The sequence below is a fragment of the Pseudomonas sp. SDO5271_S396 genome, from assembly GCF_054071795.1.
Map to the genome: position 1 here is coordinate 1 of NZ_JBSVWB010000009.1, position 112,858 is coordinate 112,858.

105 protein-coding genes and 1 pseudogene (1 of these 106 cut by a window edge) are annotated in these 112,858 nt (G+C 62.2%); 64 read left to right on the forward strand and 42 right to left on the reverse strand.

Going from position 1 to position 112,858, the window contains the following annotated elements:
* Positions 1-145: 145 nt before the first annotated feature.
* Complete coding sequence (locus tag ACW9IN_RS09165; protein WP_457365580.1) at positions 146-1,036, reverse strand: LysR substrate-binding domain-containing protein; 891 nt, start codon at positions 1,034-1,036, stop codon at positions 146-148.
* Between the two features lie 101 nt (positions 1,037-1,137).
* Between ACW9IN_RS09165 and ACW9IN_RS09170 the strand changes: the two genes are divergently transcribed.
* The 3 genes from ACW9IN_RS09170 to ACW9IN_RS09180 all read left to right on the forward strand — a co-directional run bounded on the left by ACW9IN_RS09170 (position 1,138) and on the right by ACW9IN_RS09180 (position 5,133).
* The gene (locus ACW9IN_RS09170) at positions 1,138-2,553 is read left to right on the forward strand and encodes an aldehyde dehydrogenase family protein (protein WP_457365581.1); all 1,416 of its coding nucleotides are present in this window, start codon (positions 1,138-1,140) and stop codon (positions 2,551-2,553) included.
* Positions 2,554-2,698: 145 nt separating this feature from the next.
* On the forward strand, positions 2,699-4,591 hold the full coding sequence (mrdA, locus tag ACW9IN_RS09175; RefSeq protein WP_457365582.1) for a penicillin-binding protein 2: 1,893 nt from the start codon (positions 2,699-2,701) through the stop codon (positions 4,589-4,591).
* A gap of 74 nt (positions 4,592-4,665) precedes the next feature.
* Complete coding sequence (locus tag ACW9IN_RS09180) at positions 4,666-5,133, forward strand: SRPBCC family protein (protein WP_457365583.1); 468 nt, start codon at positions 4,666-4,668, stop codon at positions 5,131-5,133.
* A gap of 33 nt (positions 5,134-5,166) precedes the next feature.
* Here ACW9IN_RS09180 and ACW9IN_RS09185 read toward each other — a convergent pair whose 3' ends face one another.
* Positions 5,167-7,404: a TonB-dependent receptor gene (locus tag ACW9IN_RS09185; protein ID WP_457365584.1), complete on the reverse strand. Its 2,238-nt coding sequence runs from the start codon at positions 7,402-7,404 to the stop codon at positions 5,167-5,169.
* A gap of 181 nt (positions 7,405-7,585) precedes the next feature.
* Between ACW9IN_RS09185 and ACW9IN_RS09190 the strand changes: the two genes are divergently transcribed.
* The 4 genes from ACW9IN_RS09190 to ACW9IN_RS09205 all read left to right on the forward strand — a co-directional run bounded on the left by ACW9IN_RS09190 (position 7,586) and on the right by ACW9IN_RS09205 (position 11,984).
* Positions 7,586-9,943: a DNA polymerase II gene (locus ACW9IN_RS09190; protein ID WP_457365585.1), complete on the forward strand. Its 2,358-nt coding sequence runs from the start codon at positions 7,586-7,588 to the stop codon at positions 9,941-9,943.
* A gap of 70 nt (positions 9,944-10,013) precedes the next feature.
* Positions 10,014-10,592, forward strand: a complete 579-nt coding sequence (locus ACW9IN_RS09195; RefSeq protein ID WP_457365586.1) for a GNAT family N-acetyltransferase — start codon at positions 10,014-10,016, stop codon at positions 10,590-10,592.
* A 12-nt stretch (positions 10,593-10,604) separates the two neighbouring features.
* Positions 10,605-11,237, forward strand: coding sequence for a glutathione S-transferase N-terminal domain-containing protein (locus tag ACW9IN_RS09200; RefSeq protein ID WP_457365587.1), 633 nt, complete (start codon positions 10,605-10,607; stop codon positions 11,235-11,237).
* 165 nt (positions 11,238-11,402) lie between these two features.
* Complete coding sequence (locus ACW9IN_RS09205) at positions 11,403-11,984, forward strand: DUF4174 domain-containing protein (RefSeq protein ID WP_457365588.1); 582 nt, start codon at positions 11,403-11,405, stop codon at positions 11,982-11,984.
* A 183-nt stretch (positions 11,985-12,167) separates the two neighbouring features.
* Here the strand turns inward: ACW9IN_RS09205 and ACW9IN_RS09210 are convergent, their stop codons facing one another.
* From ACW9IN_RS09210 to ACW9IN_RS09270, 13 genes are all read right to left on the reverse strand, one after another.
* Positions 12,168-13,196, reverse strand: coding sequence for an acyltransferase family protein (locus ACW9IN_RS09210; protein WP_457365589.1), 1,029 nt, complete (start codon positions 13,194-13,196; stop codon positions 12,168-12,170).
* Between the two features lie 43 nt (positions 13,197-13,239).
* Positions 13,240-14,649, reverse strand: coding sequence for a murein biosynthesis integral membrane protein MurJ (gene murJ / locus ACW9IN_RS09215; RefSeq protein WP_457365590.1), 1,410 nt, complete (start codon positions 14,647-14,649; stop codon positions 13,240-13,242).
* Between the two features lie 2 nt (positions 14,650-14,651).
* On the reverse strand, positions 14,652-16,085 hold the full coding sequence (locus ACW9IN_RS09220) for an O-antigen ligase family protein (protein ID WP_457365591.1): 1,434 nt from the start codon (positions 16,083-16,085) through the stop codon (positions 14,652-14,654).
* Entirely contained in the window at positions 16,082-17,185 is a 1,104-nt protein-coding gene (locus ACW9IN_RS09225) for a glycosyltransferase family 4 protein (protein WP_457365592.1), read from the reverse strand. The genes ACW9IN_RS09220 and ACW9IN_RS09225 overlap by 4 nt, the downstream gene beginning before the upstream one ends.
* Positions 17,176-18,393, reverse strand: coding sequence for a glycosyltransferase family 4 protein (locus ACW9IN_RS09230; protein WP_457365593.1), 1,218 nt, complete (start codon positions 18,391-18,393; stop codon positions 17,176-17,178). The genes ACW9IN_RS09225 and ACW9IN_RS09230 overlap by 10 nt, the downstream gene beginning before the upstream one ends.
* Before the next feature lie 8 nt (positions 18,394-18,401).
* The gene (locus ACW9IN_RS09235) at positions 18,402-19,730 is read right to left on the reverse strand and encodes a GH39 family glycosyl hydrolase (protein WP_457365594.1); all 1,329 of its coding nucleotides are present in this window, start codon (positions 19,728-19,730) and stop codon (positions 18,402-18,404) included.
* Positions 19,720-20,910: a glycosyltransferase gene (locus tag ACW9IN_RS09240; protein ID WP_457365595.1), complete on the reverse strand. Its 1,191-nt coding sequence runs from the start codon at positions 20,908-20,910 to the stop codon at positions 19,720-19,722. Before ACW9IN_RS09240 ends, ACW9IN_RS09235 begins: the two co-directional genes overlap by 11 nt.
* Positions 20,910-22,901, reverse strand: a complete 1,992-nt coding sequence (locus tag ACW9IN_RS09245; protein ID WP_457365596.1) for a GumC family protein — start codon at positions 22,899-22,901, stop codon at positions 20,910-20,912. Before ACW9IN_RS09245 ends, ACW9IN_RS09240 begins: the two co-directional genes overlap by 1 nt.
* 14 nt (positions 22,902-22,915) lie before the next feature.
* Positions 22,916-23,692 carry a polysaccharide biosynthesis/export family protein gene (locus ACW9IN_RS09250; protein ID WP_457365597.1) on the reverse strand — a complete coding sequence of 259 codons (777 nt, stop codon included), beginning with the start codon at positions 23,690-23,692 and terminating at the stop codon, positions 22,916-22,918.
* 29 nt (positions 23,693-23,721) lie between these two features.
* The gene (locus ACW9IN_RS09255; RefSeq protein ID WP_457365598.1) at positions 23,722-24,633 is read right to left on the reverse strand and encodes a glycosyltransferase family 2 protein; all 912 of its coding nucleotides are present in this window, start codon (positions 24,631-24,633) and stop codon (positions 23,722-23,724) included.
* A 1-nt stretch (position 24,634) separates the two neighbouring features.
* Complete coding sequence (locus ACW9IN_RS09260; RefSeq protein ID WP_457365599.1) at positions 24,635-26,095, reverse strand: mannose-1-phosphate guanylyltransferase/mannose-6-phosphate isomerase; 1,461 nt, start codon at positions 26,093-26,095, stop codon at positions 24,635-24,637.
* Positions 26,095-27,534 carry an undecaprenyl-phosphate glucose phosphotransferase gene (locus tag ACW9IN_RS09265; RefSeq protein WP_457365600.1) on the reverse strand — a complete coding sequence of 480 codons (1,440 nt, stop codon included), beginning with the start codon at positions 27,532-27,534 and terminating at the stop codon, positions 26,095-26,097. The genes ACW9IN_RS09260 and ACW9IN_RS09265 overlap by 1 nt, the downstream gene beginning before the upstream one ends.
* A 560-nt stretch (positions 27,535-28,094) precedes the next feature.
* A complete protein-coding gene (locus tag ACW9IN_RS09270) occupies positions 28,095-28,775 on the reverse strand; it encodes a DJ-1/PfpI family protein (RefSeq protein WP_457365601.1) in 681 nt (226 codons plus the stop codon).
* Positions 28,776-28,865: 90 nt separating this feature from the next.
* Here ACW9IN_RS09270 and ACW9IN_RS09275 point away from each other — a divergent pair, with 90 nt between their 5' ends.
* A complete protein-coding gene (locus tag ACW9IN_RS09275) occupies positions 28,866-29,831 on the forward strand; it encodes a GlxA family transcriptional regulator (RefSeq protein WP_457365602.1) in 966 nt (321 codons plus the stop codon).
* Here the strand turns inward: ACW9IN_RS09275 and ACW9IN_RS09280 are convergent.
* The 4 genes from ACW9IN_RS09280 to ACW9IN_RS09295 all read right to left on the reverse strand — a co-directional run bounded on the left by ACW9IN_RS09280 (position 29,828) and on the right by ACW9IN_RS09295 (position 33,944).
* Entirely contained in the window at positions 29,828-30,727 is a 900-nt protein-coding gene (locus ACW9IN_RS09280) for an alpha/beta fold hydrolase (protein ID WP_457365603.1), read from the reverse strand. The genes ACW9IN_RS09275 and ACW9IN_RS09280 overlap by 4 nt on opposite strands.
* 84 nt (positions 30,728-30,811) lie before the next feature.
* Complete coding sequence (locus ACW9IN_RS09285; protein ID WP_457365604.1) at positions 30,812-31,285, reverse strand: cysteine hydrolase family protein; 474 nt, start codon at positions 31,283-31,285, stop codon at positions 30,812-30,814.
* A 39-nt stretch (positions 31,286-31,324) separates the two neighbouring features.
* Complete coding sequence (locus tag ACW9IN_RS09290; protein ID WP_457365605.1) at positions 31,325-33,151, reverse strand: glycoside hydrolase family 15 protein; 1,827 nt, start codon at positions 33,149-33,151, stop codon at positions 31,325-31,327.
* Entirely contained in the window at positions 33,144-33,944 is an 801-nt protein-coding gene (locus ACW9IN_RS09295; RefSeq protein ID WP_457365606.1) for a glucose 1-dehydrogenase, read from the reverse strand. Before ACW9IN_RS09295 ends, ACW9IN_RS09290 begins: the two co-directional genes overlap by 8 nt.
* A 289-nt stretch (positions 33,945-34,233) precedes the next feature.
* On the opposite strand from ACW9IN_RS09295, the gene ACW9IN_RS09300 reads away from it, so the two are divergent.
* The 9 genes from ACW9IN_RS09300 to ACW9IN_RS09340 all read left to right on the forward strand — a co-directional run bounded on the left by ACW9IN_RS09300 (position 34,234) and on the right by ACW9IN_RS09340 (position 42,168).
* The gene (locus ACW9IN_RS09300) at positions 34,234-34,947 is read left to right on the forward strand and encodes an HAD family hydrolase (RefSeq protein WP_457365607.1); all 714 of its coding nucleotides are present in this window, start codon (positions 34,234-34,236) and stop codon (positions 34,945-34,947) included.
* A 29-nt stretch (positions 34,948-34,976) separates the two neighbouring features.
* Positions 34,977-36,203, forward strand: a complete 1,227-nt coding sequence (locus ACW9IN_RS09305) for a transaldolase family protein (RefSeq protein ID WP_457365608.1) — start codon at positions 34,977-34,979, stop codon at positions 36,201-36,203.
* Positions 36,200-36,928: a sulfotransferase-like domain-containing protein gene (locus ACW9IN_RS09310; protein ID WP_457365609.1), complete on the forward strand. Its 729-nt coding sequence runs from the start codon at positions 36,200-36,202 to the stop codon at positions 36,926-36,928. Before ACW9IN_RS09305 ends, ACW9IN_RS09310 begins: the two co-directional genes overlap by 4 nt.
* A 10-nt stretch (positions 36,929-36,938) precedes the next feature.
* Positions 36,939-37,664, forward strand: a complete 726-nt coding sequence (locus ACW9IN_RS09315; protein ID WP_457365610.1) for an SDR family oxidoreductase — start codon at positions 36,939-36,941, stop codon at positions 37,662-37,664.
* The gene (locus ACW9IN_RS09320; protein ID WP_457365611.1) at positions 37,661-38,797 is read left to right on the forward strand and encodes a hypothetical protein; all 1,137 of its coding nucleotides are present in this window, start codon (positions 37,661-37,663) and stop codon (positions 38,795-38,797) included. Before ACW9IN_RS09315 ends, ACW9IN_RS09320 begins: the two co-directional genes overlap by 4 nt.
* Before the next feature lie 7 nt (positions 38,798-38,804).
* Positions 38,805-39,575, forward strand: coding sequence for a class I SAM-dependent methyltransferase (locus tag ACW9IN_RS09325; RefSeq protein WP_457365612.1), 771 nt, complete (start codon positions 38,805-38,807; stop codon positions 39,573-39,575).
* 10 nt (positions 39,576-39,585) lie between these two features.
* Positions 39,586-40,815, forward strand: coding sequence for an MFS transporter (locus ACW9IN_RS09330; RefSeq protein ID WP_457365613.1), 1,230 nt, complete (start codon positions 39,586-39,588; stop codon positions 40,813-40,815).
* Positions 40,812-41,450 (forward strand): adenylyl-sulfate kinase, encoded by a 639-nt coding sequence (gene cysC, locus ACW9IN_RS09335; RefSeq protein WP_457365614.1) that lies wholly within the window; start codon positions 40,812-40,814, stop codon positions 41,448-41,450. The genes ACW9IN_RS09330 and cysC overlap by 4 nt, the downstream gene beginning before the upstream one ends.
* A gap of 73 nt (positions 41,451-41,523) precedes the next feature.
* The gene (locus tag ACW9IN_RS09340; RefSeq protein ID WP_457365615.1) at positions 41,524-42,168 is read left to right on the forward strand and encodes a CGNR zinc finger domain-containing protein; all 645 of its coding nucleotides are present in this window, start codon (positions 41,524-41,526) and stop codon (positions 42,166-42,168) included.
* 7 nt (positions 42,169-42,175) lie between these two features.
* On the opposite strand, the gene ACW9IN_RS09345 is transcribed toward ACW9IN_RS09340, so the two are convergent.
* The 5 genes from ACW9IN_RS09345 to ACW9IN_RS09365 form a co-directional block, all read right to left on the reverse strand.
* Positions 42,176-42,760 carry a TetR/AcrR family transcriptional regulator gene (locus ACW9IN_RS09345; protein ID WP_457365616.1) on the reverse strand — a complete coding sequence of 195 codons (585 nt, stop codon included), beginning with the start codon at positions 42,758-42,760 and terminating at the stop codon, positions 42,176-42,178.
* Between the two features lie 108 nt (positions 42,761-42,868).
* Positions 42,869-44,245, reverse strand: coding sequence for a carbohydrate porin (locus ACW9IN_RS09350; protein WP_457365617.1), 1,377 nt, complete (start codon positions 44,243-44,245; stop codon positions 42,869-42,871).
* Positions 44,246-44,299: 54 nt separating this feature from the next.
* On the reverse strand, positions 44,300-44,665 hold the full coding sequence (locus tag ACW9IN_RS09355) for a RidA family protein (protein WP_457365618.1): 366 nt from the start codon (positions 44,663-44,665) through the stop codon (positions 44,300-44,302).
* Between the two features lie 110 nt (positions 44,666-44,775).
* The gene (locus ACW9IN_RS09360; protein ID WP_457365619.1) at positions 44,776-45,774 is read right to left on the reverse strand and encodes a dipeptidase; all 999 of its coding nucleotides are present in this window, start codon (positions 45,772-45,774) and stop codon (positions 44,776-44,778) included.
* Positions 45,775-45,776: 2 nt separating this feature from the next.
* Complete coding sequence (locus tag ACW9IN_RS09365) at positions 45,777-47,429, reverse strand: serine hydrolase domain-containing protein (protein WP_457365620.1); 1,653 nt, start codon at positions 47,427-47,429, stop codon at positions 45,777-45,779.
* A 148-nt stretch (positions 47,430-47,577) separates the two neighbouring features.
* Here ACW9IN_RS09365 and ACW9IN_RS09370 point away from each other — a divergent pair, with 148 nt between their 5' ends.
* The 5 genes from ACW9IN_RS09370 (at position 47,578) to ACW9IN_RS09390 (ending at position 53,549) form a co-directional block, all read left to right on the forward strand.
* Positions 47,578-48,303 carry a helix-turn-helix domain-containing protein gene (locus ACW9IN_RS09370; protein ID WP_457365621.1) on the forward strand — a complete coding sequence of 242 codons (726 nt, stop codon included), beginning with the start codon at positions 47,578-47,580 and terminating at the stop codon, positions 48,301-48,303.
* Between the two features lie 83 nt (positions 48,304-48,386).
* Entirely contained in the window at positions 48,387-49,532 is a 1,146-nt protein-coding gene (locus tag ACW9IN_RS09375) for an NAD(P)/FAD-dependent oxidoreductase (protein WP_457365622.1), read from the forward strand.
* 19 nt (positions 49,533-49,551) lie between these two features.
* Entirely contained in the window at positions 49,552-50,892 is a 1,341-nt protein-coding gene (locus ACW9IN_RS09380) for a serine hydrolase domain-containing protein (RefSeq protein WP_457365623.1), read from the forward strand.
* Positions 50,893-50,952: 60 nt separating this feature from the next.
* Positions 50,953-52,959: a S9 family peptidase gene (locus ACW9IN_RS09385; RefSeq protein ID WP_457365624.1), complete on the forward strand. Its 2,007-nt coding sequence runs from the start codon at positions 50,953-50,955 to the stop codon at positions 52,957-52,959.
* The gene (locus ACW9IN_RS09390) at positions 52,956-53,549 is read left to right on the forward strand and encodes an HD domain-containing protein (RefSeq protein WP_457365625.1); all 594 of its coding nucleotides are present in this window, start codon (positions 52,956-52,958) and stop codon (positions 53,547-53,549) included. The genes ACW9IN_RS09385 and ACW9IN_RS09390 overlap by 4 nt, the downstream gene beginning before the upstream one ends.
* A 53-nt stretch (positions 53,550-53,602) precedes the next feature.
* Here the strand turns inward: ACW9IN_RS09390 and ACW9IN_RS09395 are convergent, their stop codons facing one another.
* On the reverse strand, positions 53,603-54,997 hold the full coding sequence (locus tag ACW9IN_RS09395) for a heavy metal sensor histidine kinase (protein WP_457365626.1): 1,395 nt from the start codon (positions 54,995-54,997) through the stop codon (positions 53,603-53,605).
* Complete coding sequence (locus tag ACW9IN_RS09400) at positions 54,970-55,665, reverse strand: heavy metal response regulator transcription factor (RefSeq protein ID WP_457365627.1); 696 nt, start codon at positions 55,663-55,665, stop codon at positions 54,970-54,972. Before ACW9IN_RS09400 ends, ACW9IN_RS09395 begins: the two co-directional genes overlap by 28 nt.
* 228 nt (positions 55,666-55,893) lie before the next feature.
* On the opposite strand from ACW9IN_RS09400, the gene ACW9IN_RS09405 reads away from it, so the two are divergent.
* From ACW9IN_RS09405 to ACW9IN_RS09420, 4 genes are all read left to right on the forward strand, one after another.
* On the forward strand, positions 55,894-56,496 hold the full coding sequence (locus ACW9IN_RS09405; protein WP_457365721.1) for a hypothetical protein: 603 nt from the start codon (positions 55,894-55,896) through the stop codon (positions 56,494-56,496).
* Between the two features lie 69 nt (positions 56,497-56,565).
* Positions 56,566-57,189: a cytochrome b/b6 domain-containing protein gene (locus tag ACW9IN_RS09410; protein ID WP_457365628.1), complete on the forward strand. Its 624-nt coding sequence runs from the start codon at positions 56,566-56,568 to the stop codon at positions 57,187-57,189.
* A complete protein-coding gene (locus tag ACW9IN_RS09415; RefSeq protein WP_457365629.1) occupies positions 57,182-57,943 on the forward strand; it encodes a molybdopterin-dependent oxidoreductase in 762 nt (253 codons plus the stop codon). Before ACW9IN_RS09410 ends, ACW9IN_RS09415 begins: the two co-directional genes overlap by 8 nt.
* Positions 57,944-58,017: 74 nt before the next feature.
* Positions 58,018-58,608 (forward strand): TetR/AcrR family transcriptional regulator, encoded by a 591-nt coding sequence (locus ACW9IN_RS09420; RefSeq protein WP_457365630.1) that lies wholly within the window; start codon positions 58,018-58,020, stop codon positions 58,606-58,608.
* On the opposite strand, the gene ACW9IN_RS09425 is transcribed toward ACW9IN_RS09420, so the two are convergent.
* Positions 58,589-58,984, reverse strand: a complete 396-nt coding sequence (locus ACW9IN_RS09425; RefSeq protein WP_457365631.1) for a hypothetical protein — start codon at positions 58,982-58,984, stop codon at positions 58,589-58,591. The two genes, ACW9IN_RS09420 and ACW9IN_RS09425, sit on opposite strands and share 20 nt — an antisense overlap.
* A 116-nt stretch (positions 58,985-59,100) precedes the next feature.
* Between ACW9IN_RS09425 and ACW9IN_RS09430 the strand changes: the two genes are divergently transcribed.
* Positions 59,101-59,682, forward strand: a complete 582-nt coding sequence (locus tag ACW9IN_RS09430; RefSeq protein ID WP_457365632.1) for a nuclear transport factor 2 family protein — start codon at positions 59,101-59,103, stop codon at positions 59,680-59,682.
* Here the strand turns inward: ACW9IN_RS09430 and ACW9IN_RS09435 are convergent.
* Positions 59,645-60,526 (reverse strand): LysR family transcriptional regulator, encoded by an 882-nt coding sequence (locus tag ACW9IN_RS09435; protein WP_457365633.1) that lies wholly within the window; start codon positions 60,524-60,526, stop codon positions 59,645-59,647. The two genes, ACW9IN_RS09430 and ACW9IN_RS09435, sit on opposite strands and share 38 nt — an antisense overlap.
* 110 nt (positions 60,527-60,636) lie before the next feature.
* Between ACW9IN_RS09435 and ACW9IN_RS09440 the strand changes: the two genes are divergently transcribed.
* The 10 genes from ACW9IN_RS09440 (at position 60,637) to ACW9IN_RS09485 (ending at position 71,102) form a co-directional block, all read left to right on the forward strand.
* Positions 60,637-61,761, forward strand: a complete 1,125-nt coding sequence (locus ACW9IN_RS09440) for a mandelate racemase/muconate lactonizing enzyme family protein (RefSeq protein ID WP_457365634.1) — start codon at positions 60,637-60,639, stop codon at positions 61,759-61,761.
* Between the two features lie 108 nt (positions 61,762-61,869).
* On the forward strand, positions 61,870-63,183 hold the full coding sequence (locus tag ACW9IN_RS09445; RefSeq protein ID WP_457365635.1) for an MFS transporter: 1,314 nt from the start codon (positions 61,870-61,872) through the stop codon (positions 63,181-63,183).
* Positions 63,184-63,211: 28 nt separating this feature from the next.
* The gene (locus tag ACW9IN_RS09450) at positions 63,212-63,655 is read left to right on the forward strand and encodes an RbsD/FucU family protein (RefSeq protein ID WP_457365636.1); all 444 of its coding nucleotides are present in this window, start codon (positions 63,212-63,214) and stop codon (positions 63,653-63,655) included.
* A gap of 35 nt (positions 63,656-63,690) precedes the next feature.
* Positions 63,691-64,749, forward strand: a complete 1,059-nt coding sequence (locus tag ACW9IN_RS09455) for a Gfo/Idh/MocA family protein (protein WP_457365637.1) — start codon at positions 63,691-63,693, stop codon at positions 64,747-64,749.
* On the forward strand, positions 64,746-66,221 hold the full coding sequence (locus ACW9IN_RS09460) for an NAD-dependent succinate-semialdehyde dehydrogenase (RefSeq protein WP_457365638.1): 1,476 nt from the start codon (positions 64,746-64,748) through the stop codon (positions 66,219-66,221). The genes ACW9IN_RS09455 and ACW9IN_RS09460 overlap by 4 nt, the downstream gene beginning before the upstream one ends.
* Before the next feature lie 107 nt (positions 66,222-66,328).
* Entirely contained in the window at positions 66,329-67,273 is a 945-nt protein-coding gene (locus ACW9IN_RS09465; RefSeq protein WP_457365639.1) for a substrate-binding domain-containing protein, read from the forward strand.
* A gap of 26 nt (positions 67,274-67,299) precedes the next feature.
* Positions 67,300-68,832: a sugar ABC transporter ATP-binding protein gene (locus ACW9IN_RS09470; RefSeq protein ID WP_457365640.1), complete on the forward strand. Its 1,533-nt coding sequence runs from the start codon at positions 67,300-67,302 to the stop codon at positions 68,830-68,832.
* Between the two features lie 46 nt (positions 68,833-68,878).
* A complete protein-coding gene (locus ACW9IN_RS09475; RefSeq protein ID WP_457365641.1) occupies positions 68,879-69,910 on the forward strand; it encodes an ABC transporter permease in 1,032 nt (343 codons plus the stop codon).
* A gap of 183 nt (positions 69,911-70,093) precedes the next feature.
* Positions 70,094-70,549, forward strand: coding sequence for a DUF6130 family protein (locus tag ACW9IN_RS09480; protein WP_457365642.1), 456 nt, complete (start codon positions 70,094-70,096; stop codon positions 70,547-70,549).
* 73 nt (positions 70,550-70,622) lie between these two features.
* Entirely contained in the window at positions 70,623-71,102 is a 480-nt protein-coding gene (locus ACW9IN_RS09485) for a MarR family winged helix-turn-helix transcriptional regulator (RefSeq protein ID WP_457365643.1), read from the forward strand.
* Here the strand turns inward: ACW9IN_RS09485 and ACW9IN_RS09490 are convergent.
* Both ACW9IN_RS09490 and ACW9IN_RS09495 read right to left on the reverse strand, forming a co-directional pair.
* Positions 71,095-72,108 carry a zinc-dependent alcohol dehydrogenase gene (locus tag ACW9IN_RS09490; RefSeq protein WP_457365644.1) on the reverse strand — a complete coding sequence of 338 codons (1,014 nt, stop codon included), beginning with the start codon at positions 72,106-72,108 and terminating at the stop codon, positions 71,095-71,097. The genes ACW9IN_RS09485 and ACW9IN_RS09490 overlap by 8 nt on opposite strands.
* Positions 72,109-72,111: 3 nt before the next feature.
* On the reverse strand, positions 72,112-72,543 hold the full coding sequence (locus tag ACW9IN_RS09495; protein WP_457365645.1) for a PaaI family thioesterase: 432 nt from the start codon (positions 72,541-72,543) through the stop codon (positions 72,112-72,114).
* A gap of 232 nt (positions 72,544-72,775) precedes the next feature.
* On the opposite strand from ACW9IN_RS09495, the gene ACW9IN_RS09500 reads away from it, so the two are divergent.
* From ACW9IN_RS09500 to ACW9IN_RS09525, 6 genes are all read left to right on the forward strand, one after another.
* Complete coding sequence (locus tag ACW9IN_RS09500) at positions 72,776-73,276, forward strand: sigma-70 family RNA polymerase sigma factor (protein WP_457365646.1); 501 nt, start codon at positions 72,776-72,778, stop codon at positions 73,274-73,276.
* Positions 73,277-73,305: 29 nt separating this feature from the next.
* Positions 73,306-74,259, forward strand: coding sequence for a FecR family protein (locus ACW9IN_RS09505; protein WP_457365647.1), 954 nt, complete (start codon positions 73,306-73,308; stop codon positions 74,257-74,259).
* A 97-nt stretch (positions 74,260-74,356) separates the two neighbouring features.
* Positions 74,357-76,762, forward strand: coding sequence for a TonB-dependent siderophore receptor (locus ACW9IN_RS09510; protein ID WP_457365648.1), 2,406 nt, complete (start codon positions 74,357-74,359; stop codon positions 76,760-76,762).
* A 195-nt stretch (positions 76,763-76,957) separates the two neighbouring features.
* On the forward strand, positions 76,958-77,875 hold the full coding sequence (locus tag ACW9IN_RS09515) for a type III secretion effector protein (RefSeq protein ID WP_457365649.1): 918 nt from the start codon (positions 76,958-76,960) through the stop codon (positions 77,873-77,875).
* 118 nt (positions 77,876-77,993) lie between these two features.
* Positions 77,994-78,305 carry a hypothetical protein gene (locus ACW9IN_RS09520; protein WP_457365650.1) on the forward strand — a complete coding sequence of 104 codons (312 nt, stop codon included), beginning with the start codon at positions 77,994-77,996 and terminating at the stop codon, positions 78,303-78,305.
* A 335-nt stretch (positions 78,306-78,640) separates the two neighbouring features.
* On the forward strand, positions 78,641-79,393 hold the full coding sequence (locus ACW9IN_RS09525; RefSeq protein WP_457365651.1) for a type III secretion effector protein: 753 nt from the start codon (positions 78,641-78,643) through the stop codon (positions 79,391-79,393).
* Between the two features lie 9 nt (positions 79,394-79,402).
* On the opposite strand, the gene ACW9IN_RS09530 is transcribed toward ACW9IN_RS09525, so the two are convergent.
* Positions 79,403-80,554, reverse strand: coding sequence for an MFS transporter (locus tag ACW9IN_RS09530; RefSeq protein ID WP_457365652.1), 1,152 nt, complete (start codon positions 80,552-80,554; stop codon positions 79,403-79,405).
* A 338-nt stretch (positions 80,555-80,892) separates the two neighbouring features.
* On the opposite strand from ACW9IN_RS09530, the gene ACW9IN_RS09535 reads away from it, so the two are divergent.
* From ACW9IN_RS09535 to ACW9IN_RS09555, 5 genes are all read left to right on the forward strand, one after another.
* On the forward strand, positions 80,893-81,879 hold the full coding sequence (locus ACW9IN_RS09535; RefSeq protein WP_457365653.1) for a diaminopimelate epimerase: 987 nt from the start codon (positions 80,893-80,895) through the stop codon (positions 81,877-81,879).
* Positions 81,880-82,183: 304 nt separating this feature from the next.
* Positions 82,184-84,232 (forward strand): type VI secretion system Vgr family protein, encoded by a 2,049-nt coding sequence (locus ACW9IN_RS09540; protein ID WP_457365654.1) that lies wholly within the window; start codon positions 82,184-82,186, stop codon positions 84,230-84,232.
* Positions 84,232-85,068 (forward strand): DUF4123 domain-containing protein, encoded by an 837-nt coding sequence (locus tag ACW9IN_RS09545; protein ID WP_457365722.1) that lies wholly within the window; start codon positions 84,232-84,234, stop codon positions 85,066-85,068. Before ACW9IN_RS09540 ends, ACW9IN_RS09545 begins: the two co-directional genes overlap by 1 nt.
* On the forward strand, positions 85,061-85,843 hold the full coding sequence (locus tag ACW9IN_RS09550) for a hypothetical protein (RefSeq protein ID WP_457365655.1): 783 nt from the start codon (positions 85,061-85,063) through the stop codon (positions 85,841-85,843). Before ACW9IN_RS09545 ends, ACW9IN_RS09550 begins: the two co-directional genes overlap by 8 nt.
* A gap of 14 nt (positions 85,844-85,857) precedes the next feature.
* The gene (locus ACW9IN_RS09555) at positions 85,858-88,008 is read left to right on the forward strand and encodes a lipase family protein (protein ID WP_457365656.1); all 2,151 of its coding nucleotides are present in this window, start codon (positions 85,858-85,860) and stop codon (positions 88,006-88,008) included.
* A gap of 10 nt (positions 88,009-88,018) precedes the next feature.
* On the opposite strand, the gene codA is transcribed toward ACW9IN_RS09555, so the two are convergent.
* From codA to ACW9IN_RS09580, 5 genes are all read right to left on the reverse strand, one after another.
* Positions 88,019-89,254, reverse strand: coding sequence for a cytosine deaminase (gene codA, locus ACW9IN_RS09560; protein ID WP_457365657.1), 1,236 nt, complete (start codon positions 89,252-89,254; stop codon positions 88,019-88,021).
* Between the two features lie 79 nt (positions 89,255-89,333).
* Positions 89,334-89,957 (reverse strand): NUDIX hydrolase, encoded by a 624-nt coding sequence (locus ACW9IN_RS09565; RefSeq protein WP_457365658.1) that lies wholly within the window; start codon positions 89,955-89,957, stop codon positions 89,334-89,336.
* A 3-nt stretch (positions 89,958-89,960) separates the two neighbouring features.
* On the reverse strand, positions 89,961-90,407 hold the full coding sequence (locus ACW9IN_RS09570) for a GNAT family N-acetyltransferase (RefSeq protein ID WP_457365659.1): 447 nt from the start codon (positions 90,405-90,407) through the stop codon (positions 89,961-89,963).
* Positions 90,408-90,499: 92 nt separating this feature from the next.
* Positions 90,500-90,856 (reverse strand): 6-carboxytetrahydropterin synthase QueD, encoded by a 357-nt coding sequence (gene queD, locus ACW9IN_RS09575; protein WP_457365660.1) that lies wholly within the window; start codon positions 90,854-90,856, stop codon positions 90,500-90,502.
* Positions 90,857-90,944: 88 nt separating this feature from the next.
* Complete coding sequence (locus ACW9IN_RS09580) at positions 90,945-92,024, reverse strand: patatin-like phospholipase family protein (protein ID WP_457365661.1); 1,080 nt, start codon at positions 92,022-92,024, stop codon at positions 90,945-90,947.
* A 158-nt stretch (positions 92,025-92,182) separates the two neighbouring features.
* Here ACW9IN_RS09580 and ACW9IN_RS09585 point away from each other — a divergent pair, with 158 nt between their 5' ends.
* From ACW9IN_RS09585 to ACW9IN_RS09600, 4 genes are read left to right on the forward strand one after another with little or no spacing between them, the layout of a single operon-like run.
* Positions 92,183-92,485, forward strand: coding sequence for a PepSY domain-containing protein (locus tag ACW9IN_RS09585; RefSeq protein WP_457365662.1), 303 nt, complete (start codon positions 92,183-92,185; stop codon positions 92,483-92,485).
* On the forward strand, positions 92,485-92,796 hold the full coding sequence (locus ACW9IN_RS09590; protein ID WP_457365663.1) for a PepSY domain-containing protein: 312 nt from the start codon (positions 92,485-92,487) through the stop codon (positions 92,794-92,796). Before ACW9IN_RS09585 ends, ACW9IN_RS09590 begins: the two co-directional genes overlap by 1 nt.
* Positions 92,796-93,464 carry a response regulator transcription factor gene (locus tag ACW9IN_RS09595; RefSeq protein WP_457365664.1) on the forward strand — a complete coding sequence of 223 codons (669 nt, stop codon included), beginning with the start codon at positions 92,796-92,798 and terminating at the stop codon, positions 93,462-93,464. Before ACW9IN_RS09590 ends, ACW9IN_RS09595 begins: the two co-directional genes overlap by 1 nt.
* Positions 93,461-94,774: a sensor histidine kinase gene (locus ACW9IN_RS09600; RefSeq protein WP_457365665.1), complete on the forward strand. Its 1,314-nt coding sequence runs from the start codon at positions 93,461-93,463 to the stop codon at positions 94,772-94,774. The genes ACW9IN_RS09595 and ACW9IN_RS09600 overlap by 4 nt, the downstream gene beginning before the upstream one ends.
* Positions 94,775-94,907: 133 nt before the next feature.
* Here the strand turns inward: ACW9IN_RS09600 and ACW9IN_RS09605 are convergent, their stop codons facing one another.
* Together ACW9IN_RS09605 and ACW9IN_RS09610 are read right to left on the reverse strand one after the other, a co-directional pair.
* On the reverse strand, positions 94,908-95,663 hold the full coding sequence (locus tag ACW9IN_RS09605; RefSeq protein ID WP_457365723.1) for a methyl-accepting chemotaxis protein: 756 nt from the start codon (positions 95,661-95,663) through the stop codon (positions 94,908-94,910).
* Positions 95,664-95,765: 102 nt separating this feature from the next.
* Positions 95,766-97,055, reverse strand: a pseudogene (locus ACW9IN_RS09610) (HAMP domain-containing protein); the annotation flags it as partial.
* 241 nt (positions 97,056-97,296) lie between these two features.
* Here ACW9IN_RS09610 and ACW9IN_RS09615 point away from each other — a divergent pair.
* The 9 genes from ACW9IN_RS09615 (at position 97,297) to ACW9IN_RS09655 (ending at position 106,040) form a co-directional block, all read left to right on the forward strand.
* Positions 97,297-98,616 (forward strand): Na+/H+ antiporter family protein, encoded by a 1,320-nt coding sequence (locus ACW9IN_RS09615; protein WP_457365724.1) that lies wholly within the window; start codon positions 97,297-97,299, stop codon positions 98,614-98,616.
* Positions 98,617-98,801: 185 nt separating this feature from the next.
* On the forward strand, positions 98,802-99,632 hold the full coding sequence (locus ACW9IN_RS09620) for an N-acetylmuramoyl-L-alanine amidase (RefSeq protein WP_457365666.1): 831 nt from the start codon (positions 98,802-98,804) through the stop codon (positions 99,630-99,632).
* A gap of 119 nt (positions 99,633-99,751) precedes the next feature.
* The gene (locus ACW9IN_RS09625; RefSeq protein WP_457365667.1) at positions 99,752-101,431 is read left to right on the forward strand and encodes a methyl-accepting chemotaxis protein; all 1,680 of its coding nucleotides are present in this window, start codon (positions 99,752-99,754) and stop codon (positions 101,429-101,431) included.
* A 102-nt stretch (positions 101,432-101,533) separates the two neighbouring features.
* A complete protein-coding gene (locus ACW9IN_RS09630; protein ID WP_457365668.1) occupies positions 101,534-102,217 on the forward strand; it encodes an RraA family protein in 684 nt (227 codons plus the stop codon).
* Positions 102,214-102,879, forward strand: coding sequence for an RraA family protein (locus ACW9IN_RS09635; protein WP_457365669.1), 666 nt, complete (start codon positions 102,214-102,216; stop codon positions 102,877-102,879). Before ACW9IN_RS09630 ends, ACW9IN_RS09635 begins: the two co-directional genes overlap by 4 nt.
* Positions 102,876-104,084: a pyridoxal phosphate-dependent aminotransferase gene (locus ACW9IN_RS09640; RefSeq protein WP_457365670.1), complete on the forward strand. Its 1,209-nt coding sequence runs from the start codon at positions 102,876-102,878 to the stop codon at positions 104,082-104,084. The genes ACW9IN_RS09635 and ACW9IN_RS09640 overlap by 4 nt, the downstream gene beginning before the upstream one ends.
* A 199-nt stretch (positions 104,085-104,283) precedes the next feature.
* The gene (locus tag ACW9IN_RS09645) at positions 104,284-104,544 is read left to right on the forward strand and encodes a DUF2790 domain-containing protein (RefSeq protein WP_457365671.1); all 261 of its coding nucleotides are present in this window, start codon (positions 104,284-104,286) and stop codon (positions 104,542-104,544) included.
* 43 nt (positions 104,545-104,587) lie between these two features.
* Positions 104,588-104,800: a hypothetical protein gene (locus ACW9IN_RS09650; protein WP_457365672.1), complete on the forward strand. Its 213-nt coding sequence runs from the start codon at positions 104,588-104,590 to the stop codon at positions 104,798-104,800.
* A gap of 31 nt (positions 104,801-104,831) precedes the next feature.
* A complete protein-coding gene (locus ACW9IN_RS09655; RefSeq protein ID WP_457365673.1) occupies positions 104,832-106,040 on the forward strand; it encodes a cytochrome c biogenesis protein DipZ in 1,209 nt (402 codons plus the stop codon).
* Between the two features lies 1 nt (position 106,041).
* Here the strand turns inward: ACW9IN_RS09655 and ACW9IN_RS09660 are convergent, their stop codons facing one another.
* The 3 genes from ACW9IN_RS09660 to ACW9IN_RS09670 are packed head-to-tail and all read right to left on the reverse strand — an operon-like array spanning position 106,042 to position 108,653.
* Positions 106,042-106,707 (reverse strand): response regulator transcription factor, encoded by a 666-nt coding sequence (locus ACW9IN_RS09660; protein WP_457365674.1) that lies wholly within the window; start codon positions 106,705-106,707, stop codon positions 106,042-106,044.
* Positions 106,708-106,734: 27 nt separating this feature from the next.
* Complete coding sequence (locus tag ACW9IN_RS09665; protein ID WP_457365675.1) at positions 106,735-107,106, reverse strand: response regulator transcription factor; 372 nt, start codon at positions 107,104-107,106, stop codon at positions 106,735-106,737.
* Positions 107,106-108,653, reverse strand: a complete 1,548-nt coding sequence (locus ACW9IN_RS09670) for a PAS domain-containing sensor histidine kinase (protein ID WP_457365676.1) — start codon at positions 108,651-108,653, stop codon at positions 107,106-107,108. The genes ACW9IN_RS09665 and ACW9IN_RS09670 overlap by 1 nt, the downstream gene beginning before the upstream one ends.
* Before the next feature lie 197 nt (positions 108,654-108,850).
* Here ACW9IN_RS09670 and ACW9IN_RS09675 point away from each other — a divergent pair, with 197 nt between their 5' ends.
* Complete coding sequence (locus ACW9IN_RS09675; RefSeq protein ID WP_457365677.1) at positions 108,851-109,270, forward strand: organic hydroperoxide resistance protein; 420 nt, start codon at positions 108,851-108,853, stop codon at positions 109,268-109,270.
* Between the two features lie 161 nt (positions 109,271-109,431).
* A complete protein-coding gene (locus ACW9IN_RS09680; protein WP_457365678.1) occupies positions 109,432-110,391 on the forward strand; it encodes a quinone oxidoreductase family protein in 960 nt (319 codons plus the stop codon).
* Here ACW9IN_RS09680 and ACW9IN_RS09685 read toward each other — a convergent pair.
* The gene (locus ACW9IN_RS09685; protein WP_457365679.1) at positions 110,372-111,592 is read right to left on the reverse strand and encodes an MFS transporter; all 1,221 of its coding nucleotides are present in this window, start codon (positions 111,590-111,592) and stop codon (positions 110,372-110,374) included. The genes ACW9IN_RS09680 and ACW9IN_RS09685 overlap by 20 nt on opposite strands.
* A 173-nt stretch (positions 111,593-111,765) precedes the next feature.
* On the opposite strand from ACW9IN_RS09685, the gene ACW9IN_RS09690 reads away from it, so the two are divergent.
* Positions 111,766-112,858, forward strand: the 5' portion of a protein-coding gene (locus ACW9IN_RS09690) for an epoxide hydrolase family protein (RefSeq protein WP_457365680.1). It continues 200 nt past the right edge of the window; only the first 1,093 of its 1,293 coding nucleotides appear in the window; its start codon is at positions 111,766-111,768; the stop codon falls past the right edge of the window.

The window sequence follows — 112,858 nt, forward strand, 5'->3', positions numbered from 1 at the left end:
ATGGTAGTGTGGGGTTTCCCCATGTGAGAGTAGGTCATCGTCAAGATTAAATTCCAGAACCCCATTTGCGAAAGCAGATGGGGTTTTGTTTTGGGCGGGTGAAAAGTTTGAACACTCACCAGGCCCTCAGTCCTCTACGCTCCCATCAAAACCCTTGCTCTCTGATCAGTTCTATCAACGCTCTAAGCCCCGCCGGAACGTGTCGTCTTCCTGGATAGTAGAGGCGCAGCTTATCGAGCGGTGGGGTCCAATCCTCCAGCACACGCACTAGCGTCCCTGCGGCGAGGTCTGAAGCCGCGTGCCACTCCGTCAAATAAGTCAGCCCCATGCCTGCTCTGGCTGCTTGCGCCATCAGCGTAGAGTTATCAAGTGTCAACGAACCCTGCACATCCACAGATATGGCTTCGCCATGCCGTTCGAACTCCCAGCGATAAATCGCACCACTCGGCATTCTGCTACGAATGCATTCATGGCTGATCAGATCCAGGGGCGATTTTGGGACAGGCCGATTGGCAAAGTAGGCAGGGCTGCCCAGCACCGCAAAACGCTGCGCAGGACTGATGTCTACGGCGATCATGTCCTGCGCAATGCTGTCGCCCAGACGAATGCCTGCATCGAACCCTTGGGCGACGATATCGATCAGACGCCCCTCCGTGACAATATCCAGCTTCATCTGCGGATAGCGCCGCGCGTATTCCAGTAGCAGAGGCATCACCTGCTTGGCTGCGCCAGCCGAGGTGTTCAGCCGCAGTGTGCCGCTGGGTGCGGCCTGACGATTTCCTGCCTGCTCCAGTGCCACCCGGATCGTCGAAATAGCCGGAGTGATTGTGCTGACAAACTCCGCTCCCACCTCCGACAGCGACACGCTGCGCGTCGTACGATTGAACAGCCGTACACCTAGCCGAGCCTCTAGCCCGGCAATGGAGTGGCTGAGTGCGGAAGTCGAGACATTCAACTCTGTCGCCGCTGCCCGAAAGCTGCGATGACGCGCAACTGCCAGTACCGCCTCCAACTCATTCAGTCCCGAGGTGTTCATTGTCCTGTATCGCTCATCAAGTCATGCTGTTTTGTACAGATTATCAGGCCAATCATAGTGGCATACCGTAGGGCATACCAACTGAGTTCCTTGGAGGTCCCATGCATCAGATCAACCAGATCTATATCAACGGCCAATTCGTGACGCCCCATGGCGAAGAGCTATACGATCTCTTCAATCCCGCCACCGCCCAATGTATCGGTCAGGTTCGCTTGGCCGACGAGCAAGATGCGATCACCGCGATCCATGCCGCAAAGCAAGCGTTCCCCGAATACGCTCGCACCACAAAAGCGGTACGAATCGACTATCTCAAACGCATGCACGCTGCCGTTGCGTCCATAGAGTCAGAACTCACTGATGCGATCATCGAAGAGTATGGCGCCCCAGTGTCCCGGGCGGTCTGGATGGCCAAACATGCCGCGAGTGTCCTGCTGGACGCGGCAACCGTGCTGCAAGACTACGGATTCACCCAGCGTATCGGCATTGCCGAAGTGACAATGCAACCCCTGGGTGTCGCCGGCCTCATCACGCCTTGGAACAGCAACGCCGGTTTCATTTGCGGCAAACTCGCGGCCGCGCTGGCCGCCGGCTGTACGGCGGTGATCAAACCCAGTGAGATGAGCGCCCTGCAAACCGCCATCGTGACACGAGCCTTGCACGAAGCGGGTTTGCCGCCGGGTGTCTTCAATATCGTGACTGGACGCGGCGAAACCGTCGGCGCCGTACTCAGCACACATCCGGATATCGCCAAGGTTTCGTTTACCGGCTCGACAGCCGTGGGTAAGCAAATCCTGCGTGCCGGCGCTGAGACCCTGAAACGCATCACCCTCGAGTTGGGAGGAAAGTCGCCGGTGCTGGTGCTTGACGATGCGGACCTGAAAGAAGCCATCCCCATGGCGCTTCAGGCCGGCTTCATGAACAGCGGCCAAGCGTGCATTGCTGGCAGCCGAATCCTCGTACCCGCTCATCGGCTGGAAGAAGTCGAGGCGCTGATCGTCGAGGAAGTCGCTGCGATCCGTGCGGGAGAGCCCCGCGACCCAACCACCAGCGTCGGCCCCATGGTCAGTCTCAAACAATGGCAGCGGGTCCAGCGATACATCCAGCTCGGCTTGGAGGAGGGCGCTCACCTGCTGGCTGGCGGTCCAGGCCTGCCGGACGACATTGAGTCCGGCTGGTTTGTGCGACCTACCGTATTCAGTCGAGTGACTAATCAGATGACCATTGCCCGTGAAGAAATTTTTGGCCCGGTGCTGTCGATCATTACCTACAGCGATGAGGCCGAAGCCCTGAGCATCGCCAACGATACGCCCTACGGGTTACAGGCGTACATTCTGTCCTCCGACCCCCATCGAGCCCGCACATTGGGCGCTCAAATCGAGGCAGGTCGCGTGTTGATCAACACCCTGGCTCACGAACCGTTTGCGCCGTTCGGTGGTTTCAAGCAATCGGGCATTGGCCGTGAATATGGCACTTTTGGCCTGGAAGCCTTTTTGGAGCCAAAATCGGTTTTGTCTTGATGAAATAAACGTCCTCCAGCCTGCCGTTGGGGAAATCGATGCAAAGTGTTTCTGCATTTTTGGTATGGTGCAGCACATTTTCACAGGGATTGATTCTTCACCCGCAGGATGCGGCGTCGACCTTCTTCAACGAGATGCTGTAGAAATGCCTGAACCCATACCGATCAAGGACCACGAAAAAGAATACCGCCTGGTCAACAAGCGCCTGTTTGCCTGCGCATTGCTGGTGGTGGGCATTACCTGCGCCCTGGTGGGGCGCATGTACTTCCTGCAGGTCGTGCAGTTTGACTATCACTCCACGATTTCTGAAAACAATCGTGTTCACGTACTGCCCATCACGCCGACCCGCGGGCTGATCTATGACCGCAACGGCGTGGTGCTGGCCGACAACCGCCCCAGCTACAACCTGACGATCACCCGTGAGCGCACCACGGACCTCAACGGTGAACTGGATGCCATCGTCAATTTGCTGCATTTGCCTGCCGAAGACCGCGCGGTCTTCGACAAGGCGCTCAAGCAGGCACGCCACCCCTTTGTGCCGGTGACACTGTTTTACGAACTGACCGAAGAACAGATCGCGCTACTGGCCGTGAACGAGTTCCGCCTGCCTGGCGTCGACGTCGAGCCACAGTTTGTGCGGCACTATCCATTGGGGGCGCATTTCGCCCATTCCATCGGCTACGTGGGGCGGATCAACGAAAAAGAATCCAAGGCCCTCGACTCGGTTGAATACCGTGGCACCCAGTCCATTGGCAAGACCGGTATCGAGCGCTTTTACGAGTCCGAACTGCACGGCCATGTGGGTTATGAAGAGGTCGAGACCAACGCCCAGGGCCGTGTGCTGCGCGTGCTCAAGCACACCGACCCGATTCCCGGCAAAAACATTGTGTTGAGCCTTGACGTCAAACTCCAGGAAGCTGCTGAAGAAGCCTTGGGCGATCGCCGTGGCTCAGTGGTCGCACTCGACCCGCAAACTGGCGAAGTGCTGGCCATGGTCAGCAAGCCGAGCTTCGACCCGAACCTGTTCGTTACCGGTATCAGCTTCAAGGAATACGCCGCGCTGCACGACTCCATCGACCGGCCGCTGTTCAACCGCGTCCTGCGCGGGCTCTATGCGCCAGGTTCGACCATCAAGCCAGAAGTGGCCATCGCCGGCCTCGACAGCGGTGTCGTAACCGCTCAGACCCGGGTGTTCGACCCCGGTTACTACCAACTGCCCGATTTTGACCACAAATACCGCAACTGGAACCACAGCGGCGACGGTTGGGTAGATATGGACGCAGCGATCATGCGCTCCAACGACACCTACTTCTACGACCTGGCCCACAAGCTAGGCATCGACCGCCTGCACGACTACCTCGCCGAGTTCGGTCTGGGTCAGAAAGTCTCGCTGGACATGTTCGAGGAGTCCGCTGGCCTGATGCCTTCCCAGGCATGGAAACGTGCGACCCGCCGCCAACCCTGGTTCCCCGGTGAAACCGTGATCCTCGGAATCGGCCAAGGTTATATGCAGGTCACTCCGCTGCAACTGGCCCAGGCTACCGCGCTGATCGCCAACAAGGGCGTGTGGAACCGACCGCGCCTGGCCAAGACGATCAATGGCGTGCCGCCGGTGGACGAAAACCCGATGCCCAACGTGGTTCTCAAGAATCCGCGTGATTGGGAGCAGGTCAACCATGGCATGCAGTTGGTGATGCACGATCCGCGGGGTATTGCCCGTGCCGCGGCGCAAGGCGCGCAGTACCGTATCGCTGGCAAGAGTGGTACCGCGCAAGTGGTGGCGATCAAACAGGGCGAGCGCTACAACCGCGACAAAACCCTGGAACGCCATCGTGACAACGCCTTGTTCGTCGGTTTTGCCCCTGCCGAACACCCGAAGATCGTGATCTCGGTGATGATCGAAAACGGCGAGGCCGGTGGCCGCGTGGCGGGCCCGGTGGTGCGGCAAATCATGGACGCCTGGCTGCTCGACCAAGAGGGGCATCTGAAGCCGCAATACGCAACCCCAGCCAAGGCGCCCGGTGATCCGCGCGTCTGAAGCGACAACCCGAGTGTGCCGTGAAGAGTTGCGCATTGTTCGATGTCGCCTACTGTCAATGGAGGAGGTGACTTATGCACGTATTGGATCGCATAGAACGAAAAGTCCTGCTCAACGCGCCACGTAAACAGGTCTGGGAAGCACTGGTCGATGCCGAGCGGTTCGGCAACTGGTTCGGCATCGCCCTTGAGGGCAAACACTTTGTGGCGGGGGAAACACTTGAGGCACCGATCACTTATCCCGGTTACGAGCATGTGATCTGGAAGGCAAAGATCGAGCGGATCCTGCCGCAAACCCTGTTCTCTTTCCGCTGGCATCCGTTTGCAGTAGAGAAGGGTGTCGATTACGACAAAGAAACACCCACCTTGGTGGAGTTCACGATTGAAGACCGTTCACCGGGCATTTTGCTGCGGGTAGTCGAGTCCGGGTTTGACGCCGTACCCGAAGCTCGACGGCAAAAAGCGTTCAAGATGAATTCCCGAGGCTGGGATGAACAGATGGGCAACATCGAAAACTACCTGAGCCAGGCTCGTCAGGCCTGAAGAGCGGCAGCCTTGGCTGCCGCCCATCCACCCTTAGAAGTCCACCGTTGCCGAAAACTTCGCCACGCGCGGGTCGCCTTGGCTCAGGAAGCCACCCTGGGCCGATTCCCAGTACTTCTCGTTAGCGACGTTTTCGACCGTTGCACCCAGGGTGACGTCACGCTGGGCGACCTTGAAGTTGTAGCGTGCGCCCACGTCGAAACGGTTCCACGTCGGTAGGCTCAGGTTGTTGGCCGCGTCGGCATACTGGCCGCCGGTACGCAGCATGCGTCCGTTGAGCGTCACGCCTTGCAGGCCCGGCACATCCCAGTCCACCCCGGCATTGAGCTGGAAGGAGGGCACGCCGATGGCGCGGTTGCCGTCGTTGGCGCCGTTCTGGGTGTCCTTGAGTTCGGTCTTCATCACGGTCACACCGCCGAGCAAACGCAGGCCGCTGACCGGTTCGCCGAAGACGTTGAACTCCACGCCCTTGTTTATCTGCTGACCTTCACGCACATAGCGCGCGGTGTTGGCGTCGATCACTTCGGTGTAGCCGGCGCCGGGCTGTTCGATACGGTACACACCCAGCGTCGCGCCGTAGGTACCCATGTCCACTTTCACGCCGGCTTCGATCTGCTTGGAACGTGCCGGCGCATAGGCCTGGCCGCCGCCGATGACTGTGCGGGTGCCCGAGTTGATCGGCGAAGTGGGGCCCTGGGCCAGCCCTTCGATGCGGTTCGCATACAGGGACACATGTTCCCACGGCTTGAACACAAGGCCATAGACCGGCGTGGTGATCGACTCGTCATAGTTGGCTGTACGGGTGCCGCTCATGTAGTTGTAGCCCTGCACCACCATCTGCTGGCGGCGGGCGCCAACGGTGACCAGCAGGCGGTCATCGAACAAGCCCAGTGTGTCGGACACCGCCAGGCTGCGCACGAAGGTCTTGCCGGTGATGGTCGGGTCGCTGAAGTCGGTACCCGGCGTATTGCGCGGGTTGTTCAAGGCCGGTGGCGCACCGGTCACCGGGTTGTAGATATTGGTCGCGGTGCGTCCACTGGCGAACACATAAGCATTGCGCGCCTGGGTCCAGATGCCCGCCAGGCCGACATTCAGGCGATGGCTGACCTGCCCGGTCTGGAACTTGCCGTTCAGACCGCCCATCACGCTGCTGTTGTCTTCTTCGTGGGCAATGGTCGAGCCGCTGGCCTGGGCATTGCCGAAATTGTCGGTCAGGGTCACCGATGAGTAACGGCCCATTTCGCGGGTATGCTTGGCGCCGGCCGCCGCGTAAGCGGTCCAGTTGTCGTTCAGGTCGTACTCGGCGCGGAGCATGCCCAGCGTGTCTTCCAGGCTGGTACTGCTCCAGCTCGGCGCGTAATTGGTATCGGCTGATGGCGCATCCGGTACGTGGGTGGCGGTACCGAGGAAGACGGAGTTGCGTCCGCCGTTGATACGCTGCTTCTGATACACAAAATCACTGGACAGGCGCAACGCATCGCCACGGTAGTCCAGGCCGACTGCGAACAGCTTCGAACGCTGGCTCTCGTCATCGATGCCGGTATCGCCTTCGCGCTGGGAAATGTTCACCCGTGCGCCAAACCGATTGTCCTCACCGAAGCGCTGACCAAGGTCCAGATGCTCGCCTACCCGGCCATCGCTGCTGATGTCGGTGCTGAAACGACGCAATGGCACATCGTCAGCGCGTTTGGCTTGCAGGTTCACACCACCGCCAATGCCCGAGCCGGTGGGGGTGACGCCGTTGATGAAAGCGTTGGGGCCCTTGAACACCTCGACCCGCTCCAGTGCGTCAGTGGAGATGATCTGACGCGGCAGGATGCCGTACAGGCCGTTAAAGGAAATGTCGTCGCCGTTCAGTGGCAGGCCGCGAATCATGAAGGTCTGGGCCTGGTTGGCGAAGCCCGACGCCTGGCGTACGGACGAGTCGTTGAGCAGCACATCGCCGACGGTTTCGGCTTGCTGGTCGCGAATCAGCTTTTCGGTATAGGAGGACATGCTGAACGGCACATCCATGATGTCCTGATTGCCCAGCACGCCCAATTGCGCACCGCGTGCCACCTGACCGCCGGCGTATACCGGGGGCAGGGCATTGGGCGCAGGGGCTTCGGCGTTGATGCTGGTGGCGCCCAATTCCAGGGTGTTGCCATCCTGACGGTTGTTCGCATCCTGCGCAGTGGTGGGGCTTGCGGCATGAGCGGCAACGCTCAGGGAGCAGCAAAGGGCGAGCAGGGTCGGGCGAAACGGCACATCGAATGGGCTACGGGCGAACATGGTCGATCCTGTGGGAAAAAGGGCAACAAATGTTGCGCGTCCTCACTGCGCGGATACGACTCCGATGCAAATGATAGTAATTATTATTAACGACCTGCAACAATTATTTATCGTGACGGTCTGCGTGCGCGTATTGCCGAGTAGAATCTCGTCCTGAAAGCGATTCCTGAGGTGCGGTACGGTGGATTTACAGCAGGGTTTTGTCCTGACCCGGCATTGGCGCGATACCCCGGCGGGCACGGAGGTCAGTTTCTGGCTGGCTACCGACCAAGGGCCAAGGTGCATCCGCCTACCCGTACAAACCTCGGTGGTGTTCATTCCCGAAGCCCATCGCAAACCGCTGGGTTGGCTGCTCAAGGACGAACGCGACATCGAACTGCGCCCCCTGCAGTTGTGCGACTTCCATCACCGCCCGGTGCTGGGCCTCTACGCCCGCCAACATCGCCAACTCATGGACGTGGAAAAACGCCTGCGCGCCGCCGGTGTCGACGTCTACGAAGGCGACGTGCGTCCGCCCGAGCGCTACATGATGGAACGCTTCATCACCGCCCCCGTGTGGTTTGGCGGCACATCTGCTGCCGACGGCGTGTTGCTGGAGGCGCAGATGAAACCGGCGCCCGACTACCGCCCCTCGCTCAAGCTGGTGTCCCTCGACATCGAAACCACCGCCAAGGGGGAGTTGTATTCCATCGCCCTCGAAGGTTGCGGCGAGCGCCAGGTATACATGCTCGGGCCGCCGAACAAGGCCGATGCCGTCGACTTCAAGCTCGACTACTGCGACACCCGCGCCCAACTGCTCGAACGTCTCAACCAATGGATCGCCACGCATGACCCCGATGCAATCATCGGCTGGAATCTGGTGCAGTTCGACCTGCGGGTGCTCCACGAACATGCCCAGCGTCTCAATGTGCCGCTGCTGCTCGGGCGCGGCGCCGAGCCGATGGCCTGGCGTGAGCATGGCAGCCGCAACCATTATTTCGCCGCGGCGGCGGGGCGCTTGATCATCGACGGTATCGAGGCCTTGCGCTCGGCCACCTGGAGCTTCGAATCCTTCAGCCTCGAAAACGTCGCGCAAACCCTGCTGGGCGAAGGCAAGGACATCTCCACACCGTACCAACGCATGGACGAAATCAATCGCATGTTCGCCGAGGACAAGCCGGCCCTGGCGCGCTACAACCTCAAGGACTGCGAGCTGGTCACGCGCATCTTCGAAAAGACCGAGTTGCTCACGTTCTTGCTCGAACGTGCCAGCGTCACCGGGTTGCCGGCCGACCGCAGCGGTGGCTCCGTCGCCGCGTTCACCCACCTGTACATGCCGCTGATGCACCGCCAGGGCTTCGTCGCGCCGAACCTGGGAGACAAACCGCCCCAGGCCAGCCCCGGTGGATTCGTCATGGACTCGCGTCCCGGCCTTTACGAGTCGGTGCTGGTGCTGGATTACAAAAGCCTCTACCCCTCGATCATCCGCAGCTTCTTGATTGACCCGGTCGGCCTGATCGAAGGCCTCAAGCACCCCGACGACGCGGAGTCGGTGGAAGGCTTTCGCGGTGCGCGCTTCTCCCGTACCCGGCATTGTCTGCCGTCCATCGTTGCGCGGGTTGCCGAAGGCCGCGAAATGGCCAAGCGCGACCACAACGCGCCGTTGTCCCAGGCGTTGAAGATCATCATGAATGCCTTTTATGGCGTACTCGGTTCCAGCGGCTGCCGTTTCTTCGACACACGGCTGGCCTCGTCGATCACCATGCGTGGCCATCAGATCATGCGCCAGACCCGCCAGTTGGTCGAAGCCCAAGGCTATGAAGTGATCTATGGCGACACCGACTCCACCTTCGTCTGGCTCGGCAGTGCCCATTCCCAGGAAGACGCCAATCGCATCGGTCAGGGCCTGGTGCAACACGTCAACGACTGGTGGCGCGAGCACCTGCAACGCGATTTCGGCCTGCAAAGCGCCCTGGAGCTGCAATATGAAACCCACTTCACGCGCTTCCTGATGCCGACCATCCGCGGTGCCGAGGAGGGCAGCAAAAAGCGTTATGCCGGCCTGGTAGTGCGCAGCGATGGCCGTGAAGACATGGTCTACAAAGGCCTGGAAACCGTACGCAGCGACTGGTCGCCCCTGGCCCGGCAATTCCAGCAGGAGCTGTATCAGCGCATCTTTCATCGCCAGCCCCACCAGGACTACGTGCGTGACTACGTGCGGCGCACCCTCAGTGGCGAATTCGACGAGCTGTTGATCTACCGCAAACGCCTGCGCCGCCAACTGGACGACTACGAGCGCAACGTCCCGCCCCATGTGCGCGCCGCGCGCCTGGCCGACGACTACAACGACCGCCTGGGCCGGCCACGCCAATACCAGCGTGGCGGCTGGATCAGTTACGTGATGACCGTCAACGGTCCGGAACCGTTGGAAGTGCGCCAGGCGCCGATCGACTACGACCACTACGTCACCCGCCAATTGCAGCCGGTGGCCGATGCGATTCTGCCTTTCGTGAATGACGACTTCAGCACGCTGGTCGGTGGGCAAATGGGCCTGTTCTGAAACGGCTTGCCAGCACCGGCCAAGAGCCTGCACTCTAGGCCACTGACGACCCTCAGACGGCGCAGCCTCCATGACCCAGATCACCCTGACCGGCACCACGGTCGAACTCCTGCCCCTGCAACGGGAACACGCCACCGCCTTGCTCGACGCCGCCGCCGATGGCCAACTGTGGAACCTCAAGGTCACCAACGTACCGGGCCCGGACACCGTCGATCAATACATCGATACCGCCCTGGCCGGACGCGACGCCGGCACGGTGATCCCGTTCACCATCGTGCGCCGCGACACCGGCCAGGTGGTCGGCAGCACGCGGTTCTGGAAGGTCGACCGGGTCAATCGCAAGCTGGAAATCGGCCATACCTGGCTGGCGGCATCCACGCAGAAATCCTCGATCAACACCGAAGCCAAGCTCCTGCTGCTGACCCATGCCTTCGAAGTACTCGACTGCGTGCGCGTGCAATTCACCACCGACGAACTCAACGAAAAATCCCGCGCCGCGATCCTGCGCCTCGGCGCCGTGCAGGAAGGCATTGTGCGCCACGAACGCATCATGCCCGATGGCCGCAAGCGCAACTCGGTGCGCTTCAGCATCATCGATTCGGAATGGCCGCAGGTGAAGGCCCACTTGCAGGCCAAACTGCAACGCTAGGAGGAAGTGCCCATGTACACGCTCTATGGCATCGACGAGTCTGGCTCCTGCATGATCGAAATCGCCCTGCAGCGTTGCGGGGTGCCGTGGCGGAGGGTCGACGCCAGCTCCTGGGCCACGGGGGAGGGCAGTGACGAACTCGCCCGCATCAACCCGCTCAAACAGGTGCCGACGCTGGTCACGCCCAATGGCCAGGTGCTGACTGAAAGCGCGGCGATTCTGATTCATCTGGGCCTGGAATACCCGTCTTCCGAACTGCTGGCCGGCAACCGCGCGCAGATCCTGCGCGGCCTGGTGTACATCGCCGCCAATTGCTATTCGGCCATCGGCATCATCGACTACCCGCAGCGCTGGTTGGGCAATGTCAATGAGACGGTGCAGACGCAACTGGTCACCGGCACGCGGCGCTATCTGCACCAGGCCTGGGTGGTTTTCGCCGACCAGTTTGCCGAGCAGCTGTTTGCCCCCGGTGGAGCACCGAATGCCCTGGGCATCATGGCGGCGGCGGTGTCGCGCTGGGATGAGGCGCGGGACGCCTTGAACGGCCTGGCGCCCGGCTTTGCCCAGAGCCTGGCGCAAGTGGACGCCGATGCCCTGGTGGCCCCCGTGTTTGCGCGGCATTGGCCGGAATGGAAGGTCTCATGATGTTTCCGCAATCAGAAGAAACAATGACCCGTGAACCCTGCCAACCCCTTGCGCAGCGGGCGTCCTGACCTACGCTTTCTTAAAGTGGTGTAGGAATCATCCTTGAATTTGACTGTCGCAGACATGAAACTCAAGAACCCTGCACGGAATTCAAAGGAGGTGTGCATGCTCATCCGGTCGCTGACCCTGGCTACCTTGATGGCTTTTACGGGGCCGCTGTTGGCCGCGGATGATATCAACCCGCTCAAGCAGGATTTGGGCAAAGCCCGGCCGCTGGTGGTGGTGGAGCTTGATTCCGGTAACGACACCCTGGCGACCCTCAAGAAACAGCTCGACGAGCCTGCCAACAAACAATCCTTTGAAGAACGCAGCATGGTGTTCTACACCGTGAAGTTCGGCAGCATCGGTGCCGAGGGCGAGAAGTTCGCCAAGGACCCCAAAGACAGCAAGAAACTCACCCCTCCGGAAACCAACGCACTGATCCGCGCCCTCAAGCTGGGAGCCGGCAGCGGGACCAAAGTGATCCTGGTGGGCAAGGACGGCGAGAAGAAAGTCGAGAAGACCGTGCCGCCGGATACCCTCGACCTCAAGGCCTTTTTCAGCGCCATCGACCAGATGCCCCAGGCTGAAAAAGACCTGGCCGCGCCGGCCGAACCTGAACCCGCCGCAGCGGCTCCTGCGCCGGCCAAGGGCGCCAAAGCAGGCAAACACCCGACCAAGCCCGCCCCCCAACAACTCGACGACTGAACCACTCTTTTTGTGGTGAGCGGGCTTGTCGAATCGTCGCACCGCCCGCGCTGGTCTGCGCAGCAGACCCAAACCCAGACAACGCGGTACACCTGGAAGAACGCATGGGTTCGAATGGGGCCGCTTCGCAGCCCAGCGCAGGGCAAGCCTGCTCACTACAAGGTCGGTGGCGTTCAGCGAGTATCAGCGCGTTTCCTGGGATTTTTTACGCACCGGAAACGGAAAATAGAAAAACCGCAGAAACGCCACCCGCTTGATCACTTCCCCGATCAACAACGGCACCACCACCGCCACCACCAGACCGACACAGGCCGCCAGGAACGCATGCAGGCCCAGACGCTCCATCAGGTCGAAGGTCTTGTGCTGGATCTCACCGTGGAAAATCAGCAGGATCAGCGTCGACTGGCCGATATAGGTCATCGCCCGGGTGACCAGCGCCGACACCATCAGTACCCGTGCCAGCGCCCAGCACGCGTACACGCCAATCACCGCCAGCAGGCTGGTCCACAACCAGTGATCATAGCGACGCTGCGCCAGGTCCATGGTGTCCCAGGTCGGAATGAACACCGCCGCAAACGCCAGCACCGCGATCACCAGCATCAGCCATGAACCCGGATGGGTGCGCAACCAGTCGCGCAACAGGTAGCCAACGATGAAATAGGTGCTGCTGATCAGCGTGATATCCAGGCTGAACGGCAACCCCGGCAGCACCCAGGTGTGCTCACCGAACGTCACCGGCAGTTGCCAGAACATCGGCAGCACCCAGATTCCGACCAGCAGTTGCACGCCCACCACCAGCAGGCTGGCCCACAGCGGCAGCTTCAGGCGCTGGATCAACCGCAGCATCACCCAACTCAACAGAATCGCCACCCAGAAGTGCGGCAGGAACCACATGGCCTGCCACGGGATGGTGTCCACCGAGGCATACAACACGCCACCGATGTCGGGCAACAAAGGCTGGCCGCGCAGGATGGCGCGCACGGTCACGTACAGCAGCATGGTGAAGAAAAACGGCTTGAGCAGACCATCGGCCTTGCGTATCGCCATTTCCACGAACGGTTGCTCGGGCTTGAAGAACACCCCGGACAAAAAGAAAAACAACGGCAGGATGAACGACGCCAGAATCGGGTACATCAGGTCCGGGGACGTGGCGACGAACCAACTGTGGGCATACACGATCACCAGGATGCCGATGCCTTTGGCGATATCCATTTGAATCCAGCGATTTTTCACCTGACCTCTCCCAAACGATCATTCAAGCCTTGCGCCAGGGTTTCAGCCACAGGCCCATCCCCAGCAACACGACGGCGCCGGCCAGGGTGCTCAGACCCAGTTGCAGCCACACGCCTTCAATTCGAAACAACACCCAAGCCGCCAGGCCCATCAGCAATGCGCTGAGCAGCCATTGCCGCGCCCAGGGCAGGGCGTCCAGCAAGGCCTGGCGCTGCATCAGCAACAGCGCGGTGCAGATCACTCCCGCCAGCGCCGCCAGCGGGATACCGGCCAGGCCAAACACAAAGGGCAGGGCGCCGAGCAACAGCACGTTGACCAGGCTGCCCAGCAACTCGCAGCGCAGCGGCTGGCGCGTATCCCCGGCGGCGTAGGCGTAGCGCGCGAGCAAGGCGTTCCACGCGCCGAACACCAGCGGCACGGCAAACCACGCCAGCAGCAGCGGCAGCGGCGAGTCCGCCGATTGCTTGGGCAGCAGCAAGGCCACCAGGCTCGGTGCCGCCGCCACCAGCCCGACGCCGGCGGGCAGGGTCAGCACGCTGGCGGTTTCCAGGCCGCGTTTGAGCAGGGCCAGGCGCTCATCGCCCTGGCGTCGGCTCATCATGCCCAGCAACACCTGGTTGAGGCTCATCAGGGCAATCAGCGGCAGGTTCATCAACTTGCGCGCCAGGTTCACCCAGGTCACCGCGCCTTCCCCCAGCAGCGAGGCCACCAACCGCTCGATAAGGGCCAGACCCTGGCTGGCGCCGTTGCTCAGCAAGAGCGGCCCGATACGCTGACCCAGCTCCCGCAACGGTGCGAACGTCCATTGCCAGTGCCACGGGCGCCAGCCCTGGCGCCACACCGACGGCAGCAGCGCCAGCGGCATCAACAGGCTGCCGGCCAGGCAGGCCAGGGCGAGTGCATGGGGCTGCGTGGCGGTGCCGGCCAGGGCGAGGTAAGTCACCGGCGGCAGGTTGAACAGCAGCGAGCCCAGGCCCGCCAGCACAAAGCGCTCGCTGGCCTGCAACGGGATACTGAACAGTGCATGCAACATCAGGCCAGGCACGCACCAGGCCACGATCTGCAAGTTACTGCCGGCCAGTTCCGTGGCGCTGGCCGCGAGACCGGGGCCGAGCACCTGCACCAGCCAGGGCGCGAGCAGCGTCAGCAGCCCACTGGTCACCAGGGCGATCAGCAACAATGTCGGGAACAATACCGCCAGCCAGCCCAGGCGCTCGCCGTCCTTGCGTTCCAGGTACAGCGGCAGCGCGGCGGCGCTCAGTACACCGCCGGCCAGGGACATGCGCAATGCTTCGGGCAGGAACAACGCAATCAGGAATGCATCACTGCGCTCGCCCGCCCCCCACGCGGCCACCAGCAACCATTCACGCGCGAACCCCAGGCACAGGCCCAGCAGGGTCGCCACGGTCAGCCAGGCGGCGGAACCGAGCATGGTCAGGGCCGCACGCCATTAACCAGCGGCTTGCGATACACCACGGTCTTGACCTGCGGCAGGCGCGCCGCAAACAGCCGGCGTGCCTCCAGCACATTGATCCCCACCATCATCCAGAACAGCGCCACCATCACCACGGCAAAACTGAAGTAGTGATCGAACAGGCCGCTGACCAGCGCCGCAAGAATCCCGGCGGTACTGCCCAGCCACAAGGCGTTGTCCTTGGTCAGGCGGATCGGGCCTTTTTCCGGACGCGCCTCGCGCCACCAGCGCACGGTCACCGCGACGAACAGCAACATGCCGACGATGCCGGTCTTGTAGATGAAGTTCAGCCACAGGTTGGAAATGCCCAGCAAGTGCGTGCCCGGCACCGGCGGGTCGACCTTGAAGCCGATGCCGAACGGGTAGGCCGCCACGGCCTGCGGGAACATGCGGTATTCATCGAAGCGCACTTCGGTACTGGCGTTGCTCGACGAAAAGATCGTCGCCAGGCGCTCCTGCAACGGCGGGTACGCCATCACCAGCGCCACGGTCAGCGCGGCGCCGATCATCAGCAGGCGACCGGTATAAGGCACGCGGCGCGTGGCCAGCCAGATCAGCACCAACGCCAGGCTGACCATCGCCCCCCGGCTGCTCGCCAGCAGCAACGCCGCCGCCCCCAGGCACGCCACACCCAGGCCCAGCGCGCGTTTCCAGCCCTGTTCGGTCATGCCGAAACAGAACGCCAGCGGTAGCAACAAAGCCATGATCCCGCCGATGGCGTTCGGGTGCATCCACGGCGAGCCCATGCGCGACGACATCGCTTCCAGGCCGAATTTGAGCATGTCGAAGTTGCCGTAGTTGAGCAGCGCCAGCACCGGCGCGATACCGGCGCCGGAGCGAGTGCGCACGAACACGGCGATCGACAGCACCAGCATTGCCAGGCTGCCCAGCAGCAGCGCGATCACCAGGGATTCGCGGTGCCTGCGCTCCTCCAGCAGTTTGGCGCAGAGGAACACCGACGACAGGCTCAGCAACCAGCGCAGCCAGTTGGCCACGCCGCTGGTCTCGGCTTGAATGGTGACCTGCCCGACAATGAACGGGAACACGCTGAACAGCATCAGCCACAGCAGCATCTGGTCGGTGGGGCGACGGGTAAGGCTCGGCGTGTCGGGCAGGCGTGCGAGGAAGTTATGCCACAACACCGCGCCCCAGGTCAGGGCCAGGATGGCTTCGCTGACGGTACTGCGGATCCCCAGGTTGATGGTCGAGTACGGCATGAACGTGGCGACCAGCGCAAACAGCAACAGGCCCCAGAGCGGAAAGCGCAGGATGGTCACCGCGGCCGCCAGGCCAATCACCGCCAGAAATGCCTTGGCCGGTGACAACGCCAGCGCGAGGGCGCCGAGCAGCAGGCCGAACAGGATTGCGACGAGGCTTGCCAGGGATAGTCTCACTTCAGTTCCTCGATCAATTCGGCCAGACGCTGGCGATAAGCGTGCGGGTTGTAGCGTTCGGCCCACTGCCGGCGTTGTTCGGGCGACGTCTCATCGGCGTGCTCGGCCAGGCCGAGCATCAGTTGCACCAGCGCCGGGCCATCGGTGGGCGAAAAACGCGGTGCCGAGGGCGGGGTGATTTCATCCAGCGAAGTGCCGCTGGCCACGGCCACCGGCGTGCCCACGCTCAATGCTTCGATCACCGGCAAGCCGAAGCCCTCGGCATAGGACGGCTGCCACAGCCGCGAAGCCTGTCGATACAGCGCATGCAACTCGGCGTCCGACACACCGCTCAACGCGCGAATCCCCGGCAGTGCGCGCTGGGCCTCGGGCAAGTGGTCCAGGCTACCGACCATCACCAGTTCCGGCACCGCAGGCGACTGTCGGCGTGCCTGCTGCCAGGCGTCGACGAAGAACGGCACGTTCTTGCGCAGCTCACGGGTGCCCACCAGCAACCAGTAATGCGGCGGCAGTTGGCGTGCAGTCAGGTCCGCGGCCAGCTCGACAAACCCGTCGACCTGGTTGGGCAGCACGCGCACCTTGCCCGCCGCCTTGGGAAACAGCCGCACGGTTTCATCGGCGCTGTACTGCGACGGCGTCCATACGCGGTCGGCACTGTGCACCGCGTAGGCAATCGACAGGCGATCACTGGTCTTGTAGATCAGCGCCTTCAAACGGTTGGCATGGTAGTTGTTCAAGGTGATCTGAAACAGGTCATGCAACAGCACCACCGTACGCAAGCCTTTCGGCTTTGGCGGCAACGGCAGGCCCATGTTGAAGGTGCTGATGTACAGATCGATCTGGTGTTCGCGCAAGGCGCGGGGCAAAAAACCGGCTTCGAAACGCAGGCGGTTCTGCGGCTGGTGCATGGCCGTCTTGGCACAGCCCCAGTCCGGGCAGTGGGCGTGCAAACGGGTTTCATCGCCCAGCGGTGCCACGGTAAAACGCTGCAGTTCGACGTCGGGCAACGTGTGCAAGGCCGCTTCCAGCGCATATACCTGGCGGCTGATGCCCGATTGCGGCGAAGTGCCGACGGCGCGGTAGTCCAGGCCTATACGCATGCGGGCTCCTTGTGATTGAGCGGGGAAAGGCTGGCGTACACCTGTTCCAGCTGGCTGGCGGCGACACTCCAGTCATGGGCGCGGCGCACATAAGCGCGGCCCGCTTCACCCATGGGCGCGGCGGCGTCGGGGAACTGCAACAGGCGTACCACCGCATCCGCGAGGCTGGCGGCAGTCTGGCCGCCGAGATAGTCCAGGCCTTCCACCAGCTCCAGGCCCGACACGCCTTGTGCGGTGCTGGCCAATGGCAGGCCGGCGGCCAGGGCTTCGAGTACCTTGAGCTTGGAACCGCCACCGTGGCGCAGCGGCGCCAGGAACACCGAACTGCTCGATTGCAGGTTCAACAGGTTCGGCACAAAGCCTTGCCATTCGATGCGCGGGTCCTGCCAGCGCTCACGCCAGCTGTCCGGCATGCCGAAGCCACACACGCTCATGCGCGCTTCCGGACAGCGCTCCCAGACCTTGGGCAGGATCTCGTCCAGCGCCCATTCGATGGCGTCCACATTGGGCGCGTATTCGTAATTGCCGAGGAACAGCACGCGCCGCGTCGACGGGTCCGGACGCGCGCCGGCGAAGTGTGCGCAGTCCACGCCATTGACCACCACCGGCACCGGTTTGCCGGCGATGTTCTCCAGGGTTTGCGCATCGGCTTCGGTCACCGCCACCACCTGCGCAGCCTGGCGCATCACGCGGCGCTCCCAACGTTGGTAGCGCCATTGATCGTAGCGGATGAACGGCAGCGCCCACCCTGGCAAGCGGTCGTAGGTGGCGGCGCCGAGGGATGATTCGACGTTGTGCTCGGTCAGCACAAAGGGCTGGGATTTGTCCGCCAACGTTTTCTCGTACGGCTGGAAGCTATAGGTGTGTTCGATCTGCACCACGTCCCACGGCTCGTCGAGCAACCGAGTGAAGCGGTCTTCCAATGCCGCCGACAGGCCGTTCACGCTGGCCAGCAGCGGATAGGGCGCAAACAGCCCGGCCAGCACGGTCTTGACGCTGCGCAAGGGCCGGCGCGGCAGGACGATCAATTGTTCGAGAAACGCCTCCAGCACCTGGCGGTCGGCGGGGGACACCGGGTGTTTGTCATGCAGCAGCAACGTGATCCGGTGCCCACGCGCCGCCAGGCTGCGCAGCAGATGAAACTGGCGCGTCTTGCCGCCGCTGGTGGCGGGCCAGGGCGAATAGGGCAGGATCCATAAAATGCGCATGGCTGGCTCTAATCCCATAACAGAATTTGCAGGTTCGACTTGACCGGCACGGTCAGGCCGTTGGCGCCGCTCACCGGGGTTTGCGTACCTCGCAATGGGTCGTACAGGGTCGCGCTGGCCAGGTTCGGCAAGTGCGCGTTACCGCCCTGGGCGGACCAGAAGAACCACAGCTTGCGCCCGTCGGCGCGGGTCCAGCCGATGCTGAACAGGCCGTGGGGCAGTTGGTCGGCGATGGGCGGGTCGCCGGGGATGAGCTTGGGCCCGCTCACGTCGAGAAAGTTTTTCAGCGCGGTGTAGACCGGCTTGGGGTTGGTGTCGATGTCCAGCAAACCGTAGGAGCGGTCACGCACGCTGGCCCGCAGGTCGAGGTCGCTCAAGGTGAACAGGAAGATCCGGTCGTAATCCAGTGCACTCATCAACGCCAGGCGCCGCACCACGTAATCGGCCTGGGATTGGGGGCTGATCAGGTCCTGGGCGTCTTTGGGTCCCTTGTAGGTGGACCAGCCCCACTCGGTGCTCCACAGGGTCTGCACGCCGCCGCTGCGCAGGGCCTGGTTGAGCTGGGTGGCTTTGTCGATAAAGTCCAGGTTGGCCGGGTCGTTGCCTTCGGGCAACTGGGTGTAGGGGTGGTAGGACACGATGGTGTTCAGGCTGGCGACACCCAGCGCGCCGAGGGCACTGAACATGGTCTGGCCGTTGGGCATCTCGCTGAAGAACGCCATGCCGGCGGCCACCACCGGTTTGTTCGGGTCCACCACCCGCAGGGCGGCGGCGCTCAGGGTCAGCAACTGCGCATAGCCTGCCGGGTCCGCCGCCGGGCGCCAGAAGCCCAGCAAATTCGGTTCGTTCCACACCTGCCACGCATCGACGCTGGGGTAACGCTGGGACAACAGCGCGATGCGGTTGGCGAACACGTTCGGGTCTTTGGGCGGGTACTGGTCGGGGTACATCGACAGCGGCGGGGCGCTGGTGATGAAGCGCGCCGAGCCCACCAGGTAAAACACCGATTTGAGCTGGTTCTGTTGCAGCTTGCCCACCAGTTCATCGAGGGTGGCGAGCTTGTACTGGTTCTGCGCGGTTTCCAGCTGGTCCCAGTGCAGATCCAGGCGCACCCACTCCAGGCCCAGGGCCTTGAGGCGGTCGATCTGCTTCTGATAACGCTCGGGGCTGAACCACAGGAACTGCGCATTCACCCCCAGGAAATCCTTCCACACCACTTCCTTGTTGCCCTTGAGCACATGGCTTTGGGCGTCGGCCTGACGGCCCCATAAAAAGGCCGTCAGCCCCAGTGCGGCGACCACGGCCAGGGTGGCCAGCCACGTGCGTTTAGCGGCCATAAGGCGCCCCCTCGATGGCGTCGCCAAACAGCTTGGCAAATTTTGCCGCGGTCAGTGGCCACAGGCGTTCGCGGCCAATCTCGCCGGCACGTTCGGCCCAGTCCCGGGCCAGCAGCGGCGTGCGCGCCAGGCGCAGCAGTTGCTCGCCCAGGGCGCTTACGTTGCCTTCGGGGTAGATGGCGCCGTTGCCGCTGGCGACTTCCTCGGCAAAGGCGCGTGCATCGGAAGTGATTGCGCCGCGCCCGCAGGCCGTAGCCCAGGACAACGCGCCGCTGGTGCCGCGCTGGCGCCCCAGCAGGCCGAGTTTTTTCGATTCGCGATACGGCAGCACCATTACATGGTGGGCCTGGATCGTCTGGGCAATCTCCTCGGCGGGCAGGTTCAGTCGCCAGTCGATGGCGTCGGCCAGGCCGAGTTCGGCGATCTGTTTGTTCAACTGGTCCAGGTAGTTGCCGCCTGCGCCAAAGGCCATTTCCGCAGCGGTGCCACCGGCCAGGGTCAGGCGCACACGGTCACGCAATTCGGGGGCTTGTCGAAACACATCGGCCAGTGCCTGCACCAAGTCTTCGATGCCTTTGCCGCGGTAGATAAAACCGAAATACAACACGCGCAGGGTGTCGAGCGACGGCAGCGGTGCCGGCGCAATCGCCAGGTTGGCGTGGTTGATGACCGCCACTTTGCCCGCCGGCAATTGCATGCGTTGGCTCAGGCAGTCGGCGCCCAGGCGGGTCAGGGTGACCAGGCGGGTCAGGCTCTGGGCAACCTGACGCTCTTCGCGCAGGGTCAGGGGATCGGCCAGCACCACCGCCGCTTGCGGCAGCGGGCTGGGCAAACGGTCCAGCAGGTTCAGCGGAAAGGGCAGTTGCTCGCGCCGCCACACGATCCGCTCGGGATCATGCACGGTGGCGGTCAGCGGCAGTTGCGGGTAGGCCTTGCGCAGTTCGCGCAAGGCCAGGAACTCGCCGAGGCGACCGCCGCCCAGCTCGGCGTGGACCAGGTCCAAACCCTGCCAGTCGAAGGCCGCCACGGCTTGGCGGATTGCCGCACTGTTCGGCGACACACCGCTCAACGGGGTCAACACCGTGACGCCCAACTGCTCCAAGGCCGTCTTGAAATGGTTCGCGTAGTCGGCGATCCCGTTTTTTTCCGGTGGCAAGGGAGCGAGCAGGGCGATACGCATCAGAACGCCCCCCGGTAGTGGGCGATGGTGCGCAGGACCTTGGCCGGTACCTCGAACTTGCGGCGGTTGATAATGATGCCATCCACTTTGCCGAACGCCGTATTGAGGATCGACAGCGCATGTTCCACCACCGGCACCGTGCTTTTCTGGGCCTCCACCACCAGCGCGATCAGGTCGGCACGGCGCAGGTTGATAAAGGCATCGCGGTTGTCCAGCAGCGCCGAAGCGTCCAGCAGCACGACTTCACCCGGTGCCGGTGAATCGGCCCCGCCGATGCGCACCGAAATCCCGTTCTCTTGCAGCAACTGGCGCAGCTGTTCCACCACGAAGGTCACGCCTTCGCCGTGGCGCGCCGAAGTCAGCCCCAGGGTCAGGCCCTGTTCGGCGATCCGGTCGAGCTGCAACAAACCATATAGCCGATAGATGCTGGCGTTGAACGCGTTGGTGCTCTGCGCGGTGCTGGTGTCCAGCTCCGGCAGGGTGGTCCACAGCGGCAGGCCGAACTTGCGCTCCACCAGGCCACCGTCGTGAATACGCTGGTCGAGCAGGTAGCACAGGTAGATCACCAACAACCCGACGACGATCGCAAACGGGATCGCCAGCACCAGCATCACCAGGGTTTTCGGGAAGATGCGGCCCGGGTTCAGGGTGGCTTCCTCGATCACCGCAATGTTGCTGATCTGGCTGTTGTCCAGCTCACGGTCGATGCGCGATTTTTCCAGGTTATCCACGTACAGCGCATAGTTGCGCTCGGTGGCGCCCAGCTCGCGGGAGAGACGGGTCAGCTCAGGCTCGATCTCCAGGGCTTCCTTGCGTTGAGCCTCCAGGTTGACCAGTTGCTTTTGCTGTTGCACCAGTTGGGTACGCAGCGCCAGGTTGTTGCTGGACTCATCCAGCAGCACCCGCTGCAAGTGGATTTCCAGGGTGTTCGGCGCACGGTTTTCCGAACTCTGCACGGTGTTGCTTTCACTGGCGACCTGGGCCCGCATCGCCTGGATCGACGCGTCCAGGGCTTTGACCGGCGGCGCATTGTCGGTGTAGGTGCGCATCATGTCGGCCTTTTCCAGCAGCTTCTGGTTGAGCAGGCGACGCAAGTCCTGCTGCTGCGGGTTCAGGGCGATCTGGCGAACCGTGGTCACTTCCTTGGGCTGGCCCTTGAGTTGCTCACGGGTGCTGGCGATGGCGCTGTCGGACGAGGCGATCAACCGCGTGGTGTTGAAAGTTTCGCCGCGCAGCACGTTGATGCGCTCGGACAAGTCTTCCAGGCGGTCGGTGATGCTCGCCGCGCCGATCTGGTTCAAGTGCGTGAGGATCTGCTGCTTGTAGCTCTGGATCTCGGTCGCGCTGTTGGCCACCTGGCCTTCATAGAACGCGTACAGGCTCTTGCGGCCCAGGGCCTGGGTGCGCTCGTTGACGTAGGTGTCCACCCAGTGCTTGACCACCGCCTGGGCAATCTCCGGGTCGCCCCAGTGGAAGCTGATGTCCATCACCGTGGAACCGGCGGCATGGCTCACTTCGAAGTTTTTCTCCAGGCTCGCCGCGAGGCGTTCCACCGGCGTGGTCTTCTCGACGATGCCCACGGTTTCCAGCACCACGCGCACGCCATCGAACACCGCACCCACGCCGCTCTTGACGTAATACTTGGTGCGCTTCCAGAAGCCTTCCGGCGGTGGCGCGTTTTCGATGACCTCCAGGTAGTGCTCGGCCACCGCGCGCACGATGGGGCGCCCGGTCAGCAGGCGTTCCTCGTCGACAATCGGGTCACGCTGGGTGCTGGGCATCACCAGCGCCTGGCGGTTGCTGATCTCGATGGGCAGGGTCGAATCCCGCCCCGGCTTGACCAGCAGGCGCGCCGTGGACTCGTACTTGGCCGGCAGCAGGAAGGCCCCCAGCAGGATGATCACCAGCGCGGCGATGGCGGCCAGCCTGAACTCATGCCGGAAGATGAAGAACAAGCGCAGAAGATCACGAAAAGAACGGATCTCGATCATGGGATGTCGCTCCTTTAGTTATTGCCGCCGCTGGTTCGGGTGTAGTTGTAGCCCACCCCAATGGACTTGGTGAACGGGATCAATTGGTTCAAGTAGGTATCCACTCCCTGGATGCGCTCGCCCACATTGGATTTGGGCACGAACACCACGTCGCCCCGTTGCAGGCGAACCGGTTTGCGCCCATTGGGACCGGGTTTGAGGTACTGGCTGAAATCCAGGAAGTACGCGTGATACGCGCCCTGGGCATCTTCACGCAGCAGCGCGACCATGCTGGCATTGCCCGACGGGTTCACGCCGCCGGCGCCGATGATGGCTTGCTCCAGGGTGCTGGCCAGGCCGATCTGCACCGCCGTCGGGTTGTTCACCGCGCCGCCGACGATCACCGAATTGGCCGGTGCCTGGTTGATGTTCACCGTCACCCGGGGTTCGCGATACACCGGCGCGAGCTTGTTGCTCAGTTCGGTGGCCAGCTCCGAGGGCTGACGCCCCGCGACCTGGATCGGCCCCAGGAACGGGTAGTTGATCTTGCCGTCGGCCTGCACGGTGTACAGCGTCAGCTCATAGATGGTGCTGACGTTGAACGCCGAGAGGGTCGGCATCTCGCCGGCGTCGCGCACAATGCGCAACTGATCGCCGACGCGGATGCGTTCCACCGCCGGCGGCAGTTGGGCAAGCTGATCGAGGGCGCGCTTGCCGTCTTCGACGGTCTTGTCGTCCGGCGGGACGATGCGCGCGGGTGTATTGCAGGCGGCCAGGGCCATCATGGCCAGGACGAGCACGGTTCGTTTCATCAAATGGGACTTCCTGTTGGTCATGATGCTCACCTCCAATAACCGGGGAACATGCTGATGCGCCGTTTGAGGGCGAGGGGGAGGCGGCGCTCCAGATGGCCCAGCCGGTAGCCGAGCAGCTTGAACGCGCTGCGCACCAGGACTTCGGGTACGCGGTGCAATGCACCGGCTGCGCGCAATGCCGCCAGCTCAGCCAGTACATAGCGTTTACCTTCACCGCCGGCATCGCCAAATGCCTGGCGGATCCACGGTTCGCGACCGTAGAACACGCCAATGTCGAAGTAGCGGTGAAATTCATCCATGAGTCGGTAATCGTGGGAGTGATACACCAGCGCCGAGGCGGCGTAGCGCACCTTGTAGCCTTCCAGCAGCATGCGCGCCGCGACGTAGGCGTCTTCGCTGCCGATCACGTCGGCGGGAAAACCGCCGACCGATTGCAGGGCGCTGCGCCGGTACACCGAGAACGAGTCGGAACTGAAGCACGTCTTGATGCCCAGCTCCGGCGCATCGGCCAGGCTCTTGCTGCGGCTCTGGGCCGGGTAGTTGAAATGCCGCGACTGCGCGCCCAGCACCCCGGCACCGGGATGCGGCAATTGCCGACCGTAGGCCACGCCGTTGTGCGGGTCCTGCTGCAATTCGTCGAGCAGGTTGGCGAAGGTGTCGGGGGCGGCGGGGATGGCGTCCTGGGTCATGACGATCAGCGCGTCGCCATTCACCTGTTCGCTGGCCCAGCGCCGTGTGCCGCCGTGATTGAAGTCGCGGGCGTCGATCACTTCGACCCGGGCGCCGAAGTCGCGAAAGCGCGCCACGGTGTCATCGCTGGAGGCGCTGTCCACCACCAGCATTTCGTCCGGTTGCAGGGTCTGCATTTTCAGCGCCGGCAGCAGTCGCGCCAGGTGGCTGGAGGCGTTGCGGGTCGGGATGATCAGTGACGTGCGCATGTCATTTTTTCACTTCAGCGGGCGCCCGCCCGTAGATGTCGTCAAAGCGCACGATGTCGTCTTCGCCCAGGTACTCGCCGCTCTGCACTTCGATCATCACCAGGTCGATGATGCCGGGGTTGGTCAGCCGGTGTTTGTGCCCGGCGGGAATGTAAGTGGACTCGTTGGCGTTGATCAGGAATTCGCGCTCGCCATTGGTGATCTGCGCCGCGCCGCTGACCACCACCCAGTGTTCGCTGCGGTGGTGGTGCATCTGCAACGACAGCGACGCCTGGGGCTTGACCACGATGCGCTTGATCTTGAACCGGCTGCTTTCCTCCAGCACGGTGTAGGTGCCCCAGGGTCGGGTGACCGTGCGGTGCAGGCTGTACGCCGGGTGGTTCTGGCGCTTGAGTTCGGCAACGATGTAACGCACATCCTGACTGCGGTGCGCATCGGCGATCAGCAGGGCGTCGGGAGTGTCGACGATGATCAGGTCGCGTACGCCCACCGCGCCGAGGACGCGCTTGGGCGAGTCGATGTAGCAGTTGTGCACGTCATGCAGAATCGCTTCGCCATTGACCTGGTTGCCATGGGCGTCGCTGGGCGTGAGCTGCCGCAGGGCTTCCCACGACCCGATATCGCTCCAGCCGATGTCGCAGGGCACCACGGCCACTTGCCGGGATTTTTCCATCAGGGCCACGTCGATGGACACATCCGGCGCGCTGCCGAACGCTTCGGAATCCAGCTCGCGCTGGCGCGAAGTCTTGTTTTGCAGGCTCTGGCTGTGTTCCAGCGCGGCCTGGGCGGCGGCCAGCACGTCGGGCGCGTGGGTGCCGAGTTCTTCCACCAGGGTGCTGGCCTTGAAGCAGAACATCCCGGCGTTCCACAGGTGCTTGCCGCCGTCCAGATAGGCCTGGGCCGTGGCCAGGTCGGGCTTCTCGACGAAGCGCTTGACCCGGTTGCCATGGCTCAGTTTTTCACCTTGTTCGATATAGCCGAAGCCGGTTTCCGGATGGTCAGGCTGGATGCCGAAGGTCACCAGGTAGCCCGCTTCGGCCAGGTCACGGGCCTCGTTGACCGCCTGTGCGAACGCCACTTCGTTGAGGATCAGATGGTCGGCCGGCATCACCAGCAACTGGGCGTCGCCGCCGAAATGCTCCTGCACGTGCAACGCCGCCACCGCGATCGCTGCTGCGGTGTTGCGGCCAAACGGCTCGAGCAGCAAGTCCAGAGGCAGGTGCCCCTTGTTCACGCCACGGTAGTCGTCGAGGGTGCGAAACAACAGGTCGCGGTTGGTCACCGTCAGCACGCTTTCCACGCCCGGCAGTTTGGCGGCGCGCTGGAAGGTCTTTTGCAGCAGGCTCTGGCCGTCGCGCATGCGCATGAAGGGCTTGGGCATGTTCTGCCGGGACACCGGCCACAACCGCGTGCCCGAACCACCGGAAATGATGCAGGGAATTAATCCGTTGAGTGTATTCATCAATAGACTTCCTTGGTGGAAAGGACGGCCGGGACCGTCATGAAGACGATGTACAAGTCAAACCACACCGACCACTTGGAGATGTATTCCAGGTCGTACTCGACACGTTTCTGAATTTTGAACAGGGTGTCGGTTTCACCCCGGTAGCCGTTGATTTGCGCCCAGCCGGTGATCCCCGGCTTGACCCGGTGCCGCGAGCTGTATTCGCTCACGGCCACTTCGAACGGAATGCCCGCGGCCTTGGTCGCGGTGGCATGCGGGCGCGGGCCGACCATCGACATGTTGCCCAGCAGTACATTGAACAGCTGCGGCAACTCGTCGATGCTGGTCTTGCGGATGATCCGCCCCACACGGGTGATGCGCGGGTCCTCGCGGGTAGTCTGGCGTTCGGCGGTGAAGTCGCTCTGGTCGGTGAACATCGAGCGGAACTTGAACACGCGGATCTCGTTGTCGTTATAGCCGAAGCGGTTCTGACGAAACAGGATCGGGCCCCTGGAGTCGAGTTTGATCGCGAGCGCCGTCACCAGCATGATCGGTGACAGCGCCACCAACGCCAGGCTCGCCAGCAGCAAATCTTCGCAGCGCTTGATCACCGGCGACCAACCGCGCAGCGGCAATTGCGAGGTGTTGAACATCAGGATGCCGCCCACATCGGTGATGCGGCTGTGGCCGTAGCGCAGGGCCGCCATGTCGGGCACCAGCATCACGTTCACCGACATCTGCCGCAGGCGGTTGACCAGGCCGTGGATGCGTTGTTCGGCCGCCCAGGGCAGGGTGATCATCACCTGGTTGACCTGTTCCGCGCGGATCAGTTTTTCCAGGTCGCGGGTATTGCCCAGCAGGGGCAGGTTGCTCAGTTCCTTGGGGATGCGCTCGGTGCGGTCGTCGATAAACCCGATCAGGCCGGAGCGGATATCGCCGTTGCGTTGCAGGTGATCGGCGACGTGCACGGCGGTGTCGGTGAAGCCCAGGATCACCGTGCGTTGCAGGTACATGCCCTGGCGCATCAGCCGCCGGTACAGGCGCAGCATGAGCAGGCGTTCAAGGCAGAACAGCGCCAGGCTGGCGACGTACCACACCACCAGGTTGCGTGGGTTCACTTGCGGGAACATCTGCAGGATCTGGTACATGAACAGCAGGATGCAAAACGCCGCGGACCAGGCCTTGAGCTTGGTGCGCAGGCGCAGCCGATTGCTGAACAGCTCTTCGGAATAGATCCCCAGCGCCTGAAACAGAATGATGGTCAGGACCGCGAAAAACAGCAGCAGGCCCAGGAAATGGTTGCGCATTTCCGGCGCCATCGGGTCGGGGTAAAACACCAGGATCAGCGCGGGCAGAACGGCAGTCAGACCATGGATCAATTTGACGAACACAACAAAGAATTCAACGAAACCGGCACGCGTCAAAAACAGGCTGTCGACTGACGACTTCTCTCGCATAAAAACATCCCTCATTGCACTCCAGACTTCTGCGTTCGGCTGTGGGTTCAATAAAGCAGCGCGCTGCGTTAGTGAGGGCAAGTCGAACTACGGCTTCTCTGGGTAAAACGCAATTACCTATCCATTTGAAGGAAATTTGCGGGGGTAGTGGCTTAAGGAGTGTTCCTTTTTAGTTGCTTAGTCAATGAATTGACGATGATGCGGAGGTGGCATGCTAGACACGTTAATCAGTCTTTTTTGTGGCATTTTATTGACTTTCCTTGTCCGGACACTCGGTGTTTGGGCGTGTTTTTGAGTGTAGGAACAAATGTGAGAATTTTCCTGTTCGAAAGGAAAACCTTTTTTGCGGAGAGGTAGGAAAGGGGGACAAATAAAGTAAGAGAAGTGTGACGAAGTGCCCGTTATACAAGGCTTTCGGTCGGAAGGTAGTTGCCTTGCAAGGCTAGACGAAATAGTGAGTTTCGCACGGCAAGTTACGCAACTTCATGCAGGTGATGGGGAAAATTCTGGCACGTCGGTCGCCACCAGCCATGGAGAGCCCATGGCTGGCGTCAACGGCATCAGCCAAGCCTGGCCGCTGCACGGGCGACGATTTCACCGCGTACCCGGCGCGATTCCGCGGTGCGCTTTCTGGCTTCTTCCAATATATGGGCTGGGGCGGTGTCCGGGCTGCCCGCGTTGAACGGCGGCGCCGGCGCGTATTCCATCTGCAACTGCACCAGTTGCGCCGCCGCTTCGCTGTACAGCTCCGAGGCGAGGGTGAGGGCGAAGTCGATGCCGGCGGTGATGCCGCCGCCGGTCAACAGATTGCCGTCACGCACCACTCGCGCCTGTACCGGGATGGCACCCAGCGGGGCCAGCAGGTCGTGGTAAGCCCAGTGGGTGGTGGCTTTGCGGCCACGCAACAGGCCCGCCGCGCCGAGCACCAGCGCGCCGGTGCACACCGAGGTCACGTAGCGCGCGGTCTGGGCCTGATCCTTGAGAAAGTCCAGGGTCTGCGGGTCTTCCATCAACGCGCCGACGCCGGCACCACCGGGCACACAGATCACGTCCAGCCTCGGGCAATCGGCATAGCTCACGCTCGGGGTGAACACCAGCCCGTTGCTGGAGGTGACCGGCGCCAGGTCTTTCCACACCAGGTGAAGCTTCACGTCCGGCAGCGTGCCCATCACGTCGTACGGGCCGGTGAGGTCCAGTTGCTGGATGCCGGGGAACAAGAGAAAGCCGATCTGCACAGTCATGGTTGGGTCTCCGATAAAAGGGTGGACGGCTCTACTCTAGAAGCCTAGGCTTTGGCGTGTACGCCATTGAACCCACAAATCACGCCAAACATGCCTAGAATCATCCACATACTCGCGTTCGACCATGCCCAGGTGCTCGACGTGACCGGGCCGTTGCAAGTGTTTGCCTCGGCCAACGACCTGGCTCGCCAGCGCGGCTTGCCGCTGCCTTATGCCGCTTCCGTGATTGCCGCCCAGGCGGAGCCGGTGAAAACCTCCGCGGGTCTGGCGCTGCTGGCCGAGCCTTTGCCTGCCGTGGACGAACCTTGCGACACCCTGGTGATCGCCGGCGGTTGGGGCGTGTACGGTGCCGCCGAAGACGCGGACCTGGTGGCCTGGGTCCGCGAAAAGTCCCGTCACACCCGGCGCACGGCCTCGGTATGTACCGGCGCGTTTCTGCTGGCCGCCAGCGGCTTGCTGGATGGTCGTCGCGTGGCCACCCACTGGACCCGCTGTGAAGAACTGGCGCGCAAGTTCCCGTCGCTGACGGTGGAAGCCAACCCGATTTTCATCCAGCAGGGCGCGGTGTGGACCTCCGCCGGTGTGACCGCCGGCATCGACTTGTGTCTGGCCATGGTGGAGGAGGACTTGGGCCGCGCCGTGGCCCTGGAAGTGGCGCGCCATTTGGTGGTGTTTCTCAAGCGTCCCGGGGGGCAATCGCAATTCAGCGTCACCTTGTCCCTGCAAAAGAGTGACAGCCGTTTCGCCGAACTTCACGCCTGGATCGCGGACAACCTCACCCTCGATTTGACCATCGCCACCCTCGCGGCCCAGGCCGGCATGAGCGAGCGCAGCTTCGTGCGCCATTACCGCGCCGAGACCGGCCAGACCCCCGCGCGGGCGGTGGAACTGATTCGCGTCGAAAGCGCGCGTCGGCAACTGGTCGACAGTGTCACGCCGATCAAACGCATCGCCGTGCAGTGTGGCTTTGGCTGTGAAGAAACCCTGCGCCGCAGTTTTCTGAGGGCCTTGTCGGTTACGCCCCAGGCTTACCGCGAGCGCTTTTCGCCGGCCTAGGCGAGCAATTCGAGCAGGGCGTCCAGCGTGGCCTGCGGGGCTTCCTGGGGAATATTGTGGCCCACGCCCGGCAAGACCCGGCGGCGGTAAAACCCGCTGAAGTGCGGGGTGTCATCATCCACTGCCGGCGGCGGACCCACGCCGTCGTCGGCACCGCACAACGAAATGCTCGGCACCGAAATCGCCGGTTGCAGCGCCAGGGCCTGTTCGATGTGTTCCAGGGCAGGGTCGCCGGGGGCATACATGAAGCGGTGGCGATAGGAGTGAATCACCACCTCGACGAAGTCCGGGTTATCGAACGACGGCGCGGTCTGGCCATACAGGCCCGGCCCCTCGGCCCAGGTCGGCGACCAGAGTTTCCACAGCAGCTCACAGAACGCGCGGCGGTTGGCAGTCAGGCCATCGACGCCCCGCTGGGTGTGGAAGTAGAACTGGTACCACAACCGGTGCTCCTTCTCCGGCGCCCGAGGCTTGAGCGACTGGGCGATGTTCTGGATGTTGTAGCCATCCCCGGTGACCAACCCGCGCACCCGCTCAGGCCACAGCGCCGCGACGATACACGCGGCGCGCCCGCCCCAGTCGTAACCGGCGAGGGTCGCCCGGGCAATCGACAAGGCATCCATGAACTCCAGCAAGTCCTTGGCCAGTGCCGCCTGCTGGCCGGAGCGCAGCACCTGATCATGGATAAACCGCGTCGGTCCGTAGCCGCGCAGGTACGGCACCAGCACCCGATAACCTCGCTCGGCCAGGCGCGGGGCGATTTCGTCATAACCGCGCGGGTCATAGGGAAAACCATGCAACAGGATCACCGGCTCGCCCTCGACAGGGCCATGGGCTTCATACGCTACTTCGAGCATGGACGTGCGCACGTACAACAGCGGAGCGATAGGGGTCATGGTGGACGCTTTTCGGTTGGTCAGGGGTGCAGACACTCTAGCCCATGGCCGTGACGGCACGGGGTGCGAATGAAGGCAGTGGGTTTACTTGTCTAGCTCGAGCTCGGTGCTGCTCACTACGTGCTTGAAGTGATGCCGCCACAAATTCACCCCCAATTTTCCCGACCGGTCCAGCGACGAGCCTACTGTCAGGTCGCTGATCAACGTCGGCTGCAAACCCGCATCGAACAACGCAAACCCCGCTGCCAGCACGCAGGTGTCGGTCTGGATGCCGCACACCAGCACACGATCTGCGGCCAGGCTTTTCAAGTAGGCGATGGTCTCGGGAGTGGGGGCATAGCCATGTTTGATAAACACCCGATCAGCCGCCACCAGACTGTGGTCATCGGGTGCCGGTTGCCAGCCCAATTGGCGGGCGAAGGGGGTGACGCTTTCGTCATGTCGCTCCACGGTGGCCACAGACGGCAGGTGGCCGAGCAGGGCGTTGATGCCGTCGACCAGCCATGCCGGTGGGTTGAAGGACGGTTGCACATCGATGATCAGCAGTACCTGGCGCATGGGGTTCCTGTCGGCAGTCGAGGGGCGGGTCATTGTGCCCTAGGGCTGCCAGGTCGTCTTCTCCCCACTGAGCTTGCGGTCCAGAAACGTTGCCGCGCTGATCAATGCCAGATGGCTCAACGCTTGTGGCGTGTTGCCCAGGTGACGGGCCTGGTTGTCGAATTCTTCGGCATACAAACCCAGGGGGTTGGCGTAGCGCAGCAGTTGTTCGAATTCCAGATGGGCTTTTTCCACTTGCCCGGCGCGAGCCAGGCATTCGACGTACCAGAAGGAGCAGGCGGTGAACGCACCTTCGGTGCCTTGCAGGCCGTCGATCTGCGTGTCGTCGTTGCGGTAGCGGTAGACCATGCCGTCGCGCACCAGGCTTTTCTGAATCGCTTCCAGGGTCGAGAGCCAGCGTGGGTCGGTGGCCGCGACGAAGCGCACCAGCGGCATCAGCAGCATCGAACCGTCCAGGGCGGTGCTGCCGATATGCTGCACGAAGTGCCCGCGTTCTTCGTTCCAGAAGTTGCTCCAGATGTCGGCATAGATCGCCTGGCGCGTCTGGTCCCAGCGCGCGAATGGCGCTGGCAGCGAGCGTTTGGAGGCCAGGCGGATCGCCCGGTCCAGGGTCACCCAGCACATCAGCCGCGAATGCAGGAAGTGATGTTGCTCACCGCGCATTTCCCAGATGCCCACGTCCTCGCGGTTCCAGATCTCACAGACTTGGTCGGCTACTTCCACGGTGTGTTTCCAGCCTTCGTGGGAAATCGCTTCACCGTATTTGTTCACCAGGTAGACGGCGTCCATCAGCTCGCCGTAGATGTCCAGCTGGATCTGATCCACCGCTTCATTGCCGATGCGCACCGGCTTGGCGCCGCCATGGCCGGTCAGATGGTTAAGCGCACTTTCGGGCAGCTCCTGGCGGCCATCGATGCCGTACAGGATGTTGATCTTGGTCGGTTGGCCGCAGCAATCGCTGACCCGGCCCCTGAGCCAGCGCATGTAGTCGTTGGCTTCGTCGACGAAGCCCAGGCGCATGAAGGCATACACCGTGAACGACGCGTCGCGGATCCAGGTGTAGCGATAGTCCCAGTTGCGCTCGCCGCCGGGCGCTTCCGGCAGGCCGAAGGTGGCAGCGGCGATGATGGCGCCGTGTTTGCGCGAGGTCAGAAGTTTCAGGGTCAGGGCCGAGCGGTTGACCATTTCGCGCCAGCGTCCGCGGTAATTCGACTGGGCGATCCAGCCGCGCCAGAACTTCAGGGTATGGGCCAGCGCCAGGTCGGTGCAGCCGCTGTCGACCCGCTCGTCGTCCTGGCCGCCCAGTACGAACTCGGCGTCTTCATCCTGCTTGAGGGTGAACATGGCCACCGCCGCGTCATCCTCGATATGCAGCGGGTGGCTACCGGACAAGCGCACGCCGGGCTGGCCCTCGGCACTGAAACACACGGTGCCGTTGTCGACGGTGGCGTGGGTCGCCGTGCGTGCATAGTCATGGCGTACGGCGCAGCGCAGGTGGAGGCTGGCCGTACCGCTGACCACGCGCACGCGGCGAATCAGCAAGGGCAGGTCATCGATTTCTTCGCTGATGGTCAGCAGGTCGGTGATCTCCACCACGGCGGCGTCACTGAGCCAGCGGGTTTGCAGCACGTTGGTGTCGGGCAGGTAGATCTGCTCGCGACGGGCGTTGGGCAGGTCGGGGGCGAGCTGGAAAATGCCGGCGTCGGGAGTGTCCAGCAATGAACAGAAGATCGACGGGCTGTCGAATTCCGGCCAGCAGAAAAAGTCGATGCTGCCCTTGTCATTCACCAGCGCCGCACTGCGCATATCGCCGATGATGCCGTGGGCATCGATGGCGCTTTGGGGTTCGTTCCTGAAATCAACCATTGCCGCGAAACTCCGGATAAAGGCTCATGCCGCCATCGATGAACAGGGTGCTGCCGACCACGTAGTCGGAGGCATCGCTGGCCAGCCACACCACGGCGTTGGCCACGTCCTCCACGTCGCCCACGCGACCGTAGGGGATCAACTTCAACAGTTGCTGCTCGGCTGCGCCTTCGGTGGCGGCGCGGTTGATTGCCGTACGAATCGCCCCCGGCGCAATGCCGTTGATGCGGATGCGGTGTTCGCTGACTTCCTGGGCGAGGGTGCGCATCAGCATGTCCACGCCGCCTTTGGACGCGGCGTAGTTCACATGCCCGGCCCAGGGAATGACCTGGTGCACCGAGCTCATGTGGATGATTTTGCCGGCGGCCCGTGACACGCCGTCCCGCAGTCCCTGGCGCTGGAAGATACGCACGGCGGCGCGGGCACACAGGAACTGGCCCGTGAGGTTGACGCCGATCACTTGGTTCCAGTCCTCGAGTGTCATGTCGACCACGGCGGCGTCCCGTTGCATGCCCGAGTTGGCGACCAGGATATCCAAGTGGCCGAAGGCATCCAGGGTCTGTGCAAACAGGCGCTCCACCTCGGCTTCTTTCGACACGTCGGCACCGAGGGCGATCGCCCGCCCGCCACCGGCGTTGATCTGTGCCGCAAGGGCCTCGGCCGGCGCCGCCTGGGCGTTGTAGTTCAGCACCACGGCCGCCCCGGCCTGCGCCAGGGCCTTGGCTGCGCCCGCGCCGATCCCGGAACTGGCGCCGGTCACCAGCGCCACTTGTTGCTCCAACGAAATGTGCATCGCCCACCCAGTCTTTATCCGTGAGTTCAGTCAGCTGACTGATGAGGCGTTGCGGAAGTTCAGCGCTCAATGCGCCGAGCGGATGCTGGCTTGAGCGGCGCGGGCGCGAAAAAGTAAAAATCTGTAAACCGATAAGCGGCAAAGTGATGGCTTCTAAATAACCAGAAGGTATTAAAAAGCCGTCTAAAGGCGTTTGACAGGATTTTTGGCCTCGTGTCTCATAAGCACACCACAACCCACTCCGCTGGTAGTTCAGAAGTCATCGCGGAATTACCTATAAGAGATGCCCATGTACCCATCGGCAGTTATAGGAGAACTACCCAGTCAGGGGGCACTACCGAGGCAACGCGGTGCCCCCAAGTTAGTGATCTTCGATTGCGACGGCGTGCTCGTTCAAAGTGAAGAAATCACACTGTCTGTGTTGATCTCCATGCTTAATGCAGTTGCAAGTACCCAGGCGCCCGCAAGTACGCCTTTACATCCAGACCCCTTTATCGAGCGATTCCGCGGACGGAGGATTGCCGAGTGTTTGAAAGAAGCCGAGCACATTTTGAATATTCGCTTGGATCAGCACTTTGAAGTTACTTATCGGCAACAGTCGCTGGACGCCTTGGCGCGCAACTTGAAAGCCACTGAGGGCATTCACGAAGTACTCGACAAGTTGCCGATGAATTATTGCGTGGCGTCCAGTGCGCCGCGCGCAAAGATTGAACAGTGTTTGCAATTAACCGGGTTGTTTTCTTATTTCGAAGGCCGGGTATTCAGTTGTTATGAGTTGGGTCGCTGGAAACCCGATCCGTTGGTGTTTTTAACCGCCTGTGCGGCACATCAGGTGGATGTCGGTGATGCGCTGGTCGTTGAAGACAGTGTGACCGGTATTCAAGCGGCAGTGGCCGCGGGCATTAAAGTTCTGGGTTTTGGACCACCGGATCGACATGCGTTATTGGCATGTGCAGGTGCAATGCCGTTCTCGGACATGCGTGAACTGCCAACACTTTTTTAAATTCAAAGTTTCACAGGGAAGGATGCATTGTGAACACAACAGGCTACATCGAACGACTGAAGGTCAATGATCAACGCTCGCAAGTGTGGTGGGATTCATCGCCTGTCTTATATGCACCGTTCAAACAGTATTTGCTGGAGAAGTACCCGGCGGCCTGCGGCGCGATCGAGCAACTGATGCCGGATGATTTCTCGGAGCCCGGCCGCGGGTTCAGTGGCGTCACCACCAACCCGCGTCTGGTGACGGCGGCGATTCTTGAAAAGCCGGATTACTGGTCATCGCGCTTCAACCTGTCCGGGTTGTCGCCCAAGGAATTGCGCCGTGTCCTTTATAACGAAGTCATCGTCGAGGGGGCTGCCGCGCTCAAGTCACTCTGGGTGCACTCGGCGCAATCGGCCGGATGGATGTCGGCCCAGGTCGACCCGGTGGATGTGCGCAGCACGGAGCGCATGACGGCGCGTGGCCTGGAGTTGCGCCAGTTGGCGCCGAATGTGATGGTCAAGGTGCCGGGCAGCCTGGAAGGCCTGGCGACGGTCGAAGCCCTGGTGGCGCAAGGCTGCTCGGTCAACATCACGTTTTGCTTCACGGTTTCGCAGTTCCAGGCCGGCCTGCAGGCCATCGAGCGCGGCACGGCGACCGCCCGCGCCAACGGCATCGACACCCGCAGCTGCCGTCACGTGATCACCTTCATGATCGGCCGCTTCGCCAGCCAGCCCGAATTCACCCTGCAGGCCGTCGAGCGCGGCCTGACGCTGAGCCCGGAGGACCTGCGCTGGGCGGAACTGCTGATCTATGAGCAGGTACAGACCCTGGTCACGGCGTCGAAGCTGGCGGTGCAAACGCTGTTGTCGAGCATCAAGGTCGATGTCGACGCACGGGGCAACAAGTACGCCTGGCACCTGGAGAAAACCGGTCTGTCGGCGACCTGCTACACGCTGACGCCGGACGTGGTGGAGTTCCTGATCGAGCGCGAAAGCCACGGCAAGCCGGTCGGGCCGGTAGCGGAGCGGATCAAGCCGCCGCCGTCGACCTTTGCCAAGCTGGTGCGTATCCCGTACTTCGCCGAGGCGTACATGCCGGATGGCATCGAGCCTTACGACTTCGGCAACCAGGAGGCGTTTCTCAACGCCTGCAATGAAGCCAACAGCGCCCATCGCCGCCTGACGGACTATTGCGCGCGACTGTGCCCGCCCGCGAAGCCGTTCCGCCTGTCGATCAGCGCAATCATGGCCGCCGAATACGGGGTGGTGCTATGAACCGCATGGTGGGCTTGTGGGCGCACCCACGCTCGCGCTCCACGGTGCTGGAGCGGGTGTTTATCGAGCGCGGCGACTTCGAGGTATTCCACGAACCTTTTGCGCATATGGCGTTTTCGGCGGACTCGGCGATTCCGTCGGATGAATGGGACCTCGGTTTTCCCACCACGTATGCGGGTATCAAAGAGCATTTGTTACAGGCGAAAGAATCCAGGCACGTGTTTCATAAAGACATGTGTTACCACTGCCTGGATGATTTGAAAGTTGATCTGGCGTTTCTCGCGCAACAAGACAATATCTTTCTGATTCGCGAACCGGCCAGCAGCATTATTTCCCATTATCGGGTGCACCCCGATATGCCGATGGAAGCCATCGGGCATAAAGCCCTGTATGAGATTTTTTGCGTGGTCACCAAGTTGACCGGGAAAGTGCCTTATGTGATCAACGCCGATGATTTGGCGGCTGATCCGGAGCGGGTAATCCGAAAGTTATGTGACTACTTGAATATCGAATTTCTGCCCCACGCCATGACGTGGAAACGCGAATGCCCGGAACAATGGAAAACATGGCGCCGCTGGCATGAAGCGGCCGAACACAGTGAACGGATTGTTTCGCAGCCCATAACGTCCCTCGACAGGGATATCTTCAGCCAAGTGCCGAAGTTAAAAGCGATGTACGACTATCACCGCACGTTTTACGCGCGGATGAACGAATTTTGTCAATAGGGAGGGTGACATGAACACGTTGATTATTACTGGAGCGGCCAATGGTATCGGCCGCGCCACGCTGGAAAAAGCCATTCAACAGGGCTATTACGTGATTGCTGCGGATAAAGATGCCGAAGGCTTGCAGGCGCTGACGCTTATTTATGGGCCTGATGCACTGGAAGTTCACGTTGCCGACTTTGCGCAGGATGGCGTTATCAAAGGTTTTATTCCGGCGCTGTATGAACGCCATTCGACTATTTATGGGCTGATCAATAACGCGGGGATTTATCACGGTAAAAGTGTCTACGCCTACAGTGATGACGAAGTGGACGAAATCCTCAACGTCAACCTCAAGGCTCTGGTTTACCTGTCCAAGGATTTCGCCGAACGGGAAATGCGCCACGAAGCACCGCGCTGCATCGTCAATATCGCCTCGGTGGCCGGAGAGGTGGGGAGTTGCGATGCCCTTTACGGGGCGACCAAGGCCGCAGTGATCGGCCTGACCAAGGCCAACGCCTGGAATTTCGCGCCGTTCGTACGGGTGAACGCGGTGTCTCCCGCGTTGATTCATGACACTGCCATCTACGACACCATCCCCGAATACCGTCGTGTGGAATACGCACGCCAGGAAATCCTCAAGGACCCGATCCGGCCAGGCGGGGTGGCTGACGTCATCCTGCTGTTGGTCAGCGACGTGACGCGTCATATCACCGGCAAGGTCCTGCCGGTGGACAACGGAGCTTATCCACGATGAGCCCGTCGATGCCCAAGAAAAAGCTGCTGCTGGTGGGGGCGGGCAACCTGTGCCTGCAGATCCTCAAGATCCTGGCGCCCAGGAATGCCTTCGAATTCGTGGTGCTGGGGCGCAACGAAGAAGCGACCGTGCGGCTGTGCAACCTGGTGGCGCTGTCGTGTGCGCAACTGGGTCAATACATTGCGATCCAGCCGGTCATCGCCGACCTGACCGATGTCGACCGGGTCACGCGGGTGCTCAAGGAGCAGGCGCCGGACTTGATCGTGAACTGTGCGTCGTTGCAGTCATGGCGGGTCATCACCGGCTTGCCCAAATTGTCGTTCGAGCAACTGGACTCGGCGCAGTTCGGGCCGTGGTTGCCTATGCACCTGACCTTGATGCATCACTTGATGCAGGCGGTGCGGGCCTCGGGGATCGTGACCAGGACGGTCAATGCGGCGTTTCCCGACGCGGTCAATCCGATCCTGGCCCGGGTCGGGCTGGCGCCGGACCTGGGCGTGGGCAATGTGGCCAATCTGGTTCCCGCCACACGGCTCGCGATCGCGCGGTTGCACGGGTGTTCGCCCGCCGAGGTACAGGTGATGCTTTATGCCCAGCATTACTTCAGTCACTACGTGCCGCGCGGCGGCCTGCCGCCCCGCGCCAATTACCGCTTGTTGTACGAGGTTCAGGGGCGCCAGCCGGTCGAGCGGCCGTCGGACGCGGCGATTTTCGCCACGGTGCAATCGGATTTTCGCCGCTTGGGCGGCATCGATGGGCAGTTCCTCACCGCCTGCTCGGCAGTCACCGTGATCGAAGGGTTGTTTTCACCGACGCCGGTGCTGGTGCATGCACCGGGACCACTGGGCCTGCCGGGAGGCTACCCGGTGTGGCTGCAGAACGGCCAGATCCGGGTGCAGTTTTCCGAGGACTGCCCGCAGGACGACGCGGTGCGCATCAACGCCATTTGCCAGAGCCAGGACGGTATCGACGAGATCCATTGCGATGGCTCCGTCACCTTCAACCCGCAGTGCATGGCCGTCATGCAGGCGATGCTGGGCTACGCCAAAAACACCATGTCGATCGAGCAGTCCGCCGACTTCGCCCGTGAGTTGGCGAGCAAGTACTTCTCCTTTAAAAATTCAACCTGGTAGGTGTGCGATGAATCCATTGTCAACGCGGGAACATGATGAAGTGGCCAGTTACTCGGCCCAATACTCGACGGATTTTGTCGCGCGCTGGGACGACCTGATCGACTGGGACAAAAGGAAGGCGGGCGAGAACGGCTTTTTTGAAACCCTGCTGCGCAAGCTCGGGGTGCAGTCGGTCATCGACGTATCGACGGGCAGTGGTTTTCACTCGGTGCAGTTCAAGAACGCCGGGTTCGAAGTGGTCGCCACCGATGGCAGCAGCACCATGCTGACCAAGGCGCGGGAGAACTTTCGCCGGCGCGACCTGACCATTCAATCCCATTACCGTGACTGGCTGGCCCTGGATCCGCTGGAGCTTGGGCGATTCGACGCGGTGGTGTGCCTGGGCAGTTCGCTGTGCCACGTGTTCGACGCCCACACCCGGATCCGGGTGCTGGAAAAGTTCAGGGCGCTGCTCAAGCCCGGTGGTGTGCTGATTGTCGACCAGCGCAATTTTTTCGCGATCCGTGCGGGGAATTTCCAGTCCAGCGGCAACTATTACTACTGCGGCACCACCGCTTCGGTGAGCCTGGGACGCGTCGATCAGCGGGTGTGCGAGTTCATCTACAGCTTCGATAACGCCGAGCGCTACACGCTCAAAGTCTATCCGTTGTTGCCGGGCGAACTGACCACCGAAATCCTCGCCAGCGGCTTCGCCGAACATGAAACCTACGGCGATTTCCAGCGCGATTACGACATGATGCACTGCGATTTTGTCATCCACACCGCGCGTGCCGTGTGAAGGAGCTGTGATGAGCACACTTGTACAAAGCAATACGCGGGCACTGGACAGCGTGGTACTGGCGGTGGTGCTGACGGGCTTCGTGGCGAGCACCTACGGGTTCGGGGTGTACCTGTTCGCCAACCTGGTGGTCGACATGCGCCGCGACATCGGGTTCGACTACACCACGGTGGGCCTGATCACCGGCGGGGCCCAGGTGGGCTTCCTGCTGTTTTCCTCGGTGACCAGTTACATCAGTCGTTTCGTCGAGGGCTGGAAAATCAGCCTGGTCTCTACGGTAATGACGTCCCTGGCGTTGCTGGGCTTGAGCGTGAGCGACAGCATCGTCTTGTCGGGTGCGTTGTTGATCCTGCTGGGCGGCTGTTCTGCCTCGGTGTACATCCCGCTGGCGGAAATCGTCACCAAGGGCTTCAGCCCGGGCAACCGTTCGCGGGTCATGGGGCTGATTTCCAGTGGCACCAGTTACGGCGTTTTCATCAACGGCTTGCTGGTGTCGTTTCTCACGCTGCATGGCGGTTGGCGTTCGATCTGGCTGACCGCCGGCCTGGTGTCGGTGGCCTTGTGCATCGTCGCCTGGTTTCTGTTGCGCGGCATGGGTGGGAGCCCGCAGGTGGGGTTCGCCGACCAGCGTTCGAAGACGCTCGACAGCGATAAACCCTGGCTCGGACGCTCGCTGTACCTGACCTGGGCGATTGCCTTTCTCAACGGCATGGCGCTGTTGCCGTTCCAGACCTACCTGGCGCCTTACTTGCGCGACGAGTTGAGTGTGTCGGTGGCGTCCACCGGGTTTATCTGGACGACCATCGGCGCGGTGGGCATGGCGTCCGGGTTTCTGGTGGGATGGATTGCCGACAAGGTAGGGGTCAGGGCGTCGCTGGCCATGTGTTTCCTCAGTGCGGGCCTGGCCAGCACGCTGGTGTTCAGCTTCAGCAGTGTGCCGGTGTTCTACGTGGCGGCGTTTCTCTTTGCGCTGGTGTTTTACCCGATCTTCGGCCTGGTCCCCAGTTACATCGGGCAGATCGTGCCGGTCAGCCGGCTGACCCAGGCCTTCGGCATCGCCAACGTGCTGATCGGCCTGGGCGGCGTGTGCGGCAACTTCCTGGGCGGGTTGTCCAAGGACCTGACGGGCTCGTTCTCGACGGTCTATTGGGTGGTGGCGTTGCTGCTCTTTGTGCAATGCGTGATGGTGTTCCTGCTGGGCAACCCGCGGCTGACCACAACAGAAGGTGAACGGGCATGAACGACGCTGCCGAGACATCCAATCGAAACCTGCATGCCTACGCGTTCAGCCATCAGCGTGCGGCCCATTCGCCGATGAAGCAGCAGCCCATGGTCATCTGGATGACCGGAATCTCTGCCTCCGGAAAGTCGACCATTGCCGACGCGCTGGAAGTGACCTTGCAAGCCCGGGGGCGGGTGACCTGCATCATTGACGGTGATTCGGTGCGCGGCGGCCTGTGCCGGGACCTGGGGTTCACCGACGGTGACCGCGATGAAAATATCCGCCGGGTCGCGGAAGTCGCGCGTTTGATGCTCGAAGCCGGACTGATCGTGATCGTCGCGCTGATCTCGCCCTCATCGGCCAGCCGGCATTATGCGCGGTCGATCATCGGCAACGAGCATTTCGTCGAAGTGCACGTGGATGCGCCGCTCGCCACGGCGGAACAGCGTGACCCCAAGGGTCTGTACAAAAAGGCCCGGCTCGGGTTGATCAAGCACTTTACCGGCATCGATTCGGGCTACGACATCCCGGTGTTTCCCGAAGTGCACCTGAACACCCATTTGCTGACCGTCCAGCAGTCGGTCGAGGCGATTCTCCAACGGGTCGCCGCAATGGGAGAGGCGGCGTGCCCGTTGGTCTCCCCGTCGGAGTGAGGCTGTCGTCCACGCCTGCAAACAAGGTAATCTGCGGCCTCGCGCAATTACCGGGTGATCTCAGGGAGCGGGCATGACGCATTTCACGGGCACGGCAAAATCGATCCGCCTGATTGGCGGGTCGCGGGTGTTGGACTTTATCAATACCACCAACGGTCGGCGCCCGGGCACTTCGCTCATGGTCAAGGAAGAACGGCTCACCAGTGCACAGTTCTTCTTTGAGTGGGCCCTGCATGCGTCGCTGGTGTCCGCCGAAGAGTTCGAACTCTACAAGCCCATGGTGTTCGAGGTGCCCATTTCGTATCAGCCGGACCTGAACGCGATCATCGAATTCAGGGAGTGCCTGTACGGCGTGTTCTACAAGTTGTCCCAGCACCAGGTGGCTGCCGATGAAGCGCTGGAGCAGATCAACCTGGCGTTTCAACGCGGCGTCGTGTGGCGGGTGCTGGGTTCGGTGGACGGTTTGCCCGCCTGGCACTGGAAAATTTGCAGCTCGGCACAGGAACTGACAACCATGCTGATCGGCCGCCTGGCCATCGAAGCCACGCAATTGCTGGTGTCCCGTGACCTTCAGACCCTGCGCTGCTGCACCGCCACCGATTGCGATTGGATATTTCTCGATATCTCCAAGAACAAACAGCGCAAATGGTGCCAGATGAGCGTGTGCGGCAGCCGGGAAAAACTCAGCCGGCTGAAGCAGGCATCGGGCACGGCCTGAGCTGGGGTTATCGGTCGAGCGTGGCAATGATGCCGTAGGCGAAGCGTTTCAATACGGCGCTCTGCTGGCCGCCATCGTCGTCGAGGCTGAGCCATTGGGTCTGGTTGAACAGCATCCCGATCACCGCGTCTGCGGTCATGGGCAGCAGCATCGGAGGGGAAGGGGGCGCCTTGATCAAGTCCTTGATGATGTCCGAGAGAATCTGGATGTATTCGCGCTTCAGGCCATTGAAGTCGTCGGCTTGCTGGCGGGTCAGGTTGATCTGCTCGCGCGACAGCAGGTAGGTACGGCTCGCCGAATGCTCCCTGAAGGTCATGAACGTGTCGACGAAGCAGTCCAGCCGGTCGTCAGCCTGGGCCTTGCGGCGCAGGTTCAGGCGTGTGAAGTGAAGCAGCTCGCTGATGGCGTCTTCCATGAGTTCGTATAACAGCGACTGCTTGCTCTCGATGTGGTGATACAGCGAGCCCGGCTTGATGCCGACATACTCCGCCAGGTCCCGCAAGCCGATGGCCTGGAAACCGCGCAGGGCGAACAGCTCGCACGCCCCATCGAGGATGCGGTCACGCGGGCTCTTCGGCTCGGAAATGGTCATGGCGTTTCTCTCATGGCGAAGCGTTCGGGGTGCAGCGCTGACTCAATCATTCATGGGGTCCACCGTGGCGTGTGCGCTACCCATCGAGGCTAGCGCACGCGACGTGCATCAGAACACCAGTACCAACGTCGTGTAGGCATTCACGGAACTGTCCCTGCGTGGCGCGAACGTCGGGTTGTCGGTGTGGATCAAAGCGGTTTGCAGATAGATCCCGCGGCTCACCCGGTAGGCATAGGACACCGAAATGTTCGTCGAGGCATCCGCATAATCCAGGCCTGCGTCCCCGGCGTTGCGTCGTGCGTAGCGGCTATATTCGTTTTTTGACGCGCCAATGGCAAACAAGTCGTAGGGCCGGGACTCAAACGGCCCCAGGTTATACAGCGAACCGCCGAACGCCCCGGGCAGATAATTGACGTTGTCCCGGCCTTCGTTGATATAGGCGTTCACATACCAGCCTTTGTACGGCAGCGATGAGCTGGGTTGGGTCAATTGCAGGTCGCCCACGATGTAAGCGCCGTGATTGGTGGTTTTCTCGCCCGGCTCGTCCAGTCGGGCGTATTGCGAGTTGTTGTACACGACGCCGCCGCGCAGCCAGATTTTCTTCTGGTCGGGCCCGGCCTCGACGCGGTACCCGACTTCGTCGATCACCACTGCCCGGGCATCTTTGGTATTGAAGCGCAGGCCGGACCGATTGTCGTCGGCGTCGGGAAACAGGCCGGCAGGGCTGATGCTGCGGGCCACGCCAATGTGATTGTAAAAACGCTTGTCTTCGGAGTAGAGGCGAATGTCCAGCGCCGGAGAGGGCTTGAAGCCCTGGGCACCGGTTTGTGCCAGAAGTCCGCTGCTTGGGCCCAGCGTCGAGGCGGCGATGTTATTGCCCAACAGCGTGCCGTAGAACTGGCCCGCCAGGCTGAAATAACCAACCTGCACGATCACCCGATCATCGTAGAAAGGCACGCGCGCGGACAATTGGCTGATGAATCCCTCGCGCAACCCGTCGCCACGAAAGCTGCTGTAGGCGAACGATCCCCCCAGGGTGAACAGCGACCCTGCGGGAAGCCCGTACCGTCCCAGGTCGTGGTTGATCAGCAGGCTGCCGGTCGAGGTGGACGAGGGCCGTTGGCCGCTGTACACCTGGGTTTCGCGGTCGTGGCTTTTGAGGTCGTAGGTCAGGCCCGTGGTCAGGATGAGCTGCGCGTTCCACCCCGAGTTGAACAGGGTTTCGCGAAACCCGCCCAGTTCCGGGGCAATCGATTCGCAGTTGGACGGGAAGGGCGACTCGGACCCCCGGTAGTTGTATTGATCGTATTTCGCACAGTTGGGCGCCGCCGGGGCTGCCACCTCCTCAGCGCGAACGGTCTGCCCGAGCAGCAACAGCGCTGTCAGGGACGCCAGAAGGGTGCGCGAGCCCGGCGTGAACCCGCCCTTGAGCGCGTCAGGTTGTTGCTGTGAGACGAAGGATGAATGCGCGATGAGGTCGTTCATCTGATTTCCTTTATTTTTGTTTGAAGTGGAAAGTGGGCAAGTGCGTTGATCGTGTTATTGCGCTTCGCCTGGGACCGCAGCGGTCACGACGATTTCTACCTTGATCTCCGGCATTGCCAGCCGCGCCTCTACCGTGGCCCGTGGCGGTGCATGGCCGGCTGATACCCATTCGTCCCAGGCGGCGTTCATCTCTGCGAAGTCGGTGATGTCGGCCAGGAAGATCTCGGCCCTCAGCACCTGGGTCTTGTCCGTGCCCGCGCGGGCCAGCAGGGTGTCGATCGCCTGCAACACCTGGGTTGTCTGGCCACGTACATCGGCACTCATGTCGGAGGGAATCTGGCCGGCCAGGTAGGCGACGCCGTTGTGCACAGCAACCTGGGAAATACGTGGGCCAACATCGAAGCGTTGAAGGTAAGTCATAGCGGTTCTCTCGGTGAATAAAGGAGCAACGAATCTTTACTGCGCCCGCGGCAGGGCTCGCCCGTCCCTTGAGGGTGGGCGGCCTGGGTGCGGGTGATACGTGTGGAGGGCTAGTTGCGCCAGACCTGCTCGGCCAGTCGCAGCCAGTTGCCGCCGAACACGGCGGCCAGTTCGGCGTCGGCCATGCCGGCTCTGCTCAGCTCATCGGCCAGCGCGGGTAGCTCGTCCGGCGCCATCATCTTCATGCCGGCCCCGTAGCCGAGGTGGGGCGGGAATTTGTCCGGGTTCGCCGCGAGGTAAGCATCGATCTCCTCGCTGTCGTGCATGAAGTCCAATCCGAGGCCGACGTGTTCGGGCCCGACCAACCCGGCCACGTACAGTACGTGCCGCGCCACATTGGCGGGGGATGCGTCGTTGTCGCCAAGGAACAGGCCGATGCCGTTGATACCGATGACGCCGCCGCGCGCGGCGCATGCGCGAATCAGTTCGTCAGGAATATTGCGCGGGTGCGCGTGCAGTGCGCGCGGGTTCGAATGGGAAAAGATCAGCGGCGCAGGCGAGGCATCGATGGCCTCGCGAGCCGTGCGGTAGCCGGTGTGCGAGCAGCAGCCGAGCATGCCGACACGCGCCATTTCTTCCAGCATTGCACGACCGAACGCGCTCAAGCCGGGGTCATCGTCCTGGCAACCGCCGCCGGCCCGGTTGTTCTGGTTGTAGGCCAACAGCATCCAACGCACACCCAGGTCGCTGTACAGCTCGATCAGGCTGAGCTGGTCGCCGATCGCATTGGCTCCTTCGATGTCGAAACCCACCGCCAGTTGCCCGGCGGCCCGGGCCGCGTGGATATCGGCCACCGAGTGGATCAGCCGGTAGTGCGTCGGACGCGCCGCCAGCCAGGCACGAAACGTGGCAAGCATGCGCAGATGGGCCTCGATGGCGTCATCACCAAAGCCGACGTTGAGCATCACGACATCGGTGCCGGCGCGGCGATGCCATTCGAGCTGGTCCAGGAAACTGACGTCGTGGGGTGTGAGGGGCATGCAGGCATGGTTGTCCCAGACCAGCATCGACGAGAGCCGCGAAGGTGGTGTGGGGGCGCGGGTGTTCATCCTCAGTCTCTCCGTTCGAATGACAGGTGGCGGGTACGCAGTGTATCGATGACGAACCCGGTGACGCGGTCGTCGTTGCGTTCAACGTTGAGCACGCCGCGCAGGGACAATGCCGGGATCGACGACACCAGGCCGAAGACGTCCGTACCGAAGGCCTCCAGGTGCAATACCGAATCGCCCAGCGCACCGTGAACGACCAGGTTCAGGGTCTCGCCGTCGAAGCGGATGTCGGCGTTCGCGTCCAGGTCGGTGCAGTGATACGGGCCGATCAGCGTTGCGCCAACGTGCGCCAGCGCAGGCACCTCGGACGGGAGACGTTCAAATGCCGAAACGTGGCCGGCCTCACTGAACTGCAGTGATTCGGGTGCTTCGTCCAGGCCTTCCAATTGCGCGATCGGCACGATCAGTGGGCCGGCGGCGAGCGCCTGAAAACCGATGCTCAGCGTATCGCCGGTGTCTGTCAGGGGGATTGCCGGCGTATTCAGAAAGCTCAGGCCCAGCATGCCGCCAACGTCCGCGAAACCGATCACGTGACCGCTGTGTCTTGATTGGTAGCGAGTTCCTGGCAGCGTGGGGAAGCGTGCTGTCGCAGCCTTCTGGGCGTGTGCTCCGAGGGCATCGCCGAGCAGGACATCGACGATCTGGTTGGCCAGCTCGATGGGATTGGCCAGTGCGCCATTGGTCATGATGATCACATCCAGCGCATGACTCGGCACGCTCAGCATCTGCGCGGCGCCACCGATCACGCCGCCGGCATGGTGGATCACCTCGACGCCACGGTAGTCGTGGCGCATCAGCCCGAGGGCGTAGGGGAAGGCGCTGCCGTCGTTCAGCCGTGAAAGCGTGGTCATCTGCGCCCAGGTCGTCGCGTTGCCGACGGTGTGCGGGTGACGCAGATGCGCCAGCCATTTCAGCATGTCATCCACGGTTGAGATGATTGCGCCTTCGCCGAGGATTTCTTCGCTGGGGAAAATGCCACGTGCCCAGCCTCCGTCGGGCCGGGGCAGGTGCAGTGTCGCCATGCCGGAATGGATCTGCAGGTCGCTCGGCACCGAGGCGGTGTCCAGCAGGCCCAGCGGCACAAAGATGCGTTCCTGCAAGAACTGCTCGAAGGGCATGCCGCTGGTTCGCGTGATCACCTGTGAGAGCAAGTGATAGCCGCCATTGCAATACAGGCTGGATTCACCCGGCGCGAAGTTGGCCGCTGTCTGGCGTCGCAGGGTTGCCAACGCGGTTCCGATGGGTTGTATCGCCATGCCGCTGGCGATGAAGCCCAGGTCCAGGTGGCAACGATAGCCGCCGGTATGCGCCATCAATTGGCGCAGGCTGGGTTCGGCTGCCAGGGCAGGCAATTCGGGGAGGTAGCGGCGCACGCCGGCATCGGGGTCGAGCTTCCCGTCCTCGGCGAGCAGCAGCACGGCCAGACAGGTGAATTGCTTGCTGGTGGAGCCGATGCGCAGGCGCGTCCCCGGCGTATTTGCGACGCCTTGTTCCACGCTGGCCAAGCCGAAGCCTCGGCGGTAGAGCGTCTTGCCATGCTGCGCGACGCCAACGACCAGACCTGGCGCATCGCCGCGGTTGAATGGCTGGAAAAGCGCATCCAGTGCGGCGATGCCCGTGTTGGCTGGGATGGTCTGGGCGTCTGCAACGTTCATGACAGTCCTCTTGAGCAGCAACGTATGCTGGGTAGTGCGATGGATGCTAGCAACAATATTTCCGTTTTGGAATATAAATTTCCATATGGTGATAATTGGTGTGGCTTTTTACTTGGGGGAATGGAACCTGCCTGCTACAGTGCACGCCATGAAAATGACCGATCCCACCCCCGATACCCGTAACAATAACCCCGGCGCCACGATCCGAGCGCTGCGCCGCAGTGCGGACATGACGCTGGCCGAGCTGAGCGCCAGGACCGGACTGGCTGCTTCCACGTTGTCGAAGCTGGAGGCGGGGCACCTGTCCTTGTCGTTCGACAAGCTCGCGGCCATCAGTCGCGGCCTGGGCGTGGACATGACCGAGCTGCTCGGCAGCCCGGCCCAGGCTCCCGCACCGGCGCCGGTGAGCATTGGTCGCCGCGTCCTGTCGCGTGCCGGCGAAGGCATGCAGGTGGACACCCGCAGCTACAGCCAGACCTACCTGGCCACGGAGTTGCTGCACAAGAAAATGACGCCGATGGTCGTCGAGGTGCATGCCCGGACCATGGAGGAATTTCTGGCGGAGTTCGGCGATCTGATTCGCCACCCCGGCGAGGAATTCGTCTACATCATCGAGGGCGAAGTGGAGTTCTGCACCGATCTTTATGCGCCTGTGCGCCTGTATGCAGGGGATTCGCTGTACTTCGACAGCGAGATGGGGCATGCCTATCTCAAGGCCAGTGACGCACCTTGCCGCATCGTTGCGGCGGCCGCGCCGCGCGGGAGCGTGGAGCCGATGATCGAGACGTTTGTGTCGATTTCGGAGAAGAACGGTGGGGCCGCCGGCGCGTCTGTGGAGGGAGCGAAGCCACGGCGCGCACCACGAACGAAGTAATCGCTACTTTGGAAAATTAATTTCCAAATATGCAAAATTATTTCGTATAGTCCACCTTTCCCAATCTTCTGGAGGTGGCAGTGATGAGTCAAGTCAGGGATGTTGATTTTGTGGTGATCGGCGCCGGCATCGCCGGGGCGTCGGCAGCGGCGCACCTGGCGGCGCATGGCTCGGTGCTGCTGTTCGAGACCGAAGACCATCCCGGCTATCACTCCACCGGTCGCTCTGCGGCACTCTTCTCCGAAATTTATGGCAACGCCGTCGTGCGTCGCCTGACCCGCGCCAGCCGCGATTTTCTGTTCGAGCCTCCGGCCGGGTTTGCCGCAGGGCCCTTGGTGACGCCACGGGATGTGCTGTTCTTCGGCACGCCCGATCAGTTGGACCTTCTCGAACAGTTCCGTCAGGACCCCGATGTGGCAGCCAGGACGCAGGTGCTGTCGCCCTCGCAAGTGCATGAACTCGTGCCGGCGTTCCGTGAGGGCTACCTGGGCGGCGCCGTGCTGGAAACGGGCTCGGCGGATATCGACGTCGACGCGCTGCATCAAGGTTTCCTGCGCCAGGCCCGTGCCCAGGGCGCGGAGATTCTGACGGCCTCGCGCATTGAGAAGCTGGTCTATGTCGACGGGCGCTGGCGCGTGAATACCCACAGCGGCAGTTTCCGCGCGCCCGTGGTGGTCAATGCCGCGGGTGCCTGGGGCGACGAGGTGGCACGCAGTGCCGGTGTTGCACCGCTTGGCTTGCAACCCAAGCGCCGCACGGCGGCGCTCGTCGATGTGCCCGCCGGTCTGGATGCCGCGCGCTGGCCGGCGGCAATTGCGATCGACGAGCAGTTTTACTTCAAGCCGGACGCCGGGCTGTTGCTGATCTCGCCCGCCGACGAAACCGACTCGCCGCCTTGCGATGCACAACCGGAGGAATTGGACGTGGCCATTGCCGTGGACCGTTTCGAGCAAGCGACCGGGGCCCAGGTGCGCCGTGTATCGAACAGTTGGGCCGGTTTGCGCGTGTTCAGCCCGGACCGTACGCCGGTGGCGGGTTTCGACCCGGTTGCCAAGGGCTTCTTCTGGCTGGTCGGGCAGGGTGGCTATGGCATCCAGACCGCAGCGGCGCTGGGGCGCTTGACGGCGGCGTTATGCGTCGACGGCGAACTGCCCCAGGACCTCATCGATATCGGGCTGCAAGCGCAGATGCTCGCGCCGGCCCGCTTGGGTACCCACAACAATAATTAACCTGGAAAAGGACACTGACATGACCCTGGATTTCGCCCGCGCCATCACGGACCTCACCGACAGCCGCGAGGTAACCGGCGCCTCTTTCGCTTTTTGGGACGGCAATCAGATGCACCAGTGCGTCGGCGGTCTGCGTAATAGCGTGACCGGCGACCCGGTGACGCTCGACACACTGATGCACATCGGTTCGATCACCAAAGTGCTGAACGCTGCATTGTTCATGCAGTTGGTCGATGACGGTCTGATCGGTCTCGACGATCCTGTCGCCCGACATCTGCCCGAGTTGCGCCTGGGCGATGCGCAGGCGCTGCCCGATATCACCTGCCGGATGCTGATCAACCACACCAACGGCATCGACTATGACTGCCCGGCGTACCGGGATTTCGATGAACAGTGCATTGTCAATGCGATCGAGGATTGTGCCTCCAAACTGCAACTGCACCCGCCGGGCGAGGCCACCGCCTATTCGAACATCGGCACGGTCATCGCGGGCTATATCGCCCAGAAGCTGCGGGGCGAGGGCTGGTACAGCCTGATCAAGTCGCGCATTTTCGAGCCCCTGGGCCTTAAGCATTCGCTGGCGGATATCACTGAACTGCCAAGGTTTCGTGTCAGCGTCGGCGATCAGGTCGATGAGGCCGGCAAGCTCGTACAAAGTACCAAGCCATTCCTGCCCCTGAGCTTTGCCCCGGCGGGCGCCACGGTGATGATGACCGCCGCGGACCTGGTGACCTTCGCCCGCGCGATGATCAATGGCGGCGTGGGCGTCAACGGCGTGCGCATTTTGTCCGACGCCAGCGCGTCGCTGATGACGCAGGAGACCACCGGATTCATTTCGCCCCACACCTGGCGCATCGGCCTGGGCTGGATGATCTTGTCCGGCGGCGTGCTGTTTCACGGTGGTGGCGGTCCGGGCGTCAACTCCGTGCTGTACGCGCACCCGGCGAGCGGCAAGGCCTTTGCGCTGCTGACCAACTGTTCGAAGTACGGCGCGTTCGACGCGACGCTCATCGACCCGATTCTGGCCAGTTGGGGCTCGATCAGCGAACCCTTGGTGCCGATTGAGGAGGCGGTGGACACGACGCCCTATGAGGGGCATTTCGAGAACCAGCTGTTCCGGTTTGAAATCTACCGTGAGGGTCGCGAATTGTTCGCCAGAATGGTCGCTCGGCAAGACCTGTATGAGACCGACAATGCCAATGCGCCGGTCTTTCAACTGAAGCTCGCGGGCGAGCATCTTTTCCAGATGAGCATGAACGGCGTGGCGCATCCGTTTCCACTGGCGTTCGTCAACCCGGATGCCAGCGGCAAGATGCAGCGTTTGGGCGCGATGGTCAGGATTTTCAACCGCGTGGCCTGAACGCCGGCCAGGAAGAGCGCCCGCTGAAGCGCCATTGAACCTCGTGTTTCGGGACAGATTATGCAGAACGATTTTCGCGGCCATCGGTCGTTCATTGAAGCCGAGCAACTGACCCGGGCGTGGTTGCGCCCGGGGAGTGGCGAAGCTTCCAGTTTGAGCCAATTGAGTGTCAGCCCGGACGGCGCCACGACGGTCGCCACGGCGGTGGTGTGCGAGGCGCTCCAGGGCCATCCGTCGACGCGGATCGCGCTGGTCGACCTCGACTCGGGTGCGCTCGAGGTCATCACCAGCGGTCCGCGCTCGGACAGCAGCCCGCAATGGTCGCCGGATGGCGGTTCGATTGCCTACCTGTCAGACCGCGAGCAGGCGTATGTGAACCACCTGCGCTTCTTTGACCTGGACGGTCGAACCGACCGTGCCGGCCCGCCGCTCGACGGCTTTGTCGAGTCGCTGGCCTGGTCGGCGGATGGTAAAACGCTGCTGGTCTGCATTGCGGGTTTTGGCTCCGATCTTGCGGGCGCGCAGGGCGCCTTCGCGGTCAGCCTGGACCGTGACGCGCAAGCAGGCTGGACGCCCACGGTCGAAGGTGCGCCGGAGGCAACACCCTGGCGCAGTGCGTGGCTCTGTGAGGTGGCGACGGGGCATGTGCGGCGGATCAGCTTGCCCGGCGTGAATGTCTGGCAGGCGAGCTGGGCGGGGCCCGACCACATGGTCGCGATCTGTTCGGACCAGCCGGAGGAGACGTGGTGGTACACGGCTGATGTGCGCATGATCGCGATCGAAGATGGCCAGTCCCGAACCCTGTTCAAGCCCCGTGACCAGCTCAATGGCGTGGTCGCCACGCCGTCGGGGAGCACCGTTGCGGTGATCGAAGCGGTCTGCTCGGATCGCAACCTGGTCGCAGGCGACCTGCGCTTGATCGACGTCGCGAGCGGCGAAGTGACCCAGGCGGCGACGCTGGGGGCCGATGTCACGCAGGTGCTCTGGCGTGACGAACACACGCTGCTCTTCGGCTCGGCGCAAGGACCTGATTATGTCGCCGGCCTGTTCGAGCGGCAGACTGGCGTGGCCCGCGAGTTGTGGCGTGAAAGCGAGCGCCAGCCGAGCGGCTTGATCTTTCCGGAGATCGCGCCGCTGGGTGGCCGTGCCGAGGATTTTCTGTGTCTGGTGGAGTCCTTCTCGCACGCGCCCCAACTGGTCGCATTTGAAGGGGGCACAGAGCGTGTCATCCGCCGCTTCGGCAGCGCCGAGCTGGATGCCAGCATCCATGGGCTTGGCGCAACGGCGCGCGACTTCGTGTGGACGGCCCCCGACGGGCTGACACTCCATGGCTGGCTCATCACCCCCGCTGGCCCGGGCCCGCATCCGCTGATCCTGCATGTGCATGGCGGGCCGGTGTGGCACGTTCGTCCGCAATACCTGGGGCGTTCTGCGCTGCAATTCGTCGCGCTTGCCGAAGGCTATGCGCTGTTCCTGCCCAACCCGCGCGGGTCGAGCGGACGCGGCCAGGCGTTTGCCCGGCTGGTGTTCGGCGACATGGGCGGGCGCGACACCTATGACTATCTGTCAGGCCTGGATGCGCTGGAGGCTCGGAGGGTGATCGACCCCACACGGATTGCGGTCATGGGCACCAGCTACGGAGGCTATATTGCCTCCTGGCTGATTACCCAGGATCAGCGGTTCGCCGCCGCCGTGCCGATTGCGCCGGTGACCCACTGGGTCAGCCAGCACCTGACCTGCAACGTGCCGACCTTCTGCGAGTTGTTCCTCAGCGACAAGCTGGGTGACCCGTTGGGCCAGTACTTTACGCGCAGCCCGATCCACTACGCTGAGCGGGTCAAGACCCCGACGCTGAATGTGTGTGGCGCACTCGACAAGATCACGCCCGCGAGCCAGGCCCTGGAGTTTCACCGCGCGTTGCAGGGCAGTACCGAAGTGGAGAGTGTGTTGCTGACTTACCCGCAGGAAGGCCATGGCATCCGCGCGATGCCGGCGATCTTCGACTTCACCGCGCGAGTCATGGCATGGTTGGAAAAACACATGCCTGACAGGAGATCACGCAATTGACAGCACTGGAAAAACAACTGGGTTTTCTGCGGGAAATCGACCGCTTGAAGAGTGTTGTCCGGCAGTCGCCACTGCTCGACAAAAGCCGCAAGGAAAACTCCGCCGAGCACTCGTGGCACCTGGCGATGTACGCCCTGATCCTGAGTGAATATGCCAATGGAACCGTGGATGTGAATCGCGTCATCCGCATGCTGTTGTTGCATGACATCGTCGAGATCGACGTGGGCGACTTCCCCATTCATGGCGGCGCTTCGACTCAGGTACAGCAGGCCCTGGAAGCCGAAGCGGCGCAGCGCTTGTTTGGCCAGCTGCCGTCGCCCCAGGGCGATGGGTTCATCGGGTTATGGCAGGAGTTCGAGCAGGGGCAGACAGATGATGCGGCGTTCGCCAAGGCGCTTGATCGCTTTCAGCCGTTGCTGATCAATGTATTCACCGAGGGCGGGACCTGGACCGAGAGCGATGTTTCCCTCGAACAGGTGGTGGCTCGCTATGGCCCGGTCATCCAGAAAGGCGCGCCGGCGCTGTGGACGTTGTGCGAGCAGTGGGTCGCCCGGCATTTCTCGGCAACCCCGACACAGCCGCACCGGTAACGAGTATTCCCGGGGGCGCGCGGCCACCAGAAACGCCGTGCTGAAGCGCTCGCTCAACCGGCGGGGAAGAACAGCGAAAACCGAATGGTGCCCACCGCCGGCTGGTCCACGCTGGCTTCACCGCCGTGCAGTTGCATGATCGCCGCAACAATCGCCAGGCCCAGGCCGTGGGAGTCGGACTGCTGATGACGGGAAGCGTCACCGCGGTAAAACCGGTCGAACAGTTTGTGCAGGGTCGCTTCGCTCAGCCCGGGCCCCTGGTTCTGCACGTCGATCCTGCACCCACCGCTCACTGCCTGCGTTTGCATGAGGATCTCGCTGCCTTCATGGGCATAGCGAATGGCATTCGCCACCAGGTTGCTCAGCGCGCGGCGCAGCAAAACCGGGTCGGCGCTGACACGGCTATCGCCATGGATGCGCAGGTGCATCTGGCGTTCTTCGGCAAGGCCTTCGAAGTATCCGGCGACGCGCTGCAACTCATCGCCCATGGACAACGGCTGGCGCTGAAGCACCGATTGCGTCTCGTCGGCACGGGCGAGGAACAGAATGCTTTCGACGATTCGCGAAATGCGCTCCAGCTCTTCGAGGTTCGAGGCCAGCAGTGCCTGATATTCGTCCTGGGTCCGCGACTGGCGCAGCGCGACCTGGCAATGCCCCATCAGTGAGCCCACCGGCGTGCGGATTTCATGCGCCAGGTCGGCGGAAAACTGCGTCAGGCGTTGATAGCCGTTGGCGAGCCGGTCGAGCATGGCGTTATAGGCCTCGCTCAGTTGTTGCAGCTCCACTGGGGTATCTGCGCTGTCCATGCGGCTGTCGAGCCGCTTGGGCGTGATGTTTGCCGCATGCGCCGCCAGGTTGCGCAACGGGCGCAGGCCACGCCGCAACAGGATGTAGCCGAGCAGCGCGGTGACCACGAATGCCAGGCTCACCGCCAGGTAGATCCGCTGACGGAAGTTTTCCAGCATGGCCATTTCCTTGACCATGATGTGGGCGGCGGTGAGGCGCACTTCGCGACCGCCGGAGGTGGTTTGTACGGTCGCGGCGCGCAGGGGCACGCCGGACGCGGTGACGCCGCTGCGCAAATCGTGGCTGCTGAGTGGCGCATCGGCGTTTATCACCGGCAGGTCAGGCAATACCGCATTCAGTGGGTTGACCAGGATCACGGGCGGTTGGCCGGGTTCGCCAATGATGAAAATGTCGTCTTCGCTGTCGAGCATGTTCTTGAAGATCTGCGGGCTGTCGCGCAGCTTGTCCAGTGCCAGCTCGTAGTGCAGCAGTTTGCGAAAATGGTCCAGGCGCCCCATCACGGCGTGGTCGGTGTTCATCAGCACCGAGGCTTTCATCGACGCGTACAGATAAAACCCGGCGCCCGCCACGGCGAGCATCGCCACCAGCGAGAAGGCCAGCGTCGAGCGCAGGGTCAGGGACGGGGGGCGTCGGGGCCGCATGACCTTGCCTCGCATACATAACCGATGCCGCGCACCGTATGGATCAGTTTGACCGGGTAGGGCAGGTCGACTTTGCTGCGCAGGCGCTTGACCGCCACGTCGACCACGTTGGTGTCGCTGTCGAAGTTCATGTCCCAGACTTCCGAAGCGATCTGCGCACGGGACAACACATCTCCTTCGCGGCGTACGAACAGATGCAGCAAGGCGAACTCCTTGTTGGTCAGCACGATCACGTGTTGCTGGCGCGTAACGCGCCGACGCACCAGGTCCAGTTCCAGGTCGGCCAGGTGAAAGTGATCGGGTTCGCGCACCACCCCGCGACGCAGAATGGTGCGAATGCGCAGCAGCAGTTCGGTGAAGGAAAATGGCTTGACCAGATAGTCGTCAGCGCCCAGTTCCAGGCCGCGAATACGGTCGGGCAATTGGTCACGGGCGGTGAGAAACAGCACCGGCACGTCCTGGCGTGCGCGCAACAATTCGATGATCTGGAAACCATCGATGCCGGGCAGCATGACGTCCAGCACGATCAGGTCGTAGGCGGTTTCCAGTGCCATGTGCAGGCCGTCGGCGCCGTGTTGCGCCCAATCGACGTTATAGCCGGACTCGCCAAGGCCCTTTTTCAGGTACTCGCCGGTTTTGGTGTCGTCTTCGATGAGCAAAATATGCATTCAGGGCCGCTCGGGGTTCACTGTCTGGTTCCAACTGCCCGGCCTCGATTCCGCGCAAGCCGCCGGGTGTGCAGTGTAACGGGCCGTGGACGGTGTGTCGGTTACATTTCTGTCATTCGCCGGATGGGCGGCCCGATGACAAAAATGTCATCGGGGGGTCATCGTGGAGGCCCGGTCGGGGTTGGAGGATGTGGGCACCCAAACCCGTGAGGAATCGTTCACATGAAGTTGAAGACTGCTCTGTCCACCACCCTGGGCGTACTGATTGCCGGCGCTGCGGTGCTTGCGACTGCCGCCGATATGCCCGTGATCAAGCCGCTGCGCGGGGTGGTTGAAAGTGTCGATAACCATACGCTGAACTTCACCACCCGCAACGGCGCGCACCAAAACATCGCGTTGACCGACAAGACCGGTGTCGTACGGGTGTCCAAGGCGGCCGTCGAGTCGATCAAGGCTGACAGTTTTGTCGGCTCGGCGGCGGTCCCGCAGTCCGACGGCACCCTTAAAGCCCTGGAAGTCACGGTGTTCGAGTCCAGCCTCAAGGGCAGCGGCGAAGGGCATTACGGCTGGCAGAACGCGGACGGCAGCACCGGCACCATGACCAATGGCACGGTGGGCAAGCTGTCCAACGCCAATGGCCGTACGCTGACCGTCAACTACAAGGGGGGCGAGAAGCAACTGGTGGTGCCGGATGACGTGCCGATTGCCTATGTCGAGCCCGGCAAAGCCGATGAGTTGGTCAAAGGCGCAAAAATCGTGGTGTTCCCGGCGCAGGACGGCAGCGCCCGTGGTGTTGCGGTGGGTAAAGACGGCTTCCAGCCACCGATGTAACGCGACTTTGCGGCGGCAACCAGGCCTGCACGGCCTGGTTGCAGCGGTTCTGGCGCGAGGGGGCGCGAGATGAAAAAGACTCCGATCCATGCCTGGCCTGTGCGCCTCACGCATTGGCTTAACGCTGTTTGCATGGTCTGCATGTTCATGAGCGGCTGGGCGATTTACAACGCTTCGCCGTTGTTTGCCTTCCGGTTTCCGGCGGCATTGACCGTCGGCGGCTGGCTGGGCGGTTCGCTGGCCTGGCACTTTGCGTTCATGTGGTTGCTGGTCATCAACGCCAGCCTTTATGGCCTGTACGGCCTGTTCAGCCGGCATTTCCGGCGGGACTTTCTGCCCATTACCCTCCCGGCGCTCAAGCGTGACTTGAATGACGCCGTGCATTTTCGGCTGACGCACGAGAAGGGCGTCTACAACGCTGTGCAACGCCTGATGTACGGGTTGGTGCTGGCGGCGGGCGCGTTGGTGGTGGTCTCCGGGGTGGCGATCTGGAAGCCCATTCAGTTGCAGGCACTGGTCGCGCTGCTGGGCGGTTATGACATTGCGCGTTATGTGCACTTTGCGGCGATGGCGGCCATCGGGGCGTTTGTCGTGGTGCATCTGGCGTTGGTATTGCTGGTGCCGAAGACCCTGTTGCCGATGATCACCGGCGGCACACGGCCGCTTTCTGACGGGAAACACCTTCATGATTGAACCCAGAAAACGCAGGATCCAGCTCGAGCCTGCCCAGCGGCTGCAACTGGAGAGCATCCAGCGCCGGCATTTTCTGCGCGGCGGGCTGACTGTCGGAGCGATGGCCATGTTGAGCGGGTGCAACCTGCAAGACGGCGACCAGGTGGACAAGGTGCTGTGGGCCATGTCGCGCTGGAACGACCGGGTCCAGGCCTGGCTGTTCAGCGGGCAGAAACTGGCCCCGACCTATACCCAGGCGCAAATGACCACGCCTTTTCCGTTCAACGCATTTTACGGGCAGGACGATATTCCGGACCTCGACGTGTCGGACTACGCGCTGGCCGTGTCCGGCCTGGTACGTGACAAGGCGCCCTGGACCCTCGACGGTTTGCGCAAGCTGCCGCAGCGCACCGACATCACGCGGCTGATCTGCGTGGAGGGCTGGAGCGCCATCGGGCAGTGGGGCGGGGTGCCGTTGAAGACGTTTCTGGAGCACATCGGCGCCGATACCACCGCCAAATTCGTCGGTTTCAAATGCGCCGATCGTTACTACTCCAGCCTGGACATGCCCACCGCGTTGCATCCCCAGACCTTATTGGCGCTGGATTTCGGTGAAGTCGCCCTGCCGCCGGAGTATGGCTACCCGTTGCGGGTGCGGGTGCCGACCAAGCTGGGGTTCAAGAACCCCAAGCATGTCGTCGAGATTTATATCGGCAACGATAATCCGGGAGGCTACTGGGAGGATCAGGGCTACAACTGGTTCAGCGGGATCTGAAGCCCGTTGCGATCAGCCGGCAGGGCGATGGCACTTCGCTTGACGCCATACCTGCCGGCAGATAGATTTTTGCGATGAAAAAATCCTCCAGTACCTTCAACGACATTCTTGATTGCACGCGTTCACTCATCATCTCGGGTGGATACAACGGTTTCAGTTATGCGGATATCTCCGAGTTCGTGGGGATTCGCAAAGCCAGCATCCATCATCATTTCCCCACCAAGGCCGACCTAGTTCGCATTCTGGTGGAGCGTTACCGCAAGGAGGCCGAGGCCGGGATCGCGGCAATGGAGCGGCATTTTCCCGATCCCGCCGACCAAATGCGCAATTACATCGGTTACTGGCTGGCCTGTGTCGGTGACGTGACGAAAGGCTACTGTGTGTGCGCCTTGCTCGCGACCCAGATCCCGGTGCTGCCTCAGGAGATCGCGCTGGAGGTGAGGGCGCATTTCCGCACGCTGTCGGCCTGGATCACGTCTGTGCTGGAGCGCGGGGCCCGGCAAGGGCAATTCACGCTCGCGAGCGATGCGCGTGCCGAAGCCGAGATATTCATGGCCACCGTCCACGGCGCCATGCTGTCTGCCCGGGCCTATGGCGACGCATCCATGTTCGGGGCGATCACCCAGCCACTGTTGCACAGGCTGCTTACCCCTCCTCAGGCGTGAAGCCTTCCACACGTTGACGCTGGCGCACACGCCGGCGTGCGATCTCGTTTCGGGATGTCTGCAGGGGCGCGCGCTCGATGTCGATGGCGACCCAGGTGAGCGTGATGGCCGCCGGGGACAAGACCGTGACCGAGGTGGTCGATGCGCATTCGAACGGAACCCCATAGATATAGCCGCTCGCGCAGCGGCCAGAGCCCTCGATAGGCGCCGCCCGGGTAATCATCTGTTCAACGATGGCTGCCTGGGGCATCGACGGTTGCGCGGGAAGCTGGGTCCTCAACAATTCCGCGAAGTCCGAAGAGGGAGTGAGCTTGCGCGGGATGCAATCGGCGCCCGTTGCATGAAGCAACGGCGTGCAGGCAGAAATACTGTTCATGACCACGGTCCTGTCGAAGTCTGCGGTAGCGGCACTCACTGTCTACCAACTGGTAGGTTTTTTCAAGGCGATGGGCGATGATAGGTTTTTTGCTTGAGCGAACCGAGGAGAACCCCATGCAGCCAACCGCATCATCGGACCTGGAAGCGCGCCTGCGCATCGTTGAAGACAAGCTCGCCATTTATGAACTCATCGCGTCCCATCCGCCCAGTGCCGATACGGGGCACGCGGACTACACCCGGTCGGTCTACCAGCCAGACGGCGTGTTCGACCGCGGTCCGACGCTGGACGGCGCACAGGGGGCGAAGGACATCGCCGCCTTTATCCTGAGGCCCGAGCATGAAGCCGCCATTCGCGGCGGGTTGGCGCACTTTGCCGGGCTGCCGCTGATCGACCTGCGCGGGGACAGTGCCATCGTGACCTCCTACCTGATGATCGTGCACCTCGATGACCAAGGCCCTGCGCGCGAATTGCCCAATCACGGCGTTTCCACCGGCTACCGCATTCACCGTGCCGTGGTGAACCGCTGGGAACTGGAGCGACAAGACCAACGCTGGACCATCGCCCGACGCACGCTACTGCCCGTCAATGGCGCGGATATCCAGCGCGAATTGCTGCGTAGCGGGTTGGATGGCCTGCATTTCCATGACTCGCTCAGTGCTACGGCGGCGTCGAGCGCTGATGGCAAGCAACGCTGACGAACTCTTCGGCCAGGGCGGAACGTGCCGCGCCGCGCATCCATACCATGCCGACCTGCCTTGAGGGGCAAGGTGGTGGCAGCGGCCAGCGGCGCAGGCGCGGGTCCTGCCCGCCGATCACGGGCCAATCCGGCAGCACCGATACCCCAAAGCCTTCAGCTACCAGTTGGGCAATGTGCTCGATGCCGTCGAGTTCGAACTGGACTTTCGGGCTGACGCCCTTGGCGTTCAGGTAGTCATGGGCCATTCGGCCTGCCACCACATGGCGGTCGTAGCGAATGAACGGCTGACTGGCCGCGACTGCCAACACATCGTCGACCGGCATGGTGGCCGGTGTGAGCAGGATCAAGGGCTCCTCGCGCATGGGCTGCCAGGCGCAGCTCTTGGGCAAGTCGAACGAGGGGTGTACCAGAATGGCGGCATCCAGTTCGCCACGGGTGATTCTCTCCAGCAGCAAGGCCGAGGTGCCGGGTTCGATATAGATGGCGACATCCGGATGCGCCTGGTTCCAGTCGCGCAGGCAGTGCGGCAGCAACCCCATCAGGGCTGTCGGCGTGGCGCCCAGGCGCAAGGGACCGGCGGGCAGTCGGGTGTCGGACGCGGCGGAATACAAGTCGCGCACGTCCCTGAGCAGATCCCGCGAACGTTCAAGGATGCGCGTACCCACCGTGGTCGGTTTTACGGTGCGACCCGAACGCTGTAACAGCCTCACGCCGAACTCTTGCTCCAGTGCGCGTATTTGTTGCGTCACGGTGGTAGGTGCCAGATCCAGCCGGCGAGCGGCTTCGGCAATCGACCCGGCCTCGACCACCGTGACAAAGCTTTGCAGGAAGTGAGTGTCCATAAACCACGCTTTTTACGTTTTATGACGATGTTAAACCCCGCTTTTTCAGATATCAGAAGCGGCGCACAGTGTCCACACCAACAACAAAAGCTGCTCGAAGGAGACATGCTGTGCCCATTATCAAATCCATCGAAGTCTGTGCTGCCAGCGTACCCCTGGATAAAGTCACCTCGTTCTCCAGTCGTACCGTGACCAACCGCCATTACGGCCTGGTCAAGGTGCGCAGTGCGGACGGCATTGAAGGCATTGGTTTCTGCTATGTCGGCAGTGCGGCCGGTGAGCTGTTCCGCGTGGCCGTGGAGCAATTGCTCGGCCCGATTCTGATCGGCAAGGACTCACTCGCCGTCGAGGGCTTGTGGAAAGACATGTACCAGGAAGCCTTGCTGCAAGGGCGCATGGGTACCGTCATGCGTGCCTTGAGTGCGCTGGATATCGCCTTGTGGGATATGAACGCCAAGCACGCCGGCCTGCCGCTGCACAAATTCCTCGGCGCGGTAGAAAACGACACGGTGGCTGCGTACGCCAGCGGCGGCTATTACGTCGAAGGCAAGACCGCCGGGATGCTCGGCGAGGAAATGGCCGGTTTCGTGGAGCTGGGTTTCAACGCCGTCAAAATGAAAACCGGACGTTTGTCGCCCGCCGGTGAAGAAGCCCGCGTGAAAGCCGCACGCGAGGCCATCGGCGATGACGTGGAACTGATGCTGGACTGCAACAACGGCTGGATCGATACGGTGCAGGCCATGCAGTACCTAAGCCGATTTGAACAGTACAACCCGTACTTCATCGAAGAACCGTTCAGCCCGGACGACATCGAAAGCCACGCCCGTCTGGCCAGGCTGACGCGCATTCCCGTGGCCACCGCTGAGATCGGCTATGGCCGCTGGTACCACAAGCAACTGCTGGACATGGGCGGCGCCGCCATCCTGCAAACCGATGCGGCAGTGTGTGGCGGTATCACCGAGTTCAAGCGTATCGCTGCGCTGGCGGCAGGCTACGGCATCCAGGTGTGCCCGCACTGGTTCCATGACATCCACGCACCGCTGGTGGCGGCCACGCCTAACGCGCGTTACGTGGAGTTTTTCTGGGATGACCAGGTGCTGAACTTCCGCCGGCTGGTGGACCGTCAGCTGGAACACGAAAAGGGCCGCGTGGTGCTGCACCAGACCCCCGGGCTGGGCTTCGGTTTCGAAGAGAAGGAAGTCACGCGGTTCGGACGCTGGTCAACGGTGTCCTGACCCATCGAAGCGAACCTGCGTCGGCTGCCTGCCCGACGCAGGACGCTGTCTTTGCAGTACCGCTACAAGAGCCGAACACAATAAACATAATCGAGTCTCGGAGTCTGTATGCAACAGCCTAATGAAGAGAGGGTGATGCGCAAGATTTTCTGGCGCCTGATCCCGCTGCTGATGGTGCTTTACATCATTTCTTATATCGACCGTATCAACGTAGGGTTTGCCGCCCTGACGATGAACGCGGACATTGGTCTTTCGGCCTATGCGTACGGGCTGGGGGCCGGTATTTTTTTCGTCGGTTATTGCCTGTTCGAAGTGCCCAGCAACCTGTTTCTGATGCGCTTCGGCGCGCGGCGCTGGATCGCGCGCATCCTGTTTACCTGGGGCGTGCTTTCCTGTGCGATGGCCCTGGTCCAGGGGCAAACCAGCTTCCTGATCATTCGCTTTCTGCTGGGGGTGGCCGAGGCCGGTTTTTTCCCGGGCGTGGTGCTCTATCTGACCCTCTGGTTCCCGGCGCGGTACCGCGCACGCATCATCGCGACGTTCAGTCTCGCCATACCGCTGGCCATTGCCGTCGGTGCACCGCTGTCGACCACGCTTTTACAGCTGGATGGCGCGTTGGGTTTCAAAGGTTGGCAATGGCTGTTCGTACTGGAGGGATTACCCGCGGTCATCGGCGCTGTTTTCGTGCTGCGTTTGCTGACCGATCGACCGGAGCAGGCGCGTTGGTTGGCACCGCAGGAGCAAGCCTGGCTCACCCGGGAACTGGCGAAGGACGGCGAGGGCGCGCGGCATGAAAGTGTGCACAGCTTGCGCCAGGCGTTTTTGAACCCGGCGCTGCTGGTGCTGGCGGGCATTTACTTTTGCGCCATCAGTGCCAACCTCGGCCTGTCTTTTTTCCTTCCGCAAATCATCAAGAACCAAGGCTTCGAAACCTGGCAGGTGGGCTTGATCACCTCGATCCCTTACATCGCCGGCTGTATCGGCATGATCGTCATCGGCCAATTGTCTGACCGCTTCGCCGAGCGCAGAGGTTTTCTCGCCCTGTCGATGTTGCTGGCCTGCGCCGGCCTGGCACTCGCCGGTTATCTGGTGGCGTCGTCCTGGTCGATCGTCGCGCTGTGTGTGGCGGCCATCGGCATTCTGGGCTGCAAAGGCCCGTTCTGGGCGATCCCTCCCATGTACCTGAGCGGCACTGCGATGGCAGGGGGCATTGCCTTCATCAATGCCATCGGCAACCTCGGCGGTTTTGCGGGCCCCTACATCGTGGGCAGTTTCAAACACGGTTCGGACAGTTTTGCCAGTGGCTTGTATGCCCTGGCCGTGCTGGCCGGGCTGGCGATGTTGATGACCTTGATCCGGGTGCGCGGCCGTCCGGCGCGCGTGGAGCCCGACCCGCGGCTCGCCGCGCCCGAGCAGGCGTGACATGCCTTCTATTCAGTGGAGTCTGACAATGCTTAAACGAATCGATCCTCTCCTCAGTCCGGAATTGCTCTTTGTGTTGCGGTCGATGGGACACGGCGACGACATCGCCATCGTCGACCGAAATTTTCCGGCGGCCTCGGTGGCTGCCCATACCGTGCATGGCAGTGCGATTCGTATCCATGCGTCCGCCCCGGAAGTGGCGGCCGCCATTGCCTCGGTGATGCCGATTGACGAAGTGCCCGAATTTCCGATCCGCCGAATGGGCGTGCGCAACGAACCGGACAACATCCCGGCGGTGCAGCAGTTGATGCTGGAGGCGTTCAACCAGGCGAACGATCGCGCAGTCGCGTTCACGGCGGTGCCGTGGGGGCCTTTCGACGATGAGGCCAAGCGCGCCTATGCGGTGGTGTCGACCAGCGAGGGGCGTGGCTACGGCTGCCTGCTGATTCGCAAGGGTGTGATTTTTTCTTGAAGCATCGACGGTCATGAAAGCGGAGGAAGTAGAGCGTGGAAACAGTTAAAACGTTGCGCGGGGCGATCATCGGGGCGGGGTATTTTGCACAGAATCACCTGGAGGCGTGGGCGGTCGTTGACGGCGCGAAAATCATCGCCATCTGTGACCGGGACACAAAACGGGCGACACAGACCTGCCGCAAGTTCGGTATCGATGTGACCTACCAGGATGCGGCGACGATGTTCGCTGAACTGGACCTGGATTTTGTCGATATCTGCACCACCATGGAAACCCATCGCGAGCTGGTCGAGCTTGCGGCCCGCTTTGGTATCGCGGTGAAAGTGCAAAAGCCGATCGCACCCTCCTGGGACGACGCGGTGGCCCTGGTGCAGGCCTGCAAGCGGGCCGATGTGCCGCTGATGGTGCATGAAAACTTCCGGTTCCAGGCGCCCAACCGTCAAATCGCCGAATGGTTGAAAGAAGGCCGGATCGGCACGCTGACCTGGGGGCGTATCGCGTTCCGCACCGGGTACGACATCTACGCGAATCAACCCTACCTGGCCCAGGTCGATCGTCTGGCGCTGCTGGACCTCGGGGTGCATGTGTTTGACCTGGCGCGCTTCTACTTCGGCGAAGTGGAAAGCCTGTATTGCCAGACCCAGACGGTGAAGTCGTTCGTCAAGGGCGAGGATCAGGCGACGGCCCTGGTGCGTCACACCAGCGGCGCGGTGTGCGTGGTCGAGTGCACCTACGGCAGCTGCCAGCTTCCCGACCCGATTCCGCAGACACTGCTTCACCTGGAAGGAACCGAAGGCAGCATCAAACTGTTGCAGGACTACAAGGTCGAGGCGACCTGGGGTGGCGAGTTGCACAGGTTCGACCTGGAACCGGCGATGCGGCCGTGGGCGGTCAGGCCGTGGCACTGTGAGCAGGATGCCGTGGTCAACACCGTCCAGCATTTTGTCGACGGCTTGCGGGCTGGCGGGGCGTTCGAGACCACCGGTGAAGACAACCTGAAGACCTTTGCACTGGTGATGTCGGCCTACGATTCCGCGGCATCGGGCGCGGTGGTGAAACCCTCGCGCTATGGGGTTGAGGGGGCAAAAGAATGAGCGTCCCACTGGACTTGCGTGCGCGGCTCAAGAACCCCGCCCTGTTGGTGGAACGCTGCAAAGTGGGGAGTCGCTGGGTCGGTCCGGCGGATGAAAACACACTGCCGGTGCACAACCCCGCGACCGGAGAATGTATCGCAACGGTGCCCTCGCTGGATGCAACGATGGCAGACGTCGCCATCGGCGCGGCATTGACGGCGTTCCAGACGTGGCAGGCGACCACGGCCAAACACCGCGCCGACATCCTGATGAATTGGCACCGGCTGATGCTGGAAAATCTCGATGACCTGGCGTTGATCCTGACGTTCGAGCAAGGCAAACCCTTGCACGAAGCCAAGGGCGAAATCGCCTTTACGGCCTCGTTTTTCGAGTGGTTCGCCGCTGAGGGGCGTCGCGCCTACGGCACGCTCATTCCGCCGCATCAGACCGACAAGCGGCTGGTGGTGATGCGCCAACCGGTGGGTGTGGTGGGCGTTATCACGCCGTGGAATTTCCCCGCCGGCATGATTGGCCGCAAGGTGGCACCGGCGCTCGCTGCCGGCTGTACGGTGGTGATCAAGCCCGCCTCGCAAACACCTCTGACCGCGCTTGCGCTGGTGTGGCTGGCGGAGCAAGCCGGCGTGCCGGACGGTGTGGTGAATATCGTGACGGGGCCGGCGGCCGAGATCGGCAACGCCCTCGTCGACAGCCCCGAGGTGGCGAAAATCACCTTTACCGGGTCCACGGCGGTTGGAAAGCGGTTGTATGAGCGCTGCGCCAAAACCATGAAGCACCTGTCGCTGGAGTTGGGCGGCAACGCGCCATTTATCGTGTTTGCCGATGCCGATGTGGACGCGGCGGTGGCGGGCGCAGTGCAGGCCAAGTTCCGCAACGCCGGCCAGACCTGTGTGTGTGCCAACCGCATTCTGGTCGAAGCGCCCCTCTACGATCAGTTCGTCGCGCGGTTCGCCCAGGCGGTGGCCGCCCTCAAGGTCGGCAATGGCCTGGATGACGGTGTCAGCATCGGCCCGCTGATCGACGAGCGAGCGGTGAACACGGTGCGCGCCCTGGTGGACGATGCTTGTCAGCGCGGCGCAGCGGTGCTCGGTACAGACAATCCGGTTGAGTTGGACGGCCACTTTGTCGAGCCGGTGATTCTGGTCGACGTTCCCCACGACGCGCGGGTCTGCCGCGAAGAAATCTTCGGGCCGGTCGCGCCCGTGTTGCGTTTCGATGGCGAGCGGCAGGCGATTGCGTTGGCCAACGCGGGCAAGGAAGGGCTGGCGGCCTACTTCTATTCCAGGGATGTTTCCCGCGTGTGGCGTGTGGCCGAAGCGCTGGAGTGCGGGCTGGTCGGGGTCAATACGGGGCTGATGACGACTGCCGAAGCGCCGTTCGGCGGGGTCAAGGAGTCTGGCTTGGGCAGGGAAGGCGGGAAAGAGGGGCTGGACGCCTTTCTCTACAGCAAAACCGTCTGTGTGGGCGACGTGTAGGAAACCTCGCGGCAGCAGGCAAGAAACATGACGCGCGTGCGTCACCCGACTCTGTGCGATGACCTGAGTCATCGCCTCTACAACAAAAAATCCGAGGGGTGAGAGCCATGAAAAATCTATTCGCAGGCATCGTGCTGGCGGGCATGACGTGGGTGGCGGCATCAGCCGCTTGCGCCGACACCAAAGTGATGACGACCTTGCCATCGTTCAAGGAGCCGTTCTTCGTCTACATGCAAAAGGCCCTGAAAAAAGCCGGTCAGGAGCAAGGCATGGAGATTGTCGAGGCCGACGGCGAGGGCGACTCCAATACGCAGTCGTCGCATATCGACCGCGCGATCTCGATTGGCGTCAAAGGCATCATCATCAGCCCGATCGACGTGAAAGCCCTGGGACCGGCGATCCAGCGGGCCATCGATGCCGGCATTCCGGTGGTCACCATCGACCGCAGTGTATCCGGTGTCCATGGCCTGATCGGGCATGTGGGGGCGGACAACGTCGAAGGGGGGCGCGAGCAGGGCCGCTGGATTGCCCGGCATTTCCCCGACGGCGCGCGCATCTTCAACCTGCGTGGACGCCCGGGGGCCAGTGCTGCGATCGACCGCAACAAGGGCTTGCATGAGGTGCTCGATGCCGACAAAAAGTACCGTTTCGTGGCCGAGCAGACCGGTAACTGGTTGCGTGACGAAGCCTACAACGTCACCGACGCAATCTATGCCGGCCTGGATAAAAAGGACTATCCGGATGTGATCGTGTCCGCGTCCGACGCGATGGGCTTCGGCGTGCAGGAGGCCCTGGAAAAATACGGTGTGCGCATGATCACGCCGCACATCACCTTCGACGCTGCGCCCGCCACCCTGGATGCGGTCAAGCTGGGCACCCGGGGCGGTGGTTTTGCCGCCACCATCGACCAATGGCCGGACCAGCAGTCGGTGTTGGCGGTGAAGATGATGGCGGACTTCCTGAAGGACGGTACCCGCCCTGAAAAAGCCGTGAACCTGATCGCGCCGGGTGTGATCGATGGTTCCGCGCCGGCTGTCGTCAAACAACCCTGACCTGTCTCAACGCTACGGAGGCCGATATGTTACGTCTTGAGAATATCGAGAAGCAGTTTCCAGGCGTCAAGGCGCTCGGCGGTGTCAGGCTCACGGTGGGCGACGCAGAAGTGCATGCGTTGTTGGGAGAAAACGGCGCTGGAAAATCGACCCTGCTCAAGATCCTCGCGGGCGCGCAGCGGGCCGATGCGGGCACGATCCTGCTCGACGGCGCGGAGCATGTGTTCGCTTCACCGATCGAGGCGCAGCGCGCCGGCATCGCCACCATTTACCAGGAGTTCACGCTCTTCCCGATGCTGACGGTGGCCGAGAATATTTACAGTGGCCGAGAGCCCAAGCGCAGAGGGCTGGTTGACTACGGCGCCATGCGCAAAGGTGCGCGTGAGGTGATCGAACGGTTGGGGCTGGCCATCGACCCCGACCGGTTGGTGTCGCAGTTGACCGTGGGCGAGCAGCAACTGGTGGAGATCGGTCGCGCGTTGTCCATGAGTGCTCGCCTGATCATCATGGATGAGCCTACGGCGGCGCTGAGCATCCGTGAAATCCAGCGCCTGCACATGATCATCCGCGACCTGAAGGCGGCGGGCATTTCGGTGATCATCGTGACGCACCGCTTGAACGAGGTGTTCGAGGTGTGTGATCGCTACACCATCCTGCGTGATGGCGGGTTTATCGAAGACGGCAATGTGTGCGAGACCGATGAAGACACCCTTATCAAGCGCATGGTGGGGCGTGAAAAGTCTTCGCTGTTTTCCAGAGAAAAGTCGGCCGTGACCGGTCCCATCGTGTTCGAGGTGCGCGGCTTGTGCAGTCAAGGCGTGGCGCGTACGGCGTCAATCCGGTTGCAGAATATCAATCTGCACGTTAGAGCCGGGGAGATCGTCGGGTTTGCCGGGCTGGTCGGCGCCGGCCGCACCGACGTCGCCCGGGCGGTGTTTGGCGCCAACCCGAATGTGACCGGACAGATCTTCGTGGCAGGAGAAGAGGTGTCGATCCGCTCCCCGGGCGACGCAATGAAGCACGGCATCGCGCTGGTGCCCGAAGACCGTAAACAGCAAGGCATCTTTCCGGAGCTGTCTTGCGCGAAAAACCTGTCGGTGTGTGTGCTCAAGGACCTGTCCCGGTTGGGCATCGTCAACGAGAAACAAGAAGCGCTGTTGGCCGAGCGCTACATCAAGGCGTTACGCGTCAAACTCGCCAGCCAGCACCAGCCCATCAAGCTGTTGTCCGGGGGCAACCAGCAAAAACTGCTGCTGTCGCGCTGGATGGCGGTGCAGCCCAGAGTGCTGATCGTGGATGAACCTACCCGTGGCATCGATATCAGCGCGAAAGCGGACGTGCACCGCCTGTTGGCCGAGATGGCGCTCAAGGGCATTGCCGTCATTGTCATTTCATCCGAGTTGCCCGAAGTGATCGGCATCAGTGACCGCATTTACACCTTTTGCGAAGGACAGGTGACCGGTGAACTCGAGGGCGCAGCTCTGAATGAGGAGGCGGTGATGCAACTCATGACACCGACGGTTCTGACCAAACAGCGGATCGCCGTCGGCGGGCATTGACCGTCGGCCTGCATGACGTGAAGAACAAAAAAATCGAGGAATGATCATGTTTAAAGTTTCCACCGCGTTTTCTGCCGACACCGGAGCGGTTCCGGACCATAGAAAACAGTTGTATGGCACGCTGATCAAGGCGGCTCCGCTGATTTTTCTGGTGCTGTTGGTCATCGGGTTCGGTTCGGCCAACCCACGCTTCTTTCTCACCCAGAACCTGCTCAATATCCTGACCGAGGTTTCCATTTACGGCTTGCTGGCCGTGGGCATGACCTTCGTCATACTGACGTCGGGCATCGACCTGTCGGTGGGGTCGCTGCTGGCGTTCTGCGGCATGTGCGCGGCGTGGGTGGCGTCCGGCGGTTCGGGTGATGGCTTCAGCACCATCGCTGCAACCGGTCACCATTGGTCATTGGCGCTCGGGGCGGCGCTCGGCATTGGTCTTCTGGCGGGAGCGGTCCAGGGGCTGGCAATCACCCAATGGCGGATCCCGGCGTTCATTGTCACCCTGGGCGGCATGTCGGCCTTCCGCGGCTTGACGCTGCTGGTGGGCGAGGGCGGCCCGATCAGCGGTTTCGACGAGGGCTACCGGGCTTTTGGCAGCGCAAGCCTGCTGGGTATTCCTGTGCCTGCGTTGTTTTTTGTCGCAGTGGCCCTGCTGGGAATGGCGACCCTGCGCTTTTCCCGTTTTGGCCGGAACATCTACGCGGTGGGGGGCAACGTTGAAGCGGCACGCCTGACCGGCATCAATGTGCAGCGTACCTTGCTCTACGTGTACATGATCATCGGCGTGCTGGCGGGCCTGGCCGGTTTCATCCTGTCCGCACGACTGAATTCGGCGGAAGCCACGGCGGGCAATTCCTATGAGCTGCGGGTCATTGCTTCGGTGGTGATCGGCGGGACCAGCCTGTTCGGCGGTGTCGGCAGGATCTGGGGCACCATCATCGGGGCCCTGACGATTGGCGTGCTGATCAATGGCCTGGTCATGCTCAACGTTCAGTCTTACTGGCAGATGATCATCGTGGGGCTGATCATCGTGCTGGCGGTGGCGTTCGATACGTTTGCCAAGAGCAAGGTTCCGGTTTGACAGGGGGATTCAGGCGCAGTCCAGCGGAGAGGATTTCAAGTTGACACGAACCTACCAGTTGGTAGGATGGCCGGCGACTTCTTTCCAGAAGCAAGCAGGCGCCTGCGCTTTGAGTCGTTGCACCCGAGCGCAGGGCCTTTGACTTTTTCGGACACCCTCCGAAACCCTGAACAGGAAGACCGAATGAACATTCGCTACCTTGTTGCGGCGCTCTTCGCCGGCTTCATCGGATTCTCACCCGCTTATGCTGCCGAGCACGCCCATGCCGCAGCGCCGACCGTGGCAACCCAGGCCGGCAGCGAGGCGATTCCCCGGCTCACCCTTCTCCCGGTGCGTGCCGATGTGTTGAAGGACGGTTACGTGTATCTGCCGTTCCATGTCGACAACATGACCCTTCTGCCGCTGTACACCGAAATACATGGCGAAGCGGCGACGTCGCTGAAGCCGAAGATCGGCCACCTGCATGTCATGGTGGACAATAACGGCTGGAACTGGATTCACGCCCTCAACGACCCGATCTATTTCGGCCCGCTGAAACCCGGCGCGCACCAGGTCAGGATTGAACTGGTCGACGCCGCGCACACCGTCATCGAAGTGCAGACCGCCACCGTGGTCGTGCCTTTTACGCGCACGCCCTGACCGAAACCTTCCCGAGTTGCCTGGATAGCTGGCACGGCTTAGGCTTTGCCGCTATTCAGGTGAGCGGGATGCCATGGTCATCAACAAAAAGATAAACACCGCGTCGGTGCACATGCAGTCGCTGCATCCGCTGGATACGGCGCTGGAGTTGCTGCATTTCGGCTTTCGCGGCCTGACGGTCAAGGCTGACCGGTTCCTGGCAACCCACGAACTGTCCCGCGTTCACCACCGTGTGCTGTACATCATCGCGCGGGCCGACGAGATCAATGTCGGTGACCTGGCGATGACCCTGGGGGTCAGCAAGCAAGCGCTGCATCGGCCACTGAAGCATCTATTCGACCGGCAACTGGTGCATTACACCCGTGCGCCGGAACGCCATCGCTTCAAATTGCTTGCGCTCACGGAGCAGGGCGAAGCCGTCGAACAGACCGCCACCGAGCTGGAGCGCCAGGTACTGCGCCAGGCGTTCGACAGCGTAACGCCCGAGGGGCAAGATGCCTGGACTGCCGTCATGACCGCTCTCGCAGACAACCTCAACGAACCCCTTATGTGACCCGTTCGCGCACCATGATGCATTTGGCGAGGGGGGCCAGGAGGGCTTCGGTCGCTTCCTCCGGCGACACCACGGTGGGGCTCACCAGCAGCGGGTCGCAGTGGCCGCTGCCGATCAGGTCGAGCACTTTGGGCATGTGAGGGCGTACGTTGCAGACTCCCACCGACAGTGTCACATCGCGCAGGTACATGCCGAAGAGCGGGATTGCCGGGTCTTCGAAGATAATCCCGATGCACGAGCAATGTCCGCCCGGCGCCAGTGCCAGCAGACCCCGATGCAACGCCCGGGGATCGCGCGTGGCCGACACCACCACGTCATAGCGCTCATCGAGCACCGGTTCCAGCTCGACCTTTGCGCCGCTGCGTGAGGCAAGGTCCCGCCGGTATTCGTTGTCATCCAGGTAGTCCACGCTCGTGGCGCCTGCGGCGACCGCCATTTGCACGGCGAGTACGCCCAGGCTTTCGGTGCCGCCTACCACCAGCACCCGGGCTTCGTCGCGGGTGCTGATGGGGCGGCTGGTGGCCACCCAGGCATCGGTGAGGTTGTCGCTGGCGCTGGCCGCCGCCAGCGGGTTGATGCCGGGCGGCAGGGGCACCAACATGGCGTCGGCGAACGGCACGTCGACCACTTCGGAAAACAACCCGCCCCAGTCACCTCCTGCGGGCACGCCATAGGCCGCATGGCGTGGCACCGAGGTGCAGGCGGTGGCGCGCCCGGCCAGGCACTGCTTGCAGTTACCGCAGGCGATTTTCCAGGGCACGCATACCAGGTCGCCACGCTGCACGCTGGTGACGGCGCTGCCCACCTGCAGCACCTCGGCCACGCATTCATGGCCCAGTGCGAAGGGCGGCTTGAACGGCGTGACACCGGCGATCAGGCGGCGGTCCAGGTCACAGGAGGCCGACGCAATGGGGCGCACCAGGGCGCTGTGTGGGCTGGACAGTGGCGGGGATGGCGCTTCCCGCCACGCCAACTGACCGGGCCCTTCGACGGACAGGACTTTCATCGCTCAACCGCCCACGCTGAAGGTGGTAGTGGCTTTGGCGAAGAGCTTGCCGCTGTCATCCACGATTTCGGCGTCACAGATCGCCAGAGACCGTGTGCGCTCCACCACCCAGCCGTTGACCCGATAAGCCTGGCCGGCGCGCAGCGGTCGCACGTATTTGACGTTGAGGTCCACGGTCGAATGCGGGGTGCTGGTTTCCAGCGTCGAAAACAGCGCCAGCGCGGCGGCGCCATCCAGGCAGGTGGCAGCGAACCCGCCGTGCACTGCACCCGCCGGATTCAGGTGGCGGTCGTCGGGGCGGGCCTGGAGCGTGATCCTTCCGGTACTCGCCTCGACGGCGGTCAGGCCCATGGTCTGGCCGATGGAGGGGGATGGAACTTCTCCGCGAATGAGTGCGCGCAACGCTTGCAGGCCGGAGGTTTCAGGTGAGGTCATGGGCGTCTTCCTGCTGTGACCGGTTCGCCGGGCGTGGGACGCCGACCACCGTTCGCCAGTATTGTGAGAATGTTTTCAGGGGAACCATCGAGTGACGCTACACAACCTAAACGTTGTGAATGCTTCAAGTCAACATTGTTGATTTGATGGTTTTGTTTCGCCGACAGGAAGCAATTGCCCTGCTTAATAAGAAACATTATTATTCACGCCCCGCCTCCCCAGTGCATCCGCGATGATTCCCCAGCCGCCCCGCAGAACAGGCTTTTTCGAGCACTACGAAGAGTTGATCGGGACCTGGACGCGTCGCCTGAGGAATCGTCAGCAGGCCGAGGACCTAGCCCATGACACATTCGTGAGGGTGCTTGAGTCGAAATCCGCGCAAGTGGAGCAACCGCGCGCCTATCTGCATCAAACCGCGCGCAACATTGCGGTCGACGCCTATCGTCGGGAGGATCGTCGGGAAGCCCTGACCCTGGAAGCCTTTGACCAGAGTTCGCCGAACAATGGCGACCCGGAGCACTTCATGCACGCGATCCAGCTGGCGGACTCCATCGAGCAGGCCTTGACCGAGTTGCCGATCAACTGCCGCAGGATTTTCATCTGGCAGAAAATCGAAGGCCTCACCCAGCAGGAAATCGCCGAACGCCTGGGACTGTCAAAAAACATGGTGGAAAAGTATATGATCCGCACCTTGCGGCATCTGCGCGACCGTCTGGACGCAATGGCCCCATGACCCATGCCCGCTTTGAAACAGGACCTTCCATGATGGATAGCCGTGCCCGCGACGAAGCCGCGCAATGGTTCGTACAGCTGCAAGACGCCCCATTGAGCGTCGAGGATCGCCAACGCTTCGAGGCCTGGTGCGCCGAGCGCCCTGAGCATCAATACGAACTCGACGTGCTGCAAGGTTTGTGGAGTGCCGCGGATTTGCTGCCCCAAGCGCGTTTGCAGGCGCTGTGTGATGCGCCGCCCGAGCGTTCCCGGCGCCGCCCGATCATGCGTTACGCCGTGGCGGCCAGTGTGTTGGCCGTAGCCCTGGGGTTGGGATTGTTCAGTGGGCTGGATCATCCCCAACCCTACAGCGCCGAATTCAGCACGCGGTTGGGCGAACACCGCCAGGTGGCATTGCCGGATGGCTCGGTGATGGACCTCAACGGCCGCAGCGTCGTTGCCGTGCACTATGAGAAAGGCCGGCGCGGTGTGGAGCTCAAGCAGGGTGAAGCGATGTTCAGTGTCGAGCACGACAGCAGCCGGCCCTTTGTGGTGGCGGCCGGGGCCGGGCAGGTCACGGTGACCGGAACGCGCTTCGATGTGCGTCGCGATGACGACCGGACGCGCGTGATGGTCGAGGCCGGGACCGTGAAGGTCCAGGGTCATGCACCGGACAAGGTGGTGACGCTGACGGCAGGCCTGGGCACCCATGTCGACAACAAAGGATCGGTGGCAGCGGCCTATGCGGTGAATACTGAAGAATTGACTGCCTGGCGTACGGGCAAGCTGGTCTTCAACAATGCCTCGCTGGGTGAAGTCGCACGTGAGGTTTCGCGTTACCGTGAGCAACCGCTGCGAGTCAGTACGCCCGCGGTGGGCAACCTGCGATTGACCAGTGTGTTCAAGGCCGACGACACGGACGCCTTGCTCAAAGCGCTTCCGCACATCCTGCCGGTGGCCTTGCGCAGCTTGCCGGATGGCAGCCAGGAAATTATTTCACGCTGAGATTCAGGTTTTTTTCGAGTTCTTCGTCTTCTCCTGCAACTGCAACTGGTTTGCATTAACAGCCGCATACACTTGCGATCACAGGACTAGGTTCGACGTGAAAAAATCCACCGTCAACAACAATAAAACTTCCCGCTGGGCACCCCTGGCCCTGGCGATTGCCGTCAGCGCCGCGCTGCCCTGCGCCTACGCTGCCGACGCGATTCATATCCAGGCCCAGCCCCTGGGCGCGGCGCTGAGCCAGTTGGGCCAGCAAACCTCCCTGCAAGTGTTCTTCAGCCCCGATATGGTTGCGGGCAAGCAGGCCCCGGCGGTCGACGGCAACCTGTCGCCCGAGCAGGCGCTGCGCCAGTTGCTGCAAGGCAGCGGGCTGGACTATCAGATCGATGCCGGCTCCGTCACCCTGCGCCCTTTGGGCAGCGGCACCGGTGAAGCCGGTTCGCCCATCGAGCTGGGCACTACCGACATCAAGGTTGTTGGCGACTGGCTTGGCGATGCCAACGCCGAAGTGGTGCAGAACCATCCCGGCGCGCGTACGGTGATCCGCCGTGAAGCCATGGTGGAGCAGGGCGCCATGAACGTCGGTGATGTATTGCGTCGTGTGCCTGGCGTACAGGTGCAGGAGTCCAACGGCACTGGCGGCAGCGATATTTCCCTCAACGTCGGCGTGCGCGGCCTGACCTCGCGGCTGTCGCCACGCTCCACCGTGTTGATCGACGGCGTGCCGGCTGCGTTTGCGCCCTATGGCCAACCACAACTGTCGATGGCACCGATTTCCGCCGGCAACCTGGACAGCATCGACGTGGTGCGTGGCGCCGGTTCCGTGCGTTATGGACCGCAGAACGTCGGTGGTGTGATCAACTTCGTGACCCGCGCGATTCCCGAGAAATTCTCCGGTGAAGTCGGCACCACCTTGCAGACCTCCGCCCACGGCGGCTGGAAGCACATTGAGAATGCCTTTATCGGTGGCACAGCCGACAACGGCATCGGCGCCGCGTTGCTGTACTCCGGGGTCAATGGCAACGGTTATCGCAGCAGCAACAACTCCAATGACATTGACGACGTGATCTTCAAGACCCACTGGGCGCCGACCGATCAAGACGACTTCTCGCTGAACTTCCACTACTACGACGCCAGCGCCGACATGCCGGGCGGCCTGACCCAGGCGCAGTTCGACGCCAATCCGTACCAGTCGGTGCGCGACTGGGACAACTTCAGCGGCCGCCGCAAGGACGTGTCCTTCAAGTACATCCGTCAGATCGACGACCGCACCCAGGCCGAAGTGCTGACCTACTACTCCGACAGCTTCCGTGGCAGCAACATCGCCAACCGCGACCTGCGCACCATCGGTTCCTATCCGCGCACCTACTACACGTTCGGTATCGAACCACGGGTGTCCCATGTGTTCGACCTGGGGCCGAGCACCCAGGAAGTCAGCCTGGGTTATCGCTACCTCAAGGAAGGCATGCACGAGCAGGCCACCAGCCTGGGCCTGGTCAACAACGTACCGACGCCGGTGGGCCGCAGCGATGGCCATGTGTACCAGGACCGCACCGGCGGTACCGAAGCCAACGCGTTTTATGTCGATAACAAGATCGATATCGGCAAGTGGACCATTACGCCAGGTATCCGCTTCGAGGACATTCGTACCGAGTGGCATGATCGTCCCGTTATTCCGCTGACCGGCCCGCGCACCCAGGAAAAACGCCGCGAGGTCCACAACAACGAACCGCTGCCGGCTTTGAGCGTGATGTACCACGTGTCCGATGCCTGGAAGCTGTTCGCCAACTACGAGACTTCCTTTGGCAGCCTGCAATACTTCCAGCTTGGCCAGGGCGGCGTCGGCGACCAGACCGCCAACGGCCTGAACCCGGAAAAGGCCAAGACCTACGAGGTCGGTACCCGTTATAACGACAAGGTGTGGGGCGGGGAACTGACGTTCTTCTACATCGACTTCTCGGATGAGCTGCAATACGTCAGCAACGACGTGGGCTGGACCAACCTCGGCGCCACCAAGCACACCGGTATCGAAGCGTCGGCCCACTACGACTTGTCGAACCTGGATTCGCGTCTGGAAGGCCTGACCGCGAATGCGGGCTTCACCTATACCAAGGCCACCTCCGAGGGTGACGTGCCGTTCAAGGGCCGCGACCTGCCGCTGTACTCCCGTGAAGTGGCGACCCTGGGCCTGCGCTACGACGTCAACCGCTGGACACATAACCTGGACGTCTACGCCCAGTCCGGCCAGCGTGCACCGGGCACCACCAGCACCTACATCACCCAGGGCACGGCTGATGGGCAGTTTGGTGATATCCCGGGCTATGTCTCGGTCAACGTGCGCAGCGGTTATGACTTCGGTGCGCAATTGTCGAACCTGAAACTGGGCGTGGGTGTGAAAAACGTCTTTGACCAGCAGCACTACACCCGTTCCAGTGACAACAACGCCGGACTGTACCTGGGCGAGCCGCGCACCTTCTTCGTGCAGGCCAGCGTCGGGTTCTGATTCAAGGTGGATGTGAACAGTCGCAGCCCAAGGGCTGCGATTTTTTTTGCCTGTTTCCTACAGTTTATTAAGATGGCTAACTGCTTCGGCAGGAACCGATTCCGACAGTCTCACCACACATGGGGATACCTAATGGCGCCGATGACACTGGGCGTCACAGGTTTATCGTCTGACCCCATTGCATTGGAGACACCTATGTCGGTATCGACGCTAGACACATCCCGGTCCAAGTTGCCTACGCCTGAAGCTCCACAGGCCGGCCCCACGTCCAAGGCGCAGGCCAGGCCATCGGCACCGGTGACAGCAGGCATTCATTTCCCCACCGGGCAGGACAAAGCCGGGCCGGTGTTTGGTGAGGTGTCGCTTTCACCTGACCGGTACGGTCCTTTTCCTCACGCCTCACAGCGGCCTGGCACGAAACCTGGGGCGTCGCAGCCGCAGAGCTTTCTGGACATGCTCAAGCAGCTGTTGGCTCAATGGTTGGGTGGCAATCGCCCCTCCAGACCCCATGCCTGCAACAGCGCGCCACCCAGGCCGAATCCCTCTCTTGGCAGGCCTGATCCGGTTTACTCGACGAAGAACAATGATGAGCTGACCAAGCAGTTGCTGGATAACTTCAAGGCGTTTCGCGACCCGAAAAACCCGGGGTTTATCTCGCGCGACAGTCTCGAGGCCATGGCGGGTCAATCATTGGTGGGGGCCAGCCCCGACAAGCAGGAAAACATCAAGCTAGCCAGGGAAATACTGCGGCGACCGGACCTGGCAGCCGCCATGGACCGGCACTCTAGCACAGGAGCCCAAGATGGGCTGATCGACCGGCAAAATCTGGGCATGCTCATGGGCAGCGAGAACTTCTTCAAATACAAAAATGACCAGGAGTTGACCGCAGAAATGCTTGAGCACTTCGATGGCTTGAACGGTTACGGGGGCAGGGGGATCAGTAGCAACGATCTCAAAAAGCTCGCAGCCCAGCCGCTGACGGGGGACTCGGCCAAGGATCACCTGATCCAGCTGGCTCAGGAACTCCTCAAGCGCAGCGATCTGCGGGACAAGCTGGACAGGAACAATGACGGTCAGATCAGCCGTCGCGAGCTTCAGCGGCTGCCGCGCTGATGAATCAACCGGTGCCCCAGCCTGCGCGCGGCACCGGTTGTGTCAGGAACGCAGAGGTCATATCCGTCGGGATGATGAAAACCGACGGTTTTTCAGGCGTCGAGATCAGGATCCATAAATGCCCTCCACCTCGTTTCAATCGCGTCAGGTCGGTTGTTCTGATTCCTTTCATGCGAACTCAAACACTGACAGTCATGCAGTACCAGCAGACCCGCAGCTTCCGGGCTCAGCGCTCACCTACATCACTGAAGTCCGTCGCATGAAAGCCTTCGAAGGCCAACGAAAATTCCGTGCGCCTGTTGCCGATGACTTCTGTCGCGGCCTGCTGCCAGCCGTCAATACTGACTTGAGGCCCAAGCGAGCGGACGGAGCGCTTTCATCGTTGCTCACCGGGCTGAAAGCGCTCTGGCGCGGCCACCAGGCTGACTGATCTTTTTTACATGCTGTCATGGGTATTCAAAGAACTGGCGGAACTGCGGCGCCTGATCAACCACACAGGTTTTGCTTGCCTTACTGGAATCCATTCGACGATTTCGGCCATCACGGTGGCAATCATCAGGCTGGCGCGTACTTGAAAAGAGTTGGAGAAAACCCATGACAATCGAGGGTGCATTACCCCACGGAGGACTGGCGGGCATTGACGGGGCGGGAATGCGACCCTTTGAGTCCACACCGATCGGTCTGCACGACGCCTGGAACCAGGCCCCTCACGGCAGGGCCTACCAAGATGGGGTGTCACACAGGCCCCTGTTACTGCGCGGTGCGATGTCTGCGTTGCACCACCGCGCGTTGCGTAATGCTCCCGTGGAGCGCGTGCGTTTGTTTCAACCCGATGCCAGCTCGACGGACAGTCAACTGGCGACCGCCATGGAAAAAAACTTTGGCGTGCTGCATGGTTTTCTCAAGGACGGTCGCTTGACGCCGTCTGCCCTGCGAAAAGTCGCGGCCAGTCCTCTGGGTGACAGCGAGGAACTGGACCAGACGATTCGGGTGGCGAGGGAGCTATGCGACCGCCCTCAACTGATGGACGCAGTGTTCAGCTGCGATGGCGATATCACTCGCGACAGCCTGCGTGCGGCGGCCCTGGGCTCACCGCGCAACAGCTCGCCGAGTGCCTTCAGCCAGGACCCGTTCCATGCCCAGGGCAACGCCCAGGTGGTCAAGGCTTTTCAAGGTCTTTTCGAGCAACTGAGGGATACGTCCAGGGACCGCATGTATTTTTCCAAACCGTATCAATATGTGAAGATCGCCAGTCTGGAGTCGGTCATGCAAGACCCCTATGAGACAGACGCCCAGGGGCATCTGGTGCTGGACCCCTACACCGGCATGCCGAAGCCCGAGCACAGCGAGCTCTGTGTATACACCGCCAAGAACATCCTCGAACGCCCCGGTTTGCTGCGCTCATTGGAGCGCGCCAATGAAGCTCGCCTGTTTGGCCCGCCTCAACCGGCGGGCTATCTGAGCAACAAGAGCCTGGAACGTTGGTTCGAGCAGGATGCGACGCGCAAGGCGGGATGATGCTCTGGCTCATGCTTTCAGGATTTTGCCGCTGACAGCCACCCCGATCAGCAGCACCGCGAGCAACACAAAGGCAGTGGCCAGGCTGCTGCCGTGAGCGATAAATCCGATCACGGCGGGGCCGGCGAGAATGCCGGCATAGCCCAGCGTAGTGATGGCCGGCACCGCGATATGTTCCGGCATGACCTTTTGCTTGCCGACTGCGGTATACAACACCGGCACGATGTTCGAACAACCTGCACCCACCAGGGCATATCCCAGCAACGCGGCCTCCCAGGCGGGAAACAGGGTCGCCAATAACAGACCCGAAGCAGCCAGCACGCCACCCGTCACAATCACCCGGGTGGCGCCCAGGCGACGCACGATGGCATCGCCCGTCAGGCGTCCGACGGTCATGGTCAGTGCAAAGGCCGCGTAACCCAGGCCTGCATAGGCTTCGTCCATGCCTCGTTCGGCGCTGAGAAATACCGCGCTCCAATCCAGCACGGCGCCTTCGGTCAGGAACACGATGCAGCACAGGCAGCCGATAAACAGCACCACGCCGTGGGGAACAGCGAAAGCGGGGCCTGAACTCTCGCTGCCGTAAGGCAATAGATGGGGGCCTGCCTTGAGCAGCGCCAGTACCATCACCACGACAGCCACCAAGGTCGCGTGCAAAGGTGCGAGCCCCAGCCCCAGAAGCCCGGTCACCCCTGCCGCGCCGACGATCCCGCCCAGGCTGAACAACCCGTGAAAGCCCGACATCATGGTTTTTCCGCTGGCCCGTTCGACGATCACCGCCTGCAGATTGACGGTGGAGTCCACCGTGCCCAGCCCGGCTCCAAACACAAACAGCGCCGCTATCAGCAACGGGATGGAACTGACGGTCGCCAGCATCGGCAAGGCCAGGCAAATCATGAGCGTGCCTGCCGTCAGCACACGCCGGCAACCGTAGCGTGATGCCAATATGCCGGCCAGCGGCATGGCAATGATCGAGCCTACGCCCAGGCACAATAACAACAGCCCCAGTGTGCCTTCACCCAGTTGCGCACGCGCCTTGGCATACGGCACCAGCGGCGCCCAGGCGGCGATGCCGAAACCGGCGATAAAAAAAGCGATACGGGTCGACATTTGTTCCAGCCGGCCGGGAACCACGGGCGCTGGAGTGGAGATGGCAGTCATGAAAAGTCCTTGGTAATGCGTTCTGCGAACGATGTCCGGTGCGACATCCTTGCACATCAGGCCGAAACGAGCGAGCCGGGCTCCCCTGTAAATATCAGCGCTGAGTTTTATTTTTACAAAGTGGGAACGCAATCAGACGGAGTCGCCACATAGAGGTGATCGGTTTCGCGGGAAGCCGTCTGGAAGGTGCGTAATTCCTGTGGGAACTGGTGAACCCCGGGCTTCTTGCAGTGGATTACCACCTTCCAGACCGCTTCCCCCGTTTGGCCTGTTCTGTATACGCTTGACGCGGACAATCGAATGGATGAACCGATGAACACGCTCAGGCAGCCAGCAGCATGACCCAGTTCTACGATGCGCGGGGCAATATCTATGGCGTCGTCAGCCCGGCCTCTTTGCGCGCGCGGGGCATCGACGTACCCGAGGCCGCCATTGAAGCCTCGCGTACACGCCAGGTGTGGACACATGCGGCGATCGCCTCGGAGTGCGGCTGGGGGCCGACGCCTCGACCGCCCGGTGCCAAAACCCACCGTTGTGACGGACTACTGGTCGGCCCATTTCAGGCCGCCGCCCCCTTCGATCTGTTGATCGTCAATACCGACGGCTCCCTGGCCGAGCGCAGTGGTAACGGCCTGACAATTTTTGCCCAGGCCCTGACGGACCAGGGGTTGATGACCCGAGCCTGTGAGCTGCGGGTCCATCACGATAAGCCAGATGCCGTGTCACCCGTGACCACGCGGGTTGAGCCCGCGGACTACGAGCAGGTCACCGGTTTCTGGCTGAGCCTGGGGCAACCCGGGTTCGGGCCATTGTCGGTGGGAGCCGAAGGCGTGGAGCCGGCGGTGCTTGGGAGCACCGAGCTCAGTCACCTGACCGCGCTGGCTGCTCTCAATGAGCAATGGTCGCGCAGTCAGTTCGTACGGGTGGGCAATCCCCATTGCGTGACCTTGCTCGAGCGGGCTTCGGCATTGCCGGACAACCCGCAGATGCTTCAGCCGGCACTCTTCGAAGCCCTTCAAACCGTCGCGTTTGCACCTCCCGTCGGCTCCGGACAACCCTGCGCAGCAGGGGTCAATCTGCAATGGGCGGTGCATGCATCGGGCAATCGAGTCATCGCACGGGTATTCGAGCGGGGAGAGGGGCCCACCGCGTCATCGGGGACCAGCGCCAGCGCGGTGGCTTGCGCTGCGTGGCGAGCGGGTTGGGTCGAGGCGGGAGAGGTGGCGGTGATAATGCCGGGTGGCACGGCGCCAGTGCGGCTACAGGCTCAAGGCGAAAACCTGGTGAGCGTCAGCCTTTTCGGGACTGCACGGCGGCAAGAGTAACAGTCGTTGAAACAGCTGATGCTTATATGGGGGGCAGTTGTTTCTTAATGGCTTATAACTATTGGGATAAGTCCATGTAGGGCGATTCTTGTTTTTGCGATGTGGCATATTGAATTGTTTTATTGTTTTGTAAAAGATCCTTCCAAAGTTGTTGTGTGAAACTTCCTTTTAACGTTTTTGAAAGCCGATTTTTCCCGGGAATCGCTAAGCTTTGGCGCGTCAAGACGCTTTTCCTCGGCAACTTTTCGTTATCTAACAGGGGGCGTTTTTTTCTCAGAGACTTATTGATGGCGGGTAACAACGGATGGTTAACGCGTTTGTTTCGTCACGTTTCAAATTAACCCTTCCAGGCATGAATATCGATTTCGAAGTGCTGGCATTCAAAGGCGCGGAGGTGATAGATCAACCTTATTTCATCGAGGTACAAGCGGTCAGTGAAGATGCCTTCCTCGACCTGGAGGCGTTGCTCCATCAGCCGGCCTATCTGGATTTCGGCGAGGAGGGCGCAGGCCTGCACGGGCAGGTTTACGAGGTCGGTCGCAAGGAGGCGGGGCGCCGCCTCTGTCGCTACCACCTGACATTGGCGCCCCGTTTGGCCAACCTGGCCCATCGACGGGACCAGCGAATTTTCCAGCAGCGCAGTGTGCCGCAGATCATCGCCGCGGTTCTGGAGCACCACGGCATTCTGGCGGATGCCTTCATGTTCGAGTTGGGCCCGGTGATCTACCCGCCGCGAACATTCTGTGTGCAGTACGCGGAGACCGATCTGCATTTCATCCAGCGGTTATGTGAAGAAGAGGGCATTCACTACCATTTCCGCCACAGCCCGCAGGCGCACCTGCTGGTATTTGGTGATGATCAGACGGTGTTCCAGCGTTTGCCCGCGCAGCCTTACTGCGCAGAGGGAGGGCTGCCAGCCGAAACGCGAGTGATCCAGCGTTTCGACGTGCGACTGGCGACGCGCAGCGGACAAACGGTTCACCGTGATCATGACTTCGAGCACCCTTCGCTGCGCGTGCAAGATACTGCGGGGACTGTCCCGGGTTCCCTTCTTGAGGACTATCACTACCCGGCAGGGTTCAAGCGCCACGCACGTGGCCGGCAATTGGCCCGGCGCGGATTGGAGCGCCATCAGCGTGATCGCCATCGCGCCGTGGGCCGCAGCGATCAACCGTTGTTGCGCAGTGGGCACTTCCTTGAATTGCGTGATCACCCCGACCCCTCCTGCAACGACCTGTGGTTGATCACTTCGGTCCGTCACGAGGGGTATCAGCCTCAGGTGCTGGAGGAGGCTGCGCCGGGTATGGATGTGTTCCAGGGGTATCGCAATCGTTTCACCGCAACACCCTGGCGTGCCGTGCATCGACCGCCGCTCAAGCATCCCAGGCCGACCATCCCTGGCAGCCAGACCGCAACAGTGACCGGGCCCACTGGCGAGGACGTGCACTGTGATGCTTATGGTCGAGTGAAAGTGCGCTTTCACTGGGACCGCCTGGACAAGACCTGCGATAAAAGCAGTTGCTGGGTGCGGGTTGCGTCCGGCTGGGCGGGCAACGGTTTCGGTGTCACGCTGATTCCGCGAGTCGGGATGGAAGTGCTGGTGACCTTCCTCGAGGGGGACCCGGACCGTCCGTTGATCAGTGGTTGCCTGACGAACGCACTGCACCTTCCGCCTTATCCTCTGCCACAACACAAAACGCGCAGTGTCTTGCGCAGCAACAGTTCCCCGAATGGTGCCGGCGCCAACGAGCTGCATCTGGAGGATCGCCAGGGTGAAGAACTCATCTACCTCCGTGCTCAACGAGACCTGGAGCAACAGGTCGGGCATGACAGCCGGTTGGAAGTGGCGGGGGAACGGCATGAAATCATCCGCGGGCTGAGCTCGGTTCACCTGGACAGTGAAGATCACCAGCACATCACGGGTGAGCGAAAGGTTGTGCTCAAGGCTAGCGACCATCTGCAGGTGCACGGCAGCAGCCAGACCCATGTTCGCCAGACCCTGATGGTCGAAGCGGGTCAGGAGATTCATCTCAAGGCCGGTGCGAGCCTGGTCATCGACGCCGGTGCTCAACTGAGCCTCAAGGCGGGGGGAGAGCACCTGTTGATCCAGGCCGGCGGTATTTTCAGCAGCCGGCCGATCACGCCGGGAGGTGTGCCGCCTGACATTCGATCCGCCGTACCGTCAGTGCCGGGCAGCACGGTTTCGGCGCCTATCGCTATCACCCGTGAAGCCAGGTTTTCAACTGTTCAGGCGTCGATCATGGCGCTGTCCAGGCAACTGGGCGCGGACTATTGCCCGGTGTGTGAGCGCTGTCGCGAAGGCCTGTGCGACAACACGGGGAGGGCTGCATGATGCCGTGCTTGCCCCGCCAGTGGATGGCTCAACAGCAACAAAAGGGGCACCGGCTGTGCCTGATGCTCGAGGGCGGCGACGAGGCACGGCAACCGTTGCTCGCCGCGCGTAGCCTGTCGCAGTATCAAAACCTGTATGCCGAGACCGTCCTGGCAACGCTGGCGGCGTCGGGACCGGTGATTCTGCTGTTGGAACAGTTGAACGAGCCCGCGCTGGTCAACCTGTTGCAACGTCCCGAGACGAACTGGGGCTGGCTCGGCAGCTTGCCCGGCGAGGCGCTGGGCGACCTTGCTCGACACTGGCGCGACCGCCTGATAATCGGGCCTGAGGATGATCGTGCCTTTTATCGCTGCCATGACAACCGCACCCTGGGACGTGCCTTGGCGCACCTGCCCGCAGTGCATTGGCCGGCGTACCTCGGCCCGCTGATCAGCGTGTGTTACTGGCACGACCACCAATGGCACTGTCACGACAACCCGTCTCCCGGCGATCACCCGCCACCCATTCCCGAGCCCTGGCTGGACACTCCCAACCCCCAGGCGGTCACCATCCTGCACTCCAACATCCTGCGTTACCTGCTGGCTGAGCACAGTGAAGACCTGGCGGCTCTGGTCGCCCTCCATGACCCGAATACCTGGCTGACCCAGGTGCTGGAGCAGGCACGGGCCTGGCAATGGCGGAGGCCGGAGCAGTTGGCGTTTCTGGTGGTAAGACGCCTGGAAGAAGTGGTTCGCGACAGCGTGATGGTGTGGCAAGCGAGGGTGGGCGAAACGCCAGAGCAGCACTTTGAACGGCTTATGGAGCAGTGGCATTTGATGAGGAAACAGGATGAGTAAGTGTTGGTTTTTTGTGTGTATCGCCCTGGTGATGGCCGGGCTTTCGGGGTGTGCGGGCAAGTCGACTGACCGCTTCACCGTCGAGGTGGATTTGCCGCCGAATTTTGAACTCAAGACTGCGGCCAACTACGAGCCCGCTACGGGGACCGATTGCAGGTTGCCGCTCCGTCGTGGCAAGAGGCCCGAGCGCAAGCTGTTTTTTACCGACTATAAACCGGCTGCCAGCAGGGTGAGTTATGAGCTGCCGTTGAGTGAAACGATCGAGGGTTGCCCAACGGTGCTGCGCAGTGTGCGGTTTGATTTTTATGCGAAGTGGTGGACCGGACATATGGACATTGGACACGACTTTGCAGGTATTTCCATTCGTGATCGTGAGGAGGGGGAGAAACTGGAAATACCGGGGCCGAGTTTCCAGGCGTTTTCTGGGCAGTGCCGATGGTTGTTTCGCACGGTCGGCCCTCTGCATGCGATCAGGAAAATCCTGGAGTGCCGCGCCTTGGATAAGCTGGGTCGGCGGCAGCAAGACAGCATGGCGGGTGGTGCTGTACCACGAGACCAGTTGGCGGGAACAACGCTCAGGATGGTGCTGACATTGACTGACGAGGAACAACCGGCGTTTGCTGATAGCTGGGTTGCTGTTCCGGGTGGATGGAGGCGTTGCAGAGGCAAGAGTTTTGAAGATCTTTATGCGTTCTGCTATGGCGACACCACCCATTTCAAACCCGTAACAATGCCGGATGGCCGCACCTGCGATGTCTATCCGACTTGCAAGTAAACCAGGAGAGAACCATGAAACTGGACGCACGGAAGCAATCTTTTTTCAGTGATACCAAGCCGGCCTGTGCATTGCGAGGACAGTGGGTAAGCTTTTGCCTGGTCGATGAACAGGGGATGGGCGCGGCATATGGTGGCCTGCCGTACACCGCCCGTGACAGCGCCGGCCAGCAATACAAGGGCCGGTTGAATGGGGAGGGATTCGCCAGGCTGCCGGATATTTACTGCGGCCCGGTGGTTCTCCTGTTTGATGAGTCGTACACTGGTGAGGAACAGCCCTACAGTCTTCTGATCAAACGCTCCAACTACCCCCTGCCGATCACCGAACTCCAGGTCCGCGCTGAACGTACCCGATTTGCCGCGAACGATGGTGCATACCGGGAAGACAATCCTGCGCAACAGAAAGCCGACCACTTCTATCAAGTCGAAGTGCGCGACCTGGTCCGCCATGTCGCGCATTTGCCACCGATGGCCGCGCGACTGCATCCGCCGCAACGCCACGCCTTGAAGATGATGGCGGAACTGGGCTTCGGCCCGCCAGAGCCGACCCTGTCGGGGGTGGTGCTGTTTCCCAACAAGCATTCCGTGTTGGAGGTGCGCCCCTTGCGGGCCCTGCGTCCGATGCTGTCCACCGAAGATCGTTTCTGTGCCTTGAACCTGTATCAATTGGCATTGTTCGCGACACTGAGCTACTGCGACTTCGGTCAACAGCCGCCTACCCAACCCCAGGATGAGGTCCGTTTTCCGCTGGAGCCCACCGTTGGAAACCTGTTCGCTGCGCAGCTTGCGGGGTATCACGATGCGTGGCGTGTCGATCCGCAGCAGACGCGCCGCTTTTATCCCGTTTATGAAGAGGTTTCATACTCCCGGCGTTTCGAGATCCTGCCCTTTGACCCCAAGCTGTATCCACGCAACCGCCCGGAACTAGGTAAAGATCAGGAGCATCCGGCCAAGTTGCACTTTTTTGATGACGAACAATTCGGTACCGACACGCAGGCGTTCATTACTCATCACGACAAGGTGATCCTGATTGCCGTGCGCGGCACACTCAGTGGTGCCGATGCCGTGCGGGACGCCAACGCCCATCAGGTGGTTTTCGCCGAGGGGGTGGGTAAGGCTCACGAGGGGTTTTATCAGGCCTACCGTGCGATGCGCAGTTTTGTGATGGAGTACCTCGATCAATTTCATGCCGGTCAGCGCATAGTGATTTGCGGCCACAGCCTTGGCGGCGCGATCGCTTTACTGCTGGCCGAAGGCTTGCGCCGAACCAAGGTCGCCCGCTACAACATCCTTCTCTACACCTACGGCGCCCCCCGCGCCGCCGACTCTGAGTTCGTCGCTGGCGCTTCCGCTCTGGTGCACCACCGCATCGTCAACCACAACGACCCGGTGCCCAGCGTTCCCGCGACCTGGATGAACACCACCGCCAAACTCTGGGTGCCCGGCGCGGTAGCGCTGTTCAGTGCTCCGGCACCCGGTGGGTTGTTGTTCGCTGCCGGTCTGGTGCGTGTGGGAGGCAACCCCTATCAGCACCATGGTGAGCAGCAGCATTTCATGCCGATCACGTTGGCGGACGGTACGCAATCATCGGTGCTGTGGAAACCCGGGTGCGAGTCCATTCAGGAGGCGGCCTGCAACCGCGCCCAGCAGCTCCACGGCGATATGCCCGACCGTGACAATCTGCTGAAACAGCTGTTCCAGGCCAACCATCACTTCATGACCGCCAGTTATATCCCGGCGGCCTGGGCGACGCTTCGCCGTTGGCAGCAAACCGTGGACAGTAACGGTCCGTTGATCACCCAGAGGGAGTTTGCGCTGATTGACCATGCTTTGGAGACCATGCGTCGACAGCTGCGCGATAAACGCCTGGAGCTGGCCCGCCGTCGACCGGCGAATGATCGCAGCTATGAACCCAATGAAGCCCTGAACGCGGAAATCGACCGTTTGCACACCAGTCGCCAACGGCTGGAAAGCCTGCGTTGGCGCCACCTCGAAGCACGGGATGTGTATGGCGACCAGGCCGAATCCCAAAACCTGCAAGCGAGCCTCAAACGCTGGTTCGATCACCCTGAAAACCATGAACGACCTCAGGTCGCCAGCATTCCTCCCGCCACAAACGTCGAACGCAGGAGGGCGCAACCGCTGGACATCGACGCCATCGTCTGAACCCGGGCGCTTACACGAACTCCACTTGGGCCGGTTGTCGTTTCATCAGCACTTTGCCATTGCGAATCGAGTACAGCGGCAAACCCTGGCTGCGAATGACCTCGTAATCGCTGTCTGCCGACAGGATCAGCAGGTTGGCTGGTCGTCCGGGCTCCAGGCCATAACGGTCCCCCAGGGCTATGGCCTTGGCGCTGTTGTCGGTCACCAGGTCGAGTGCGCGTTGCAGGTTGCGATAGCCCAGCATATGGCAGATGTGCAGACCGGCTTCCAGCACCCGCAGAATATTGCCGTTGCCCAGGGGGTACCAGGGATCGACGATGGAGTCCTGGCCGAAACACACGTTCATGCCGGCTTCCAGCAGTTCATTGACGCGAGTCACGCCACGGCGTTTCGGGAAGGAATCGAAGCGGCCTTGCAGGTGAATGCTTTCGGTCGGGCAGGAGACGAAACTGATCCCCGAATGCCCCAACAGACGAAACAGTTTGGCGCAGTAGGCGTTGTCGTAGGAGCCCATGGCGGTGGTGTGACTGGCGGTGACGCGGGCACCCATGCCACGGCTGCGGGCTTCTTCGGCCAGTACTTCGAGGAAGCGCGAGTGCGGGTCATCGGTTTCGTCGCAATGCACGTCCACCAGGCAGCCGGTGCGCTCGGCCAGGTCCATCAGGAACTTCACCGAGCTGACCCCCTGATCACGGGTGTACTCGAAGTGGGGAATACCGCCGACCACATCAGCGCCGAGGCGGATGGCTTCTTCCATCAGTTCGCGGCCATTGCGGTAAGACTCGATGCCCTCTTGGGGGAAGGCGACGATTTGCAGGTCGATCAGGTGCGCGGTGGTCTCGCGTACCTCCAACATAGCCTTGAGCGCGGTAAGGTCCGGGTCGGTGACGTCGACGTGGGTGCGCACATGCTGAATACCGTGGGCAGCGAGGGCCTGGATGGTTTTTGTGGCACGGGCCTGGGTGTCCTCACGGGTAATCGTGGCTTTGCGTTCTCCCCAGCATTCGATGCCTTCGAACAAGGTGCCGCTCATGTTCCAGCGTGGCTCACCAGCAGTCAGGGTGGCATCGAGGTGAATGTGGGGCTCGACGAAGGGCGGTATCACCAGGTTGCCACCGGCATCCAGGTCATCCGCTGATAATACGGGCTTCGTGTTCTGTGGCGTGATGCTGGCGATCCGGCCATGTTCCAGGTGCAGATCATGCAGCCCTTCACGGTTGCGCAGGCGGGCGTTGATGATGTGCATGGGCAAGCTCCTCTTGGCTCAAGACAATCCGGCAGACAGTCGCCAGGCCATCAGCAGTCGCGATGTCCTGGACACTGAATCAGTCGAACACGGTGTGGGTGGTTTCGCCGCGATGGAATGCGAAGGCCGCTTCCAGATCGCTTTCGATGGTGCGCCCGCGGGATAGCGGCGGCAGGTTGTCCAGGCTGAAAAAACCGACCTCGGTGGTTTCGAACCCGGCCACCGGTGCCAGTTGGTCCACCCGTTCGCACAGGAAATATAGCTTATAGAAGTCCCGCACATCCGGTCGGTACAAGCCCTTGGCCTTGTGGGTGACGCTGTACAGCGCTCGTGCGGTGACGGTCAACCCGGCTTCCTCGCGTATCTCCTTGACGATGTTTTCCGCTGCCGACAAGCCGATATCCGCATAACCACCAGGCAGCGCCCAGCAGCCATCGGTCAGCTCTCGTACCAGCAGGATCCGGTCGCCCTCGATCACTGCGCCACGCACATCGATCATGGGTGTCGAGTAACGTTGGGCAAAGTCCGGCACCAGGCCGGTGATGCGCTCCAGCGGCACATTGCCCAGTTGCGCGAGCATGCGGTGGGCGATCTCGGCAATTTCTTCCAGGCGTTCACGCTCGAAGTCATCGGTGCAGAAGTGCAGGCCGGTGGAAGCCAGGGCCTGCAAGCGCTTGGCCTGGGCCAGCCAGGTACTTTCCATGGGCTACTCCTTGAGTCGTTTGGTCATGTACACGCGACGCAAGCCATGTTCTTCGGCCCGGTGGGTTTCGACATAACCGCGGCGGCTGTACAGGGTGATGTTTTCGGTCATGGTTTCATGGGTGTACAGGCGAAGGGCGGTCAGGCCAGCGTCAGTCGCCTGTCGTTCGGCGAAGTCCATCAGCAGGCGTCCATAGCCCAGGCCCTGGGCGTGGGGGGCAACGGCCAGGTTATCCAGCAACAACGCGCCGTCGGCATCCAGCAGAACGATAAAGCCCTGAACCTGCCCGGCCTGTTCCAGTACATGTACGCCACCGGCTTGTACCAACTGGCGGTAATCTTCCAGCATTGGCCCGGGTTGACGGCCCATCCGCTCGATGTAGGGCGAGTAGGCCGCCTGGACGATGGCTTCGATGGCGGCAACATCCTGAGGGGTAGCGGGGCGCATCATGGCGTCGTGCTCCTTGTGGGCAAGAAGCCAAGACTGTAAGGGAGCCAGGCACAAAAAAACCACCGCTCGGGTGGTTTTTTCCTGGCGCGGGCTTACTCCCCGCGATAGATGCAACCGCTGGTGCAGGTCTCGTGGATGCGAATCGCGCTGAGCTCCGGCAGCAGGGGTTTGAGTTCAGTCCAGATCCACTTGGCCAGCACTTCGCTGGTGGGATTTTCCAGGCCCGGAATGTCATTGAGATAGTTGTGGTCGAGGCGTTCGTAGAGTGGCTTGAAAATCGCCTTGATCTCCGAGAAATCGCGAATCCAGCCGGTATGGGGATCCAGCTCGCCGCTCAGGTGAATCGCCACCTTGAACGAATGCCCGTGCAGGCGCCCGCATTTGTGGCCTTCCGGTACGTGGGGCAGGCGGTGGGCGGATTCGAATGTAAATTCCTTGAAGATTTCCACAGTGTTTTCAGCTCGGTTGGTATCTGGCAGGCGGCGAGTTTAACAGCATGATCCCTCACCGCGCATACCGTCTCTCTGTCGCCTTGCATCAAAGCGCCTGCAAACGTTCGCCCAATGTGCCGTTATCCGCCAGTTCCAGGAACTCATCGCCCAACCGCCGACTCTCGCTCATTGCGGTTTGCCAGTATTTATTGCGGCTTGGGTCGTCGCCCATGAATCGTTTGAAATCACTGCGGTCCGGCAATTTGCCATGGGGCAGGCGGGCCAGGTAGTCCCGGGATGGCGCCAGTAGCAGCACATCCTGCAAACCCTGTTGATTGCTGCGCCGCCACGGTAGCCCCTTGTCGAACCAGCCGGGGATGACCCGATCGGTGAAGTGCGGGTACAGCACAATGTCATCGCCGTGGTAGGGCAGGTCGAGGTGGTAGTCCAGCAAGCCGCCATCACGGTAGGTGCCCTCACCGGCACCCGGCAGGTCGCGCACGCCCTGCATCACCATGGGAATCGAGCCCGAAGCCAGCAACGCCTGGCGCAGATTGCCCAGTTCCAGCGCGAGGAAGCGCGACGGAAAATCCGTCAACGGATGCACCGGTGGCGCCTGGCGCGGGTCATGGATGATCAGCCGCTCGAAGTGCCGCGACAGGCGCGCGCGGCCACGCAGGTTGTCGGCAATTACTGACGACAGGCCCAGGCCCAGTCGCCCGCGATGATCATCGGCGAGTCGGCCATGGCTCTTGACCACCATGATGTTCAGGCGATAGCTGGCATTGTCGAGGATGCGCGCGTCGCGGCCCGCCAGCAGGTCATCGAGCATGCGCTGGCAGCTCTGGCTGACTTCGGCCATGGTCACGCCCTTGGCAAAGCTTTGCTCGTTGTACAGGCGGCCAAGGTCCAGCAGGCCCTGCACCGGGTCGGGCAGGCAGGCACTGGCGAAGCGCCAGGAGCCGATGGACGCGCCGATCAGCGCACGTTCGCGCGGGGCACGCGGCAACCAGTCGCCGAACAGCGCCAGGTCCAGGCCCTGGATGCCCAGCGCTTTTGGGCCGCCCGCCGCACCGGGAAGGATGCCGACATCCGCTGGCGCCAGGCCTTGGTCACGAATCCGTGTGAATGCGCGTTTGCCGGCCTTGAGGGTCAGGGCGGGAAACTTGATGTGAATGGCTGTCATACCGGTCTCTGTTCTAGCAAGCGGGGCAGTATAGAAAATCCAGCGAAGTGTGGGGAAAAGCCCTGGCTGGAATTGCCATGGTGGCAATTCAGTTTCAGTTAAGTTGCGACAAGTACTGTGGCGGGCGTAGGAAAAACATCCGGAAATGGAGACTCATCATGAAGCGCCTTACAGCGCTGGTCACCGCCGCTATCATGGCTTTCACGGCGAGCCCGGCCATGGCCATGGATCCAGATAAACCACTGGATGCGCCCGCCACTGTTACAATTGTCGCTTTCGATCAGCTGGAAGCCACGGCCCTGGCCCTCCACCCCGGTTCGACCCTGTTGGACACCGACCTGGACGAAGCCTATGGCAAGTATGTCTACGAAGTCGAATTGGAGGATACCAACGGCATCGAGTGGGACGTCGAATTGGACGCGCTCACCGGGCAGGTTCTCAAGAATCATCAGGAATCGTAATGAAAGTAAATTTACGCGCCGGTAGTCGGGTGGCGTGGGTACTGCTGGCGTTCTGTACCAGCCTGGCGGCCCGCGACCTCAACCAGGATGAAGCGCTGACACTGCGCCAGCAGGGTGTGATCCTGCCGCTGGAGCAGCTGTTGCAGCAGGCGATGGCCCGTTATCCCGGGTCGCGCTTGCTGGAAGCCGAGCTTGAGAAAAAACATGGCCAGTACGCCTATGAAGTGGAGCTGGTGACCGTTGAAGGCGTGGTGCGCGAGATCAAGCTGGACGCGGCCACCGGTGCGCTGATCAAAGACGAGGAAGACTGATGCGCCTGCTGTTGGTGGAAGACAACGTACCGCTTGCCGATGAACTGCTGGCCGGTCTGCAACGCCAGGGCTATGCCGTCGACTGGCTGGCCGATGGGCGCGATGCGGTGTATCAGGGGCGCAGCGAGCCCTATGACCTGATCATCCTCGACCTCGGTTTGCCCGGGTTGCCCGGCCTTGAGGTGCTCGCGCAATGGCGCGCTGCCGCCCTGGCCATCCCGGTGCTGATTCTGACCGCGCGCGACTCTTGGGCCGAGCGCATCGAAGGGCTCAAGGCCGGCGCCGATGATTACCTGAGCAAACCCTTTCACCCCGAAGAGCTGCACCTGCGGGTCCAGGCGTTGTTGCGCCGCTCCCACGGCCAGGCCAATCAACCCACCCTGCAGGCCGCTGGGTTGCACCTGGATGAGGGACGCCAGTGCGTGTTGCGCGAAGGCGACGAGATCCAGCTGACCGCCGCCGAGTTTCGGCTGTTGCGCTATTTCATGCTGCACCCTGAGCAAATCCTGTCGAAAAGCCACTTGGCCGAACACTTGTATGACGGCGAGACCGAACGCGACTCCAATGTGCTGGAGGTTCACGTCAACCACCTGCGCCGCAAATTGGGCCGCAGCGTGATCGAGACCCGGCGTGGCCAGGGTTATCGGTTTGGTGCCGCCGCCCCATGAAGTCGATTCAGCGGCGCCTGAGCCTGGGGCTGGTCAGTGTGATGGTGATCGTCGGCGTGGTGCTGGCGCAAACCAGCCTCTGGTTGTTCGAGGCCGGGTTGCAGCGCTACCTGGAAGCCGGGCTGCGCAATGACGCCGAGAACCTGCTGGTGGCCATGGTCCGCGGGCCCAATGGCATGCAGCTGGACGAGCAACGTTTATCCCCGGCCTACCAGCGACCGTTCTCGGGGCACTATTTCCGAATCGACTTTACCGATACCCACTGGCGCTCCCGTTCCCTGTGGGACCAAGAGCTGCCGCAGCTTCCCGAGGCCGGGATCAAGGGCAACCTGCAGTTGGGGCCGGAGGGCCAGCAACTGCTGGTGTTGCGCGCGGACTACAAACGATTCGGTCGCTCGATTTCCATCAGCGTGGCCCAGGACTACACCCCGGTGCGGGAAAGTTTTCACCTGATGCGCCAGATCGGCCTGGTGCTCGGCCTGGCGGCGCTGTTGCTGGTGCTGATTCTGCAACGGGTCACGGTGCGCCGCGCGTTGCGCCCGCTGGAGACCGCGCGCAATCAGATTGCCCAGTTGCAACAGGGTCAGCGCTCGCAGCTCGACACCCAGGTACCGCAGGAACTGGAACCGTTGGTGGCCCAGATCAACCACCTGCTGGCCCATACCGAAGACAGCCTCAAGCGTTCGCGCAATGCCCTCGGCAACCTCGGGCATGCCCTCAAGACGCCGCTGGCGGTGCTGTTGAGTGCGGCCTCCAGCGACGCACTCAAGGATCATCCCGAGTTGAGCAAACTGTTGCGTGCTCAGCTCGAGCAGGTGCAACAACGTCTCAACCGAGAGCTCAACCGTGCTCGCCTGGCCGGTGAAACCCTGCCAGGTGCGCTGTTCGACTGTGAAAAGGAACTGCCCGGCCTGTTGGCCACCCTCAACATGATCCACGGCGAGCATCTGGACCTGAGTCACCAGGTCGCCCCCGGCCTGCAATTGCCATGGGACCGCGAGGATCTTCTGGAGCTGCTGGGCAACCTGCTGGACAACGCCTGCAAGTGGGCCGACGCCGAGGTGCGTGTGACGGTCAGCGAGACGTCAAACAGTTACCTGCTGGCGGTGGATGACGACGGCCCCGGCATTCCAGAGGCCCAGCGCGACCAGGTATTCAGCCGGGGGACGCGCCTGGACGAACAGATCGACGGGCACGGCCTGGGGTTGGGCATCGTGCGCGATATCGTCGAGGTGTGGGGCGGCGTGTTGCAGTTGCAGGAAAGTGAACTGGGCGGCCTCAAGGTGTTGATCGAATTGCCCAAGCGTTAGAAGCCCTTCGTATGTCGGGAACATTCCTTTTGTGGTGAGCAAGCTCGTCCTGCTCACCACAACGAGTCCATCTGCCACAACCGGCCGCCCCACCCAGAGCAGGCCCGTTTCCACAGGGGTTGCATTTCAACCTTCAAACCCTGAACTGGTCCATCAACCCTTGCTGTTGATTGGCCAGGCTGTTCAATGCCTGGCTCACCCGCGCCGATTCGTTTGCCTGCCCGGACAGTGATTCGGTTACATCGCGAATCGTCGCCACATTGTTGTTGATCTCTTCGGCCACCGCGCTCTGCTCTTCGGCGGCACTGGCGATTTGCAGGTTCATGTCGCTGATCACCGTGACGGCGTCGCCGATCTGGCGCAGCGCGGTCACGGCCTGACCGACCTGTTCGACGCTGCCCTGGGCCTGGCGATAGCTGTTGCCCATGGCGTCGACCACCTCTTCGGTGCCGCTTTGCAGTTGCTCGATCACCAGACGGGTTTCTTCCACCGATTCCTGGGTGCGCCGCGCCAGGTTGCGCACTTCGTCGGCCACCACCGCGAAGCCGCGTCCGGCCTCACCGGCGCGAGCGGCTTCGATGGCGGCGTTGAGGGCCAGCAGGTTGGTCTGTTCGGCAATGCCGCGAATCACTTCCAGCACCGAACCGATCTTCTCGCTGTTGCCGGCCAGGCCTTCGACCTGAGCCATGGCAGTGCTCATGTCGGCCGCCAGATGCCCGATGTTGGTGGTGGTGCGGTCGATCACGGTCAAGCCATCCTGGGTGGCCCGGTCGGCATCCCGCGCCGCCTGGGCGGCCTGGGCCGCGCTGCGGGCCACGTCCTGGGCGGTGGCGCTCATTTCATGGGAGGCCGTGGCCACTTGGTCGACCTGGCGGTATTGCTGCTCCATGCCGGCGCTGGTTTCAGTGGCGATCGCGGCAGACTGGTCGGCCGTGCCACGGGCGTCCTGCACCGAGCGTTTTACCTGGGCGATGATCGGTTGCAGTTTGTCGAGGAAACGGTTGAACCAGCCGGCCAACTGGCCCAGTTCATCCCGCTTGTCGTAGGCCAGGCGGCGGGTGAGGTCGCCTTCGCCGCTGGCGATGTCTTCGAGCATGCGCGCCACGCCGAGGATCGGCCGGGTCACGCTGCGCGCCATCAACCACACCAGGATCAGGCCGACCACGGCTGCCAGCAGCCCCAGGCTCAGTTCGAGCAACGTGCCACGGGTATTGTCGGCGTCCAGCTGCGCCTTGAGCGCTTCGGCCGGGCCCACCAGCACCTGCTCGGGTACATCGAGCAACACACCCCAGGCCTTGCCTTCGGGAATCGGTGCGAAAGGCGCCAGCACCTTGAGCTGATGGTCCGTGCGCAAGCTGCGGATTTGTGTGCTGCCGGCCAGGGCACTGATCAGTTGTGCGCCGCTGACGCTGTCGACCTGGTCCAGGCGCTGGCTGAGCTTGCCGGCATCCGCGCTGTAGCCGGCGAGCAGACCGGTGGGGCTGAGGATGCTGACCAGGGTCTGGCCGTCGTAGAGTTTCTGGCTGGCCTGTTGGCTTACGGCCTGCAGGCTATTGAGGTTGATGTCCACCGACAGCGATGCGATGACCTTGCCGTTGGCCTTGAGCGGAAACACGATGCTGGTCATCAGTACGTTCTGCCCGTCGATCACATAAAAATACGGTTCGATCACGCACGGTTTGAGGGTGCTGCGTGGGCAGGTGAACCAGGCATTGGCCGGTTCGCCGCTGGGGCCGATGCGGGTGTCGGCCATGTCGCTTTCCGGCAGCGCCATCGATGTGAGTGTGCCCGGCGTCGGTTGCGACCAGTACAGGGCAAAGCGGCCCTTGTCGTTGCTGCCCAGCTCTGGCTGATGGGCGAACAGTTCATCCTTGCCGTCCAGCGCATTGGCTTCGAACACCAGCGACAAGCCCAGCAGGTCGGGGTTGGCCTGCAATGCGGCTTTTACCTGACGGGTCAGGTCTTCGCGCGTGTCGAAGGCGTCGAGGAAGCGTTTTTCTGCCTGTTCGCGCAGGAACAGCACCTGCCGGGCAAAACCGTGACCGTACTGGTAGGCATCCATGAACTGGCGACGAATACCCAACGCCTGCACTTCACCCTGGGCCTCGATGCGCGCCTGGGCGGCTTCGTCGAGCATCAACATGCTGGACGCCTTGACCTGCTCCGAACTCTGATCCATGCGATACAGCGACAACCCCACCAAAAGGGTCACGATCCCCAGCAGGCACAGGCCGGCGAGCAGGGTGATTTTCCATTGAATGGACAGCTGTCTGAGGGACATCGAGGAACATCCTTAACCTGAAAACACAGAGAGCCTCTGTATCGGCCGTGCTGGATCTTTCTTTATTCAAACGTTCAATTTAAACCTGAAAACGGCGCCGTTTTTTGACATGCGGCCGTGCCTGCTGCAAAGTGCGCGCCCTCTAACAAGACCTCCTTCACGCCTGCACGCTGGCTGCCACGCCCTGGCCGTCGGGCGCGGGTGTGCCTGTCTTTTATGTTTTTTGCTTGAGGTAACCATGATTAACGCAGTCATTGCCGCGGTTGGCACCATGCTGGTACTCAGCCTGTCCCGCGTGCATGTGGTCATCGCCATCATTGTCGGCGCGCTGGTGGGCGGCCTGACCGGTGGCCTGGGCATCGAGGCCACGCTCAAGGCTTTCAATGGGGGGTTGGGCGGCGGCGCCACTGTGGCGTTGTCCTACGCATTACTCGGCGCTTTCGCGGTGGCCATTGCCAAGTCCGGTCTGGCCCACGCGTTGGCCGACAAGGCACTGCTGCTGGTGGATCGCCAGGAAGCCACCGGGGGAGGCCACGTCAAATGGCTGTTGATCGGCCTGTTGTGGGCCGTGGCGATTGCCTCACAGAACATTCTGCCGATCCATATCGCGTTCATCCCGTTGCTGGTGCCGCCGCTGTTGTATGTGCTGACCAAGCTGCAACTGGATCGGCGCCTGATCGCCTGTGTGATGACGTTCGGCCTGATCACGCCCTACATGTTCCTGCCGGTGGGCTTTGGCAATATCTTCCTCAACCAGATCCTGCTGGCCAACGTGGCCAAGAGCGGCGTGGACGTCAGCCAGGTGAACGTCACCCATGCCATGGGCCTGCCGGCACTGGGCATGGTGGTGGGGCTGCTGGTGGCGGTGTTTGTCAGTTATCGCAAGAAGCGCGTGTATGACCTGGGGAAAATCGAGCGGGTCGAACAAGTGGCGGTGCAGTACAACCCGCTGACCCTGCTGGTGGCCGGTCTGGCGATTGCCTCGGCGTTCATCATTCAGCTGTGGCTGGACTCGATGATCATCGGTGCCCTGGCCGGCTTCCTGATCTTCTCGGTGTCAGGCATCGTGCGCTGGCGCGAGACCGACGACCTGTTCACTGAAGGCATGAAGATGATGGCGATGATCGGCTTCATCATGATCGCCTCGTCGGGCTTTGCCGAAGTGCTCAAGGCCACCGGCGACGTGCGTTCGCTGGTGGAGGCCTCGGCGGCTTTCATCGGCCATAGCCGTGGGATCGGCGCATTGTTGATGCTGCTGGTGGGCTTACTGGTGACCATGGGCATCGGTTCGTCGTTTTCCACGGTGCCGATCCTGGCGGCGATCTTCGTGCCGTTGTGTGTGCAACTGGGCTTCAGTCCGCTGGCCATCGTGTGCATCGTCGGCACTGCCGGTGCCCTGGGCGATGCCGGTTCGCCCGCATCGGATTCCACCCTCGGCCCCACCTCGGGCCTGAATATCGACGGCCAGCACCACCATATCTGGGACACCGTGGTGCCGACGTTTCTGCACTACAACCTCCCGCTGCTGGCCTTCGGCTGGTTGGCGGCGATGATTTTTTAGCCGACTTGCCCGGCACGTCCGTCGTGATCGTTCGGCGATGACTGTTTGTGCCGCCGCCTTGTCGGAAGAAATTGGAGCTTTTGCAGGGAATTTCTGAAACTGGCCTGCATTCAATAGGGGGAGAAAGTTGGGTGGTTGATGTCCTTTATATTTCGGCGCTTCTCACCCGACGTTGAGCTACTCCGATGAAAAAATCCGCTCTTTTCTTAGCCATTTTGTTGATGACAGGCTGCGTCACGGCTTCGAAAAACCTGATTGAAAAAAACGGCTACGCCATCGATACCACACACACTTCCCCGAACCAGAACGAGCGGGTTCGCTATTTAGTGCTGCATTACACGGTCTTCAACGACAAAAACTCCCTTGCGGCGCTAACCAACGGTACCGCCAGCGCTCATTATCTCGCCTACAGCCATCCACCCACACACCACAAACTACCGGTAGCCGTACAGTTGGTGCCGGAGGAGAAACGGGCCTGGCATGCCGGCGTCAGTCAATGGGGAAATCGTGTCAATCTCAATGACACCTCCATCGGCATCGAAATTGTCAACGCCGGCTTTATTGACGGTCCGACCGGACCAGTGTGGTTCCCCTATACGGACGCGCAGTTGGAGTTGGTCAAGCGCCTCGCGGCGGATGTGATCAAGCGTTATGCCATCGAGCCACAAAACGTTGTGGGTCACAGTGACATTGCCCCTCTGCGTAAAACCGACCCTGGGCCGCTGTTTCCCTGGCAGGCTCTCTCCGAACAAGGTATCGGCGCATGGCCAGACGCAGCGACGGTACACAAACATCTGGCCGGACGTCCTGAATCCGGATCGGTGGAAGTGAACGTTGTGCAACGAGCGCTTGCCGCGTATGGCTACACGATTCCCCAAACCGGCCTGCTGGACGAGGAAACCCGGCAAGTCATACGGGCGTTCCAGATGCATTTTCGGCCTGCGGATATCTCGGGTATCCCCGACGCCGAGACCGAGGCGATTGCATTGGCCCTGGTGGAAAAGTATTACCCCTGAAGTCCGAGGCTTCCCGAGAATGAACAGCCGGCTCGTTTGCCATAGGTCGTTTGAACCCTACAGAAACCCTGCAATTGGCCGTTAACCTCTTATGCCGCAACTAATAAGAGAGAAAAGCCATGCGTCTGAGCCTGAAGGCCAAAGTCCTGTCCCTCGCCGTTGTGCCGGTGTTGCTGTTTGCCCTGGTGATCAGCCTGACCACGGTGTGGATCCTGCGCGAGCAAGCCCATAACGAGGTGGAGGAAACCCGCCAGCGTCTGCTCAACGACGCCAAGGCTACCCTGCAAAGTTATGTGGAAGTGGCCATGAGTACCATCAAGCCGCTGTATGACGCCGCCGCCCCTGGCGACACGGCGGCGCGGGCCCAGGTGGTCAAGCTGTTGTCGAACACCAGCTACGGCAAGGACGGCTACTTCTTCGGCTACGACTCCGAGACCATCCGTCTGTTCAAGGGCAACAGCCCGGACGGCGTCGGCAAGAGCTTCAAGGACAATCGCGACCCCAACGGCGTGTACGTCAACCGCGACCTGGTCAAGGTCGGCAAGGACGGCACCCACTACCTGCAATACAGCTCGACCCAGCCGGGCCAGACCGAACTGGTGCCCAAGCTCGGGTACACCGAATACCTGCCCAAGTGGGACATGGTGATTGGTACCTCGGTGAACCTCGATGGCATCGAAGCCCAGGTGGCGGTGGTGGAGGCCAAGGTCGAGAAGCGCATGGAAGGCGTGTTGCTGAGCATCCTCGGTGTGGCCGTGGTAGTGCTGCTGGTGATTGCCGCCGTGGGCATGGTGGTGGCCAATACCATTTTGCGTCCGCTGAATCTGATGAAAGCCAACCTCGATGACATCGCCGCCGGCGAAGGCGACCTGACCCGCCGCCTGGCCATCACCAGTCAGGACGAACTGGGCGATCTGGCGGGTGCGTTCAACCGTTTTGTCGACAAGATCCACGGCCTGGTGCGCCAGATCACCGAAATGACCGCCCAGCTTACCGGGCTGGTCAGCCAGGTGTCCGAGCAGGCCCAGCGTTCCGAACAGGCCATGGAGCGTCAGCGCCACGAGACCGACCAGGTGGCCACCGCGATCAACCAGATGTCCTCCGCCGCCCATGAAGTCGCGCGCAGCGCCCAGGGCGCCGCCGTGGCCGCGCAACAGACCGACACCGAAGGCCAGGCCGCCAAGCGCGTGGTGGACGGCAGCATCGCGCAGATCCATGCGCTGGTGAACGATATCCGCAGCAGCGGCGTGTCCCTCGATAGCCTGCAACAGGACGTCTCGTCGATTGTCAGCGTACTGGGGGTGATCCGCTCGATCGCCGAACAGACCAACCTGTTGGCGCTCAACGCGGCCATCGAGGCGGCTCGGGCAGGGGAGGCGGGCCGTGGGTTCGCGGTGGTGGCCGACGAAGTTCGCGCCCTGGCCAGCCGGACCCAAAGCAGCACCCAGGAAATCCAGGGCATGATCGACCGCCTGCAAAAAGGCACCGAGGCCGCTGTGGACGCCATGCGCCGCTCCAGCGATGCCGGCGACGGCACCTCGGTCCGGGCCAACGAAGCCGGGGTCTCGCTGGACACCATGGCGCAACTGATCGGCACCATCAATTCGATGAACGCGCAGATCGCCAGCGCCGCCGAGGAGCAGACCGCCGTGGCCGAAGAGATCAACCGCAGCGTGCATCAGATCGCCGTCGCGGTGGACAGCGTGGCGGATGAAACCCAGTTGGGCGCCCAGACCTCCCGCAGCCTGTCGGACCTGGGCCAACGGCTGGGGCAACTGGTGGGTCAATTCCGCATCTGATGCGTCATAGGTCAAACATATGGTTGCCTAACGTTAATACGAATATACCTATCACACCCCCTCGGTAAGACTTGAGCCCCAACCACAACAGGGGCTCAAGTCATGTCGCTTCCCAACCTCCCACTATCCAATCTGCTTCAGCGCCTGGCTGAACTCGATACCAACACGGTGTCCGATGCGCTGGACTTCCTGCAACTGCCCGGTGCCGCCGTGGGCATTCGCCCGCTGTGGGATTGCCCCAAAGTGGTGGGCCGGGCCAGCACGGTCAAGCTTGCCCGCAAAAGCGATGCCGCCCCGGGCGTGCACCTGATTTCCCCGGTGATCGACGCCATCACCACGGATGACCGTGTGCTGGTGATCGCCGGTGGTATCGACGGGGTGTCCTGCTGGGGCGACATCAACGCCAATGCCGCCGTCGCCAAGGGCATCCGCGGTTCGGTGATCGACGGGTTCAGCCGTGATATCGACGGCAGCGCCGCCATCGGCTACCCGGTGTATGGCCGTGGCGTGACCATGGTCAGCGCGCGCAACCGCGTGGTGCAGGTGGACTCAGGCGTCACGATCAGCGTGGCGGGCGTCGAGGTGTCGCAAGACGACTACGTGATCGCCGACCGCTGCGGCACGGTGTTCATTCCTGCTGCCGTGATCGAACAGGTGCTCGACCTGGGCGAGCGCATCGCCGCGCGAGAAGCCGCCATGGTCGACGCCGTACGCAGCGGCCGTTCGGTGGCCGAGGTGATGCACGACCGCCAATTCGATGCCATCCGCGTGGAGCCTGCCCGATGAACCTTGAAGACCGGCAACTCGTCGCCCTGTTCGAAGGGCTCGACACCCCCGGCGTTTCCGACGCCATGGACAAGCTCGGCATCCCCGGCCAGTGCCTGGGCATCGCGCCGCTGGATAACTACCGGGGCACCGTGGTGGGGCCTGCGTTTACCGTGCAATACGTGCCCGCCAACACGCCACCGGGGTCGGTCGGTGACTTTATCGAGGACGTGCTGCCGGGGGATGTGGTGGTGATCGCCAACGCGGGCCGCACCGACTGCACCGTGTGGGGCGACATCATGACCCAGTACGCCGGGGCGCGGGGCATTGCCGCCACGGTGATCGACGGCGTCTGTCGCGATGTCAGCAAGGCGCTGGGGGATGGCTACCCGTTGTTCACCAAGGGCCGCTACATGCGCACCGGCAAGGACCGTGTGGAAGTGCTGGCGGTGAACCAGCCAGTGGCGATCAGCGAGGTTCGCGTGTGCTCGCGGGACATCGTCGTGGCCGACGCCAATGGCGTGCTGGTAGTGCCCCGCGCCCGCGCCGCCGAAGTGGCTCGGGTCGCCCGGCAGATCGAAGCCGTCGAAGCGCAGATCCGCGCACTGATCGAGGCAGGCAAGACCCTCAAGCAAGCCCGCGAAACCCTCGGTTATCACACACTGCAAAGGAAAGGCTCGTGAACATTCAACGGCTGAACACACGTCTGGCCCAGGCCCGGCCTTCGGCGACTTACCGCATCATCGACCGCGTGGCCGAGCGTCGTGCCGAGGGCGCAACGATCATCTCGCTGTGTGCCGGCGAGCCGGATTTCGACACCCCGGAGCACATCCGCCAGGCCGGTATTGATGCGATCCGCAACGGCCACACACGCTACACCCAGGTGGCCGGCGTGCGTGCCCTGCGTGAAGCGGTGGCGCAGAAGTTCCGCCGTGAGAACGGCCTGGAGGTGACCTGGCAAGACACGATGGTCATCAATGGCGGCAAGCATGTGATCTACAACGCCCTGGCCGCCACCCTCAACGAAGGGGACGAAGTCATCGTGCCCGCGCCGTATTGGGTCAGCTACCCGGAAATGGTCGAGCTGTGCGGCGGTACGTCGAAGGTCGTGGCATGCGGCGCCGAGGACAGTTTCAAGCTGACGCCGGCCGCCCTTGACCGGGCGATCACCCTCAACACCCGTTGGCTGATCCTCAACTCACCCTCCAACCCCACCGGCGCGGTGTACAGCCGGCACGAACTGCGCGGGTTGGCGGACGTACTGCTCGCCCATCCCCACGTGCTGGTGCTGGCCGACGACATCTACGAACACCTGCTGTTCGACGGCCAGGCCTTTCACACCCTGGCGCAGGTCGAGCCCCGGCTGATGTCGCGGGTGCTGACCATGAACGGCGTGTCCAAGGCCTATGCCATGACCGGCTGGCGCATCGGTTTTGCCACCGGGCCGCGCTGGTTGCTGGCGGCCATGGAAAAACTCCAGGGTCAGCAGACCTCGGGGGCCAGCGCGATTTCCCAGCAAGCGGCGCTGGCGGCGCTCAATGGCCCGCAGGACTTTATCCAGCAGTCGCGGGCCGTCTTCGAACAGCGCCGCGACCGGCTGGTGGCCGCGCTCAATGCCACCCCGGGACTGGCGTGCTTGACGCCCTCCGGCGCTTTCTATGCCTTTGCGTCCTGCGCCGGCCTGCTCGGGCGTACCACGCCTGCCGGCACGTTGTTGCACACCGATGAAGACGTGGCCCAGGCCTTGCTCGAAGAGGCCAACGTGGCGGTGGTGCCGGGCACTGCCTTCGGCCTGGCGCCGTACCTGCGCATTGCCTATGCGCTGGATGACGACTCGCTGGGCGAGGCTTGTGCAGCGATTCGCCGGTTTTGCGAGGCGACCTGCTAGAGCGTCGTCGAGGGACAACCACGGTTGGCGGATCCGGGTTGTCCCTCGGGCTTTTTGTATCGCTGTGTATCGACGGGGGCTGTGGATACGTACCGATTTACCCACGGGCTTTTTCGACACAGGCGCGATACCTCCGGGGCTTTTAATGGCTTCCAACGAGGCACACCGCCTCCAACCCTGAAGCCCGGAGATCATCGCCATGAACACCAAAGCCATCTACGCCGCCTGCCTGTTCGCTGCCCTGAACGTCTGCACCTTGTCGGCCCGTGCCGAAGCCGTCACCCCACAGACCTACAACTACGGCACTCACCTGGACATCAAGCGCGTGGTGTCGATGAGCCAGGAATCCAAGACGGTCTGCGGTGTGGTGAATGCCCGGATGACCTACCTGGACTCCCATGACAACACCCAAGTGCTCGATTACCTCAAGTTCGGTGACGGCTGCGTCGGCGACAACTGAGTGCCTCACCCATCCTCCCTTTTTTGATACAGGAAAAACCGCCATGAACCACCTGACTCGTTTTCTGACCGCTACCGCCTTCGCCCTTGCCGGCACCGCCGTGCACGCCAACGCCGCCGTGGAAAAAAGCAGCTGCTCCGCCAGCACCTGCTTCCAGCTGACGCCGGTCAACCAGGCCGCTGGCCAAGACTTGCTGGTCGAGGACGGCAGCCGTCGCACGCCGCTCGGTCAAGCACTGGACAACCAGACGGCCTGAGGCCGTCTTTCTGATCGATAAGGTGAACATCATGCTACTCATCGCATTCCTGGGCGGCATCCTGACCGTCCTCAGCCCTTGCATCCTGCCGGTGGTGCCGTTTTTGTTCGCCGGCGTCGACCGTACCCGCAGTTCGATCCTGCTGACCCTCGGTGGCATGGTCCTCACCTTTGCGCTGATCTCCAGCCTGGCGGTGGTCAGCAGTGAATGGGTGATACAGGCCAATAACACCGGCCGCCATGTGGCGCTGATCGTGATGGTGCTGTTTGCGCTGTCGTTGATCTCGGCACGGGTCGGCAGCTGGCTGGCACGCCCGTTCGTGCTGCTGGGCAACCGCATCGACCCCGACAGCCGCACGCTGTCCGGCCCACTGAAATCGTTGCTGATCGGCGTCGCCACCGGCTTGCTCTGGGCGCCGTGCGCCGGGCCGATCCTGGGAGTGATCCTCACGGGCGCGATGCTGCAAGGCGCCAATGCGCAGACCAGCCTGCTGCTGGTGGCGTACGGCCTGGGCAGCGCGTTGTCCCTGGGCACCTTGATCTTCGCCGGGCGTGGCCTGGTCAACCGGCTCAAGGCGTCGATTCCGGTTACCGGCTGGTTGCGCCGTGGGGCAGGGGTGGCGGTACTCGCGGCGGCAGTGGTGATTTCCACCGGCGCAGACAAGACCCTGCTGGCCGGTACCTCGTCCGAAGGCGTCAGCAGCCTGGAAAAAGGCGTGCTGGAAAACGTCCCCAAAGTGGTGGATTACGTGGTGAGCAAGGTCAAGGCCGATCCGGCGCAGGACAACGCCAAGGGCGCCATGCCGTCGCTGGCCGGCGCGGTCGAATGGCTCAACTCACCGGAACTCACCCGTGAATCCCTGAAGGGCAAAGTGGTGCTGGTGGACTTCTGGACCTACGACTGCATCAACTGCCAGCACACCTTGCCCTACGTGAAGCAGTGGGCGAAGAAGTACGAGAAGGACGGCCTGGTGGTGATCGGCGTGCATACCCCGGAATACGGCTATGAGCGCATCATCGGCAACGTCAAGGACCAGGTACGCAAGCTGGGCATCACTTACCCGGTGGCCATCGACAACAACTATGCGATCTGGCGCAACTTCGATAACCAGTACTGGCCAGCCCATTACCTGGTCGATGCCAAGGGGCAAGTGCGTTACACCCACTTTGGCGAAGGCCGCTACGAGGCTCAGGAGCAGATGATCCAGACGCTGTTGAATGAGGCCAAGGCTTCGCAGTGACTCAATGCAGCGGCGTTGCCAGCAACGCCGCCATCTTGACCAGGCCCGCCAATGAGCGGGCCTTCATTTTGCGCATCGCTTTTCCGCGATGGGCCTTGACGGTGATCTCGCTGATGGCCAGGTCGCAGGCAATCACCTTGTTCATTTGCCCTGCGACAACCCTGGCCATCACTTCCTGCTCCCGTGGCGTCAGGGTTGCGTAGGCGGCCCGCAGGGTACGCAGTTGATCTTCCTGATCCAGCAAGGCACGGCTTTTTTCCAGCGCGTTGGCAATGGCGGCGAGCAGCACGTCGTCATTGAAGGGTTTGGTCAGGAACTCCACGGCCCCGGCTTTCATCGCGCGCACCGTCAGCGGGATGTCACCGTAGCCGGTGATGAAGATGATCGGTGTGTCGGGACGTTCCCGGGCGATGGCGGCCTGCAAATCCAGGCCGTTGAGGTCGGGCAGGTTGATGTCCAGCACCAGGCAGCTGGGCACGGCGCTGCGCGGCTGGCCGAGAAAGGCCTGGGCCGATTCGAACAGTTGAGGCTGCCACTGCGAAAACCGTATCAGCAGCTCCAGGGATTCGCGTACGGAAACATCATCGTCGACAACGAATACGATCGGCAGGGGTTCGGTCATGGGCGCGGCTCTGCGTGCAGGGACGATCAAGTGGGTCGAATGCATCAGGATAGCTCCTTCAAATGGGCCCGCTCAGTCCAGCGGAAGCGCCGCGCTCAGCGCTTTGAGCAACTGGGCTTCGCTGAACGGTTTCATCAGGCAGTCCACCGCGCCATGGCGCATCAGTTTCTGCCGCTCGCCGGCATCGCCCTGGGCCGTGATGAAAATCACGGGGATGGCATGGCCGTGCAGCTTGAGGGTCTTGTGCAGTTCCGGGCCGGACATGCCCGGCATCGCCACATCGAGGATCAGGCAGCGGGTGTCGGCCACATCGGGCGATGCCAGAAAGGCTCGCGCCGAAGAAAACGCCTGGACCGCAAACCCGAACTCATTGAGCAGGTCCGGCAGGGACTCGCGTACCGACTCGTCATCATCGACGACCGCGACAAGCAATGGCTTTTCCATCAGATACCCTCCCTGGTATCGGTCACCGGGGGCAGGGTGAATTGAAACGTGGCGCCAGCCCCGTTATTGAGGCTGGCCCACAGCGCCCCGTCATGCTGCTCGATGATCGAGCGGCTGATGGACAATCCAATGCCCATGCCGGTGGTCTTGGTGGTGTAGAACGCCGTGAACAGACGCTCGGCGTCCAGCGGGTCGAAACCGCAGCCGTTGTCCTTCACGGCAAGGCAGACGTGCTGGTGTTCGTCCAGGCCGGTGGTGACGTACAGGTGCCGCGCGCGGCCAGTCATGGTGTTCATCGCCTCGGTGGCATTCAGAATCAGGTTGAGGATCACTTGCTGCACGTGCACGCGGTCGGCCTTGACCCGCGGCAGGTGGTCGGCAAGTTCCGGGTGCAGGGTCACGCCATTGCGCTGCAGTTCGCTGAGCAGCATGGCGATGACTTCCCGCACGGCTTCGTTCAGGTCGACGTTTTCGAGGGTGATGTCTTTTTTCGAAAACAACGCGCGCAGCCGGTTGATCACATCGGCGGCACGGTTGCCATCGCGGATGGTGCGCCGCGCGGTTTCCAGGGCTCCGCTGACATTCGGCGGGTCGGCGCCCAGCATGCGCAGGCAGGTACTGGCATTGGTGATGATGCCGGCCAGGGGCTGATTGACTTCGTGGGCAATCGAGGCGGTCACCGCGCTCAGGCTGGCCACCCGCGCCAAGTGCGCCAGTTCCGAGCGCACCTTGCTCAGGGTTTCTTCCGATAACCGATGCTCGATGGCGCTGCTGGCCGCGAGCATTTCGGCACGTTTGCGGTCTTCGATATCGGTGTTCTCGCCATACCAGCATGTCACCGCGCCCCAGGCATCGCGCTGCGGCACCGCACGCACGAGAAACCAGCGATAGTCGCCGTCGAAGCGGCGCAGCCGGGTTTCGTATTCTCCGGCTTCGCCGGTTTGCAGCAACGCACCCCAGCGCTGGGCCAGGGGCTCGGCGTCGTCGGGGTGCACTGCGCGCGCCCAGCCGTCTCCGCGCGCCTCGTCCAGGCTCATGCCGGTGAAATCGCACCAGCGCTGGTTGACGAAACTGACGCTGCCATCGGGCGCGGCGCTCCACACAAACCCGGGGATGGCATTGATGATGGTGTTCAGGCGGTCCTGGGAGGCGCTGACTTCGGCCAGCGTACGGGCGATCAGGGCTTTGTCGCGCTTCTGTTCGTCGATGTCCACGCTGATCACCCACCAGCGCAGGATCGTGCCTTGGTCATCACGCATCGGTTTGCCGTCGCTGACGAACCAGCGGTAAGTGCCGTCCGCTTGTTGCAGGCGCAGCTCCTTGCGATAGGGCTGGCCACTGCGCACCGCGTCTTTCCAGGCGTTGACCGTGCCGGGCAGGTCTTCCGGATGCACGGCCGACAGCCAGCCCGCATCGGCGGCCTGCTGTGCGCTGTGCCCTGTGTAGGCGCACCAGCACTGGTTGACGCAGTCGACGCCGCCGTCCTCCCGGGTGGTAAACGCCAGGCCAGGCAGCGCATCGACGACGCGATCGAATTCATTCGACATTCCGCTTCTCTATCTACAGGCGCCGTGGGGGGCAGGATGCCCTGTGGGCCGGCGTTCGCCCATCATACTTAGGTGTCACATGCCGCACGCGGCGGCCATCGGGCGATACCTTGGTGTTATCGCTGGCCGGCAGGGGTTCTGTTCTGATGGGGCCGCGCATCCCGACCGCGCCTCTCTCAACTCTCAGGAACTCTGCGATGACTGCCAACAAGAAAGTACTTTATACCGCCAAAGTCCACACCACCGGTGCACGCGATGGCGGCACCTCGCGCAGCGACGACGGGCGCCTGGACATCGTCCATTCCCTGCCGGGCTCCAAGGGCAGCGGCACCAACCCCGAACAGTTGTTCGCTGCCGGCTGGTCGGCCTGTTTCGATGGTGCCCTCGGGCTGGCGGCACGCAAGCTGAAGGTCGAACTGCCGAGCGACGTGGCCATCGATGCCGAAGTCGACCTGTGCCTGGAAGGCGATGCTTACTTCCTGCGCGCGCGCTTGAACGTCAGCCTGCCGGGGCTGGAGCGTGACGTGGCACTGGCAATGATCGAGGCCGCCCACCAGACGTGCCCGTATTCCAAGGCCGTGCGCGGCAACATCGAGGTGGTGCTTAACCTGGTGTGAATGTAAGCCACTGTATCCAGCAGGGTTGAGGTTACACAGCCTTTCAAACCACCCGCTTTGCCGACATGCCGTGGATACACGGGCTGCACAGCATTGAGACAGGTTTCAGCGCCCTCCGGCGCTGACGGATCTCGAAGGCTGTGAACACGATGAAAGCGGTAATGATCGACACATTTGGAGAGCCCGACGTCCTGGTCGTGCAAGAGACGACTCTTGCACGACCAGGGCCTGGGCAAGCACGGGTTCAGGTGATGGCCGCCGGTGTGAATTTCATGGACACCGGCGCCCGTCGGGGCCTCGGCGCCGCCGGCGCGTTGCCGATGACACTGGGCGCGGAAGGCGCGGGCGTGGTGCTGGCGACCGGGCCGGACGTGACCGAGGTGGCGCCGGGTGACCGGGTGGCCTGGTATTTCGTACCTGGCAGTTATGCCCAGCAGGTGATCGCCCCCGTCAGCCAGTTGGTGCCGCTGCCCGAAGAGATCGACTTCGAGACGGCTGCCGGCCTGATGATGCAGGGGCTGACCGCGAGCAACCTGGTGTTCGATGTGCATGCCATCCAGAAGGGCGACGTGGCGTTTATCCATGCCGCCGCCGGTGGCGTGGGGCTGATGTTGACGCAAATGGTCAAGCTGCTGGGAGGCAAGGTCATTGGCCGGGTGTCCCATGCCGACAAGGTCGATGCCGTATTGGCTGCCGGCGCCGATTACGCGGTGATCGGCCACGCCGGGCACATCGCCAGCCAGGTCGAGCGGCTGGTGGGCACCCATGGGGTGAACGTGGTGTACGACGGCACGGGCAACGAAGGCTTCAGCGAATCGATCAACCTGCTGGACTACTTCGGCACCCTGGCGCTGTATGGCCCGTTCATGGACCCGATCGCGCCGATCGATATCTTCTCCATCCCGCGCAGCATCAAGCTGACCTACCCGGTGGTGATGCACCACGTGCGCACTCGCGAAGCCTTGCTTGCGCGCGCGCAGCAATTGTTCACCTGGGTGAGCACCGGCAGGCTCAACGTCACTATCGGCCAGCGTTACCCCTTGGCGCAGGCGCATCAGGCCCATCGGGATATCGAGTCGCGTCGGACCACGGGCAAGCTGATCATCCTGCCTCAGGCGTAGGCCGGCGGTTTCGCCCGATCAGCAGGGCCGCCAGCAGCTGGCTGCCCGCATAGAAGGTGAACAGGTCTTGAGGGCGCCACTGGGCGTCGAGCAACACCCCGGCGACCGTCGGCGACAGGATCGCACCCAGTCGCCCGGTGGCCAGCACCAGGCCCACGCCCCGGGTGCGCACCGCGCTATCGAACGCCTGGGGCGCCATCACGAACAGCGCGGCGACGGCGGCATACAGCGACAACCCCACCGTAAACCCCATCACCACCGCCAGCGCCGGAACATGGGCGACCGAGACCATCGACAGCATCAGCAGGGCATTGAGCAACAGGCATGCCCCCAGCAGTCGATGGCAACCCAGGCGATTGGCGCCCAGGCCCAGCAGCAATGCGCCGCACATACCGCCGAGGGTGAGCAGCATGCCGCCGGTGATGCCGTGCCGTTCGGAAAAACCGCCCAACGTCAACAGCATGGGCGTCCAGCTCATCACGAAGTAAAAACCGAACATCAACAAGAAACACACGGCTGCCAGGGTGCAGGTCGACTGCCAATGCCCGCGGCTGATCAGGTCGCGATAGCGCGGGGCAGGGTGTTCGATCGCCAGCGGTGAGGCGGACTCACGCAGCCATCGCGCGCCGATCGCAGCCACCAGCAACGTCAGGCCGCCCCCGGCCAGAAACACATAACGCCAGCCGAGGCTGTCGTTGAGCCGATGCGCCAGCAGACCGCCCAGGGTCACGCCCAGGGCAAAGGCCACCGATTGCAGGGCAATCCCGAGGCTGCGATGGCGCGGTGGCGCATGGTCGTGAGTGAGTACGTTGGCGCACACCAGCACGGCGCCCACGCCGAGACCGGTGAGCATGCGCAGGCACAGCAAGCTGTAAAACCCCTGGCTCCAGAACCCCAACAACATTGTCACGCCGCTGAGCGACAGGCTGGCCAGCACCACGGGACGCCGCCCGAAGCGCTGCGTCATCGCACCGACACACAATGAGCCGCCCGCCATGCCCACCAGGCTGGCGCTGAGCAGCAGGCCCGCCTGGGCCGCGCTCAATGACCACAGCGCCGCCACGCGGTGCACCGTGAACACCATGGCCATCGCATCCAGGCCGTCGATCACATTGAACAGCATGCACAGTCCCACCACGGTCCACGCGGCGCGGCCTGTCGAGGTCCTGTGTATCGCCGTGCCGATTGCCTGTTCACTCATCTGTAGCGGGTCCTGTTCTTATCGAAGGTGGATGGCAGCATCGGGCGGCGGCGCTGGCAAGTCATACCAAGGTATCGACCGACACCTACGTGCAATCGTCCCCCGCTGGCGCCGATGGTCTGATCGGCCTCGCACAGGCCATCAGGGCGCCGTGCGCCGACAGGAGATCCATCATGCTTGCAGCTTCGTCCCTTTCCCTCCGGCTTCGCTGCCAGGCCTCGTTGCTTGGCCTGGCGCTGCTCGCCGGCAGCCACGCCGCGTGGGCGGCTTCCGATGCCATCCGTCCCTACCGCATTCACGTCGATGACGCGCAACTGGCTGACCTGCACAAACGCATCGCCGCCACCCGCTGGCCCGACAAGGAAACCGTCAACGACGTTTCCCAGGGCGTGCAACTGGCGCAGGTCCAGGCGTTGGTCAAGTATTGGGGCAATGGCTACGACTGGCGCAAGGCCGAGGCCAAGCTCAATGCACTGCCTGAATTCATCACCACCATCGACGGTGTCGACATCCAGTTCATTCACGTTCGCTCGCGCAACCCCAACGCGATGCCGCTGATTCTGACCCATGGCTGGCCGGGTTCACAGTTCGAATTTCTCAAGACCATTGGCCCGCTGACCGACCCGGTGGCCTACGGTGGCCGCATCGAAGACTCATTCGATGTGGTGATCCCGTCGATCCCCGGCCATGGTTTTTCCGGCAAGCCCACCGAGCTGGGCTGGGGCCCGGACCGCGTCGCCAAAGCCTGGGATGTGCTGATGAAACGCCTGGGCTACAAACACTATGTGTCCCAGGGCGGCGACCACGGTTCGGTGATTTCCGACGCCCTGGGCCGCCTGGCGCCTCCCGGTCTGCTGGGTATCCACTTGAACATGCCGGCGACCGTACCGCCGGAGCTGGTCAAGCCGATCAACAGTGGTGAGCCGGCGCCTGCCGCGCTGACGCCGGAAGAGCGCAAGGCGTACACCTCGCTGAGTACCTTCTTCGGTCGCAACGCCGCCTATGGCGCAATGATGGTGACTCGTCCGCAAACCATCGGCTACCTGCTGGCCGACTCGCCGGCGGGCACGGCGGCCTGGATGTACGAGAAATTCGCCGCCTGGACCGACAGTGATGGCCAGCCCGAGCGCGTGCTCAACCGCGATGAAATGCTCGATGACATCAGCCTGTACTGGCTGACCAACACCGGTGCGTCCTCCTCGCGTTTCTACTGGGAGAACAACAACAATAACTTCAGCGCCGCCGCGCAGAAGACCGACACCATCA

Bases quoted from the DNA above. Each gene is read 5' to 3' on its own strand.
- ACW9IN_RS09165 (WP_457365580.1), bottom strand. From the start codon at position 1,036: ATGAACACCTCGGGACTGAATGAGTTGGAGGCGGTACTGGCAGTTGCG.
- ACW9IN_RS09170 (WP_457365581.1), top strand. From the start codon at position 1,138: ATGCATCAGATCAACCAGATCTATATCAACGGCCAATTCGTGACGCCC.
- mrdA (WP_457365582.1), top strand. From the start codon at position 2,699: ATGCCTGAACCCATACCGATCAAGGACCACGAAAAAGAATACCGCCTG.
- ACW9IN_RS09180 (WP_457365583.1), top strand. From the start codon at position 4,666: ATGCACGTATTGGATCGCATAGAACGAAAAGTCCTGCTCAACGCGCCA.
- ACW9IN_RS09185 (WP_457365584.1), bottom strand. From the start codon at position 7,404: ATGTTCGCCCGTAGCCCATTCGATGTGCCGTTTCGCCCGACCCTGCTC.
- ACW9IN_RS09195 (WP_457365586.1), top strand. From the start codon at position 10,014: ATGACCCAGATCACCCTGACCGGCACCACGGTCGAACTCCTGCCCCTG.
- ACW9IN_RS09200 (WP_457365587.1), top strand. From the start codon at position 10,605: ATGTACACGCTCTATGGCATCGACGAGTCTGGCTCCTGCATGATCGAA.
- ACW9IN_RS09205 (WP_457365588.1), top strand. From the start codon at position 11,403: ATGCTCATCCGGTCGCTGACCCTGGCTACCTTGATGGCTTTTACGGGG.
- ACW9IN_RS09210 (WP_457365589.1), bottom strand. From the start codon at position 13,196: ATGGATATCGCCAAAGGCATCGGCATCCTGGTGATCGTGTATGCCCAC.
- murJ (WP_457365590.1), bottom strand. From the start codon at position 14,649: ATGCTCGGTTCCGCCGCCTGGCTGACCGTGGCGACCCTGCTGGGCCTG.
- ACW9IN_RS09225 (WP_457365592.1), bottom strand. From the start codon at position 17,185: ATGCGTATAGGCCTGGACTACCGCGCCGTCGGCACTTCGCCGCAATCG.
- ACW9IN_RS09230 (WP_457365593.1), bottom strand. From the start codon at position 18,393: ATGCGCATTTTATGGATCCTGCCCTATTCGCCCTGGCCCGCCACCAGC.
- ACW9IN_RS09235 (WP_457365594.1), bottom strand. From the start codon at position 19,730: ATGGCCGCTAAACGCACGTGGCTGGCCACCCTGGCCGTGGTCGCCGCA.
- ACW9IN_RS09240 (WP_457365595.1), bottom strand. From the start codon at position 20,910: ATGCGTATCGCCCTGCTCGCTCCCTTGCCACCGGAAAAAAACGGGATC.
- ACW9IN_RS09245 (WP_457365596.1), bottom strand. From the start codon at position 22,901: ATGATCGAGATCCGTTCTTTTCGTGATCTTCTGCGCTTGTTCTTCATC.
- ACW9IN_RS09250 (WP_457365597.1), bottom strand. From the start codon at position 23,692: ATGAAACGAACCGTGCTCGTCCTGGCCATGATGGCCCTGGCCGCCTGC.
- ACW9IN_RS09255 (WP_457365598.1), bottom strand. From the start codon at position 24,633: ATGCGCACGTCACTGATCATCCCGACCCGCAACGCCTCCAGCCACCTG.
- ACW9IN_RS09260 (WP_457365599.1), bottom strand. From the start codon at position 26,095: ATGAATACACTCAACGGATTAATTCCCTGCATCATTTCCGGTGGTTCG.
- ACW9IN_RS09265 (WP_457365600.1), bottom strand. From the start codon at position 27,534: ATGCGAGAGAAGTCGTCAGTCGACAGCCTGTTTTTGACGCGTGCCGGT.
- ACW9IN_RS09270 (WP_457365601.1), bottom strand. From the start codon at position 28,775: ATGACTGTGCAGATCGGCTTTCTCTTGTTCCCCGGCATCCAGCAACTG.
- ACW9IN_RS09275 (WP_457365602.1), top strand. From the start codon at position 28,866: ATGCCTAGAATCATCCACATACTCGCGTTCGACCATGCCCAGGTGCTC.
- ACW9IN_RS09280 (WP_457365603.1), bottom strand. From the start codon at position 30,727: ATGACCCCTATCGCTCCGCTGTTGTACGTGCGCACGTCCATGCTCGAA.
- ACW9IN_RS09285 (WP_457365604.1), bottom strand. From the start codon at position 31,285: ATGCGCCAGGTACTGCTGATCATCGATGTGCAACCGTCCTTCAACCCA.
- ACW9IN_RS09290 (WP_457365605.1), bottom strand. From the start codon at position 33,151: ATGGTTGATTTCAGGAACGAACCCCAAAGCGCCATCGATGCCCACGGC.
- ACW9IN_RS09295 (WP_457365606.1), bottom strand. From the start codon at position 33,944: ATGCACATTTCGTTGGAGCAACAAGTGGCGCTGGTGACCGGCGCCAGT.
- ACW9IN_RS09300 (WP_457365607.1), top strand. From the start codon at position 34,234: ATGTACCCATCGGCAGTTATAGGAGAACTACCCAGTCAGGGGGCACTA.
- ACW9IN_RS09310 (WP_457365609.1), top strand. From the start codon at position 36,200: ATGAACCGCATGGTGGGCTTGTGGGCGCACCCACGCTCGCGCTCCACG.
- ACW9IN_RS09315 (WP_457365610.1), top strand. From the start codon at position 36,939: ATGAACACGTTGATTATTACTGGAGCGGCCAATGGTATCGGCCGCGCC.
- ACW9IN_RS09320 (WP_457365611.1), top strand. From the start codon at position 37,661: ATGAGCCCGTCGATGCCCAAGAAAAAGCTGCTGCTGGTGGGGGCGGGC.
- ACW9IN_RS09325 (WP_457365612.1), top strand. From the start codon at position 38,805: ATGAATCCATTGTCAACGCGGGAACATGATGAAGTGGCCAGTTACTCG.
- ACW9IN_RS09330 (WP_457365613.1), top strand. From the start codon at position 39,586: ATGAGCACACTTGTACAAAGCAATACGCGGGCACTGGACAGCGTGGTA.
- cysC (WP_457365614.1), top strand. From the start codon at position 40,812: ATGAACGACGCTGCCGAGACATCCAATCGAAACCTGCATGCCTACGCG.
- ACW9IN_RS09340 (WP_457365615.1), top strand. From the start codon at position 41,524: ATGACGCATTTCACGGGCACGGCAAAATCGATCCGCCTGATTGGCGGG.
- ACW9IN_RS09345 (WP_457365616.1), bottom strand. From the start codon at position 42,760: ATGACCATTTCCGAGCCGAAGAGCCCGCGTGACCGCATCCTCGATGGG.
- ACW9IN_RS09350 (WP_457365617.1), bottom strand. From the start codon at position 44,245: ATGAACGACCTCATCGCGCATTCATCCTTCGTCTCACAGCAACAACCT.
- ACW9IN_RS09355 (WP_457365618.1), bottom strand. From the start codon at position 44,665: ATGACTTACCTTCAACGCTTCGATGTTGGCCCACGTATTTCCCAGGTT.
- ACW9IN_RS09360 (WP_457365619.1), bottom strand. From the start codon at position 45,774: ATGAACACCCGCGCCCCCACACCACCTTCGCGGCTCTCGTCGATGCTG.
- ACW9IN_RS09365 (WP_457365620.1), bottom strand. From the start codon at position 47,429: ATGAACGTTGCAGACGCCCAGACCATCCCAGCCAACACGGGCATCGCC.
- ACW9IN_RS09370 (WP_457365621.1), top strand. From the start codon at position 47,578: ATGAAAATGACCGATCCCACCCCCGATACCCGTAACAATAACCCCGGC.
- ACW9IN_RS09375 (WP_457365622.1), top strand. From the start codon at position 48,387: ATGAGTCAAGTCAGGGATGTTGATTTTGTGGTGATCGGCGCCGGCATC.
- ACW9IN_RS09380 (WP_457365623.1), top strand. From the start codon at position 49,552: ATGACCCTGGATTTCGCCCGCGCCATCACGGACCTCACCGACAGCCGC.
- ACW9IN_RS09385 (WP_457365624.1), top strand. From the start codon at position 50,953: ATGCAGAACGATTTTCGCGGCCATCGGTCGTTCATTGAAGCCGAGCAA.
- ACW9IN_RS09395 (WP_457365626.1), bottom strand. From the start codon at position 54,997: ATGCGGCCCCGACGCCCCCCGTCCCTGACCCTGCGCTCGACGCTGGCC.
- ACW9IN_RS09400 (WP_457365627.1), bottom strand. From the start codon at position 55,665: ATGCATATTTTGCTCATCGAAGACGACACCAAAACCGGCGAGTACCTG.
- ACW9IN_RS09410 (WP_457365628.1), top strand. From the start codon at position 56,566: ATGAAAAAGACTCCGATCCATGCCTGGCCTGTGCGCCTCACGCATTGG.
- ACW9IN_RS09415 (WP_457365629.1), top strand. From the start codon at position 57,182: ATGATTGAACCCAGAAAACGCAGGATCCAGCTCGAGCCTGCCCAGCGG.
- ACW9IN_RS09420 (WP_457365630.1), top strand. From the start codon at position 58,018: ATGAAAAAATCCTCCAGTACCTTCAACGACATTCTTGATTGCACGCGT.
- ACW9IN_RS09425 (WP_457365631.1), bottom strand. From the start codon at position 58,984: ATGAACAGTATTTCTGCCTGCACGCCGTTGCTTCATGCAACGGGCGCC.
- ACW9IN_RS09430 (WP_457365632.1), top strand. From the start codon at position 59,101: ATGCAGCCAACCGCATCATCGGACCTGGAAGCGCGCCTGCGCATCGTT.
- ACW9IN_RS09435 (WP_457365633.1), bottom strand. From the start codon at position 60,526: ATGGACACTCACTTCCTGCAAAGCTTTGTCACGGTGGTCGAGGCCGGG.
- ACW9IN_RS09445 (WP_457365635.1), top strand. From the start codon at position 61,870: ATGCAACAGCCTAATGAAGAGAGGGTGATGCGCAAGATTTTCTGGCGC.
- ACW9IN_RS09450 (WP_457365636.1), top strand. From the start codon at position 63,212: ATGCTTAAACGAATCGATCCTCTCCTCAGTCCGGAATTGCTCTTTGTG.
- ACW9IN_RS09460 (WP_457365638.1), top strand. From the start codon at position 64,746: ATGAGCGTCCCACTGGACTTGCGTGCGCGGCTCAAGAACCCCGCCCTG.
- ACW9IN_RS09465 (WP_457365639.1), top strand. From the start codon at position 66,329: ATGAAAAATCTATTCGCAGGCATCGTGCTGGCGGGCATGACGTGGGTG.
- ACW9IN_RS09470 (WP_457365640.1), top strand. From the start codon at position 67,300: ATGTTACGTCTTGAGAATATCGAGAAGCAGTTTCCAGGCGTCAAGGCG.
- ACW9IN_RS09475 (WP_457365641.1), top strand. From the start codon at position 68,879: ATGTTTAAAGTTTCCACCGCGTTTTCTGCCGACACCGGAGCGGTTCCG.
- ACW9IN_RS09480 (WP_457365642.1), top strand. From the start codon at position 70,094: ATGAACATTCGCTACCTTGTTGCGGCGCTCTTCGCCGGCTTCATCGGA.
- ACW9IN_RS09485 (WP_457365643.1), top strand. From the start codon at position 70,623: ATGGTCATCAACAAAAAGATAAACACCGCGTCGGTGCACATGCAGTCG.
- ACW9IN_RS09490 (WP_457365644.1), bottom strand. From the start codon at position 72,108: ATGAAAGTCCTGTCCGTCGAAGGGCCCGGTCAGTTGGCGTGGCGGGAA.
- ACW9IN_RS09495 (WP_457365645.1), bottom strand. From the start codon at position 72,543: ATGACCTCACCTGAAACCTCCGGCCTGCAAGCGTTGCGCGCACTCATT.
- ACW9IN_RS09500 (WP_457365646.1), top strand. From the start codon at position 72,776: ATGATTCCCCAGCCGCCCCGCAGAACAGGCTTTTTCGAGCACTACGAA.
- ACW9IN_RS09505 (WP_457365647.1), top strand. From the start codon at position 73,306: ATGATGGATAGCCGTGCCCGCGACGAAGCCGCGCAATGGTTCGTACAG.
- ACW9IN_RS09515 (WP_457365649.1), top strand. From the start codon at position 76,958: ATGTCGGTATCGACGCTAGACACATCCCGGTCCAAGTTGCCTACGCCT.
- ACW9IN_RS09520 (WP_457365650.1), top strand. From the start codon at position 77,994: ATGCCCTCCACCTCGTTTCAATCGCGTCAGGTCGGTTGTTCTGATTCC.
- ACW9IN_RS09525 (WP_457365651.1), top strand. From the start codon at position 78,641: ATGTCTGCGTTGCACCACCGCGCGTTGCGTAATGCTCCCGTGGAGCGC.
- ACW9IN_RS09530 (WP_457365652.1), bottom strand. From the start codon at position 80,554: ATGACTGCCATCTCCACTCCAGCGCCCGTGGTTCCCGGCCGGCTGGAA.
- ACW9IN_RS09535 (WP_457365653.1), top strand. From the start codon at position 80,893: ATGACCCAGTTCTACGATGCGCGGGGCAATATCTATGGCGTCGTCAGC.
- ACW9IN_RS09540 (WP_457365654.1), top strand. From the start codon at position 82,184: ATGGTTAACGCGTTTGTTTCGTCACGTTTCAAATTAACCCTTCCAGGC.
- ACW9IN_RS09545 (WP_457365722.1), top strand. From the start codon at position 84,232: ATGCCGTGCTTGCCCCGCCAGTGGATGGCTCAACAGCAACAAAAGGGG.
- ACW9IN_RS09550 (WP_457365655.1), top strand. From the start codon at position 85,061: ATGAGTAAGTGTTGGTTTTTTGTGTGTATCGCCCTGGTGATGGCCGGG.
- ACW9IN_RS09555 (WP_457365656.1), top strand. From the start codon at position 85,858: ATGAAACTGGACGCACGGAAGCAATCTTTTTTCAGTGATACCAAGCCG.
- codA (WP_457365657.1), bottom strand. From the start codon at position 89,254: ATGCACATCATCAACGCCCGCCTGCGCAACCGTGAAGGGCTGCATGAT.
- ACW9IN_RS09565 (WP_457365658.1), bottom strand. From the start codon at position 89,957: ATGGAAAGTACCTGGCTGGCCCAGGCCAAGCGCTTGCAGGCCCTGGCT.
- ACW9IN_RS09570 (WP_457365659.1), bottom strand. From the start codon at position 90,407: ATGATGCGCCCCGCTACCCCTCAGGATGTTGCCGCCATCGAAGCCATC.
- ACW9IN_RS09580 (WP_457365661.1), bottom strand. From the start codon at position 92,024: ATGACAGCCATTCACATCAAGTTTCCCGCCCTGACCCTCAAGGCCGGC.
- ACW9IN_RS09585 (WP_457365662.1), top strand. From the start codon at position 92,183: ATGAAGCGCCTTACAGCGCTGGTCACCGCCGCTATCATGGCTTTCACG.
- ACW9IN_RS09590 (WP_457365663.1), top strand. From the start codon at position 92,485: ATGAAAGTAAATTTACGCGCCGGTAGTCGGGTGGCGTGGGTACTGCTG.
- ACW9IN_RS09595 (WP_457365664.1), top strand. From the start codon at position 92,796: ATGCGCCTGCTGTTGGTGGAAGACAACGTACCGCTTGCCGATGAACTG.
- ACW9IN_RS09600 (WP_457365665.1), top strand. From the start codon at position 93,461: ATGAAGTCGATTCAGCGGCGCCTGAGCCTGGGGCTGGTCAGTGTGATG.
- ACW9IN_RS09605 (WP_457365723.1), bottom strand. From the start codon at position 95,663: ATGGAGCAGCAATACCGCCAGGTCGACCAAGTGGCCACGGCCTCCCAT.
- ACW9IN_RS09620 (WP_457365666.1), top strand. From the start codon at position 98,802: ATGAAAAAATCCGCTCTTTTCTTAGCCATTTTGTTGATGACAGGCTGC.
- ACW9IN_RS09625 (WP_457365667.1), top strand. From the start codon at position 99,752: ATGCGTCTGAGCCTGAAGGCCAAAGTCCTGTCCCTCGCCGTTGTGCCG.
- ACW9IN_RS09630 (WP_457365668.1), top strand. From the start codon at position 101,534: ATGTCGCTTCCCAACCTCCCACTATCCAATCTGCTTCAGCGCCTGGCT.
- ACW9IN_RS09635 (WP_457365669.1), top strand. From the start codon at position 102,214: ATGAACCTTGAAGACCGGCAACTCGTCGCCCTGTTCGAAGGGCTCGAC.
- ACW9IN_RS09645 (WP_457365671.1), top strand. From the start codon at position 104,284: ATGAACACCAAAGCCATCTACGCCGCCTGCCTGTTCGCTGCCCTGAAC.
- ACW9IN_RS09650 (WP_457365672.1), top strand. From the start codon at position 104,588: ATGAACCACCTGACTCGTTTTCTGACCGCTACCGCCTTCGCCCTTGCC.
- ACW9IN_RS09655 (WP_457365673.1), top strand. From the start codon at position 104,832: ATGCTACTCATCGCATTCCTGGGCGGCATCCTGACCGTCCTCAGCCCT.
- ACW9IN_RS09660 (WP_457365674.1), bottom strand. From the start codon at position 106,707: ATGCATTCGACCCACTTGATCGTCCCTGCACGCAGAGCCGCGCCCATG.
- ACW9IN_RS09665 (WP_457365675.1), bottom strand. From the start codon at position 107,106: ATGGAAAAGCCATTGCTTGTCGCGGTCGTCGATGATGACGAGTCGGTA.
- ACW9IN_RS09670 (WP_457365676.1), bottom strand. From the start codon at position 108,653: ATGTCGAATGAATTCGATCGCGTCGTCGATGCGCTGCCTGGCCTGGCG.
- ACW9IN_RS09675 (WP_457365677.1), top strand. From the start codon at position 108,851: ATGACTGCCAACAAGAAAGTACTTTATACCGCCAAAGTCCACACCACC.
- ACW9IN_RS09680 (WP_457365678.1), top strand. From the start codon at position 109,432: ATGATCGACACATTTGGAGAGCCCGACGTCCTGGTCGTGCAAGAGACG.
- ACW9IN_RS09685 (WP_457365679.1), bottom strand. From the start codon at position 111,592: ATGAGTGAACAGGCAATCGGCACGGCGATACACAGGACCTCGACAGGC.